At 43.0% G+C, this 115,343-nt stretch carries 109 protein-coding genes, 10 tRNA genes, 1 riboswitch and 1 other annotated feature (1 of these 121 running past the window's edge); of the genes, 88 read left to right on the top strand and 31 right to left on the bottom strand.

Annotated elements, in window-relative coordinates; translation table 11 throughout:
* The 25 genes from rph to K360_RS11380 all read left to right on the top strand — a co-directional run.
* Positions 1-514, top strand: the 3' portion of a protein-coding gene (gene rph, locus K360_RS11390) for a ribonuclease PH (protein ID WP_024823053.1). The gene continues 272 nt to the left of window position 1, outside the view; 514 of the gene's 786 nt are visible here — the last part of the coding sequence; its start codon lies beyond the left edge, outside the window; the stop codon is at positions 512-514.
* Complete coding sequence (gene rdgB / locus K360_RS11385) at positions 474-1,067, top strand: RdgB/HAM1 family non-canonical purine NTP pyrophosphatase (protein ID WP_024823052.1); 594 nt, start codon at positions 474-476, stop codon at positions 1,065-1,067. The genes rph and rdgB overlap by 41 nt, the downstream gene beginning before the upstream one ends.
* Before the next feature lie 52 nt (positions 1,068-1,119).
* Positions 1,120-1,350, top strand: a complete 231-nt coding sequence (secG, locus tag K360_RS0110245) for a preprotein translocase subunit SecG (RefSeq protein WP_024823051.1) — start codon at positions 1,120-1,122, stop codon at positions 1,348-1,350.
* 12 nt (positions 1,351-1,362) lie between these two features.
* Complete coding sequence (locus tag K360_RS0110240; RefSeq protein WP_024823050.1) at positions 1,363-2,406, top strand: nicotinate phosphoribosyltransferase; 1,044 nt, start codon at positions 1,363-1,365, stop codon at positions 2,404-2,406.
* Between the two features lie 170 nt (positions 2,407-2,576).
* The gene (gene rplM / locus K360_RS0110235; protein ID WP_024823049.1) at positions 2,577-3,008 is read left to right on the top strand and encodes a 50S ribosomal protein L13; all 432 of its coding nucleotides are present in this window, start codon (positions 2,577-2,579) and stop codon (positions 3,006-3,008) included.
* A gap of 30 nt (positions 3,009-3,038) precedes the next feature.
* Positions 3,039-3,434, top strand: a complete 396-nt coding sequence (gene rpsI, locus K360_RS0110230; RefSeq protein ID WP_024823048.1) for a 30S ribosomal protein S9 — start codon at positions 3,039-3,041, stop codon at positions 3,432-3,434.
* 285 nt (positions 3,435-3,719) lie between these two features.
* Entirely contained in the window at positions 3,720-5,075 is a 1,356-nt protein-coding gene (gene mgtE / locus K360_RS0110225; RefSeq protein WP_024823047.1) for a magnesium transporter, read from the top strand.
* 113 nt (positions 5,076-5,188) lie between these two features.
* On the top strand, positions 5,189-5,800 hold the full coding sequence (locus K360_RS11140; protein WP_024823046.1) for a TetR/AcrR family transcriptional regulator: 612 nt from the start codon (positions 5,189-5,191) through the stop codon (positions 5,798-5,800).
* Complete coding sequence (locus K360_RS0110215; protein WP_024823045.1) at positions 5,790-7,121, top strand: TolC family protein; 1,332 nt, start codon at positions 5,790-5,792, stop codon at positions 7,119-7,121. The genes K360_RS11140 and K360_RS0110215 overlap by 11 nt, the downstream gene beginning before the upstream one ends.
* A gap of 18 nt (positions 7,122-7,139) precedes the next feature.
* Entirely contained in the window at positions 7,140-8,231 is a 1,092-nt protein-coding gene (locus tag K360_RS0110210) for an efflux RND transporter periplasmic adaptor subunit (RefSeq protein ID WP_024823044.1), read from the top strand.
* Positions 8,228-11,332, top strand: coding sequence for an efflux RND transporter permease subunit (locus tag K360_RS0110205; RefSeq protein WP_024823043.1), 3,105 nt, complete (start codon positions 8,228-8,230; stop codon positions 11,330-11,332). Before K360_RS0110210 ends, K360_RS0110205 begins: the two co-directional genes overlap by 4 nt.
* A 5-nt stretch (positions 11,333-11,337) precedes the next feature.
* Positions 11,338-11,637: a PG0541 family transporter-associated protein gene (locus K360_RS0110200; protein WP_024823042.1), complete on the top strand. Its 300-nt coding sequence runs from the start codon at positions 11,338-11,340 to the stop codon at positions 11,635-11,637.
* Positions 11,638-11,703: 66 nt separating this feature from the next.
* Positions 11,704-11,779, top strand: a tRNA-Thr gene (locus K360_RS0110195).
* A gap of 35 nt (positions 11,780-11,814) precedes the next feature.
* Positions 11,815-11,900 (top strand) — tRNA-Tyr (locus K360_RS0110190).
* A 14-nt stretch (positions 11,901-11,914) separates the two neighbouring features.
* A tRNA-Thr gene (locus K360_RS0110185) sits at positions 11,915-11,990 on the top strand.
* A 240-nt stretch (positions 11,991-12,230) separates the two neighbouring features.
* Positions 12,231-12,479 (top strand): helix-turn-helix transcriptional regulator, encoded by a 249-nt coding sequence (locus K360_RS0110180; protein ID WP_024823041.1) that lies wholly within the window; start codon positions 12,231-12,233, stop codon positions 12,477-12,479.
* Complete coding sequence (locus K360_RS0110175; RefSeq protein ID WP_084043957.1) at positions 12,442-13,329, top strand: AAA family ATPase; 888 nt, start codon at positions 12,442-12,444, stop codon at positions 13,327-13,329. Before K360_RS0110180 ends, K360_RS0110175 begins: the two co-directional genes overlap by 38 nt.
* 49 nt (positions 13,330-13,378) lie before the next feature.
* Positions 13,379-14,203: a hypothetical protein gene (locus K360_RS0110170; protein WP_156923410.1), complete on the top strand. Its 825-nt coding sequence runs from the start codon at positions 13,379-13,381 to the stop codon at positions 14,201-14,203.
* A gap of 1,159 nt (positions 14,204-15,362) precedes the next feature.
* Complete coding sequence (locus tag K360_RS0110155; RefSeq protein WP_024823037.1) at positions 15,363-15,842, top strand: hypothetical protein; 480 nt, start codon at positions 15,363-15,365, stop codon at positions 15,840-15,842.
* Positions 15,843-15,863: 21 nt separating this feature from the next.
* Positions 15,864-16,457, top strand: a complete 594-nt coding sequence (locus tag K360_RS0110150; protein ID WP_024823036.1) for a hypothetical protein — start codon at positions 15,864-15,866, stop codon at positions 16,455-16,457.
* The gene (locus K360_RS0110145; RefSeq protein WP_024823035.1) at positions 16,454-16,666 is read left to right on the top strand and encodes a hypothetical protein; all 213 of its coding nucleotides are present in this window, start codon (positions 16,454-16,456) and stop codon (positions 16,664-16,666) included. Before K360_RS0110150 ends, K360_RS0110145 begins: the two co-directional genes overlap by 4 nt.
* Before the next feature lie 24 nt (positions 16,667-16,690).
* Complete coding sequence (locus tag K360_RS0110140) at positions 16,691-18,178, top strand: hypothetical protein (protein WP_024823034.1); 1,488 nt, start codon at positions 16,691-16,693, stop codon at positions 18,176-18,178.
* A gap of 28 nt (positions 18,179-18,206) precedes the next feature.
* On the top strand, positions 18,207-18,557 hold the full coding sequence (locus tag K360_RS0110135; RefSeq protein WP_024823033.1) for a hypothetical protein: 351 nt from the start codon (positions 18,207-18,209) through the stop codon (positions 18,555-18,557).
* Between the two features lie 161 nt (positions 18,558-18,718).
* Positions 18,719-20,050, top strand: coding sequence for a hypothetical protein (locus K360_RS0110130; RefSeq protein WP_024823032.1), 1,332 nt, complete (start codon positions 18,719-18,721; stop codon positions 20,048-20,050).
* Between the two features lie 594 nt (positions 20,051-20,644).
* On the top strand, positions 20,645-21,139 hold the full coding sequence (locus K360_RS11380) for a hypothetical protein (RefSeq protein WP_156923409.1): 495 nt from the start codon (positions 20,645-20,647) through the stop codon (positions 21,137-21,139).
* Between the two features lie 232 nt (positions 21,140-21,371).
* Here K360_RS11380 and K360_RS0110120 read toward each other — a convergent pair whose 3' ends face one another.
* Together K360_RS0110120 and K360_RS11555 are read right to left on the bottom strand one after the other, a co-directional pair.
* A complete protein-coding gene (locus K360_RS0110120) occupies positions 21,372-21,770 on the bottom strand; it encodes a hypothetical protein (RefSeq protein ID WP_024823030.1) in 399 nt (132 codons plus the stop codon).
* A gap of 19 nt (positions 21,771-21,789) precedes the next feature.
* Positions 21,790-22,983, bottom strand: a complete 1,194-nt coding sequence (locus K360_RS11555; protein WP_024823029.1) for a tyrosine-type recombinase/integrase — start codon at positions 22,981-22,983, stop codon at positions 21,790-21,792.
* Between the two features lie 756 nt (positions 22,984-23,739).
* Here K360_RS11555 and tuf point away from each other — a divergent pair.
* From tuf to K360_RS0110030, 17 genes are all read left to right on the top strand, one after another.
* The gene (gene tuf, locus K360_RS0110110) at positions 23,740-24,939 is read left to right on the top strand and encodes an elongation factor Tu (RefSeq protein WP_024822571.1); all 1,200 of its coding nucleotides are present in this window, start codon (positions 23,740-23,742) and stop codon (positions 24,937-24,939) included.
* A 20-nt stretch (positions 24,940-24,959) separates the two neighbouring features.
* The gene (gene rpmG, locus K360_RS0110105) at positions 24,960-25,109 is read left to right on the top strand and encodes a 50S ribosomal protein L33 (protein ID WP_024823028.1); all 150 of its coding nucleotides are present in this window, start codon (positions 24,960-24,962) and stop codon (positions 25,107-25,109) included.
* Between the two features lie 21 nt (positions 25,110-25,130).
* Positions 25,131-25,206, top strand: a tRNA-Trp gene (locus K360_RS0110100).
* Between the two features lie 32 nt (positions 25,207-25,238).
* Complete coding sequence (gene secE / locus K360_RS0110095) at positions 25,239-25,421, top strand: preprotein translocase subunit SecE (protein ID WP_024823027.1); 183 nt, start codon at positions 25,239-25,241, stop codon at positions 25,419-25,421.
* Positions 25,422-25,505: 84 nt separating this feature from the next.
* Positions 25,506-26,048, top strand: coding sequence for a transcription termination/antitermination protein NusG (nusG, locus tag K360_RS0110090; protein WP_024823026.1), 543 nt, complete (start codon positions 25,506-25,508; stop codon positions 26,046-26,048).
* Positions 26,049-26,137: 89 nt separating this feature from the next.
* Positions 26,138-26,563: a 50S ribosomal protein L11 gene (rplK, locus tag K360_RS0110085; protein WP_024823025.1), complete on the top strand. Its 426-nt coding sequence runs from the start codon at positions 26,138-26,140 to the stop codon at positions 26,561-26,563.
* A 66-nt stretch (positions 26,564-26,629) separates the two neighbouring features.
* Positions 26,630-27,343 (top strand): 50S ribosomal protein L1, encoded by a 714-nt coding sequence (gene rplA, locus K360_RS0110080; protein ID WP_024823024.1) that lies wholly within the window; start codon positions 26,630-26,632, stop codon positions 27,341-27,343.
* A 15-nt stretch (positions 27,344-27,358) separates the two neighbouring features.
* Positions 27,359-27,538 (top strand) — a sequence feature (ribosomal protein L10 leader region).
* A 10-nt stretch (positions 27,539-27,548) separates the two neighbouring features.
* Entirely contained in the window at positions 27,549-28,079 is a 531-nt protein-coding gene (gene rplJ / locus K360_RS0110075; protein WP_024823023.1) for a 50S ribosomal protein L10, read from the top strand.
* 92 nt (positions 28,080-28,171) lie between these two features.
* A complete protein-coding gene (rplL, locus tag K360_RS0110070; RefSeq protein WP_024823022.1) occupies positions 28,172-28,552 on the top strand; it encodes a 50S ribosomal protein L7/L12 in 381 nt (126 codons plus the stop codon).
* 131 nt (positions 28,553-28,683) lie between these two features.
* A complete protein-coding gene (nfi, locus tag K360_RS0110065; RefSeq protein WP_024823021.1) occupies positions 28,684-29,382 on the top strand; it encodes a deoxyribonuclease V in 699 nt (232 codons plus the stop codon).
* Positions 29,372-30,214: an amidohydrolase family protein gene (locus K360_RS0110060; RefSeq protein WP_024823020.1), complete on the top strand. Its 843-nt coding sequence runs from the start codon at positions 29,372-29,374 to the stop codon at positions 30,212-30,214. Before nfi ends, K360_RS0110060 begins: the two co-directional genes overlap by 11 nt.
* 53 nt (positions 30,215-30,267) lie before the next feature.
* Positions 30,268-30,342, top strand: a tRNA-Val gene (locus K360_RS0110055).
* A 36-nt stretch (positions 30,343-30,378) separates the two neighbouring features.
* Positions 30,379-30,455: transfer RNA gene (locus K360_RS0110050), tRNA-Asp, on the top strand.
* Positions 30,456-30,478: 23 nt separating this feature from the next.
* Positions 30,479-30,554 (top strand) — tRNA-Phe (locus K360_RS0110045).
* Positions 30,555-30,568: 14 nt separating this feature from the next.
* A tRNA-Gly gene (locus K360_RS0110040) sits at positions 30,569-30,643 on the top strand.
* 16 nt (positions 30,644-30,659) lie between these two features.
* Positions 30,660-30,733 (top strand) — tRNA-Cys (locus K360_RS0110035).
* Positions 30,734-30,765: 32 nt separating this feature from the next.
* Positions 30,766-30,841, top strand: a tRNA-Asn gene (locus K360_RS0110030).
* Between the two features lie 319 nt (positions 30,842-31,160).
* Here K360_RS0110030 and K360_RS0110025 read toward each other — a convergent pair.
* The 6 genes from K360_RS0110025 to K360_RS0110000 all read right to left on the bottom strand — a co-directional run bounded on the left by K360_RS0110025 (position 31,161) and on the right by K360_RS0110000 (position 35,908).
* Positions 31,161-31,355, bottom strand: coding sequence for a YwbE family protein (locus K360_RS0110025; protein WP_024823019.1), 195 nt, complete (start codon positions 31,353-31,355; stop codon positions 31,161-31,163).
* A gap of 35 nt (positions 31,356-31,390) precedes the next feature.
* On the bottom strand, positions 31,391-32,323 hold the full coding sequence (locus K360_RS0110020; RefSeq protein ID WP_024823018.1) for a DMT family transporter: 933 nt from the start codon (positions 32,321-32,323) through the stop codon (positions 31,391-31,393).
* 245 nt (positions 32,324-32,568) lie between these two features.
* Positions 32,569-32,919 (bottom strand): hypothetical protein, encoded by a 351-nt coding sequence (locus tag K360_RS0110015; RefSeq protein WP_024823017.1) that lies wholly within the window; start codon positions 32,917-32,919, stop codon positions 32,569-32,571.
* Positions 32,916-34,190, bottom strand: a complete 1,275-nt coding sequence (locus K360_RS0110010) for a DUF1576 domain-containing protein (protein ID WP_024823016.1) — start codon at positions 34,188-34,190, stop codon at positions 32,916-32,918. Before K360_RS0110010 ends, K360_RS0110015 begins: the two co-directional genes overlap by 4 nt.
* Before the next feature lie 48 nt (positions 34,191-34,238).
* Positions 34,239-34,544: an MTH1187 family thiamine-binding protein gene (locus K360_RS0110005; RefSeq protein WP_024823015.1), complete on the bottom strand. Its 306-nt coding sequence runs from the start codon at positions 34,542-34,544 to the stop codon at positions 34,239-34,241.
* A gap of 26 nt (positions 34,545-34,570) precedes the next feature.
* On the bottom strand, positions 34,571-35,908 hold the full coding sequence (locus K360_RS0110000; RefSeq protein WP_245587117.1) for a B12-binding domain-containing radical SAM protein: 1,338 nt from the start codon (positions 35,906-35,908) through the stop codon (positions 34,571-34,573).
* Positions 35,909-35,968: 60 nt separating this feature from the next.
* Between K360_RS0110000 and K360_RS0109995 the strand changes: the two genes are divergently transcribed.
* From K360_RS0109995 to K360_RS0109980, 4 genes are read left to right on the top strand one after another with little or no spacing between them, the layout of a single operon-like run.
* Positions 35,969-37,222 carry an HDOD domain-containing protein gene (locus tag K360_RS0109995; RefSeq protein WP_024823013.1) on the top strand — a complete coding sequence of 418 codons (1,254 nt, stop codon included), beginning with the start codon at positions 35,969-35,971 and terminating at the stop codon, positions 37,220-37,222.
* 17 nt (positions 37,223-37,239) lie between these two features.
* Positions 37,240-39,345, top strand: a complete 2,106-nt coding sequence (locus K360_RS11135; protein WP_024823012.1) for a GAF domain-containing hybrid sensor histidine kinase/response regulator — start codon at positions 37,240-37,242, stop codon at positions 39,343-39,345.
* A 21-nt stretch (positions 39,346-39,366) separates the two neighbouring features.
* Positions 39,367-40,248 carry a GGDEF domain-containing response regulator gene (locus K360_RS0109985; protein ID WP_024823011.1) on the top strand — a complete coding sequence of 294 codons (882 nt, stop codon included), beginning with the start codon at positions 39,367-39,369 and terminating at the stop codon, positions 40,246-40,248.
* 27 nt (positions 40,249-40,275) lie between these two features.
* Positions 40,276-40,728 carry a hypothetical protein gene (locus K360_RS0109980; RefSeq protein WP_024823010.1) on the top strand — a complete coding sequence of 151 codons (453 nt, stop codon included), beginning with the start codon at positions 40,276-40,278 and terminating at the stop codon, positions 40,726-40,728.
* Positions 40,729-40,781: 53 nt separating this feature from the next.
* Here the strand turns inward: K360_RS0109980 and mutY are convergent, their stop codons facing one another.
* Both mutY and K360_RS0109970 read right to left on the bottom strand, forming a co-directional pair.
* On the bottom strand, positions 40,782-41,879 hold the full coding sequence (mutY, locus tag K360_RS0109975) for an A/G-specific adenine glycosylase (protein WP_024823009.1): 1,098 nt from the start codon (positions 41,877-41,879) through the stop codon (positions 40,782-40,784).
* Positions 41,861-42,595, bottom strand: coding sequence for an acyl-[acyl-carrier-protein] thioesterase (locus K360_RS0109970; protein WP_024823008.1), 735 nt, complete (start codon positions 42,593-42,595; stop codon positions 41,861-41,863). Before K360_RS0109970 ends, mutY begins: the two co-directional genes overlap by 19 nt.
* A gap of 100 nt (positions 42,596-42,695) precedes the next feature.
* On the opposite strand from K360_RS0109970, the gene K360_RS0109965 reads away from it, so the two are divergent.
* On the top strand, positions 42,696-43,370 hold the full coding sequence (locus K360_RS0109965; RefSeq protein WP_024823007.1) for a protein-L-isoaspartate(D-aspartate) O-methyltransferase: 675 nt from the start codon (positions 42,696-42,698) through the stop codon (positions 43,368-43,370).
* A 38-nt stretch (positions 43,371-43,408) separates the two neighbouring features.
* Here the strand turns inward: K360_RS0109965 and K360_RS0109960 are convergent, their stop codons facing one another.
* Positions 43,409-45,277, bottom strand: coding sequence for a TonB-dependent receptor plug domain-containing protein (locus tag K360_RS0109960; RefSeq protein ID WP_156923407.1), 1,869 nt, complete (start codon positions 45,275-45,277; stop codon positions 43,409-43,411).
* Entirely contained in the window at positions 45,267-45,428 is a 162-nt protein-coding gene (locus K360_RS11375; RefSeq protein WP_156923406.1) for a hypothetical protein, read from the bottom strand. The genes K360_RS0109960 and K360_RS11375 overlap by 11 nt, the downstream gene beginning before the upstream one ends.
* A riboswitch (cobalamin riboswitch) is annotated at positions 45,387-45,543 on the bottom strand. It overlaps the preceding gene by 42 nt.
* Positions 45,544-45,656: 113 nt before the next feature.
* Between K360_RS11375 and K360_RS0109955 the strand changes: the two genes are divergently transcribed.
* Genes K360_RS0109955 through K360_RS0109945 form a run of 3 tightly spaced genes read left to right on the top strand, consistent with a single transcriptional unit; the run spans position 45,657 to position 48,854 of the window.
* A complete protein-coding gene (locus K360_RS0109955) occupies positions 45,657-46,805 on the top strand; it encodes an ABC transporter substrate-binding protein (protein ID WP_245587118.1) in 1,149 nt (382 codons plus the stop codon).
* Positions 46,802-47,803: an iron ABC transporter permease gene (locus tag K360_RS0109950; RefSeq protein ID WP_024823004.1), complete on the top strand. Its 1,002-nt coding sequence runs from the start codon at positions 46,802-46,804 to the stop codon at positions 47,801-47,803. The genes K360_RS0109955 and K360_RS0109950 overlap by 4 nt, the downstream gene beginning before the upstream one ends.
* Position 47,804: 1 nt before the next feature.
* The gene (locus K360_RS0109945; RefSeq protein WP_024823003.1) at positions 47,805-48,854 is read left to right on the top strand and encodes an ABC transporter ATP-binding protein; all 1,050 of its coding nucleotides are present in this window, start codon (positions 47,805-47,807) and stop codon (positions 48,852-48,854) included.
* Here K360_RS0109945 and K360_RS11130 read toward each other — a convergent pair.
* Genes K360_RS11130 through K360_RS0109930 form a run of 3 tightly spaced genes read right to left on the bottom strand, consistent with a single transcriptional unit; the run spans position 48,851 to position 50,675 of the window.
* A complete protein-coding gene (locus K360_RS11130; protein ID WP_024823002.1) occupies positions 48,851-49,684 on the bottom strand; it encodes an energy transducer TonB in 834 nt (277 codons plus the stop codon). The two genes, K360_RS0109945 and K360_RS11130, sit on opposite strands and share 4 nt — an antisense overlap.
* Before the next feature lies 1 nt (position 49,685).
* Positions 49,686-50,075, bottom strand: coding sequence for an ExbD/TolR family protein (locus K360_RS0109935; RefSeq protein ID WP_024823001.1), 390 nt, complete (start codon positions 50,073-50,075; stop codon positions 49,686-49,688).
* A 3-nt stretch (positions 50,076-50,078) separates the two neighbouring features.
* The gene (locus K360_RS0109930) at positions 50,079-50,675 is read right to left on the bottom strand and encodes a MotA/TolQ/ExbB proton channel family protein (protein ID WP_245587116.1); all 597 of its coding nucleotides are present in this window, start codon (positions 50,673-50,675) and stop codon (positions 50,079-50,081) included.
* 298 nt (positions 50,676-50,973) lie between these two features.
* On the opposite strand from K360_RS0109930, the gene K360_RS0109925 reads away from it, so the two are divergent.
* Positions 50,974-52,380, top strand: coding sequence for a sodium-dependent transporter (locus tag K360_RS0109925; RefSeq protein ID WP_024822999.1), 1,407 nt, complete (start codon positions 50,974-50,976; stop codon positions 52,378-52,380).
* Between the two features lie 59 nt (positions 52,381-52,439).
* On the opposite strand, the gene speE is transcribed toward K360_RS0109925, so the two are convergent.
* Positions 52,440-53,291 carry a polyamine aminopropyltransferase gene (gene speE / locus K360_RS0109920; protein WP_024822998.1) on the bottom strand — a complete coding sequence of 284 codons (852 nt, stop codon included), beginning with the start codon at positions 53,289-53,291 and terminating at the stop codon, positions 52,440-52,442.
* Positions 53,292-53,329: 38 nt separating this feature from the next.
* Positions 53,330-54,529, bottom strand: a complete 1,200-nt coding sequence (locus K360_RS0109915; protein ID WP_024822997.1) for a type III PLP-dependent enzyme — start codon at positions 54,527-54,529, stop codon at positions 53,330-53,332.
* Between the two features lie 191 nt (positions 54,530-54,720).
* Between K360_RS0109915 and K360_RS0109910 the strand changes: the two genes are divergently transcribed.
* Entirely contained in the window at positions 54,721-55,692 is a 972-nt protein-coding gene (locus tag K360_RS0109910; protein ID WP_024822996.1) for an MBL fold metallo-hydrolase, read from the top strand.
* A 110-nt stretch (positions 55,693-55,802) separates the two neighbouring features.
* Positions 55,803-56,786, top strand: coding sequence for a glucokinase (locus K360_RS0109900; protein WP_333593025.1), 984 nt, complete (start codon positions 55,803-55,805; stop codon positions 56,784-56,786).
* Here the strand turns inward: K360_RS0109900 and K360_RS10870 are convergent.
* Positions 56,726-57,526, bottom strand: a complete 801-nt coding sequence (locus K360_RS10870; protein ID WP_024822994.1) for an LmeA family phospholipid-binding protein — start codon at positions 57,524-57,526, stop codon at positions 56,726-56,728. The two genes, K360_RS0109900 and K360_RS10870, sit on opposite strands and share 61 nt — an antisense overlap.
* A gap of 161 nt (positions 57,527-57,687) precedes the next feature.
* Positions 57,688-59,652, bottom strand: a complete 1,965-nt coding sequence (locus K360_RS0109890; protein ID WP_024822993.1) for an ABC-F family ATP-binding cassette domain-containing protein — start codon at positions 59,650-59,652, stop codon at positions 57,688-57,690.
* A 295-nt stretch (positions 59,653-59,947) separates the two neighbouring features.
* Between K360_RS0109890 and K360_RS0109885 the strand changes: the two genes are divergently transcribed.
* The gene (locus K360_RS0109885; protein WP_024822992.1) at positions 59,948-60,148 is read left to right on the top strand and encodes a cold-shock protein; all 201 of its coding nucleotides are present in this window, start codon (positions 59,948-59,950) and stop codon (positions 60,146-60,148) included.
* Between the two features lie 95 nt (positions 60,149-60,243).
* Here K360_RS0109885 and K360_RS0109880 read toward each other — a convergent pair whose 3' ends face one another.
* On the bottom strand, positions 60,244-61,935 hold the full coding sequence (locus tag K360_RS0109880; RefSeq protein ID WP_024822991.1) for a DEAD/DEAH box helicase: 1,692 nt from the start codon (positions 61,933-61,935) through the stop codon (positions 60,244-60,246).
* A gap of 276 nt (positions 61,936-62,211) precedes the next feature.
* Here K360_RS0109880 and K360_RS0109875 point away from each other — a divergent pair, with 276 nt between their 5' ends.
* The 5 genes from K360_RS0109875 to K360_RS0109855 all read left to right on the top strand — a co-directional run bounded on the left by K360_RS0109875 (position 62,212) and on the right by K360_RS0109855 (position 69,309).
* Positions 62,212-63,273 carry an efflux RND transporter periplasmic adaptor subunit gene (locus K360_RS0109875; protein ID WP_024822990.1) on the top strand — a complete coding sequence of 354 codons (1,062 nt, stop codon included), beginning with the start codon at positions 62,212-62,214 and terminating at the stop codon, positions 63,271-63,273.
* A gap of 17 nt (positions 63,274-63,290) precedes the next feature.
* Positions 63,291-66,356: an efflux RND transporter permease subunit gene (locus K360_RS0109870; RefSeq protein ID WP_034327159.1), complete on the top strand. Its 3,066-nt coding sequence runs from the start codon at positions 63,291-63,293 to the stop codon at positions 66,354-66,356.
* Positions 66,357-66,425: 69 nt separating this feature from the next.
* Positions 66,426-67,694, top strand: coding sequence for a D-serine ammonia-lyase (locus K360_RS0109865; protein ID WP_024822988.1), 1,269 nt, complete (start codon positions 66,426-66,428; stop codon positions 67,692-67,694).
* Complete coding sequence (locus tag K360_RS11125) at positions 67,691-68,386, top strand: transglycosylase SLT domain-containing protein (protein WP_024822987.1); 696 nt, start codon at positions 67,691-67,693, stop codon at positions 68,384-68,386. Before K360_RS0109865 ends, K360_RS11125 begins: the two co-directional genes overlap by 4 nt.
* A 29-nt stretch (positions 68,387-68,415) precedes the next feature.
* Positions 68,416-69,309, top strand: coding sequence for a DMT family transporter (locus K360_RS0109855; protein ID WP_024822986.1), 894 nt, complete (start codon positions 68,416-68,418; stop codon positions 69,307-69,309).
* Here K360_RS0109855 and K360_RS0109850 read toward each other — a convergent pair.
* Positions 69,291-70,496 carry a CdaR family transcriptional regulator gene (locus K360_RS0109850; protein ID WP_024822985.1) on the bottom strand — a complete coding sequence of 402 codons (1,206 nt, stop codon included), beginning with the start codon at positions 70,494-70,496 and terminating at the stop codon, positions 69,291-69,293. The genes K360_RS0109855 and K360_RS0109850 overlap by 19 nt on opposite strands.
* A 512-nt stretch (positions 70,497-71,008) precedes the next feature.
* On the opposite strand from K360_RS0109850, the gene K360_RS0109840 reads away from it, so the two are divergent.
* The 5 genes from K360_RS0109840 (at position 71,009) to K360_RS0109820 (ending at position 76,626) form a co-directional block, all read left to right on the top strand.
* Entirely contained in the window at positions 71,009-72,316 is a 1,308-nt protein-coding gene (locus K360_RS0109840; RefSeq protein ID WP_024822984.1) for a DUF3798 domain-containing protein, read from the top strand.
* Between the two features lie 144 nt (positions 72,317-72,460).
* Entirely contained in the window at positions 72,461-74,071 is a 1,611-nt protein-coding gene (locus tag K360_RS0109835) for a sugar ABC transporter ATP-binding protein (RefSeq protein ID WP_024822983.1), read from the top strand.
* Positions 74,068-75,114 carry an ABC transporter permease subunit gene (locus K360_RS0109830; protein ID WP_024822982.1) on the top strand — a complete coding sequence of 349 codons (1,047 nt, stop codon included), beginning with the start codon at positions 74,068-74,070 and terminating at the stop codon, positions 75,112-75,114. The genes K360_RS0109835 and K360_RS0109830 overlap by 4 nt, the downstream gene beginning before the upstream one ends.
* Positions 75,111-76,217 carry an ABC transporter permease gene (locus K360_RS0109825; RefSeq protein ID WP_414630721.1) on the top strand — a complete coding sequence of 369 codons (1,107 nt, stop codon included), beginning with the start codon at positions 75,111-75,113 and terminating at the stop codon, positions 76,215-76,217. The genes K360_RS0109830 and K360_RS0109825 overlap by 4 nt, the downstream gene beginning before the upstream one ends.
* A 28-nt stretch (positions 76,218-76,245) precedes the next feature.
* Positions 76,246-76,626: a DUF6672 family protein gene (locus tag K360_RS0109820; RefSeq protein WP_051461168.1), complete on the top strand. Its 381-nt coding sequence runs from the start codon at positions 76,246-76,248 to the stop codon at positions 76,624-76,626.
* 114 nt (positions 76,627-76,740) lie between these two features.
* On the opposite strand, the gene K360_RS0109815 is transcribed toward K360_RS0109820, so the two are convergent.
* The 5 genes from K360_RS0109815 to K360_RS0109790 form a co-directional block, all read right to left on the bottom strand.
* On the bottom strand, positions 76,741-77,334 hold the full coding sequence (locus tag K360_RS0109815; RefSeq protein WP_024822979.1) for a nitroreductase family protein: 594 nt from the start codon (positions 77,332-77,334) through the stop codon (positions 76,741-76,743).
* A 28-nt stretch (positions 77,335-77,362) separates the two neighbouring features.
* Positions 77,363-78,730 (bottom strand): tRNA uridine-5-carboxymethylaminomethyl(34) synthesis GTPase MnmE, encoded by a 1,368-nt coding sequence (mnmE, locus tag K360_RS0109810; RefSeq protein ID WP_024822978.1) that lies wholly within the window; start codon positions 78,728-78,730, stop codon positions 77,363-77,365.
* A gap of 114 nt (positions 78,731-78,844) precedes the next feature.
* Positions 78,845-80,050, bottom strand: coding sequence for an aminotransferase-like domain-containing protein (locus K360_RS0109805; RefSeq protein ID WP_024822977.1), 1,206 nt, complete (start codon positions 80,048-80,050; stop codon positions 78,845-78,847).
* A gap of 100 nt (positions 80,051-80,150) precedes the next feature.
* Complete coding sequence (locus tag K360_RS0109795) at positions 80,151-81,377, bottom strand: aminotransferase-like domain-containing protein (protein ID WP_024822976.1); 1,227 nt, start codon at positions 81,375-81,377, stop codon at positions 80,151-80,153.
* Positions 81,378-81,567: 190 nt separating this feature from the next.
* Positions 81,568-82,188 carry a M48 family metallopeptidase gene (locus K360_RS0109790; RefSeq protein ID WP_024822975.1) on the bottom strand — a complete coding sequence of 207 codons (621 nt, stop codon included), beginning with the start codon at positions 82,186-82,188 and terminating at the stop codon, positions 81,568-81,570.
* Positions 82,189-82,356: 168 nt separating this feature from the next.
* Between K360_RS0109790 and K360_RS0109785 the strand changes: the two genes are divergently transcribed.
* On the top strand, positions 82,357-84,318 hold the full coding sequence (locus K360_RS0109785) for a transglycosylase SLT domain-containing protein (RefSeq protein WP_024822974.1): 1,962 nt from the start codon (positions 82,357-82,359) through the stop codon (positions 84,316-84,318).
* Between the two features lie 71 nt (positions 84,319-84,389).
* Here the strand turns inward: K360_RS0109785 and K360_RS0109780 are convergent, their stop codons facing one another.
* Complete coding sequence (locus tag K360_RS0109780; protein ID WP_024822973.1) at positions 84,390-86,510, bottom strand: CDC48 family AAA ATPase; 2,121 nt, start codon at positions 86,508-86,510, stop codon at positions 84,390-84,392.
* Positions 86,511-86,628: 118 nt separating this feature from the next.
* The gene (locus K360_RS0109775) at positions 86,629-87,840 is read right to left on the bottom strand and encodes a pyridoxal phosphate-dependent aminotransferase (protein ID WP_024822972.1); all 1,212 of its coding nucleotides are present in this window, start codon (positions 87,838-87,840) and stop codon (positions 86,629-86,631) included.
* Between the two features lie 165 nt (positions 87,841-88,005).
* Here K360_RS0109775 and K360_RS0109770 point away from each other — a divergent pair, with 165 nt between their 5' ends.
* From K360_RS0109770 to K360_RS0109750, 5 genes are all read left to right on the top strand, one after another.
* On the top strand, positions 88,006-89,220 hold the full coding sequence (locus K360_RS0109770; protein ID WP_024822971.1) for a 2,3-bisphosphoglycerate-independent phosphoglycerate mutase: 1,215 nt from the start codon (positions 88,006-88,008) through the stop codon (positions 89,218-89,220).
* A gap of 27 nt (positions 89,221-89,247) precedes the next feature.
* Positions 89,248-90,261, top strand: a complete 1,014-nt coding sequence (locus K360_RS0109765; RefSeq protein WP_024822970.1) for a 3'-5' exoribonuclease YhaM family protein — start codon at positions 89,248-89,250, stop codon at positions 90,259-90,261.
* A 6-nt stretch (positions 90,262-90,267) separates the two neighbouring features.
* A complete protein-coding gene (locus tag K360_RS0109760) occupies positions 90,268-91,215 on the top strand; it encodes an RluA family pseudouridine synthase (RefSeq protein ID WP_024822969.1) in 948 nt (315 codons plus the stop codon).
* A gap of 167 nt (positions 91,216-91,382) precedes the next feature.
* Positions 91,383-91,580 (top strand): hypothetical protein, encoded by a 198-nt coding sequence (locus K360_RS11370; protein WP_156923404.1) that lies wholly within the window; start codon positions 91,383-91,385, stop codon positions 91,578-91,580.
* A gap of 257 nt (positions 91,581-91,837) precedes the next feature.
* A complete protein-coding gene (locus K360_RS0109750; protein ID WP_024822968.1) occupies positions 91,838-93,118 on the top strand; it encodes a Glu/Leu/Phe/Val family dehydrogenase in 1,281 nt (426 codons plus the stop codon).
* 179 nt (positions 93,119-93,297) lie between these two features.
* Here K360_RS0109750 and asnS read toward each other — a convergent pair whose 3' ends face one another.
* Positions 93,298-94,602 (bottom strand): asparagine--tRNA ligase, encoded by a 1,305-nt coding sequence (gene asnS, locus K360_RS0109745; protein ID WP_024822967.1) that lies wholly within the window; start codon positions 94,600-94,602, stop codon positions 93,298-93,300.
* 86 nt (positions 94,603-94,688) lie between these two features.
* Between asnS and K360_RS0109740 the strand changes: the two genes are divergently transcribed.
* Genes K360_RS0109740 through K360_RS0109730 form a run of 3 tightly spaced genes read left to right on the top strand, consistent with a single transcriptional unit; the run spans position 94,689 to position 98,624 of the window.
* Positions 94,689-96,086 (top strand): type 1 glutamine amidotransferase family protein, encoded by a 1,398-nt coding sequence (locus K360_RS0109740; protein ID WP_024822966.1) that lies wholly within the window; start codon positions 94,689-94,691, stop codon positions 96,084-96,086.
* 37 nt (positions 96,087-96,123) lie between these two features.
* Entirely contained in the window at positions 96,124-97,602 is a 1,479-nt protein-coding gene (locus K360_RS0109735) for an AMP-binding protein (RefSeq protein ID WP_024822965.1), read from the top strand.
* A gap of 5 nt (positions 97,603-97,607) precedes the next feature.
* Complete coding sequence (locus K360_RS0109730; protein WP_024822964.1) at positions 97,608-98,624, top strand: bifunctional heptose 7-phosphate kinase/heptose 1-phosphate adenyltransferase; 1,017 nt, start codon at positions 97,608-97,610, stop codon at positions 98,622-98,624.
* Here the strand turns inward: K360_RS0109730 and K360_RS0109725 are convergent.
* Positions 98,602-99,453, bottom strand: coding sequence for an HAD family hydrolase (locus K360_RS0109725; RefSeq protein WP_024822963.1), 852 nt, complete (start codon positions 99,451-99,453; stop codon positions 98,602-98,604). The two genes, K360_RS0109730 and K360_RS0109725, sit on opposite strands and share 23 nt — an antisense overlap.
* Positions 99,454-99,628: 175 nt before the next feature.
* Between K360_RS0109725 and K360_RS0109720 the strand changes: the two genes are divergently transcribed.
* Both K360_RS0109720 and K360_RS0109710 read left to right on the top strand, forming a co-directional pair.
* Positions 99,629-100,633 carry a hypothetical protein gene (locus K360_RS0109720; protein ID WP_024822962.1) on the top strand — a complete coding sequence of 335 codons (1,005 nt, stop codon included), beginning with the start codon at positions 99,629-99,631 and terminating at the stop codon, positions 100,631-100,633.
* A gap of 300 nt (positions 100,634-100,933) precedes the next feature.
* Positions 100,934-102,304, top strand: coding sequence for an aminotransferase-like domain-containing protein (locus K360_RS0109710; RefSeq protein ID WP_024822961.1), 1,371 nt, complete (start codon positions 100,934-100,936; stop codon positions 102,302-102,304).
* On the opposite strand, the gene K360_RS0109705 is transcribed toward K360_RS0109710, so the two are convergent.
* On the bottom strand, positions 102,289-102,492 hold the full coding sequence (locus K360_RS0109705; RefSeq protein WP_024822960.1) for a hypothetical protein: 204 nt from the start codon (positions 102,490-102,492) through the stop codon (positions 102,289-102,291). The genes K360_RS0109710 and K360_RS0109705 overlap by 16 nt on opposite strands.
* Before the next feature lie 192 nt (positions 102,493-102,684).
* On the opposite strand from K360_RS0109705, the gene K360_RS0109700 reads away from it, so the two are divergent.
* The 13 genes from K360_RS0109700 to recA all read left to right on the top strand — a co-directional run bounded on the left by K360_RS0109700 (position 102,685) and on the right by recA (position 115,024).
* Complete coding sequence (locus K360_RS0109700) at positions 102,685-103,347, top strand: GntR family transcriptional regulator (protein ID WP_024822959.1); 663 nt, start codon at positions 102,685-102,687, stop codon at positions 103,345-103,347.
* Between the two features lie 168 nt (positions 103,348-103,515).
* On the top strand, positions 103,516-104,646 hold the full coding sequence (locus K360_RS0109690) for a DegT/DnrJ/EryC1/StrS family aminotransferase (RefSeq protein WP_024822958.1): 1,131 nt from the start codon (positions 103,516-103,518) through the stop codon (positions 104,644-104,646).
* A gap of 105 nt (positions 104,647-104,751) precedes the next feature.
* Positions 104,752-105,447: a zinc metallopeptidase gene (locus K360_RS0109685; protein ID WP_024822957.1), complete on the top strand. Its 696-nt coding sequence runs from the start codon at positions 104,752-104,754 to the stop codon at positions 105,445-105,447.
* An 86-nt stretch (positions 105,448-105,533) separates the two neighbouring features.
* Positions 105,534-106,229, top strand: a complete 696-nt coding sequence (locus K360_RS0109680; RefSeq protein ID WP_024822956.1) for a DUF6391 domain-containing protein — start codon at positions 105,534-105,536, stop codon at positions 106,227-106,229.
* Positions 106,226-107,554: an RsmB/NOP family class I SAM-dependent RNA methyltransferase gene (locus K360_RS0109675; protein WP_024822955.1), complete on the top strand. Its 1,329-nt coding sequence runs from the start codon at positions 106,226-106,228 to the stop codon at positions 107,552-107,554. The genes K360_RS0109680 and K360_RS0109675 overlap by 4 nt, the downstream gene beginning before the upstream one ends.
* A gap of 5 nt (positions 107,555-107,559) precedes the next feature.
* Positions 107,560-108,738 carry a PASTA domain-containing protein gene (locus K360_RS0109670; RefSeq protein ID WP_024822954.1) on the top strand — a complete coding sequence of 393 codons (1,179 nt, stop codon included), beginning with the start codon at positions 107,560-107,562 and terminating at the stop codon, positions 108,736-108,738.
* Complete coding sequence (rpe, locus tag K360_RS0109665) at positions 108,717-109,448, top strand: ribulose-phosphate 3-epimerase (RefSeq protein ID WP_024822953.1); 732 nt, start codon at positions 108,717-108,719, stop codon at positions 109,446-109,448. Before K360_RS0109670 ends, rpe begins: the two co-directional genes overlap by 22 nt.
* Positions 109,417-110,310 carry a helix-turn-helix domain-containing protein gene (locus K360_RS0109660; protein ID WP_024822952.1) on the top strand — a complete coding sequence of 298 codons (894 nt, stop codon included), beginning with the start codon at positions 109,417-109,419 and terminating at the stop codon, positions 110,308-110,310. The genes rpe and K360_RS0109660 overlap by 32 nt, the downstream gene beginning before the upstream one ends.
* A complete protein-coding gene (rimO, locus tag K360_RS0109655; protein WP_024822951.1) occupies positions 110,307-111,596 on the top strand; it encodes a 30S ribosomal protein S12 methylthiotransferase RimO in 1,290 nt (429 codons plus the stop codon). Before K360_RS0109660 ends, rimO begins: the two co-directional genes overlap by 4 nt.
* A complete protein-coding gene (locus K360_RS0109650) occupies positions 111,593-112,057 on the top strand; it encodes a phosphatidylglycerophosphatase A family protein (RefSeq protein WP_024822950.1) in 465 nt (154 codons plus the stop codon). Before rimO ends, K360_RS0109650 begins: the two co-directional genes overlap by 4 nt.
* 6 nt (positions 112,058-112,063) lie before the next feature.
* Positions 112,064-113,278 carry a nicotinamide-nucleotide amidohydrolase family protein gene (locus K360_RS0109645; RefSeq protein WP_024822949.1) on the top strand — a complete coding sequence of 405 codons (1,215 nt, stop codon included), beginning with the start codon at positions 112,064-112,066 and terminating at the stop codon, positions 113,276-113,278.
* A complete protein-coding gene (thpR, locus tag K360_RS10860; RefSeq protein WP_024822948.1) occupies positions 113,278-113,850 on the top strand; it encodes an RNA 2',3'-cyclic phosphodiesterase in 573 nt (190 codons plus the stop codon). Before K360_RS0109645 ends, thpR begins: the two co-directional genes overlap by 1 nt.
* Before the next feature lie 61 nt (positions 113,851-113,911).
* Positions 113,912-115,024, top strand: coding sequence for a recombinase RecA (recA, locus tag K360_RS0109635; protein ID WP_024822947.1), 1,113 nt, complete (start codon positions 113,912-113,914; stop codon positions 115,022-115,024).
* Positions 115,025-115,343: the final 319 nt, after the last annotated feature.

Raw genomic sequence — 115,343 nt, 5'->3', positions numbered from 1 at the left:
TAGTTGTGAAATACAAAGGCTTATAGGGAGGGCCCTGCGATCGTCAGTAGACCTTTCTCTTCTTGGGGAACGCATGATATGGCTTGATTGCGATGTAATTCAGGCAGATGGGGGAACCCGAACAGCTGCTATCTCCGGATCCTTTGTGGCTCTTTTTGATGCGCTGCGAAAATTATGGAGGAACGGAATTATTGAATCCATACCTATACGCTCTTTTTTAGCAGCTGTGAGCGCAGGGAAAATTCATGGGACAGTATGTTTGGATCTTTGCTACGAAGAGGATAGCTCTGCCGAAGTAGATTGTAACGTAGTGATGAATAGCAAGGGAGAGCTTGTGGAAATTCAGGGAACTGGAGAGCAAGGGACTTTTGCTAGATCGGAACTCAACTCCATGCTCGATATTGTAGAACAAGGAATTTATAAAATTATGGATATTCAAGCCCGAGCACTATCTATTACCTCGGAGGAGCGACATGCCTGCGTTGGGAAAAACGATTATATTTGCGAGCGGTAATAAAAATAAATATAATGAAGTTGCCGAACTTCTTGCTCCTTTAAAAATAAGGCTTGTATTTGGTCCCAGTTATGCGTCTCTTGATGTGGAAGAAACCGCTCAGACCTATATGGGGAATGCTTTTCTCAAGGCGCGAAGCTGGGCTGATTGTTGCGGACTTCCGGCTTTAGCTGATGATAGCGGTTTAGAGGTGCGAGCGTTGAATTGGAGTCCTGGAATACGCTCAGCTCGAATAGCTCCTACATCTTCTCAACGGAACCAATGGCTTTTACAGGTTTTAGAGGGGAAAGATGACCGGGTGGCAAAATATGTAGCGGCTTTTGCGCTCTGTCTGCCTGAGGAAGGGCAGGTTTGGCTTACAGAAGGGGAGTGTTGGGGCAATATAACCTGGAGAGTTTCTGGAACAGGTGGGTTTGGATACGACCCCCTTTTTATCCCAATGGGCTATACGCAGACTTTTGCAGAACTTCCTCCTGAAATAAAAGCTCGAATTTCTCATCGGGCAATAGCATCTTATCAATTGGTACATATCCTTCAGCGGCAAATATGGTAAAATAACCTATTGTCTGGATTCCTGAGGTTTACCGTACAGGGGGGTGTAGAAGATGAAAGTAGTCCTTGGCGTTGTTCATATCATATTAAGTATTGCTTTAATGGGAGCTGTGCTTCTTCAGCAGCGAAAAGAAGGTGGATTTTCCGGCTTCTTTGGCGGGGGGACGCAGGCCGATTTTGGAGGAAGCCAGTGGCAGCGTCTCAGCGCTCTTACAAAACTTACCGTTGTTTTGACGAGTCTCTTTATGCTGTCTTCGTTTATCCTTGTTATGATGTCGAAATAAAGGAGAATGGATATGACAAAAAACGGGAACCTCGATTCCCTTGAGGATCTTTCCTCTGTTCAGGTTCGTTCCGACCGTTTGTTTAGTGCCACTCACGAGGAAATTCTGAGCGGTCTCACATCAGATGTATATTTTTTGAAAACAAGGGATGTGCTTCGTCGGGCTGGGAAACTGCATACTCCTGTAGTCGCGGAGTTTTTTGCTCGTAGTCATGGAGTCTTTGCTGGTTTGCCTGAGGCGATGCAAGTCCTGAAAGATAAAAAAGTTGCTGTATATGCATTGCAAGAGGGAGACCCTTTTGCACCCAAAGATGTCGTTATGAGAATTAGAGGTTCTTATTCTGAGTTCGGATTATATGAAACAGTTTTACTTGGATTTTTAGCGAGCTCAAGTGGATGGGCAACTGCGGCTCGACAGTGTGTAGAGGCTGCAGAGGGAAAACCTGTTTTATGTTTTGGTGCTCGACATGTTCATCCAGCCATAGCTTCAGTTATGGAAAGAGCGGCCGTTGTTGTAGGAGGTTGTACAGGGGCTAGCTGCATGTTGGGTGCGAAACTGGCAAATCTTGAGCCTACCGGTACGGTCCCTCATGCCGCAGTGCTGATCATGGGAGATACTGTGGAGTTGGCCAAGGTGTACGATGCTGAAGTGCCTGAAAAAGAAGCTCGTATTGTACTCGTAGATACGTTTAAAGATGAAGCAGAAGAATCTCTTCGAGTAGCAAAAGCACTGGGCGATCGTCTTTTTGGTGTTCGTCTCGATACTCCTGGAGAAAGAGGCGGCGTTACTGTTGAGTTAGTGAAAGAGGTTCGGTATCGTCTCAATCTCGCAGGCTTTACCCATGTGCGAATTATTGCTTCCGGAGGTCTTACTCCCGATCGAATTCGTGTTCTTTCTGAGGCGGGAGTTGACAGTTTTGGTGTGGGAAGCTATATCACTCATGGTGCACCGAGAGATATGACTATGGATTTGAAGGTTGTGGATGGTGTTCCTGTAGCTAAAAGGGGAAGATTGCCAGGAATGATTGAAAATCCCCGCCTAATACGTGTACAATAGCATAGGTTTGCGAATAGAATATCTCGCCAAGAAAAGGAAGTAATTGTTTCGGGAAGGGAATGCCGCCACACATTCCTAAGATGCACTCGAAGAAGTTATTTCTCTAAGGCTGGAGAGGTATTTTAGAAAAATAAATATCTTTAGTTGTTAATGTAAAGGAGGAAATAAGCATGGCGAGCAATCGTACTTACATGGCTACTCGCGAGAAAGTTGTGCGTGAGTGGTATGTAGTGGATGCCACCGATAAGCCATTAGGACGTTTAGCTTCTCAGGTAGCTCAAGTCCTTATGGGAAAACATAAAGCCACCTATACTCCTCATGTAGATTGTGGGGATTTCGTTGTTATAATTAATGCGGAGAAAGTTAAGTTGACAGGTAATAAACGCCAGAATGAAAAGCGATATCGTCACACTGGATACTCTGGTGGACTGAAGAGCCAGACATATGGCGAGATACTTGAAAAAAAGCCCGAGCGGCTTTTGGAAATGGTTGTGAAGGGGATGCTCCCGAAGACCCGTCTGAAGATGCATAAGAAGTTGAAAGTCTATGCAGGTCCGAATCATCCTCATTCTGCCCAGCAGCCTAAGCCGCTGGAGTTTTAAAACCGATTTTTCGAGAAAGGAGGAACAAGAATGGTAGCTCCTTCCTATTTTTGGGGAACTGGAAGACGTAAAAATGCTATCGCTCGTGTAAGAATTTGTCCGGGTGATGGAACTATACAGATTAACGAAAGAACAGTGGAAGATTATTTCCCACGTCAGGTTTGGCAGACACATGCTTTGCAGCCACTCAAAACTGCCGGAGTTGAAGGCAAGGTCAATGTCTTCGTCCGTGCTAATGGGGGTGGCTTGACAGGGCAGTCCGGTGCTGTTTGTCTTGGGATTGCCAGAGCTCTTTTGAAATTGAATCCAGAGCTTCGCCCTGCGTTAAAAAAAGCTGGCCTCCTAACTCGCGACCCTCGTATGGTAGAGAGAAAGAAGTTTGGCCAGAAGGGCGCTCGGGGACAGAGACAGTTCTCGAAGCGTTAGTTTCGCGACTCTATTGGAGTATTACATACGATACGGGGCAGGCTTATGTTTCTTGCCCCGTATGTTTCTTTTTTCAATGAAAAGGAAATTTTTAAAGGAGAAAAACATGGATAGTGGTACTGTCCCTTTATCGTGTAACAAAAATAACTTCTTTTCTTTAATTTTTTAAACGGCGTCGAGTCAGTCTTCTACCCCTGACCTCAGGTCTGAGAAGCATCCGACGCCTGTCGGGTGTGACTTGATCCTCACCCTTTATTATCTCAAAAAGCAAAGGGGGAGACGCCAATGGAAGACTTACAGCGGAAGTACCATGAAAGTATCGATAAACTTTTCCAAACGAAAAAATTTAAAAATTTAAAAGATCTTCTCAGTGACATGGAACCGGCAGACATTGCTGAAATTATTAGCGAAAAGTCTCCGGTAGAACGGGTCTTTATTTTTCGACTTCTTCCAAAAGATTTGGCTATTGAAGTTTTCGAATTTATGGAGGGAGCGGAGCGCGAAGAAATGCTTGCTCACTTCACAGACTCTGAAGTATCAGTCATTATAGAAGAGATGTCTGATGATGATCGTACGGCCTTATTTGATGAATTGCCCGCAAAAACCGTGAAAAAACTTCTTCTTCGCCTTTCTCCTGAAGAAAGAACAGTGGCTAATGCCTTACTAAATTACCCTGACGGTTCGGCAGGACGAATAATGACTCCTGAGTATATTGATTTAAAAGAGGGAATGACCACTGAAGAAGCTATAGACAGGATCCGTAAAAATGCTAGGAGTAAAGAAACTATTTACACGTGCTTTGTAGTTAACGGACAGCGTCAACTTAAAGGGGTTGTAGATCTGGAATCCTTGATTATGGCAAAACCTCAGACCCTCTTATCGTCTCTTATGGACGAACCTATTTATGTTATAACTACTACAGATCAGGAAGAAGTAGCACAAGTTATGTCAAAGTACGACCTGCAAGCTGTTCCTGTTGTAGATACGGAAAAACGGCTTGTAGGAATTATTACGTTTGATGACGTCCTCGACATAGTAGAAGAAGAAGCGACAGAAGACTTCGAACGTATGGCTGGTATTCAACCAGTGGAAGAAGATTACCTTGATGCTAGTGTTTTTACTGTAGCTCGAAAGCGGTTTGTATGGTTGTTTATTTGTATATTAACTGAGACTCTTACTACGACTGTTTTGCAACGATATACTCTCGCTATCCAAAGCGTGGTGACGTTGACTTTTTTTGTCCCTCTCCTTATTGATACTGGCGGAAATGCTGGTACGCAGGCTTCCACACTTGTTATTCGTGGAATTACACTGGGCCATATTGAATGGAAGGATATTTGGAGAGTTGTTTTAAGAGAAGTAGTAACGGGAATTCTTCTTGGGGGTACTCTCGCCATTTTTGGCATAGGCAGAGCCTATATGCTTAATGCTGGGAGCGGCGTGGCCATTACGGTTGCAATTTCTATTATAGCCGTGGTCCTCCTTGGTAATTTAGCAGGAACCCTATTGCCGTTTATAGCACGGCTGGTGAAAGTTGACCCAGCTATTATGTCGGGCCCCTTCATTACAACCATCGTTGATGTTTTTGGTCTGATTGTCTATTTTGAAATCGCACGTCGCATTCTTTCCTTACCGCTTTAAAAAAGAATAGATCTCTTCGCAGGGGGGATTTCCTCCCTGCGTTTTTAATTACTTGACAGACCGGTCGGTATGGAATAAACTTTTCATATACCGAACGGTCGGGAGGTGGGTGTTTGAAAGAAAATAATGCACAAGATACGAGAACCCTCATATTGTCTATAGCGAGAAAACACTTTGCGGAAAAAGGGTTTTATGGAGCGAGCATTGATTCCATTGTTAAGGAAGCAAATTTGAGTAAGGGAGCTTTATACTGGCATTTCTCAGGAAAATTAGATCTTTATAGGGCTGTTTTAAAGGGAGAGGTAGGGCGCATCCGCCATATTATGGTGCCAGATCAGCCAGAAAAGCCTGAGGAACGGGAGGGGCTTTTTATCGCTCGGGGAGAACAGCTTATTGATGCAATGATGAAAGACCAGTTATGGCGAATGTTCAGCGTCCATATGGCTTTAGAGTCTATTAGGGGTAATACGGAAATTCAGGACTTAAATCGCCTTATCAGCCTATCCTTTGTGGAGGAATTTGAGTCTATTCTTATGAAGATGTACCCCTCCCTGAAAGATGGGGCGGGAGGACTTTCTCTTAAAGAACTGATTCGAATTTTCGAGAACTTTATTGCTGGATTAGTTTCTAACGTAGGAACAACTCTCTCAGCCGATGAGGCGAAACGTTCTTGGAAATTTTTAGTAATACGAGTTCTTAAAGGAGGAGCACCATATGCACCATAGAAAATACTTTTATACGATTGCGTTAATAACCCTATTTGCCTGCCTTTTTTCAGAAGAACGCATTTTATGGGCTCAGGAAAGAGAATTTCTTACAGAGACGCTAGTATTAGAGCTTGCACAGAAAAACAATCCAATCCTGGCGGCGGAGGCAGAGCGAGTGAATCAGGCTCAAGCCAGATACTTAGGCTCAAAATCGGCGCAAAAACCCCAATTGGCAGCGTCTTTAACGTACCAACAATTAGGGGAGGAGCCGAGGTATCCTGTAATTCCTACAGGAGGAGCGGCTATAGCTGGGTTTGAAAAAACTTATCGTGCAGCTCTGTCTCTTGATTATCTTCTCTACAGTAGTGGCGCTGTAGAAAACTCTGTACGAAGCCAGAAGCTGGCTTTAGAGGGAGCAAAAGCACAAGAGACCAGAGTGTCTCAGACAGTGGAAAGCAATGTCTTAGCAAGTTATTACAATCTTCAGCGAGCTCGAGCCAAACTTACTGTAGCGGAAGATGTATTAGGACTCACTAAAGAACATTTGAAGCAAGTGGAGTCTTTTTATAATCATGGCGTTGTAGCTAAAAATGAAGTTTTGCGAATTCGCGTAGATGTGTCAGAAGCCGAACTAAACAGAATAAAGGCTGTTAACGGAGTAGATGTGGCATGGAGTGCCTTAGAACGAGCTGTGGGGGCCTCTCTACGTTCTCAATATACTTTGCCAGACCCAGATCAGTCTCGGCCTGATGTTCCTGTGGTTGAGGATCCTTTTTCTCTCGCCCTAGATACTCGACCGGAGCTTCAAGCACTAGACTTTGCCGTTCAGTCGTCTCTTGCCCTTTCTAAGGCAGCAACAGCACAAAGCAAACCGCAGGTGATTTTACAGGCTGAGAGTTATGTTGCTGATGACACTTTTTTCCCGAGTGAAAAAGATGACTGGAAAATTTCTCTTACAGCTCTTTGGAAATTTTACGATGGTGGAGCGAGTCAGGCCAAGGCCCAAGAGGCGAAGGCTGCCGCCAATGAGTTCTTTTTCAGGGCAGAGGACCTTAAAAAACAAATTAACTTGGAAGTTTCTGTCGCAAAACTTAACCTTGAATCTGCTTTGCAACGAATATCCGTCGCTACGGATCAGGTGCAAAGTGCAGAAGAAGACTATCGTATGGCTTTAAAACGGTACGGCTCTCAGGTAGGCACAAATATAGATGTTCTTGATGCTCGCGTAGCTCTCACTAATGCTCGGACTCAGCTTGTTGACTCAGTTTATGATACGCACATATCTAAAACAGAACTTTTATATGCAGTAGGCCTTCCTCTAAATACAGCTGAACAATAGGAACGGGAGTGATTTTGAGTGAAAAAGAGTCTGATGCTCTTTAGCGTAGTCGTTATCTTTATTGCCCTCATAGGTTTTCGAGCCTATCAGCAGCACCAAATAGAAAGTGCTGTGGGGGAAATAGAGCGGGTAAAAGTAGAGGTTGTTTCTCCAAAACAGGGTACTTTTGTAGATATTGTCCGTTTTGTGGCTACTCTTGAACCGGAAGAAGAAGCGGCTGTTATTAGTAAGGTCCCAAGTAAAACGGTTCTTCAAGTCCTTGTCCATGAAGGTGACAAAGTACAGGAAGGAGATATTCTCGCTATTCTTGATACAAGTCTTATAGAGCAGCAGATAAGCCAGGCGCAGGCAAGCCTTGCTAAGGCTGAAATTTATAAACAGACTGCGGAAAACGATTATCGAAGATTTTCTCAACTATACAAGGAAGAAGTTATTAGTCGCCAACAATATGATCATGTAGAAGGAGAGTATAAAACCTCTGTCAGGCAAGTGGCAGAGACGAGGGCAGCACTGGAACAGCTTAAGATAACGAAGGGATATCATCGAATAGAGGCCCCGATTTCGGGCATTATTACAGCTCGAAATGTGGATACTGGAGACACCACCTCCTCTTACCCTGTCTTTGTGATAGCCAAGCAGGAACAGGTTAAGGCTGTGGGAGTAGTTCCAGAGAAACTGTATTCAAAGGTAAGAGCGGGGCAAGAAACGCACATTTCTCTAGATGCTTTCCCTGGGCGTTCTTTTAAAGCAAAAGTCTCTAGAGTTTCTCCCATTTTGGATCCTACTACTCGAACAGGAAAAGTAGAGGTTGCTGTTGATGCTCTTTCTCTTATGAAACCTGGAATGTATGCTCGAGTAGAAATTCAAGCGGGAACTCATGAAGGGCTTGGTATTCCATTAGACGCCGTTATGAAAATGGCAGGTACTGGTCTGCCCATTTGTTATGTGGCTACAGAAGATGGGACTGCTAAAACAAAACAAATTACTCTTGGAGAGGAAGGACCAGATGCTATTGAAGTAATCGAAGGAGTATCTCCTTCCGATAAAGTTATCATTACCCGTTCGGAGAAACTTTCTGAAGGAACGCCAATTGAGGTGGTTCAGCGATGAATCTTCCAGAATTTTCGGTTAAGCGGCGAGTAACCACCCTTATGATCTTTCTTGTAGTCATATTGCTTGGTGGTATTGTTTTCACATCTTTAAAAGTAGATTTATTGCCTGAAATAGAACCTCCAGTTATTAATATTTTGACTTCATGGCCAGGAGCTTCTGCTAGCGATGTAGAGCAGCGAGTTTCCAAAATAGTAGAGAATCACGTTGCCATGATAGAAGGGGTAGATACTATCCTTTCAAAGTCCCAAGATAACATATCTGTTGTTTCCGTGAAGTTTGATTGGGGGGAAGACTTGGATGTCAAAATAGGAGATGTTCGAGATGCGGTGAACTTCGCTAAACGAGATCTACCTAGCGATGCAGAGGAGCCAATTTTGTTGAGAATAACTTCAGGGACGGTTCCTGTCCTTGTAATGTCTCTAACGGCAGACGAGTCCTTTCCCAGTCTTTATCATTATGCAGATAAAACTATTTCCGAAACAATTTCCCGTATTTCTGGTGTAGGGCAAGTTCTGATCTACGGTGGGGATCGACGGGAGATACAGGTACAACTCAATGTAGATAAAATTGAAGCGTATGGACTAGCTCCACAATCAGTAGTGCAAGCTCTTGAACGGGAGAATATTAACATTCCTTCAGGGTCTCTAAAAGAAGGGCGAATTGAGTATTATCTACGGGTTCCTGGTCGATTCCAAAGTGTAGCGGATATGCACAAAGTAATTGTAGGTGTATCGAAAGGGCGACCAGTATATCTTTCCGATGTGGCGACTATTTCCGATAGTTTTAAAGATCCTGATATTCAGGGATTTCACGCAGGGAAGCAGTCTGTAATTCTTATTGTTCTTAAAAACAGTGATGCCAATACGGTAGAAGTGAGCCAAGCTGTCCTTGAGAAAATGGAAGATATGAAGGCCCGGGAGTTCCCAGGCGATGTGGAATATCACGTGGGGCTTAATGCGGCTGATTTTATTCAAGATTCTATACGAAATTTAGGGTCTTCTCTCTTTAGCGGAATACTGTTGGTCTTTCTTGTGACGTGGGCCTTTTTAAAACGGCTTCCGGCATCGCTTATTATTTGTGGAGCTATCCCTTTTTCTCTTGTCATCACTTTTATAATCATGGGATGGCTCGACTACACTATCAATATTTTTACTCTTTCAGCTCTAGCTGTAGCAAGCGGTATGGTAGTGGATAACTCTATTGTTGCTACAGACCAGATTGTTTATCACTTAGAACTTGGAGAACGGCGGAATGTGGCGAGTATCCTCGGTGCCCAGGAAGTACAGTCGGCCCTTCTTGCTTCAACCCTCACTACGGCTGTTGTGTTGCTCCCGTTAGCTTTTATTTCGGGGCTTGTTGGTGTTTTCTTTTCCGCATTGACTATTGTGATGGTTGTGGCCGTTATGGCTTCTCTTTTTGTCAGCCTTACGTTTGTTCCTATGATGGGGAGTCGTTTTTTCAAACGGGAGGAAGATAGTTTAAAGATGCATCGATATACGGAACGATTCATCGTGTGGCTTGAGCGAGGCTATAAAAATATCCTTTCGTGGAGTCTTATAAACCAGAAAAAAGTTATTGCTGCCGCTGTAGTCCTTTTGATCCTTACTTTTACAGGTTTTCGTTTCATAGGCACTGAACTGACGCCGGAACCGGATACGGGAGATATTTCTATTACCCTTACACTTCCAGAAGGAACCAGGATCGAAAAAACAGAGGAACTTCTTAAAGAAATAATGGCATATGCTGAAAAAACAGTACCAGAGGCAACAAATATATTTGCTTATGATGGCCGGGATGAAAAGGGATATGCTGTAGCTGTCGGGCAAGAGGCTGGCCCTAATGTGGGAACTGTGGGGCTTAAACTTGTGGAGAAAAAGAAACGAGAGCGTAGTGCTTTTGAAGTTGCCAACGAACTGCGTAATTGGCTTCAAACTAAGCCTGGTATTGAAAAAATGACAGTTGTAGTCACGTCTCCTATTAAAGCCATGTTACTTGGGTCGAAACCCTTGAATATAGAAGTATATGGAGACAACCTTGATCATGTTGTGGAAACGGCAAATATGATTAAGAATAGCCTCGTTAAGATACCAGGCGCTGTGGATGTGACGTTGAGCCAAAAACAAAATCGTCCAGAGGTATGGGTACGGGTTGATAGAGAAAAAGCAGCTTTGGCAGGTGTAAGCACAGCATCTGTTGCACAGACTCTGAGGACGTATTATTACGGATATGAAACAGATGAAAGCTATTGGGAAGGTGATGATGATTATCCCATTCGAGTTCGGTTGAACACTGATGAACGAAACTCTCGAGAGGTTTTAAATCATCTGATGGTTCCGAATGTAAATGGGAAGCTTATTCGCCTTTCAACAGTAGCACAACTCAATGACACAGTAGGTCCACCGGAAATACAGCGCAAAAATAAACAGCGCTACGTAGTGGTTGAAGCGAATGTTCATGGGAGATCTTTAGGTCAGTTGACGCAAGATGTAAAAGCAGCTATCGAAAAAATGAATATCCCTCAAGATATCCGTATCGATTTTGGTGGAGAGGTGGAAGAAAAAGACAAGGCTTTCCGCCAAATGGGATATTTAGTTTTGTTGGGGGTCCTTTTGGTCTATATGGTTATGGCTGGGCAGTATGAAGCATACCTCGATCCCTTTGTCATTATGTTCAGCATCCCCTTTGCCCTTACTGGCGTGGCTTTCGCATATCTTCTGACGGGGATGTATCTTTCGCTACAAGCACTGCTCGGGGTTATTATGCTGGTTGGAATTGTGGTTAATAACGCCATTGTACTTGTAGACTATATCAACCTTCTCAGAGCCCGAGGTGTAAAATTGAGAGACTCTCTTCTAGAGGCGGGAGAACGTCGTTTACGCCCTGTTTTAATGACGACTCTCACAACCTTTTTTGGCATGTTACCAATGGCTATTAGCCAGGACCAGGGAGCAGAGCTTTGGCGTCCGCTTGCGGTTTCTGTTATGGGAGGATTGCTTATTTCTACTATAGTAACGTTAGTAATTGTACCTGTAATTTACAGCTTATTTGAAGAAAAGCTTCGTCGTAAAAAGCGTTTTGCTGAGGCAGAGGAGGTTTAGGCTACATGAAGATGTTCTGGATTTTCTGTAATGAAAGTGTCGCAGAAGATCTCATGGAGGTTCTCAATAAAAACGGTATTACGGGATATTTTGTTTGGAAAAATGTTTTGTTTCGTGATAACGTGAGTGGGAAAACCCATTGGGATGATGCAATATATCCTGGGAAAGACTGGGCTTTTATGGTCTTTTGTGGTGATGAAGATGTTTTGGTCTTAAAGGAAAAACTTACTCACCTAGAGGAGGAACCATATATAAAGCAGGCGGGAATAAAAGCTTTTGTTGCGGAAGCGGAGAAAGTACTGTAAAATAGCACTTTAGTTACATCGGATGTTGACAGATCTATTTCTCCCGCTATAATATACCAGCGGCGAGCCGGTGTAGCTCAGCTGGTAGAGCAGCTGACTTGTAATCAGCAGGTCCCCGGTTCGAGTCCGGGTGCCGGCTCCATTTTTTACGTTGTTGGTATAAAATCGCAGTGAAGTGGTGGGATGGCCGAGTGGTCAAAGGCTGCAGACTGTAAATCTGCTGGCGTTCGCCTACGTAGGTTCAAATCCTACTCCCACCACCATTTATTAAAAGAAAGCCGACTTAGCTCAGCAGGTAGAGCACATCCATGGTAAGGATGGGGTCTCCGGTTCGAGTCCGGAAGTCGGCTCCAGTCTTAGTAAGGGTTCCGGCGATTTCGTCGGAGCCCTTTTTCATTCTTGAACTCTTTATAGACTCTATAGAGTCTTTTCCCCATTTTCCACCCCAAAAATAAAAAAATAAAAAATAAATAAAAAATAGGTCTTTAGACTCATCTTTTAAAAAATACTCTTTTAACCCCCTTTTTCCTGTTTGACCCCCCCATGCGCAGGCACACTTCCTAAAACTTCAAAAATAGGAAGGTGCATATGCCATGCAAAAACAGCAAAAAGAAGTAGAAAAAAAATGGATGACAACTCGGGAAGCGGCGGCGTATACGGGATACTCAGAGAAATATCTGGCAAAACTTCGGGAAACTGGAAATATAGGGAAAAGAGTTGCGCCGCCCTACTTTCGTATGTCCAGCGGCGCGGTCAGATACGCCAAAAACGAGTTGGACACCTGGATTTTGGAAAATTCCGTACATGTCATTCCAGGAGGCCGAGAAAAAAATGAAGCCTAAAAAAATAAACATTTCCTCATCCTACATTTTTGAAGACGAAGAATATATTTTCCCGGGGGTGGAAAGAGGAGAAATAGCTATATTTGCGGGCGCAGGTGGCCTCGGAAAATCTTTTCTCGCGCAGGAATGGGCCATGGAATTGTCGGCGGGAGAAAAAATGACCGGAATTAGTTCTTTTTTTTCACCTCCTAGAAAAGTTTTATATGTGTGCTGGGAGGGGGGCGAAAAAGAGGTCAAAAAGCGTGCGGTAGCTATATTCCGCGCCATGCCCACGCTCCTGAAAAAAGAAAAAGAAATACAAAAAAATCTCTATATGTGCTCGCGGCGGGGGATGGGGCCTTTATTTTTCGCGGAAAAAGAAAATACAGAAAAAATACAGGAATACGTAGAATTTTTTAAAAATTTTGACTTCGTGATTCTGGACCCTTTATCCCGCGTTTTTTGCGGAGAGGAGACGAATACAAATTTTTCCATTTTGGTCTCCTGGCTCGAAAAAATTGCGATTCAGGCGAACGTTGCCATTTTGCTTTTGCACCACGTTGCGAAAAATGCAGTCGTAGACGGATATGACGATACTTGGGTGGGTATACGGGGCGGGAGTACTCTTATCACGTCAGTTCGTTGCGCGCTTACGTTATCTTTACCAAAAAAAAACCAAAATTCACAAGAGCAAGTAAAACTGAATTTTGTTAAATTAAATAATGCCCCCCCCATTCCCCCAATAATGCTATGTCACGGGAAAGAAGGGGTGTTGTCCGAAAAAAATATCCAAAAAGAAAGGGCGGCTTCCTTTGCCGCCCTAGAGGAAGAAGAAATGCCAAGTGAATTCAGAAAATTCTTTAAAAAATGAGGCTAACAACCAAAAAAAGCATATCATAAAAATGTGGGGGGTAACAACCATGGCAAAAAAAATAATACCAGAAAAAGAAGTACAGAAAAAGGCATATTTGCCACATATATTTTTTCGAAGTTGCATTTTTCCGGCGACGAGAGCGCCCATGCCGCGCGGCGCGTATGCGCGAAACGGAAAAATATACTTCCAACAAAAAAATAATTTCGGCGAGGAAATTTTAGTTTCTTCTCGAGAGCCGTTGCGCGCCAATCCTGAAATGGGCGTATTTCTCGGGGTGCTGGCGCTCCTGCAAAAATACGGCGCAGAAAAATTAGTGGGGGCAGATACGGGCACTGACAGCGGCCGCTACATGTCTTCGTTTCCACTTTCCGAACTTTACGACATATGCAGGGCAGGAAGGGGAGCGGGGCGAGAAAATGTACGACATTCCGTAGAAATTTTGGGTGAGATAACTCTTGCCGCGCGATTTTCGGGGGGAAATGAGTTTTATTCGAATTTTTGGGCGACAAAAATAGAAAAAAGAGGAAGAAAAGGGGCGGTGGCAACTATATACCCACTTCGCTTTTTTATCCCAGAGGAGGGGGAGAAAAAGGAATGTCTGTACGCCGACGCCGCTGAACTAAATTCCATAAACTCGGATACGGCGCGGGGGATATACTGGGCCCTCATCCCCCGACAACATTTTGCGGGCACGCCGGAAGATTTCCAAAAATTGATAGGGGCGCAAACGGACATTTGGCAATTTGAGAGAAGGGGATTAATTCCGGCGCTTGAAGAATTGGAAAAAATAAAATTTACCATCGCAAAAAACAACGACGGAAAGTATATTATTTCGAGGCCGAAAAGCACAAAAACGGGAAGAAAAAAATGAAGAGTTGTATCACATCCTACGATATTAGTATCACATCCTACGATATTAGTATCATATTCTACGATTGCACTACAAAAAGATGTGGTATTTGCAAGGCTTCCGGAGATTATTTTCCGCCTAAAACATTTAAAACGTAAATACAAAAACAAACCCCCAGAAACAGGGGGGTTTTGTTTATGTATATCCTTATATTTTTTTTATATTTTAATATTTTTTAAAAGATTTTTTTGGGAAAAATACCCCCCTCCTTGGACAAAAATTAGGGGGGTATGCTTCTGCATAGACAACACACCCCCGCGCCGCGCCGCGCGCGCGCAGGAAGAAAAACAAAAACATATATATCCATACAAATTGCTTTCAAGGCCGCTAACGTGCAATGATTTGTTTGACGCGACCACGCCGCCGCGACAGCGGCAATTCAGGTTTTGTTTCGCTATTTTTTTTATACGTTTTTTAAAAAAATGGGAAAAAAATAGAGAAATGCTCGATGGGGGGGCAAAAATCTTCTATTTTGCGCCCCCGAGAGCTATATCTATCCCTATATAAAAACGAAAATAAGCAGAGCTACGCTCTGTCTATCATTATTTTTATATGTACATACACGCTTATTTTTTTCTCGATTTTAGGAAAATCTTCGAAAAAAAAGACTCCTATATGTACATATTCTATATATATGTATCTATATATATATATATATATTTTAGAAAATATATAGGCTTTGTATGCACTAAAGAGATAAAGTAAGGGAGCCGCTCAAGCTCCATTACTTATTGTTAAAATTTTCACTCATATATATATTTAGGATATTTTTTTTAAAAAAAAATAAGACATAAAACTCTTATTTTTGTCTTCTCCTTTTTTTACATTTCATGTTTTTATGGGTCTTAAGACCTACATAACCCCCCCCAAATATTTCTAGGAGGGCACCATTTCGTCTCAAAATTTCTCATTTTCTCAAATGGGTAAATACATACCCCCCTCTCTAAAACGTCTCACATTTGGACGTATTTTTTTTGGACGATAAAGTCTAAATATTTAGACTTTTATATTTCTTCTTTTTTTTGTTTGTTTTTAAATCCCCCCGCTATACTTTTATCAGCAACAAAATTCTAGTAAAACCTTAATTATATCATAGGGAATATCATAGGGAGGGGGGCACATGCCATATCATTTTTTTAAAATTGGATTTTTGTCGGGCCTATTTTTCTCATTTTTTGTATTCCAAATTTCAAAACGGATATCTGTATTTTTTGGAAAAAAATACAGGGAGAAAAGAAAGAAAAAACAGGCAGAAAAAGAAAAAGAAATGCAAAAAAATCTATCCCAAAAAATCCCAAAAAATAATGCGGAAGAAATTAAAAGCGCCATAGAGCTAGCAGTTGCGGGCGTGCCTGACCTTTCCGTTTTCAAAAGCCGTCTCGAAAAAATGGGAATTTCAGCAATTTTTGTCCCGGAAAACACAAAATCAAAATATGCCGCCGCCGGAATTTCAGGAGTTATTTTCAGAAAAATTGGAACGGAAGAAGAAATTGCGGGAAGCAAAATCGGGTGGAGGTGGAAATGGCTTCGGAAGCATATCGCGAAAGTCGATATCGACGTCACTTCAGAAAAATTTAATCGGGAAATTAATTATTTTTAATTATAAATGGAGGACATAAAAATGCAGAAAAAAACGTGGAAAATAATCGCGCCAATACAGGGATGGAAAGGCGAAAATATTGATGAACACTACTTTTTCGTTCAGGAAGAAAAAAAATTTTACATTGAAAAATTTAAAAAAATTAAAGCAAGTGATTATATTTTTCCGCTAATTTTAAAAAATTCTGAAAACGAGATGGAAATAATTAATTTCTGTCAGAAGAAATGGAAGAATACCCGTATAGGTATGTTGCGGGACGAGCCTTTTTCTTTTGCTTTCGCGCGGGCGGGGATAGAAGTATGTGTATCGCCTATTTTTTCGGGGTTGTTACTGGCCGAAAAAAATGGAAACGCAATTCAAATACACGACCAAGACGGTATTCTTTGCGCGCGCGGGAATATTTTTGTCGCGGAAGAATATTTTTGGAATCGCCTGAAAAGTTTCGACAATCCTGAATATTTGGGCTTTCACAAAAAATGGGGGCAAAAAAGCGGGGCAAATATCGGGGAAATATTTATTTTTTCAAACTTTTTAGCACGCAAAAATTTTTCTAGTTTTACGACAAAATTCCAAAAAAAATTAAAAATGGGAAATATAGGAGGGGAAATAAAATGACAGAGTTTGTTGGACTTGTGCAAATTGCGACAAAAATCCTAAATATGTTGGGGATTCTGGTGGCCACCGGAAATTTTATCATCGCCGGAATTTTTTTGTCCAAAAATGATAGCGGCGAAGCGGGGACGATACTATATACCGGTATTTGTACGGCATTTTTTGTCGCGACAGGAAGCACCCTCATTTGGATTTTTTTAAATCAACTTTAAAAAGAAAGGAGGGGCTTGAATAAAATGAAGAAAAACATATATATATGCTTATTTTTATTTTTCTTTCTTGGGGGGGTTCTGTTTTCGGGCGGGGCAGAAGCCGAAGTAGAAAAATATGAATCTGATATTAAATCAGGCTTAAAACTGGACGAAATGGTAAGGAATAATGTTGAACAATTCTGGGAAGACGCGCAAAACCCCTACGATTATATGTTTTTTGGGCCAACACAAAAAAATGGGGGGCAAAACGCGTGGCGGCCTGACCATGCAAATATCGGGAGTTTGTCCGGCGGCCGATGGCCAGTTTTGCGAACTATTATTTTTGGCGCCGAAAATATCCAAGAATGCATAGAATTTGTATCAAGTGCAGAATTTGCTGGAATATTCAAACATTACCAAATTCAGACAAAAAAAATGATAGAGAGGAGTAATATGACGGGCACAGACGACGCCCTTTCCGGAACTGACGTCGTCATGGTGGGCGCGCGAGTCGAAGCCGAAAAATCCTCGCAAGAAGAAATTTCTAGAAAATTTAATAATTTCAAAAAAATGGGGGATGGGCTCGCAAAAATAGCGGAGATATCGGGCGTTTTTTCGGGGAAAGATGGAAAAACCCTCGCAAAAATAGCGCAAAATATAGGGCTTATATTACTTTTTTATTTCGCCACAGTACGTATACTCTGGTGGGGTACGCAAAATATGATTTCTGAAATAAAAAATAATTTTGTAAATTCAGAAATGATTCTCGTTCCCGTACAAATTGCTTTCAAGGCCGCTATTTTAGGGCTTTTTATTGTACACTTCGCAGATATTCTCATTTTTTGTGTACAAATAGTTGACAGCATCACAAAAATAATAACGCAGGCAACAGGTGGCGACTCCGTATTCGTGCACGCCAGCGCCCTCGTAGATGCAAAAGTGGCCATGCTCCCGGCCACGTGGACGTCTCAATGGTCGAGTATAGTTTGTCGTACAGTTCTACAAATTTGTGTTAGCGCAACATATATTTTTACGCAAATTGCGCTAATCATTCTGATAATTCTGGCTGACATCGGCCTCGGACTTCTCGCTATCCTCGCTCCCGTCGTTTTAGCCTTTTCGATTTTACCGTCTTTCGAGAACACCCCCTCGACAATTTTGAAGAAACTTTTTGAATTTTTATTTTACGTTCCTGTAGCGAATGTATACTGTTTGATTCTTATCGTTTTGCTGTACGCCAGTATGGACTCAGGATTATTAACTTTTATAATAATCGGTGCGGCATACATTTTGGGGGCGTTTGCGTTGCCTTCCGTTATTTCCAGCTTGCTTTCGGCTACGTCGGACGGCTTTTCCGCAGGTATGACACAGATAGGAAGTCGAATCTCGAGTAGCCTAGTCACCACCGCGGGGGTGACGCGGGGATTTGTGCGGCACGTCGTCGGAAAAAACACATCAAAAAAAGGTGTCGGTGTCGCTGTATTACAACAAAGCGTGGTAGGGGGGGACCCTATCGCGCCCACCCAAAAATAAAAAAAAAATAAGAGGAGAGATATAAAAAATGCAGAAAGAAAAAATGAGAACAAAAATAGAAAAAATGATAGAGAAAAAAAATAAACTGGAGGCTGACATAAAAATTCTGGAAAAAGGAGAAAAAGAAAAGGATAGGAAACGCGAAACCCGAAAGAAAATCTTGACAGGGGGAGTCGCGAGAAGTTTTTTGGGAGAAAAATTTGACGCCCTTGGGGATTTTTTAATTTTACAAGATGAAAAATATAAAAAAATGAAACGCGAAAAAAAATATGAAGAATTGGAAAAAATAAAAAAGGAAAACATAAATGCACTTTTAAAATTTATTTTTTCGGAAATCAAAAACCAGAAAACACAAAATCAAAATGGAAGGGGAGAGTAGGCTTCTCCCCCCTCCACCCTTCTAACATAGGGAGGAGGGCACAAAACCGCGTTTGGCTACGCCAAACCCATAAGTGATAACAACAACACACATGGGGGTTCCCCCCATCCCCCCAGAAAACCAGTATCCTTTACCGAAATTTTTAAAAGAGGTGCACAAAAATGAAAATAAAATGGCGAGTATCAAACAATTTTACCGGGGATTGCGCTGGCAGAAAAGATTATGCGAAAGCGGCCGCGCATTGCAAATATATTTCGCGGGAAAAAGAATGCCTCGAATTCGAGCACATTTCCCGAAATTTTGAAAATTTAAAAATTTTAAATGACAGATATGAAATTTCGCGGCGATGGACAGAAATATCGTGTAGCGAGACTGGAATTTCGTGCGAAAAAGATTTCGAAAAAATGCGAACCCGGAAAGACGCGAAGATTGCGGAAAAGTTTAACGTTCCACTTCCGAACGACATTTTTGAAAATTGCGATGCCGAAGAGCGAAAAAATATATGCCGAAAAATTGCGTATGCGGTAGCCGGAGACAGCGCGGATTTTTCGTATGCGCTACACAGGGGGAAAAAAGAGGGGCAAACACAAAACCTGCACCTACACGTCATTTTTCGCATGCGAAATCGAGACGGAAAAAAACCCCACTACACCAAAATAGAAAAAAATGACGAAATGGAAAAAATGCGGGAAAAAATAGCGGAAGTCTTGCGGGAGCAGGGATACGACGCCACCACAGAAAAACGGGCCGACCGGCCCAATACGAAAAAAATAAATGGCCAAAAGTGGGAGATGTGGAGAAAGGGAAAGTTGCGAAACTCCCGCGACGTGTCGGCATGCGAATATCTCGAAAAACGACGAAAATATGCGAACGAAAACCAAAAAATAGCGTATCTGGCGGCGAGAGTTTTTTTTGAGGGAGAGGGGGAAAAACTCCCAGAAAAATGGGGAATCATAGAGCGCGTCGCAAAAAACTCCAACAAAAAAAGAAAAACGTTGACAATTGTGGACATACAAACGGGAAAAAGCTATGCGCTACGAAGATTATTGGCGCTTCCAGAAAACGAAATTCGAAAAAAACTACAGGAAAAAATGAAAAAAATGAAAGAAATCGAAAAAACAACTCTCGAAATGCGCGAAAACGAAGCCGAAAAAGCTATACGAGAGCGGGAAAAGCGGTACGAAAGAGGAAAATATCGACAGGTAAAGGGGCCGGGGGTATGTGTACGCGCGTACGCGAACGGAGAGGTAGACATTATGTCAGCTTCAGAAGTATTTATTCGAAAAATATATATACATACAGACACCCCCATTTCGGATGATGAATTAAAAATTCTCGGGGAAAAAGCCGTAAAAAATCTAAAACGCGAAAAATGGGAAGAAAAAATGAAAATAAACGGGAGAGAAATAACGATAGGAACAGAAAAAGAGCGGAAAAAGGAGAAAAAGCCGGAAAAAGAGAAATATATTCCGGAAATGGAAATTTTATCCTAATTATAGGGGGAAAAAGATATGGCAAATACAGATTATTTGGAATATATTTTCAATTTGCTCAAAGCTGATGAATACTCAATTCGTGGATGGGAGGGCCGAACGGACGCCAGGGACATTTTGCGTGGATACGAGAAAATTTTGAAATGGGGGGAAGAAAATAGACAAAACTGTATTATTACTCCACATTCGTCTATTTTCCGTTATTTTCATACGTATTTCGCGTCGATGTACGATTTCAAAAATATGCAGGAACAAACCCTGGGGGAATATCACCCCACAAAATATGCGACGTATGCCCCGCTCGACACTCATTTTTCACCTCTTTTTATTCAGAAAATTGAAAATCCCGAAGGAGAGGGGGAGTATTCGGGCGCAGGAGATTATTATTTTAGCGTATTAAAATGCTACAGGGAGCCTGGAAATGAGGAAAGAGCGTATTTGGCGGCGCGACATGACATTTCTTCGAATTTTGGCGTTCCTCCAGCGTTATTTTCGCAAAAAAATGACGAAGAATGGGGATTTTTCCTCCCTGGCTCGCAGGTTTTTTCAGACTTTTTTTTAGGGGGAGGATTTAAAAAAATAGAAAAATATTACGTGGCAAAAGAGGAAGAAAAAGGAAATATATGTATGCATTGCCACGCCATATATCAGGATTTTTGCGGCGTTTTTCCTCCGGATGTGCGGGAAATTTTCGGAAAATCTCAGGTGGAAAAGGTGGAAAAGGTGGAAAAAGAAAAGAGCGATGAGTCAGGAACGGACGACATCGAAAAAATAATAGAAAGTATCTATTTTTTATTTTTAGAAAAAAATTTATCTTTGGGTGTCGCAGACGAAAAAATGATAAAAATATTAATTTTGTCTGGAAAAACCATAGCAAAAATTAAAGATTTATTAATAAAATTTTCGCCAAATATAAAAAAAATGGATATGTCGGCACAAAAAAATGATGAATACATGAACATCAAAATCGCGAAAGTGGCGAAGAAACTGGAAAAAGAAGAAATAGAAAAAGAAATACAAAAAATATCGGGAATGGAAGTTCCAGAAAAAAATGAAGACGAGGAAGAAGAAATTGAATTAATTTATTAATTTTCACTTTTTCGCATTTTTTTGCGAAAAGTGTCCCCAAAGCGCAAGCATACTTGCCTCTTTGGGGTCGTTGGGAGCCCTTGCAACTACTAACTTTTTTGGGGGGTTGGGGTATTTTGATACTGTATTTGTATTTTGGAAGTATATTTTTTGAGTTTTTTTTCGGGTTAAGGAGGAAAATTTAGGAGAGGTTAGGAGAGGGGGGGAGTTCTTTCCCCCCTTTTTATTTGTTTTAGTTTTTTTCTATTATTTTTTCTATTTTTCTAAAAAAAGCTACCGCGGAGAAAATATAATCTTCTTGCCATCCGTTTTCCATCGTCATATATTGTTGCATTTTTTTAAAATATTGTTTCACGTGAAACATTATTCCATTTCCTTCTACAAAAATTGCTTCCGAAAGTAAATAGCGAACGTAATGTCGCGGGTATCTTTCCAAAATGGAATACATCTCATTCTCTATCATAAAATCAAAAGCAGAATCCCAAAGAAAGTATATGTTTCGAATATATTTTTGTGCGTTTTTTAGTTCTGGCGCGCATACGCAATCTATATCCCCCCCGAAATATCCAACGAGGCCGCCATTTTCTGTCGCTTCTTCGAAAAATGCCGTACAAGGAATTACTTTTTGCATTTTTGTTCCCTCCTTATTTTTATTTTTTATCTTCCATATATATAGGATATATAGGGCATAAATCTTCTATTTTTTGCACTGCTTCTTTTTGTTTTTTTGGCGCGAGATGCGCGTACCGAAGCGTCATTTCCAAATTTGAATGGGTCATAAGTTTCTGAACAGTCAGAATATTTACGTCTTTCATGACTAATTGCGAGGCGAAATCATGCCGCATATCATGCCACCGAAAATTTTCAATTTTTGCATTTTTCAGTACTTTTTCCCATGCAGTACGGCAGTCGTGCATTTTTTTTCCTGTTCCGGGATGTGGAAAAATTAAATCGTTATCATTCGGATTTTTTTGTACCTCTTTCCATTTTTGTAATACATTTTTAACAATAATATTCATAGGAATATAATCCATTTTTTGGTTTTTGGCATTTTTCGCGCGTAAAGTTATTATCTCTCGCTCAAAATTTATATCCTCCCAACGCAGTGATAGCAACGCTCCGCGCCGTATACCGGTATTCAGGGAGAGCGTTACGGCCGGGAGGAGATAGTCTTTTCCTTGTCGCTTTTCCCTTTTTTTTAATTCTTCGAATAGTCTTTTTCTTTCGTCTGGAGACAAATATCGGACTGTTTCTCGCGAATCTGTTTCGGGCAGAGCTTTCATTTTTTTTTCAATAGCGGGGCAAGCGAAAATAATATCTCTTTCTTTTGCCCAGCGCAACATCGCCCGAAATGCGGAAACATACCTATTTATTGTTGCTGCTTTTTTGCTTTTTCTTTTTTTATCCCTCCATTTTTCGAGGTCGAAAATTGTCAATTCCGAACATTTTTTTTGAAAAAGACAAGAAAAAAGCGAAATAAAAATAAGCGTATTGTTAAAACTTTTATGATTTGCTTGCACGAATATTTTATATTTTTCAAAAACTTCTCCTACGGTCAGTTCTTTTGTTTTTTTTTCAGGTTCGAGGGGAATTTTACGAATAATTTTGGAGAGGAGCAGAGTAGCCATTTCGCGGGCAAGGGCGGGGGTCAGGACGTTTGCGTCGCCTATTTTTTTTGACGTCCGCGTACCCTCGGGGGTATAATAGTCTAAATAGAAAAATTTGCGTCCTGACGGTTCAACTCGAATTAACAGCCCCTTAATTTCAGTATCCCGTACACTATATCTTTTTTTATTCGGCTTTAAATTTTTTACATATGTGTTTGTCAGTTTTGCTACAGTCATTTTTTTTGGAGCCCCCTTATGATGTGTGTAGCCGGACTCTATTCAGACTCTATTTTGATATTATCATATGGGGAAAGAAGGGGCAAGAAGGGGAGCTTATAAAAAAATAAAAAACATGATGAATACTGGTTTTTATGGTGTTTTTAGCACGCAAACCCGCTCGTGGCCTTCCCCCCCTAAAAAGCCCCTTCACAACCATGGTAAGGATGGGGTCTCCGGTTCGAGTCCGGAAGTCGGCTCCATGTATTAGGAAGGGGGGCTGAATAAAGTCAGTTCCCCTTTTTTCGTGTCTTTTAACTCTTCTCTAATTTCTCTCCAAAGGCTAAAAAATCCCCCTGTTAGGTGGTCAAAAACAAGCGGATTTTTGATGCCCAAACATTACATTCAAGGAGGTCTTTGGCATGAAAAGAACAAGATTGGTTAACATTAAGTCGTTCCAGCCTCAAATTTGGCGGGGGTGCAGTGGTTAATAGGGGAATTTGATTTTTGAAAATAAATACTTTCAAGGGCCCAGCTTTAAAGCTGGGCCCTTTTTCTTATGCGATTTAAAAGATATCACAAAAAGTTTTTCATAGTTTATCATTTTTACATTGGCTTTAAATCATAAAAGAAATGTACTTCTGGTGAGCACATATGGATATTTTTGATTCGTATGATAAAATCTCTTCAGTAGTGTCCCAACTGTTTCCTTAAAACAAGAGAATACAGAGCCCGAAAGGGTAGAGATTCTATATACGCAGGGAGGCCTGAGAAGATATGGCAAAAGAGAAATTTGAAAGAGCGAAGCCCCATTTAAACGTAGGGACCATTGGTCACATAGACCATGGCAAGACGACATTGACAGCAGCAATCACGAAATGTTTGTCGACGAAAGGCTGGTCGAACTTCGAGGCGTACGACATGATCGACAAAGCGCCGGAAGAGCGCGAGCGAGGAATAACGATCAATATTTCCCACGTGGAATATCAGACAGAGCATCGTCACTACGCTCACATCGACTGCCCGGGGCACGCAGACTACATTAAGAACATGATCACGGGAGCAGCTCAGATGGACGGAGCGATTCTTGTTGTTTCCGCAGCAGATGGGCCCATGCCTCAGACACGGGAGCACGTTTTGTTGGCCCGCCAGGTCAACGTGCCTGCAATAGTCGTGTTCATGAACAAGACGGACCAGGTCGACGATGAGGAGCTTCTGGATCTGGTCGAGATGGAGATCAGAGAGCTTCTGAGCAAATATGACTTCCCTGGCGACGACGTTCCCATCATTCGAGGATCAGCATTGAAGGTTCTTGAGGAAGGGACCGGTGCAGAGGACGATCCAGTGAGCAAGTGCATATGGGATTTGATGGCTGCCTGTGATTCGTATATTCCGGCACCACAGCGAGAGACCGACAAGCCATTTCTTATGCCCATCGAAGACGTGTTCACGATTACCGGACGTGGCACGGTTGTTACTGGTCGAGTAGAGAGCGGCATGGTGAAGGCAGGCGAAGAAGTTGAGATCGTAGGGATTAAAGATACGATGAAGACGGTAGCCACCTCTCTTGAGATGTTCAGAAAGATATTGGACGAAGCCATGGCAGGAGATAACGTAGGAGTTCTTCTTCGTGGAGTTGACAAGGAAGATGTGGAGCGCGGTCAGGTATTGGCGAAGCCCGGTTCCATAAAGCCTCATACGAAGTTCAAGGCAGAGGTTTACGTACTGAAGAAAGAGGAAGGCGGCCGTCACACACCGTTCTTTGCAGGATACAAGCCCCAGTTCTACTTCAGGACGACCGACGTAACAGGAAGCATCAAACTCCCAGAGGGAGTTGAAATGGTAATGCCAGGGGACAATGCCACTTTTGAGGTAGACTTGATAGTTCCTATCGCTATGGATAAGGGACTTCGTTTTGCCGTCCGTGAAGGTGGACATACTGTCGGTGCTGGTGTTGTAACTGAAATTCTTGGGTAATTGGGAAGAAGGGAATTTTTATGGCAGATATTGTAGGTTTGCAGTGCACTGAGTGTAAGCAGAGAAATTACACGACCACAGTGAATAAGAAAAAGCAATCAAAGAAACTGGAACTTAACAAATATTGCAAGTGGTGCGATAAACACACCTTGCATAAAGAAACTAAGTAGTGTAGAATATACGCTGCTCGCAGGTCCGTAGCTCAATTGGCAGAGCACTGGTCTCCAAAACCGGGGGTTGCAGGTTCGAGTCCTGCCGGGCCTGCCATTTTTTTTGTTTAAAGATAGGAGGCCGAGGTTATGGAAAAAATCCTCAGCTTCGTGCGTGAAGCAAGAGCCGAGCTTAAGAAAGTAACGTGGCCAGGGAAGAAACAGGTGTGGTATTCAACTCTGGTAGTAATAGTATTTACCCTTTTTGTTGCTGCATATCTCGGCGTTATTGATTTAGCGTTAACGGGTCTTTTGTCGAGGCTTATTGGTTAGTGATACCAGTAAGAATGCTACGCCACAAGTAACGTAAATAGAAAGCAGGGAGGTGAGGGGGCCCGTCCGACCCCCCATTGTGTGATGGAAAGTAATGTTGAGCGGCGCTGGTATATCGTTCAGACTTATGCTGGGTACGAAAACAGGGTTAAAGCTAATCTCGAGCAGAGAATAGCGACTATGGGTATGGATGAAGAGATTTTTAGTGTCCTAGTCCCGGTGGAAGAGCGTGTTTTCGTAAAAGATGGCAAAAGTAAAAAAGTGACACGGAAACTTTATCCGAGCTATGTGCTTGTGGAGATGAAGCTGAACGATCAATCTTGGTATGTCGTCCGCCATACTCCTGGTGTTACAGGTTTTGTTGGAGCAGGAAATCACCCTATTCCTCTTTCTGAAAAAGAAGTAAAAGAAATTATGAGCAAGATTGGGAAGGATCAAGCTAAACCTAAGATTGAGATGAACCTTAAAATTGGGGATATTGTAAAGGTGAAGAGCGGTCCTTTTGAAGGGCAAGTAGGCCCTGTAGTGGAGATTGTTCCTGAAAAAGGGAAGGTAAAATTTACGGTGACGGTCTTTGGACGGGAGACTGTCGTGGAAACTGACTATATGGAGCTGGAGAAGCTCTAAGTATATATAGAACCTAAAGCGGGCGCTCTTCTAACTCTTTGTTTAAAAGGCGGAGGAGAGCTTTGCAGTAACGAGAGGAGATAGCGGTAATGGCAAAGAAAGTAGTTGCGCAGATCAAGTTGCAGTTGCCTGCAGGTAAGGCCACCCCGGCTCCCCCTGTAGGGCCGGCTCTTGGTCAGCATGGCGTGAATATTATGGAGTTTTGTAAGCAGTTTAACGCCAAAACTTCAGATCAGGCAGGGATGATTATCCCGGCTATTTTGACGGTATATGCTGACAGGAGTTTCACTTTTATCCTTAAAACTCCCCCTGCAAGTGTTTTGTTGAAGAAGGCTGCGGGGATTGAACGGGCGTCTGGTGAGCCCGATAAGGTAAAGGTGGCAAAGGTGAGCCGCGATAAGGTGAGAGAGATAGCTGAGCTTAAAAAAGCAGATTTGAATGCCAATGATGTGGATGCGGCTATGCGCATGGTAGAAGGCACAGCTCGTTCAATGGGGATTGAAATCGTCGGCTAGTTTTTTTGTTTAGCGATTGTGGCAGGGTCGGCCAGACCCGCTATGACCACGAGGAGGGACTTTAAAATGGCAAAAAGAGGTAAACGTTATTTAGCTATAAGGGAAAAAGTAGACAGCACGAAACTGTACGGATTGCGAGAGGCTATCGATCTTTTTAAAGAAGTTTCTACTGCGAAGTTTGATGAAAGCCTCGAAGTTCATATCCGTCTCGGCGTCGATCCCCGCCATGCAGACCAGCAAGTTCGTGGGACGGTAATTTTACCCCATGGTACGGGAGTTACTAAAAGAGTGCTGGTTCTTGCTGCCGGAGAAAAGGTTAAGGAAGCTGAAGAGGCAGGCGCGGACTTTGTCGGCGGAGATGATTTGATTCAGAAGATTAGTACAGGTTGGCTTGATTTCGACGCGGTAATTGCTACTCCAGATATGATGAAAAATGTAGGTCGCTTGGGGAAAATTTTAGGGCCACGGGGTTTAATGCCAAGTGCTAAGACGGGTACAGTAACCTTCGATATAGCTGATGCCGTGAAAGAAATTAAGGCTGGTCGTGTGGAGTTCCGTGTTGATAAGGCTGCTATAATTCATAATATGGTAGGGAAGAAGAGCTTCGAGGCTCAACAGCTGTATGAGAATGTAAAAGCTTTGTATCAGACGATTGTAAAGGCTCGCCCTGCTTCAGTGAAAGGTACCTATGTAAAGAGCTTTTATATCGCCCCTACTATGGGTGTTGGCATAAAGATAGATCCTATAGCTGCTGCGAAAGAAATAGCTGCGGAAGCATAAGAAAACTACAATTAAATAAGATATTTTGACAAGCCTAAGACAGTGGGCGCGCTTCAAGCGTCTAATGGAGTAATCCACCCACCGAGGTTTGGAGGTTACATGCCAAGGATAAGTGTTATCTTTGAAAGATACGTTATCTTTTGTAATGTTAGAATCTCCCGACCTAGATGGGTCGGGAGATTTTTTTTGAAGAGGAGGTGAACACATGCCTGCAAAAGTTAAGTATGATTTAGTTGATGAGTTGAAAGAAATGCTCAACAAGACCGAAGCAGTTTTTGTGGCAGAGTACAGAGGTCTTACTGTAGCTCAGATTACAGATCTTCGCGCTAAAGTCAGAGCAGCTGACGGCGAAATGAAGGTAGCTAAAAATACCCTCATGAAAATTGCTCTTCGAGAAGAAGAGATGCCTGTTCCAGAAGATATTATGGCTGGCCCTAACGTTTATACTATGGCTTACAGCGATCCTGTTGCTGTCGCAAAGGTGTTTAAAGACTTTGCTAAAGATAAAGCGAATAAGGCTTTTATCTTAAAGGGTGGAGTTTTGGGCGATTCTATTTTAAATGTAGCCCAGGTCGAAGCTTTGGCAGATCTCCCATCGAAGGAAGTGCTTGTTGCTCAGGTGGTTCGCACCATCGCAGCTCCTTTGTCTGGCCTTGTTACAGTTCTTTCCGGCCCGATCAGAGGGTTGGCCACATGCCTCTCTCAGATCAAGGAGAAGAAAGAGCAGGCTGCCTAATAAGGGTAGCGTAATACCCCATTGGGAATGGGTATGTTAAAAATGAATATAAACTAAATTTGAAGAGTTTTGATTAAGGAGGAACAATAGAAATGACCCACGAAGAGATCATTCAGGCTATTGAAGGTATGACGGTATTAGAGCTTTCTGAGCTCGTAAAGGCTCTTGAGGATAAGTTTGGAGTTTCTGCTTCTGCTCCTGCCATGGCTATGCCCATGATGATGCCAGGCGCCGCCCCTGCAGCTGCTGCAGAGGAAGAGAAGACCGAGTTTGATGTAGTTTTGAAGGGTGCTGGCTCTAACAAGATTGCTACAATTAAGGTTGTTCGTGAAGTTACAGGCCTTGGCCTGAAAGAGGCTAAAGAGCTTGTAGATAACGCTCCTAAACCTGTAAAGGAAGCTGTAAGCAAGGACGAGGCTGAAGAGCTGAAAAAGAAGTTTGAAGAGGCTGGAGCTGAAGTCGAAGTTAAGTAGAACGTCTGCACATACTGTTAAAAATGATGAGGAGGCTGCCCTTGTACTTAAGAGGCAGCCTCTTTTGTTTTCTAGACGAGAAAACATCAAAAGAGGTATAGTGTAGCTAACTTATAGTTGGGGGCATATTCTTGAAATTTATTGTGCCTGATTCTTTTCAACATGCGATAGCTGAACAACGACTTCTTGCAGAAAAAGTATCTATCCGCGATGAGCCTTTTCGGCTCACCACAGTGGCGGGAGTAGATGTAGCGTATAGCAGACGAGGCAAAAAAGCATTGGCCATTGCGGGGATTGTTTGCATGGAGTGGGGAACATTCTCTCCTATCTCCTATACATGGGCAATATATCCAGTTTCTTTCCCTTATTTAACGGGTTTACTCTCTTATAGAGAGGTTCCAGCACTTTTTGCCGCTCTTGAGCGCTTGGAATTGAGCCCAGACCTTTGGATGATTGATGGGGCGGGAATAGCCCATCCACGGAGAATAGGTCTTGCTTCTCACTTTGGGGTTCTTACAAATTTTGTGACTATAGGGGTGGCAAAAAGCCACCTTGTTGGCGTTTATGATGATCCTGGGAACGAGAAAGGGAGTCGATCACCATTATTCTATCAAGAAGAGCATGTAGGGTACGTTCTTCGCTCTAGAAATGGAGTGAAACCTCTATTCATAAGCCCTGGCCATCGAATTTCTCTTGAAAAATCGGTAGAGTTAGTTTTGAAAGCGTGTATAAAGTATCGACTTCCCGAACCTACTCGTGCGGCTCATCAATTTGTTACGCAAATACGTCGGAAGATAGCGGAGGAAGGATGGAAAAATGATGATTATTGATACGCATGTTCACGTTTATCCACCAGATGTAATACAGGATTTCGAGAAAATATCTGAAAGAGAAGATTACTTCGGACTCCTTTCCCATGGAAAGGTTCATAAGTGGGCAACGATAGAAGATGTAATTGTTCAAATGGACGAGGACGATATAGATCAATCGTGGATATTCGGTTTTGCTTTTAAGGATTTGGAGTTATGCCGTCATTGTAATAATTACGTTATTGAAGGTATCAAAAAATATCCTGATCGCTTGAAGGGGTTTGCTGTAGTGCCTCCTTTAGCTAGAGGTTCTGAGGAGGAAATACTTCGGTGTGCCGACGAAGGACTTATAGGAGTAGGGGAGCTTTTCCCAGGCGGGCAGCACTTTAACATCGATGATGTTCGGCAGACGTGGCGTTTTGTCGGTGCTTCTCAAGAGGCTGGAATGACTCTTCTTTTTCACACGGCAGAACCTGTTGGCCATGATTATCCTGGGAAGGGAAATGTAGGGCCTAAAGAAGCCGCTCAATTTTGTATAAACCATCCAGAAGCAAAAGTTATTTTTGCTCACTTTGGCGGCGGACTTTGGCTTTATGAATTGATGCCGGAAATGAAGAAATACCTTCAAAATGCCAGATATGATACGGCAGCCCTTCCATGGCTCTATCAACCACAAATTTTTCAAGCCATAATAGGTGCGGGAATATTAGAGAAAATGTTTTATGGGTCAGATTTCCCAATTCTCTCTTTTGAGAGGTATAAAAAGATTTTTAATCAGATATTTGGAGAGAAAGAGGGGGTAGATAATCTATTAGGAGAAAATGCAGCAAAATTCCTTTTGTCAAGGTGTTGACATATTCTGCAGTCATAGATATACTATCCTTCGCGTTGGTTGAGCGGTGAACGGGGCGGATAGTTCAGCGGAAGAACACTTGCCTTACACGCAAGGGGTCACAGGTTCGAACCCTGTTCCGCCCACCAAAACCAAACCCAGGACTTTGAGTGAAAGATTGTGGTGGGGTCGTAGCTCAGTTGGTTAGAGCGTCGGCCTGTCACGCCGAAGGTCGCGAGTTCGAGTCTCGTCGGCCCCGCCATTTTTTATCTTTGATAGGGACAAGGCGGGATAGCTCAGTAGGTAGAGCAGCGGACTGAAAATCCGCGTGTCCCCAGTTCGATTCTGGGTCCCGCCACCACTTACCGTCAACATGCGGAAGTAGCTCAGGGGTAGAGCACAACCTTGCCAAGGTTGGGGTCGCGGGTTCAAATCCCGTCTTCCGCTCCAAAGACTTTTCAATGGTGGCGGCATAGCCAAGTGGTAAGGCAGAGGACTGCAAATCCTTTATCCCCGGTTCGAATCCGGGTGTCGCCTCCATAATATATTTTGGCAGTTTAATATAATGACATTCCTCGGTAGCTCAATCGGCAGAGCGGGTGGCTGTTAACCACTAGGTTGCAGGTTCGAGTCCTGCCCGAGGAGCCAGATAATTCAAAGCCATTTCAGGAAACCCGAAATGGCTTTTTTGTTTTATCATCGTAAAAAAGCAAGTCTGTTTATTGGACAATCCCAAGCAGAATTTTTAGATAAAGATTAAACTCTCAAAAGTTTTAGAACTCCTATATGCTTCTTGGCCAATAGGTTAGATAAGAAGCATTCTCGGTATTCTTATAGAGTTGTTGAAGTGTTTTGTCGAGATTGCTGTTTATAGTGGCTTTGCTCATACTATCGGATAGCTTGGCAGCCTCTAGGTGAGCTATATAAAACAAGCCGTTTCGGGAACCCGAAAAACGGCTTGTTTACCTTACTCCAATATCTCCTGAACTCTTCCTACAATGCCACTTTCTAGGCGAACCTTTATCCCGTGGGGATGCGTCGGGCTTTTTGTGAGGAGATCTTTAACGATACCTTCAGTTAGCTGTCCCGTTCTTTGATGCTGCTTTTGAACGATTTTAACTCGAAGGCCCGGTGTTATATTTTTTCGTATGTTCCCTGACATTTAAAATTCCTCCCGCTGCTTATTTCTCCATGCATCTAGTTATTATGGCACTTTTTGACACGAGGAACAGAGCGACAAGTTGAATAAGAGTTGAGGTATATTCCAGCTAAAATCAACATGCCGCTGATAATCTTCACAGCAGAGAGACTTTCTCTTAAGAAGACCATTCCAAGCAGAACGGAAAGAAAAGGAGTTAGGTTTAAGAAAGCAGCAGATTTACTTGCTCCTATACTTTTTATGGAAATTTGTTGAAAGATATAACCTAGGGCAGATGCAAATATTCCAAGATATAAAATGGAGAGCCACCCTTTATATGTAGGGGTAACTTGAAAATCGAAAGCACCAGTTACCAACAAAAATGGAATAGTGATAATAAGAGAGAAAAGATTTTCGTAGCTCACCATAGTTATTGGAGGATAATTGTTGGCGACCTTTCTGCTTATGATTGTAAAAATGGCCAAGGCAAAAGAAGCTCCAACTTCATAAAAATCTCCAATGTTGAAGTCCATATGAAGTAGGGCGTGTATGTCCCCGTTTGTAATGAGAAAAACGACACCTGAAAGAGCTATTATCAAAGCACATATATTTTTAAGCCCTAAAGGTTCTTTAAGAAAGACAAAGGCCAGAATAGCTGTCATGAACGGTGTTGTAGCAAAAATAATCGCGGCATTTGTTACAGATGTGTAGAGTAACGCAAGAAAAAAGAAAAAGTTATTTGCAAAAACGCCTGTAAAACCAAGAAGGAACAGTATTGGAATGTCATGTGTTGATATTTTCCATTCTCCTTTTTTTCGCAAAGCAATGACGATAAAGATAAAAATAGAAGCTATAAGAAAACGGAAAAAAAGCAGATGTAAAGGTATAAATTCATCAACACCTAATTTGCCGCAGATATATGCTCCAGCCCATAATAATGTAGTGCTTAACATGGGTAGATATACTCCATAGTCCTTTATAAGATGATTCATATACGCTTTCCTCCCGCGATTTTGCTTATATTTAAGCAAAACATTCCGACAGTATAAGCGTTTTAGGCAAGGAGTCAACAGTTTTTACCAAGGCCCAGCATTAGAAGATATTTCTTCAAGGTTTTCTCTTTTGAAACCGAGTTCTTTACAAATAACTTCATTGTGTGGTTTAGGTTGGAGAGTAGAAGAACCGCCATAATCGCTTCCAAACAAGACATTGTAAAAATAGAGCGGCATATGCCGCTCTATTTTTTTCGAACTAAGTGAATAGATAAGAGTTTTTTCTTCGGGTCTCTTGATATCGTCACTTCATCAGTCATAATGCCTACTAGATGTAATTCTGCATCTGTATCTCTCTCGCTCGAAAGACTCCAGTACATTTCTTCCAACTCATAATTCCGAGGTTGACAGAGAAGATTTTTCATTCTTTGTAACCGCTCTTCTGATAGATCTTGAAATACCCCTGTTATGTGAATGAGAAAAGCATCTGGATCCTCACAAATATGAAGATTAATATTGTTACAACCTAGAAAAGTGAGAAAATCATTAATGAGTTCCCCTGCCATTTTTGTCACTCGAATTCGTTCCTGTTTCATGATCTCTTATCACCTCCGGCAAAGGCTTCGATTAACGGCAACAGTACGGCAGCTACTAGCCCTCCAGAAAATCCATTATTGTAAAGGTTAAATCCTGCGTGGAGCATTCCTACATTCAAAACCACAGAAGAATGGATAAAACCCGCAAGTACTCCATATTTCCATCCAAATTCCCCTGTAATAGGTGCGAGAGTTGTTCCAAACAAAGCGGCTAATTGAATGGGCGGAGCGGCAAGACTCCATTTTTTTGTTATGGCTCCTAGTGCTATTCCTAAAATAATGGGGATGGTATTTCTTGGGTGTTTTCCAAAGGCACTAAATCCGACTACAGTTAAGATGCCACCTATGGTAGGCCCGTTAAGATCTCCGCCTATAACAAGAATATAAAAGGTGGCTAGAAGTCCCATAGTCCCCATATTCATTAAGGTAGCACCCCATCCTTCTAAAATAACAAAGTCAGACACGGCACGTCCACTATAGGCCATTACCCACTTTATCTTACTCCACCTGTCAAGGGTGAAAGCGGTACAAATCATGATAATAAAAATGGCGATGAAAAATATCCCTAAAAGCTTGTTATTGCCAGTAGTCCAGATCATCCGGGTCTCCACTAAAAGCCCGTAAGAACGGAGAATAGATACATAGACTGTCCCTAAAACACCTGTTACAAATCCTACATTGTAAAGGTTGTATCCTTGGTGGAAACGCAAAAAAGCCGAAACGAGGGGAGGGAGCATCATCCCTACAGAAATTCCTAAAATAAAGCTTGCTAATGGGCGCAATAAAAGAGGTAAAAGGGAGCTGAAAAGTAGGTGGCTGACAAGAGGGGCTAAAGCCGTTCCAAAAAGAGCGATATAAATGTACCGAGAGAAATGTTCTTTTTGGTAGAGAGAGTAGAAATAAACTCCTAACACTATGGGCCAAACGTTCAATATGTTCTTTCCAAATAGTGCAAAACCAGAAACTGTTAAAAGAGAAGAGATAGAGATGCCGGTAATGTTGATTTTGAAAAAGAACAGAAGAGCCGTCATAAGGAAAGTAAGAAGACCACTATTAAAAAAAGCAGCACCAATGCCACCGATTCCTATATAGTCGCTAATAAGATAATCTGGGTCTTGTATAATGGCGCAGACGCCTTTTAGCAATGTGGCAGGGGACGATGACATAACTACACCAAAAATCATAAACAAGCAACAGAAAGCGCATAAACCAATGTAAGGGCCGTAGCGAATGGGTTGAAGGGGGCCCTTTTTCTTTATAATTTTGAACAACGCACATCTCCTCCATTTCTATCTTTATTATTATGGGGTGAAGATGTGCTACTTTAATTTTTGCTTTACCGACGCTATTTTCCCCTCCATAGACAGGTCTTTATCCCGACGTTCATCGATTTTTAGTGATGTAGATACTCGAAGAGCCCCTTTGTGAAAAGGTACTTCGTGCGCTGCTTTTGCGGCTTTTAATACCTCGTCTAGATCGCCTTCAAGGATGGTTCCCATGGGAGTAAGCTCCTGCTTTAAGTTAAATGTGGCAAGAACTCTTTCTACATTGGCAACATAACTGCTAACACTAGGGGAGCCTGTCCCTAATGGTACAACTACTAACTCTGCTATTACTTTCCCCATTTTCCCACCTTCTTTTTATTTTATATCTAAGACCCCTTGTGAGCCAGGTTCTTTAACTGTTGCAACTCTTCAGGAGCGATGTCTTCTGAAATATATCCACAGTAAGCGGTATTATTTTGATAGAGAGGCTCCTCTTTTAATAAGGGAAACTTTTTTGCGCAGTCTTCAAACATGACTGTTCCAGGAATAGGCGAATATTCTGCAGTTTTTACAGTGGCCCCTAAAGAACGAACAAAGGAAATAGCATTGTAAACACTTTGATAGCTTTGCTCTGGTAGCCCAATGAGAATATATGTTTCTATGTCGTGATGAGTATAGCCAGCCTTTAATAAATTTTCCACAGCTTTGACGTATTGATGGTCTGATACCTTACTGGAGCTAGCCTGTTGTATTACAGGATCCGTGCTTTCTAAGCTGAGGCGGATGGTTTTGAATCCAGTTTCACGTAGATAATGAGCGCATGTTTCGTCAATTTCTCGAACATGAAGACCATTAGGGGTATGGTAATGTAGATGATGAAAGTTTTTCTGCAATTCATTGCAGAGAGGGTAGAAATGCCGTTCTTTATTTATTAAGAGAGCATCATCATAAAAAGCCATGTCCTTTACACTGGAAATACCATCTTGAAAGGTAATTTCTCGCATAATTTCTTTAAGCGAACGCTGTCGATATGTGGGCCAAAGTTTTTTTGATGCGCAGTATTCACAATGCAAAGGGCATCCTCTTGAAGTCATTATTATTCCATATTCAGGTTCTTCATAGAGATCAAGTGCAGGAAAAGGGCTCTCAAGGAGGAATGGTTCTGTTTGTACTCCATCGGCACCAAGTGTTTGAGCATGTTCGGGACAAAGTTGGGCGTAAATTCCTCCTAACAATATTGGTGTGTGAGGGAAGAATTTTTTAAGTCTGTCAATGCACCATTTTACGCCGAGATACCAATAGGTCATTCCGGATGTGAGAAGAATTAAATCTGGCTGTTGTATTTGAGAAAGCTTCTCTTCGAATGCTTCTTCTGTTATCCCAAAATGATAATATTTTCGTGGAATATGTTGATAAGGGGTGGGCTTTTTTATTTGCTTTCGTTGTGGTTTATAGCGGCCAAAACCTTTCGGCTTGTCGCGTCCTTCATAGATACAATCAAGAAGAGAAACATTGTTTTCGTGTTTTCTTAAATACTCTAGTATATATAATAACCCCAGCGGCTTAGCCCAAAAATCGAAATAGGCGAAGTCAAATACAGGAGGATTAACTCCGAGAATGTTTTTATGTTTCAAGTTGTTTAGTAATAAAGAGAAGTTATTCATAATATGAGTAGTATAGCAGATAATATATTCACGTGATGTTGGGGTGCATAAGGTACACAATCCTTTTACGCCAATGAGGTATAATAAATAAGAAGGGTGAATGTTAAGGAGAGTCTAACGATGGGGATCGTAAGCGTCGGTAATCTACGAGAAGGAATGGTTCTTAAAAGCGACGTACATGCTCCGAATGGTCGGTTTGTTCTTGGGAAAGGGACATCTCTGAAGGTGCAATATGTTCAGATATTTAAAATTTGGGGAATTACTGAAGTTGATGTAGAGGGTGTTGATGACCACCAAATTCATGAGGAGCAAAAGATAGAAGAATATAAGCAAAAACGCGCAACAGATCTTGTGGAAAAGTATTTCCCTGCAGTAGATTCCCTAGAAGAAGAAATGAAGGAGCTTTATCAACTGTGCGTAAAAAGAATGGCTTTTTTGCTCCCTTCTCGTCTTTTACCAGATGAAGAGAAGCGAGATTTTGCATCGCCTCTACGTTTAGGCTTTTTGCGTACGGAAAGCAAGTTGCCCCTGCCTTCTTTAGACAAGTTGGTTACAGGGGAGATCCGTCTTTTTTCCTTCCCTGATATTTATTTTAAGATTCAAGAGGTTCTGAACTCTCCTGTGAGTTCGGCTACTCATATTGCTAAAGTTGTAAGCACAGATCCCAGCCTGACTGTCCGATTACTGCGCCTTGTGAATAGTTCTTTTTATGGGTTCCCATCTCCTATTCAATCAGTGTCCAGAGCTATTGCGATAGTGGGTGCTAATCAGTTAACATCTCTTGCTCTTGCTGTCTCCACGATAAATGTTTTTAAAAATATACCTTCTTCGTATGTAGATATGAAATCTTTTTGGAAACATTCCATTGCATGTGGTGTTTTTGCAAGACTTCTTGCCTATATGAAACGTCTTCCTTCAGAAGAGCGTTTCTTCCTTGCAGGATTGCTTCATGATATAGGTCGAGTGGTACTTTATACGAAACTTCCTCAATATATGACCCGTGCTATTGAAGAGGCAGAAAGGGAAAAGGTACCCCTGTTAATAACCGAGTGCCGTTGGTTAGGTTTTGATCACGCACAATTGGGAGGACTTCTTCTAAGGGAATGGAATATACCTGAATCTATTCAAATTCTTGTAGCCCATCACCACTCACCTCTGGACGCAGAGGATCATGAAAAAGATGCCGTAATAATATGTGCCGCTGATCTTTTAGCTAATGCCACACGTATAGGAACCAGTGGAAATTACATAGTTCCTTCTTTCTCAAAAGAGATGTGGGAGCTTTTAGGGTTGTCGAAGGGTATGTTGGAAACGGTTCTGGTGCAAGGAGATCGCCAAATTGCGGAGATTATGAAAATTTTCCTTGTAGCATAGATAAATGGAGAAGTAGAATGGATCCTTATCAAACCATCGAATCTTTAGAACAAAGAATGAAGAATTTGTTAGAAGAAAAGAAGGCAGTCCAACAGGTACTGGAAGCTGCCATTAGTTCCGCTGGCTTTACTACGGGGCTAAACCGATCTATGGATGTTGAGACGATCCTGCAGCAAGCTGCGATGCGGGCGCGACTTTTTGTAAAGGTAAAAACTATCGCCTTTTACCTTTTCTCTGAGGATGGTTTAGATTTCACCTGTTATTATTGTGACCCTCAGGAAGGGTTCCCTTTTATTGAAAAAGAAAAAGATAATCTGATTGAGGACAGGACTGTGGCATGGGTTATTGACAGAAATAGACCTGTTGTCATCCGTTCTTCTGATGACACCTCGTTTCTTCTTTTACACTCCATTATTAATCAAGGGCGAACGTTAGGCTTAATGGTAGCCTTGCTAGATGAAGATCCTTCAGAGATTCTTGATATTTCTTATGCTTTTTTGACGGTGGTTTTGAATTCCATCGCGAACATGCTAAGAGATGCTGAATATTATAGCCTTATCAACAGCCTGAACGAAGAGTTGAATATGAAGGTCAAACGGTTAGAAGAATCAGAACATCAGTTGGAGCAGGCAGTGCAGGCGAAAGACCGTTTTCTGGCCAATGTGAGCCATGAAATTCGCACTCCTATGAATGCTATTCTTGGAATGGCTCGTCTACTACTCGACTCTTCTCTTGACGATGAACCACGTGATATGGTTCGAATTATTTTCAAAGAGGCTCAAAATCTTTTGCGTCTCATTAATGATATCCTTGATTTTTCTAAAATAGAAGCAGGTAAAATTGATCTAGAAGAGGTTCCCATTTCTATCTTTAATCTTGTCGAGGACGTTATAAAAAGCATCCGTCCTCTTGCAGAGCGAAAAAGGCTTGAATTGAGAGTTCATGTTCACGAAGATGTTCCACCTGTTTGCGTGGGAGATCCTGGACGTATTCGACAGATTCTTTCCAATTTATTGGGGAATGCGTTAAAATTTACTCATGTCGGGTATGTTTCTCTTGAAGTGCTGGAGCGAATAGAAGCTATTTCGGGTTCTCGCATGCTGTTTTTTAAAGTCTCGGATACAGGTGTGGGAATTCCTGAGGAGCAATTCCCGAAGCTTTTTCATTCTTTCACTCAACTTGATCCCTCCACAAGCCGAAAATATGGAGGAACAGGTTTAGGTCTAGCTATAGTAAAAGACCTCGTCGAACTGATGGGTGGTTCAGTAGGGGTAAACAAACAAGAGAATCATGGCTCGGTTTTTTGGTTTACATTACCTCTAAAAGAAACAAGAGAAAGGCCCGTTAACGATCCTCCCGAAGCAGCAGAAGAGGAGGAAACTTTATTGTCTCCTCAGCCCGTGATGTTTTCTAAAACTCCCTACGTTCTTGTTGTTGAAGATTCGGAGACGAATAGAAAAGTAGCTCTCGGCTTTCTTCGAAAGCTAGGCTGTACAGCTGAAGCTGTTTCTGGCGGGGAAGAAGCTTTGGAGGTTCTTGGACGAAAAGAATATGATCTTATTTTTATGGATATACAGATGCCAGGAATGGATGGTTTAGAGGTGACGCAGGCCATTCGGTCGACAAATCTCTGTGGGAAAAACAATCGAATCCCCATAGTGGCTATGACAGCAAATGCCCAAGAAAGCGAGAAGAAGCGATGTTTGTTGAAAGGAATGGACGGGTATCTTACAAAACCTATCATAATGAAAGAGCTTGCGGATATGTTGATAACACAGCTAGAAAAGCCCCTTGTTGCTTTTCAGAAGCAAGAGCTTTTGCAGAGATTAGATGGAGATGAAGAGCTCTTAAAAGAAATACTTCAGACTTTTCGGCAGGATCTTCCTAAACTTTTTCAGTCTTTGCTGGAATCTGTGGAAAAGGGGGCAATTCGAGAAGTTGCTCGATTTGCCCATACTATTCGAGGAGCAAGCGCTAATGTCGGGGCTATTCCCATCAGCCTTCAGGCAGAGGTTTTGGAAAAAGAAGCAGAATGCATGGGATCAGGGCCCTTCCAAGACGCCCTTCGATCTTTGGAGACGCATATAAAATTATTTATGGAGGCTACATGTAAAATAGAATAGCCTCCCAAACGAGGGAGAGCAATGAAAGTTCTTGTGGCAGAAGATGATGTTACGTCGAGATTTATGCTCCAGTCTCTTTTACAAAAATGGGGATATGAAGTTCTAACTGCAGCAGATGGGGATGAAGCTTGGCACATTCTCACTGGTGAGGAAGCGCCGAAACTGGCTATTATTGATTGGCTCATGTCAGGTTTAGAAGGACCGGAGATATGCCGTAGATTGAGAGAGCGTGAACAAACTAAAGGGAACTCTATTTATACGTATTTGATAATGCTTACAGTGCGGGATGAAAAAAAACATATTTTGACAGGTCTTGAAGCTGGAGCGGATGACTATATTACAAAACCTTTCGATGCTCAGGAGTTGCATCTTCGTGTGGGGGCTGGGAAACGTATAGTTGATTTACAAGAAGCCCTCCGTTTCCATGCCGATCACGATACTCTTACAGGCCTTCTAAACAGGCGGGTGGTTTTTGAGCATTTAGAGATAGAGATAGCCCGGTCTGAAAGAGAGGGCCACCCTTTAAGCATCGCTCTTCTTGACCTCGATCATTTTAAACAAGTGAACGATACGTATGGCCACCTTATAGGCGATGAAGTGCTTCGAGATGCTTCTTCTCGTATTATTCAGCAAGTTCGAAGATATGACATTGTCGGTCGCTATGGCGGGGAGGAATTTTTGCTTATATTGCCGGGAGCCAGTCGAGATGAAGCTTTTAAAATAGCCGAGCGAGTAAGGAAAAATATTGTAAGTTGTCCCTTTAGCTCAGGGGAAATCTTCCTTTCAGCAAGCCTTGGGGTTGCATTGTATAATAAGGCGAGTTCCGTTGACGAGTTTATTTTTGCTGCTGATACAGCGCTCTATCGAGCTAAAAAGAATGGGCGAAATCAGACAAGCTTCTAGGTGAGAGAACCGAGAGAGGTGAAAGAAATGGGGAAAAATATTTTTAAAGTATTTCTTTGTGCCGTTTTTCTTGTAATGCTGGGAACTTCAGCAAGTTGGGCGAGCGACTTTTCTGTACTGGAAATCCGAGAGATTGCAGTTAAAGGACATAAATTGCATATTCGGGGAGACGTGGATCTTCCCCAAGGGGCCATGATCCATTTAGCGTTGAATATCCCTGGCCTTGGCGGACCTGGAAATAGTAAAGATGTTAAGGTACATGTAAATAGCAACCACTTTTTTGTGCAAGTGCGCCTTCCTAAAAAGGGAAGAGAAGGAGATATATGGTCAGGCCTTATCAGAGCTATTTTTAGGCCATCCCAACAAGATGAACATATAAAAAAGAAAGTGGGAAATAAGGGGGAGAATCTGAAAGGTGCCAAGGTAAAAATTGAGAACGGTGAAAAGATTCTTGTGGATATAAAGAATTTCTCTTTTTAACTGGTGCATAGCAAGAATTTCCCTTCCAGCCGGTGCGGGAGTATTCCCTCTTTTTATCTCTTTTTTGAAAAGAAGAGATCTAAAAGTTTGCGAGTCCCTGCCTGATATGTGAGAGCTGATATGTTTTCAAAGCTGATCCAGTGAAAAGTTTTTTTTACTGGGTCAGGTACAGCATAGGGTAGAGATGTTGTATAGCCTTGGAGGTGGATGCGAGTATTCATTATCGAGTGTTGTATAGATCCGATCTCGTGAAATTTTTGCGTAGCCATCCATTTTTCGGGCAGTTCTTTCCTGAAAATGGCGTGATAATCTTCTTTGCTATCTTTAATTCCCCACGGCAATTCCCATAGTCTGCTCCACGGGCCGTCCAGAGGCCTTTGCCGAAGTAATAGCATGTCCTCACACAAAATAAGTGCTGCTACTGCTTCAACTTTTTTAGGTTTATCTGAATATAGAACTACGGGTCTCTCTCTTTCTGTTCCCGTCTTGTGCGCTTGGCAGAAGGGGCTAATTGGGCAATCAATACATCGGGGAAATTGTGGAACACATATAAGGGCTCCCAACTCCATGAGTGCCTGGTTAAAATCTCTAGGGGTATCGTGGGGCAAAAGTTGAGAAGCGAGGATATCTACGGTTACCTTTCCCTCTCCAGCATTTACAGGTATAGCAATGTCGGCTATTCGAGAAAGAACTCTTCGTACATTCCCATCGATTGCTGTATAGGGCATATTATAAGCAATACTAAGAATGGCTCCAGCCGTATAGGGCCCAATGCCAGGTAATTCTCGGAGAATGTTTTCGTTTGGCGGAATTGTTTCGTACCCCATAGATAGCAACATTTGGGCTGCTTTGCGAATATTTCGAACACGAGAATAATAGCCTAGCCCTTCCCAGAATTTTAAGACCTCTTCTTCTTGTGCTTCTGCTATATCGTGAAGACTTGGGAAGCGCTCCATCCAGCGGAGAAAATAGGGAATCACTCGATCCATTTGTGTCTGTTGTAACATGATTTCTGAAATCCATACCTCATAGGGACGATAACAATGGCGCCATGGTAGGTCCCTCTTATTTTGACAAAACCAGCAGAGCAACTCTTGATTAATTTTATTTCTTTCAATGTCCTTAGAAGATATTATTCGATTCTTTCCCATAGCGTGTGAATCCTTGAAACTTCTGCTCCATCAGATTGTCGGGTAATAATATGGTCAAAAGAGTTTGAAGCTTTTTGCCTTTGGGTTTGTACAATAGCAGCATCTCCATACATGAGTTGTTCCTTAAAAATAACGTTTATCGTCACCGGCCTCTGTGTTTGCAAAACTTCAGTGGGTACTGTTTCTGCAGCCCATTCTACATATACAGCGTTGTTTACATGATTATTAATGTCCAGATCCCGCATTCGGACGGGAAAAGACTCTTCTAAATCTATATGTTTTAAAGGCGGTATTGGTGAAAAAGAGAACTCAAAAGGAACTACTTCTTCATAGTATTCGGAAGAGACATGACGGTCAAGACGTACCGGTTTGTGGCTTTTATAGTCTATAATAATCCAAGATGTTACGGCTTTCCCGAGGGCTTCTCCAGATTGAGTGCGAATCTCAAAAGCTCGTAGAGAGTAGAGGTTCTTTAATGGGGAATGCCACGTGCGAATTACGAGACTTTCGTCAAGTTTTGGGTATCGTATCATTTCGAGGTGGTATCGATGAAGCACCCATGTATACCCTTTCTCCATGAGTTGTGGTATTGAGATGTTCATTCGGGAGGCATCTTTATCGGCCATGTCCTGAAGATAGTTAAAAATGGGGCCTAATTTAAGTTGCCCTTGTCCATTCACTTCAAAAAAACGGATATGTATTGTTTCTTCATGCATTCATATGTCCCTCCATCATTTCTTTCAATCGTGCTTATTGTAATGCTCCTGCTCTTGTCATGGCAAGGTAAAGTAGATTTCCACAAGGGGGGTGGCGTTCATGACACATCTTGATTGGCGTAAAGAAGCTGATTTTATGGTAGCAACTCAAATAGAGAGTCGTGGAGTGAGAGATAAACATGTTCTTGCTGCGATGAAACGAGTTCCAAGACATCTTTTTGTTTTTCCCGAATATATTTCTCTTGCTTATTTTGATGCCCCTCTTCCCATTGGTAAAAATCAAACTATATCTCAACCGTATATGGTTGCTCGTATGACGGAACTTTTGAGAGTATCTAAAGGAATGAGCGTATTAGAGGTAGGCACAGGTTCTGGATATCAAGCAGCTATTTTGGCGGAAATGGGTGCCTCAGTTGTCTCTCTTGAACGCATAGAATTTTTAGCACAGAGGGCCGAAGAGGTGCTTTCGCAGCTCGGATATTCCGTAATGGTCGTTGTTGCTGATGGTCGACAGGGATATGCTCCGAAAGCTCCATATGATGGAATCCTTGTGACGGCAGCGGCAGATATAGTGGAAGAACCGTGGCAAGAACAACTTGCTATGGGGGGGCGAATAGTTTTGCCCCTTTCAATAGAACCAGGGTTGCAGCGTCTATTGGTAATGGAGAAGAAGGGAGAGGGGCTATGGTTAGAGAATTGGTATGACTACTGTCGCTTTGTTCCAGTCGTGTCGGGAATAAGTAAACAAGAGATACATGAGAACAACGACACTTAAGGGAATTAAAAAAGGCGGGGTTTCCCCCGCCTGAAGAGCTAGAAGCTATATCGCCATGTGAGGTAAACGCTTCGTTCGGGGCCGTAATAATTCCAACCGGCAGAATTATATGTAAACTCTTCATCAAAGAGGTTATAGCAGCTTAAGCGGACTGTATGATCACCAGATTTCCACTCAGTGAAAATATCTGTCTGGAAATAGTCGTCGCCGGGATTATAAAGTTTTCCTGTCCAATCCTTTTGAGCAGGGGTTGTAGATCGGTTGGCGACGAAGCTACAGTTTATTCCAGTTGTCCATGGACCGTTGTGATATGTGAGAGAAGACATAAATTGCCATTCCGGCAAGCCGTAGCTATTTTCCCAGTTTCCAGCATTCCCTTTTTTCTCCTGAGCTTTTTGCCACGTTCCAGAAAGACCGAAACTCCATTTCTCTGAAAGATTCCATTTGTGACTAGCTTCAACTCCATAAGATCTAAAGTCGTCCATATTTTCATAGGTGTTACTGCGCCAGATGATTTTATCTTTCATATTAGAGTAAAAGATTCCGAGGCCCCAATTCCCAGAGTCATTTGCTCCTTTTATTCCCAGATCATAATTCCATCCTTTTTCTGGCTTGAGGTTGGGATTCCCTTTAGTTCCCCATGGACCATTTGCATGAAGTTCATACATGCTAGGCATAGCGAAGAAACGCCCGGCAGAAATATACCAGGCAGTGTTGTTGTTGAGCGGAAGTTGAAGGGTCATTTTGGGCATGAGTTCATTATAGTTGTCTGCGTTATCCTGGCGCCATATTTCGTATCGTAATCCAAGGGTTCCGATAACATCGCCAAAAGGACGAGAGAGTTCTACAAAGGGGGCGTAATTTGTCCGATCCTGGTTTATTTCAGGGTCAAAAGTAGATGGTCTGTATGTTGTTTCTTCTTTTCTATATGTCATTCCCCATGAAGCAAGAGTAGCGCCCCATTGGCTTCGTTTCCCAAACTCCGTAGTAAAAGCCCGATCTTTGTAATAGTTATCTTGATTTTGCTGGATATAATATCTCTGGTCGTTATAACCCATCAACACATAGTAGCTGTTCCCGTTGTAACGGAAAGAATGTCGCTGATATTGTCCTTTCTCTTTGTTAATATCTACTGGGACCATCCAGCCCGGAGTTTCATATGTGTTCTTAAATTCCCCTGTTTCACTTTTAAAATTCCAGTCTTTGCCATTGAGAGTTACGCCGTAAGCATTTTCTTTATAGTCGAGGGCATTGTAGATTTTTTCGGTCTGTTCAAGTAAGCGATGCTCTCCTTCTTCTTTGTGGGAATACCAGATGCCAGCATTGATTTTTTCTCCAGCACCCTCTCCTTGGACAAAGTACCGTCGCCAGTCATTAGGACCGACCTCTCCTTCTATAGTTATTCCCTCCGTGGCTTTCCGGGTAATTATATTAATAACACCACCGGCAGCCATGGAACCATAAGTAGCTGAGCCAGTTCCTTTGACTACATCAATGCGCTCAATGTTGGAAATCGGGAAATCTCGAAAATCAACAGAGGCAGCGCCAGCTCCATGGGATGAGCGGTAATAGGGAACGCCATCAACTAAAACAAGCACTTCAGTTACGTACCCTCTCATAGAAATTTGAGAGTTATTCGAATGACCAGTCTTTTGCTTTACATAAATTCCCGGTACATTCTGTTCAAGAATGGTTGCTAAATCTCTGGATCCGCTTCTTTCAATTTGGTCACGGGTAATAACGTAGGTTGGAGCTGGAACTTCTTCCAGGCTTGTCGCCAATCTACTCCCTGTAACTATTTCCTCAGGAGCATCGTAGACTTTTTCTGCTCCTATTGCCGCTCCTGCCATAAAGACAAAAGTCGCAGCCATGCACGCCGCAATGAGTCCTTTCTTCTTAACCACCATAGTCCCCCCTAAAAATATAAAAATGGCGAGAAGCAAGGTTGACACGACAACCTCTTCTCGCCATGTATAAGGCTAGGAAGATAGTCATCACACCACGCCCTCGCATGATAATGACTCTTGTCTTCCAGCCGGTCTCCTGACTCCAGTTCATCCTCCCTCGTACCTTCCCAGTTTTCCCAGTGGTATTACGAGTTTGTCTCTGTTACAGTGGCGGGGCCGTTCTGGTTTCACACCAGATTCCCGAAGCTGGAAAACATAGATCCCTATTTGATTTTGTAGGCAATGATAGCGATAATTGGAATTGACCTAATCGCACATTTACTATTATACATATCTTACAATAAAAAAATCTACTAAGAGGAACTCTTTTGTGAAAAATATGAAAAAAATTAAATGGAATCTCTTTAATGTTTTACTTTGGGTATGGGGTTTTGTCCTTTTGTATCCCGTCCCTTCTTTCGCCTCTTCTATGGAACTTCAATATGCTAAAGGTTTTAAGGTGAGCAGAGAAGAGGGATATAGCATAGTCACTGTCGTCCAACCTTGGGCTGGAGCCCGGGAAGGGCAACAGTATCTTCTCGTATCACAGGGGGCCTCTATCCCTGAAAGGCTTGCCCATTTGCCAATTGTACATGTCCCAGTTCGACGAGTTATTACCACATCCATGACCATGCTCCCTTTTATAGAGGAACTTGGCGGAGCGGATGTATTTGTGGGGGTGGGAGGGAAACGATATGTATATTCCAACGTTATTCGTAACTCTGATCTCCCTGACGTAGCTGCTGATGCAGGGGCAGGATTGCGCCTCGACGTGGAAAAAATTCTTTCTTTACGCCCGGATGTCGTTTTTGTTTATGCGTATACGGCAACAGAGAAAGAGGCTGCGGATCGGTTACGGCAACTTGGAGTCCCCCTTGTTATTGCGTCAGATTATTTGGAAGAAGAACCTCTCGGTATGGCAGAATGGATTAAATTCGTGGGTTTGTTCCTGGGCGAAGAAGGGGAGGCAGATGCTTTTTTTCGGCGAGTTGCTGAACAATATAACTCTCTCGTACAAAAAGTGCGGGATATGACGAAGGAACGCCCTACAGTTATGGCAAATGCAGCTATTGGCGGGACATGGTATGTTCCAGGAGGACGAAGCTGGCCTGCTTACTTGCTTCGTGATGCAGGAGGCCGCTATCTTTGGTCTGACCTTAATCAGCGGGGAGGGGTCCCCATAGATTTTGAAAATGTGTTAGAACGAGCTATCTCCTGTGATTTTTGGATTAACGCTTCTTCATGGCAAAGCTTAGAGGACGCTATAACTGAAGATCCCCGTTATGAAACGTTTCGTCCCTTCAAGGAAAGAAGAATTTATAATAATAATGCTCGTGTGACGAAAAGTGGAGCTAACGATTATTATCAGCAGGGCATCATGCGCCCAGACTTGATTTTAGAAGATTTAATTGCTATTTTACATCCTCATTTACTGCCAAACCACGAGCTCTTTTTTTATCATCAATTGTCAGAGAGGAATATACCATGAAATATCGCCAGATGTTTCTTTTTGTGGCGCTCCTTGGGATCGGTGTAATTTTGGTAGCTCTTACCCTTTCTTTAGGATCTGTTTCTATCCCCTTTTCGGCTCTTTTACAAAGTCTTTTAGGGAGTGAAAGGGTCTCTGAGGAGTGGCGAGTAATAGTTATGGAATTAAGATTTCCTCGGGCCCTTACTGCATTTTTTGCTGGAGGAGCTCTCTCTGTGTCAGGTTTAGGGATGCAAACCCTTTTTCAAAATCCTTTAGCCGGTCCCTTTATCCTTGGTATTAACGGCGGAGCGAGTCTGGGTGTAGCAATGGCCACTTTAATAGCTGGGTCTTTGGCTAATGTAGGACTTGCTGGTGCGGCGTGGTTGGGTAGCTGTCTTATTATGATGGCCATGTTGGCTGTAGCAGGTAAAATTAAGGATAATACTACTCTTCTTATTTTAGGTCTCATGTTTGGATATGCAGTGAGTGCTTTGGTGAGCGTCTTAATTCATTTCAGTACTCCAGAACGTATTCAACAATTTGTAGCGTGGAGTTTTGGAAGTTTTTCCTCTGTGTCCTGGGGGCAGCTTTCTTTGTTAGTACCTGCTTCTATTCTTGGTTCTGGCGCAGCTTTTATTATGGCAAAACCTCTCAACGCTCTACTCTTGGGAGAGTCATACGCATCTACCATGGGAGTCCCTGTAAAGAGGGTTCGTATCCTCCTCATAGCCCTAACGTCTTTCTTGGCGGGAAGTGTCACAGCTTTTTGCGGTCCAATTGCTTTTCTGGGGGTAGCAGTTCCTCATCTATGTCGGGGCGCATTTAAGAGCGCCGACCATCGTTTTTTAGTACCAGCTTGTGCGTTAGTCGGTGGGAATCTTGCTCTTTGCGCTGATTTTATAGCCCATGTCCCTGGTAGCTCTATCGTTCTACCTCTTAATGCTGTTACATCTCTTATAGGAGCTCCTGTTGTGGTATGGGTTGTCTTTCGGAGTAGAAGGAAGGAGGAGATGTAGCATGGATACTGTCCATCCTCCTCTCCTTACTGTGGAAGATCTTACCATTGGTTATCCTGTAAAAAAGGGATATTCCGCACCAGTTGCTCAACATATGTCTTTTACTCTGTGGCCTGGGGAGATCGTTTGTTTAGTAGGCCCTAATGGTGCAGGAAAAACTACACTCTTGAAAACACTTGCAGGAATTCTTAAACCTCTGTCTGGGATTTTGCAGATAAAGCAGCACAACATAAAGACCCTTTCTTACGTGCAGCGATCAGCCTTAATGAGTTTTGTAATGGCTGGCCGTCCAGATGTTCAGGGACTCACCGCTTTTGAGCTTGTCTCACTGGGACGCTATCCTTATACAAATTGGCGTGGTGAATTGGAGCAGAGTGATCACGACATTATACGTGCATCTTTGGAGCAGATGCAGGCATGGCATCTTTCTCGCCGACTCTTTTCCGAATTGAGCGATGGAGAAAGCCAGCGGGTCCTTATTGCTAGAGCTTTGGCTCAGACAACACCTATTCTTTTGCTTGATGAACCGACGGCTTTTTTAGATTTGCCTCGCAAAGTGGAGCTCTTATCTCTTTTGCGAAACTATGCCTGGTATGAGAAGAAAGGGATCATTTTGTCCCTTCATGACATAGACTTAGCCTTACGTTTTGCCGATCGTCTTTGGTTATTATCCCCAGAAGGAATTTCTTTCTCAGGTGTTCCTGAGGATTTGGTTCTTGCGGGAGCAATTTCTTCTGTCTTTTCAACAGAGAATATTCATTTTGATATAGGAACGGGGGAATGGAAGTTAAACGGAAACGGAAAGGGAAGTTCTGGGCGTTTTGTTGCTGTAACAGGTACGTCTAATGAACTTTTTTGGACTTGCCGAGCATTGAAGAGAAAAGAATATACGTTAGTTCCTCCTGAAAAAGCGAAAGTTTCTATCTTTATACGTAGCGGGGTAGATCCTTTTTGGGATCTTTCTTTCCCCGAGATGGGGGAGAGAAGGGTCTCCTCCCTTGCGAAAACCTTAGAGCTTTTAGATGAATATTTTAATAAAGTTCCCCATTAATCTTTGAGGGAAAAAATGACGGGGACTCTCACAGTTCCTGTTAAATCTTCAGTAAAAAGCCATTGTTTAATGGCAGTCAATGCGGCCTGATCAAGTCGCGAATAGGAGCTGGATTTCTCTATACGTACTGTTATGAGATCTCCTTTATGCACATGAGCGAGAAGGGTTACAGTTCCTTCTTCTCCTTTTCTACGGCTGATTAGAGGGTATTGGGGGTGTACGCGCTTTTTTATTGTTACAGATGAAAGCTCGAAGACGGAGGGCAATTCTCCATGTCCAGAGCCAACCCCACCTTTTTTGCAGAGCCCTTGGTCAGCGCTTATTTCCTCCCCTTTGCCATGTCCTTCTACTGTGCCAGCGGACGTTCTCTCTGCCTCCTTCTTTGCATCATCATTCATGTCTCCTTTTGTGTCCGAGCCAGAGAGGGTATGGGCAACAGTCGTAGTAGTGATTGTTCTTTCCTCCTCCTCTTTTTCTTTTGTCGATTTTTCGAGGTTGCGAAGGGCTGTTGCTTGCTGTGCTTGTTGCTCTTTCTTGTTTTCAATCTTTGAGATTTGTTGTTGAGGTGCAGACAGAAATGTAGGGGATAGCGTTTGCATGGAAGATAAATGCGCATCTTCTATCTTTTTTGAAGGTTGAGAGCCTGCTCCTATTGATCTATCCTCAGCACGTTCTGAACATTGCCCCGGTTTCGTTGTTTTGACAAGCGTAACTATCATAAGCGGCTCTGAGGATAGAGGTTCGCTCGGTGGCAATTTGGGCAGGCAAAAAAACAGAAGAACATGTAAGAAGAGGCTACATAGAAGAGGAGGAACAAAGCGTTTTGCCATACTAATCCTCCTGAAGGGCTAACCCTACAGACTGGATCCCGTTTTGATTGAGACGAGATAGGAATGACGCTACATGTCCATAAGAAATGCTACGGTCCGCTGCAATTAAAAGAGTTTTCCCTGCCTCCTGCGCCTGTCTCGCCAAGGTGATGAGATCCTCTTCAGAGACAGCGCCCTCTTCCCAGAAAAGAGTCCCCTCGGAATTTATTGTTATGTAAACAGCGAGAGCGGCGTCTACAGTAGATGCCTGTCCGTTTGGAAGTTGCACTCTTATCTGACTTTGCCCGAAAGTTGTCGTAAGGACAAAGAAAATAATAAGAATAAAGAGAATATCAATAAGAGGGGTGATATCTATTTCAGGCAAACGGCTGCGAGTCGACCGAAAAGTCACTGTTTATTCCCCCGCGTGGTGGGAGCGCGTGGTTTCTATAAGTTTCTCCCGAATCAGAAAATCGGCACCCCTAAAAAGTGTTTCTTCTTGGTCGTCTATTCGAGAGACGAGAAATGTGTAACCCAGAACAGTTGGAACAGCCACGCTGAGGCCAGCAACGGTAGTGAGGAGCGCTTGCCAAATGCCACCAGCTAAAGAGATCATCGGTGCTTGCCCTGCGGTAGGCAAACTCCTGAAAATCTCTACCATGCCAAGAACGGTACCAAGTAGCCCTAATAAAGGAGCAACGCGGGAAATAGTGCCGAGGAGAGTGAGCCCTTTCATCCAACGAAAGAGCTCTCGACGTATCTGTTGCTCAAGTAAGAGTTTAAAAGCTTCCGTATCAACTTGCCAATGGGTAACAGCAGCAGAAAAAAGGCAGTGAAGGGAAGATTTTCCACCTTTTGCTATTTCCACAGCTTGTTGCGAGTCATTGTTAAACAGAGCCTTGCTGAGAGCTAATTCTAACGCTTCGGCATCTGTAGAAGCTCTTTTGAAAAAAAAGAGTCGCTCGATAAAAATAGCAAGAGCTACAATTGAAAGCCCCAATATAATCCACATGAGAGGCCCTCCTGCGTTCATAAATTCCATTTCGCTCACCTCATCGTTAAAGAAATCTCTCTGGTAAGTATGATAAATCTCTGCCATATTGTCAAAGACTGGAAAAATCTCTAAAAAAGGTTGACGAAACACAATTACTGTCTTAAAATTCAGTACAATTTATCCCCTCAGGAGTACTTTAATCCCCTAAATAAAAACTCATGAGGATTTAGTTTGAGGCTATTCATTCCATATCGTGATGCGTGATATGGAAGCCAATTTTTATTCTTTATATATTTTATCGAGGGAGTGGTTCATAGTGGAGAACACGGGTAAGCCCAGAGAAGGCTTTTCGTCAGGACTCGCAGTCTTTTTCGCCTCTTTAGGGTCGGCAGTTGGTCTGGGTAACATCTGGAAATTCCCCTATTTGACAGGGTCAAATGGTGGCGGCGCTTTTCTTTTTGTCTATTTTATATGCATTCTTTTTGTAGGCATACCAGTCCTTCTCTGTGAGTGGTATATAGGCCGGCGTACCCGACACAATGCCATAGGTGCTTTTGAAAGTTTAAAACCAGGATCCCTTTGGAAGGGAGTCGGCGTAATGGGGGTCCTCTCGGCCTATCTAGTTATGTTCTTTTATACATGTGTTGCAGGCTGGGTTTATTTCTATTGCTTCAAAGCTCTTACAGGTGCGTTTGCTTCTATTAGTGCCGAGAGTGTTGAGGGGCTTTTTGGTGAGGTTATTGGGGTAGGGACAGCTGGGCAGTCTTTCTTTTCGAAGGCTGTTCTTTCCCCTATCTTTTGGCAGTTTATAGTGCTTTGTGTTGTTGGATTTGGCATCTCTATGGGTGTGCGCGGTGGAATAGAGCGAATTACTAAGACTCTTATGCCGCTGCTTTTTGTTCTTATCGTAATTTGTGACATCCGGGCCCTAACTTTGCCTGGCGCTGGAGAGGGTATTCGATTTCTTTTTCATATAGATTTTTCTCGGATTACCCCTTCAGTGGCCTTAAGCGCTTTGGGGTTAGCTTTCTTTAAATTGTCTCTAGCTATGGGTATTATGATCACGTATGGTTCTTATTTTACCGAGGATGTTCACCTTTTTAAAACAGCTGGGAAAATCGCTTTTTCAGATACGCTCGTCTCTATGTTGGCGGGACTGGCCATCTTCCCAACAGTTTTTTCTTTTGGAATGGAGCCATCGGCGGGGCCTGGCCTTCTGTTTATGACTATTCCGCTGGTTTTCTCAAAAATGCCCTTTGGAACGGTTTTACTTGCCGCTTTCTTTTTACTAACGTCTTTTGCTGCTACAACGGCTCTTCTTTCTCTTATGGAAGTTCCAGTAGCTTTCTGGTCTGAAGAGTTCAAGATGTCTAGAAAGAAAGCAACCTTTATGAACTGTCTTTTTATTGGACTGGTCGGTATTACTGCGACTCTTTCTGTAGATAGTTCAAGTCTGTTAGGTGGAATAAAGCTTTTTGGAGATGGATTCTTTGATTTTTATGACCATTTATCCTCTAACATTATTATGCCTCTTGGAGGATTGCTTATTGCCATTTTTGTAGGATATTTTTCAAAAAAAGAGGACGTGGCGTACGAACTTTCGAATCATGGTACCCTTGAGAACGGTTTTTATGTGCGCTTTTTCTCTTTTGTTATACGCTATGTTTCGCCAGCATTGCTTGTTATCATTTTACTAAATACCATTGGTATCATATCTTTTTAGATAAGGTCTATTGTAAAAAAGAGAAGGGGCTTGATCCTAGGATCAAGCCCCTTCTCTTTTTATTTATCATGAAGAAGATCCTTTAAAAAAGGAGGCAAAACAAAAGCTGCTTTGTGAATGTCGCGAGTGTAATATTTAGTTCCTTCTGGCACGGTGTGCCTTGGAGTCGATGGGTCGACTTCTCTCGAACCGATAGTATATGTCCACATCCCTGATGGATATGTAGGCATAGCTCCCCAACACAAGGATGTTATTGGATAGACACTTTTCATGTTTTTATATGCTTCTATCATAATCTTCGTATCGGAGAATGGAGACTCTGTCTGGGCAATTATTATTCCATCTTTCTTAAGAGCCTTTTTCACCTCTTCATAAAAACTCGATTCGAAAAGTCCTGCGGCAAAGTCCACAGGGTCTGTACTGTCGACAATGGCCACGTCAAAACATTCAGAGACGGAACGTATATAGGATAAAGCATCTTCAGAACGTATTTCTGCTCTAGGGTCATCCATAGCGCAACTAAGAGTAGGAAGATATTCCTTTGCTGCTTCAATAACGTCGCTATCAATATCGATGAGGACAGCTTTTTCTACGTTTTTATGTCGAAGAACCTCGCGAAGAACCCCACCGTCTCCCCCTCCTACTATAAGTACGTGTTTGGGATCGGGATGGGCACAGAGAGGGATATGAGCCATCATCTCTGAATAGCAGAATTCCTCTCTTTCCCCTATTTGTATAGCGCCATCAAGAACAAGCATCCGACCATACTCTGCCGTTTCCACAAGCAGGATTTCTTGGTAATCGGATTTCTTGTTTACAAGTACGCGATTTACCCTTAAGCTCAACTTCATATTTGGAGTCTGCTCTTCCGTTAGCCATATCTGGTTAAATCTTTTCCCCCGGCGTTCCAAAAAGCACCATCTCCTTTCGATGTTTTTGGCCCTGTGCGTTACTTCTCCTTATGAGACCCCCGAGGTAAGATGTAAGCTGCCAGAGGTGGGAACCCATTAAAGTAAATAGACGAGTAACTTTGAGTATAGGCACCAGTAGTAAAAATGTAGACACGGTCACCTTCCTCTAAGGTTAATGGCAGTTCATATTTTTCTTGCTCGTAAAGGATGTCCATACTGTCACATGTGGGACCGGCCAATATTACTTCTTGAGTCAACCCTGTTTTTTCTACATAAATCGGGTATTTAATCGATTCATCCAATGTTTCAATAAGCCCACCAAACTTGCCAACGTCGAGATAGACCCAACGATATTGATTATATTCAGATTTTCTTGAGACAAGAACTACTTCTGAAACCAAAACTCCTGCATCGCCAGCCATATAGCGGCCGGGCTCGAGAAGAATTTCGGGGAGGTCTTCACCAAAATCTTCCTTTAGATAACGAGTTATTTCAGTGCCGTATACATCAGGGCCGACGGTAGGGTAAATATATTTTGAAGGGAACCCTCCGCCCAAATTGATCATTTTAAGCTTTATCCCTTTTTCAGCTACTGCATCAAAAAGGTATTTGCATGTGGATATGGCATGGTCCCATTGACCCAGGTCTCTCTGTTGAGAACCCACGTGAAATGAAACTCCATAGGGAACCAATCCCAACCCTTTCGCCATAATAATAAGCTTGTAAATAGTGTCAGGATGGGCTCCGAATTTCCTGGAAAGAGGCCAGTCGGCCCCGCTTCCATCAGTGAGAATCCGGAAAAAGACCTTAGAGCCGGGAGCATTTTGGGCGAGCTTGTAGAGGTCGTTTTCCGAGTCTGTGGCAAAAAGGCGAACTCCTTTTTCATATGCATAAGCAATGTCTTTTGCTTTCTTAATTGTGTTACCATAACTGACACGATCCGGTGTTGCTCCAAGGGCTAGAACCTGATTCAGCTCATAGACTGAAGCAATATCGAAACAGCTGCCCTTTTCTACGAGCAGCTTCACCACGTCATCAAGCGGATTAGCTTTTACAGCGTAATAAATTTTCGCAAAGGGCATCCCTTTTTGAAGAGAGTCGAACTGCTCTTCTATCTTGTCTAAATCCACAATAAGACAAGGGGTTTCTTTGTTGCCAGCAAAAGCCTTTATTTCTTCGAATTTCTCTCGGGGCATATACCGCTCGATATCAAATTCGTAGTGACGGGATGTTTCCACTGCAGCACCTCCAGTAAGAAAATTTCTGTTTATATTTTATAGTAAAGGTACGAAGATTTTTGCGCAATAACATAGAGGGAGTCTTTCCTTGACAGAGGCTTTTCATTCTCCATAAACTATATTTGTGCGCATTGAATATAAAAAGATACATGATTTTTTTAAAAAAAGATAGTCCTTGGGAGGAAAAAATAATGATGAACTTTTACCCTATTGATGCCTCTTTAGCTACATTTCATCGTGCGTTGGAATTTGAAGGAGGAACGTTAGATCTTATCGATCTTCCTCTTTCTCTCCCTGGCTTTAGCCACTTCCTTTCGTCGTGGCTTCTTCGGGATGAGAAAAAGGGAAGAACCATATTAGTAGACCCAGGCCCGACGTCCACTCTCCCAAAACTTTTAAATGCGTTAAAGAGCGTGGGTGTTTCGTGTATAGATTATATTGTTTTAACCCATATCCATATAGATCATGCCGGCGGAGTGGGAAACTTATTAAAATATTTCCCTGAGAGCAAAGTCGTAGCTCCAAATAGAGGGGTAAAGCATTTAATAGACCCATCTCGTCTTCAAAAAGCTAGCCTTAAAACATTGCGCCAAGTAGCTTTGGAGTATGGAGAAATGGCAGCTGTACCTGCAGATGCTATCATTCCGCGTGAAGATCTGACAGATATTCTTTTTGTGGATACTCCAGGGCACGCCCCCCATCATCATTCCTTTTATTATCCTTTAGAAGGTGAAAATCCTTTGCTTTTTGCAGGGGAAGCTGCAGGTGTTTTTTGGGGCGATATGGAAGGGAAGCAGTTTTATATGCGCCCTACAACGCCGCCGAGATTTTTCTTCCATTCCGCTATGGATTCCATTAAACTTCTCTTAAGAAGACCTTGTTCGTTACTACTTTATGCTCACTATGGAATGGTGCGTCATGGGGACCTTTTTTTAAAGCGATCATTAGAGCAACTTAATGAGTGGAGAGAAAAAGTGAAGAGAGAGGAAGGGGGGGCGATTCCTGATCTAGTTGATCGTATCTTAAAAGAAGATCCTTATGTGGAAAGATTTTATGAAATGTCTGTGGATGAGCAGCGTCGAGAGCGATATTTTATTACTAACAGTCTTCGCGGGATAGCAGAAGGGCTCGCTGACGAGAAAAAAGAAGGAGCTTCTTCATGAAAGAGAAAATGACTCGGTTCTTTTTGATTCTTTTTTTTATAATTTTTATCGCATGGCTTCAAGTGTATCTGGCCAGATTTTTGAGTTAAGAGAGGTGATAAACCACGAAGATTTTAGCGGCGGATATAGGTGGGACTACGAGTCGACTGGGACTTTTTATGATTGGAAGGGAAAGCATCGAATTGGAAGGTTCTTTAGAACTGAAAACTGCGGCATTTTCTTCTTTCTTTAACCTTTTAAAAAAAGCAGCAGAGATAGACCTGCGGTTTTCCTTGGCGCAGGTTCAGGGATGTGTTTTTGCTGTCCCGGGGCCGTTAGAAGATGAAGATGTGGTTGTTCTTACCAATGTAGAATGGACTATACCTGTGGCAGTTCTTCGTAAGCAATACCCACAGATTTCTATAGAGGTAGTAAATGATTTTGTGGCCCAGAGCTATGGGTGTCTCGCTGCTCAAGCTGAGGATATGGAAGTTGTACAATATGGGGTTCCTCGAAAGATGTCTCCTCTTGCTGTGATAGGAGCGGGAACGGGATTAGGGCATAGTGCTCTCTTCCCTTGGAGAAACGAAGAGTATATTCCAGTTGCTTCTGAGGCTGGGCATACCCTCATCTCTTTTTATGAGAAAGAAAAAGACTTCGAGCTTTTTCTGAAAAAACGATTGAGTGTCCCCTATATAACAAAAGAAATGGCTGTTTCTGGGAGGGGGCTTTCTCTGCTTCATTTATTTCTCACCGGTCGAGAGCTATCTTCTCCTGCTGTTGTGGCTGAAATATCCTCTACATCACTTACAACTTATTTTTTTGCTTCGTTCTATGCCAGGGCTTGCAGAGATTTTGCATTGACGATACTCCCCATGCACGGTCTCTTTATCAGCGGAGGTGTTGCCGTTTCCAACCCGTGGTTAGTCAATAACGATTTCTTTAGAGAAGAGTTTAATTTCTCTCTTACTCATTCAAGTCTTTTATCTCGCATCCCACTGTATGTTTTGCTTAGAGAGGATATGGGACTATGGGGTGCGGCGCGATATGGGTACTATCGCTTTAATTTGGGCGAGCAGACCACAGGGTCAGAAAACCCCTTTTCATATTGGTAGATGATGCCGTCAAAAGGTTCTGGCTCTCTGGAACTCGAAAGAGTTATGGACGTATCATCATAGGATATGGACGTTAACTTAAGGGGGAAGACAAAACGGCTTAAGTCAAGAAGAGGCTGAATTTGGGATACGGCCTTTTCCGTAATGAAAGCTGGGATGTCTACTCGATTTACCCGTACTGTATATTGGTCAAGCCATATTTGTTGAAAATCTACGATCTTCAAACGACTTTCTATCTCTATAAGGATATCAAGTTTAAATAACATTCGGACCAGATAATAACCTTTAGCATATATTCCACCAGGATGAATATCGAGCTGAAGGTTGTGCCAATGATCGTCGTCTCCGAATTCTTTTTGTAGAAGATTCTGGTTAATGTCGTTTTCGTCAATGATTCCTTTGGCGTGAATATTCAATATCTGCTCTACTTCAGGGCCGTCTTCACCCCATGTGTGAACAGGAGAGAGCTGGATCCCCGAGCCTCGTATAACGAGGCTTTTAATTCGCACCCCACCTATAACAGCTCCCTTAAGATCCATGTAAACGTCGCGAATATACCCCTCTTCTCCAGGCTCTTCGTCGAAAATCATAACCATTTTTTCAGGATCTAGTTGTTTTATAAAATGGTATTGAAGTTTTCGTCCCGGTGTCATAACGGGCAGCGTAGCCGCAAAACCTGTGTTAACGACCAATAATGTTATAAAGAAACATATTACAAAATAGAGGGGAAATCGTCTCATTGCATATCCTCCTTAAGAATCACAACTATGTTCCTTGTAAGTATTCTATCATTAAGAAGTAATATGCGAAGTATCTCTTGGGTTTTATAGAGACCTGAAAAAATTATAAAAAATCATAAAAAGGGGCGATTCGTCTAAAAGGATCGTGTCTTTTCATAATTTTAAACAGACGAAGTGTTTTCTTCTTCTATTGCCTCTAGCTTTTCCATAAGGACTTCCCACTCCTTCATCTTTTCCTCAAGTTGGGTTTCAATGAAATTATGTCTTACCATAACTTCTTGGACGGCCTCCGAATTTATTAGAAAATCTGAAGAACAAAGTTGTTTTTCAATTTCTGCTTTCTCTGACTCCAGTTCTGCTATGGATTGTTCCAAAGGCTCGAGAACTTTATTAACTTTCTGCTTTTCCCGATAAATTATATTACGTATCTCTCCTTCTTTCCGTCTCCTTTTTCGCTCATTTTCTTTGTTCGTATTGCTGGCTTTAGCCTCTTCATTCATCAATGCTACTTTCTCTGCTTGAGAAAGAGCTTTTCGTTTCTCAATGAAATAAGAATAATTGCCGGGATAATCGTAAATTTGCCCATCCCGAATTTCAATAACACGTGAAACCAGGTTATCGAGAAAGTATCTATCGTGAGAGACGATGATCAACGTTCCACTGTATTCCATTAATGCCTGCTGAAAAATATCACGTGTACGCATGTCCAGATGGTTTGTTGGTTCGTCAAGGATCAGCAAATTTGTTTCTTTTAAAAGAAGCTTAAGTAAGGCGACTCGGGACTTTTCTCCTCCTGAAAGCACGGATATAGACTTATAAATATCATCGCCGCAAAAAAGAAAGGCACCAAGGAGATTCCGTTTTTCTCCATCAGAGCCAAGATAACCAGTATGAGATATTTCTTCCCAGACAGTGCGCTTGTAATCGAGGTTCTGAGCGCTTTCCTGGGAGAAAAATCCCATTTTGACATTGTAACCGTAGAGAACCTTTCCCTCAGTGGGAGGTTCTGCCTTGCTTATCAGTCGTGATAAAGTTGATTTTCCTGCTCCATTAACTCCGACTAAAGCAATTTTTTCACCACGAGTTACATTGAACGATATATCGCTGAAGACCCAGTGAGCATCATACTGCTTTCCTGCCCTTTCTACAGAAAGGACATTATGTCCACTTCTGGGGCATGGTGGAAAATGAATGGCTATAGCCCGTTCCTCGCTGTCTAATTCTACGAAGTCCATTTTTTCAAGTTGTCGAATTCTACTTTGAACCTGAGCTGCTTTTGTTGCTTTATAACGGAAACGCTCAATGAAGATTTTTGTCTTCTCGATCTCTTCTTTTTGTTTTTTGAAAGTTCGCTCTAACTCTTCTTCTTTACGTGCTTTCTCTTCTAGATACCACGAGAAATTCCCTTTATATACGGTAATAGTTTTGTTAGAAAGTTCGGCAGTAACAGAACAGACCTTATCAAGAAATCTCCGGTCATGGGAAATAGCCACGAGAGTTCCGTTAAAGGAAAGGAGCCATTCTTCGAGCCATTCCATACTTTCAGTATCGAGATGGTTGGTAGGTTCATCAAGTAGAAGAATATCTGGTGCGGAAAGGAGAAGGGCCGCTAAAGATATCCTCATTTTCCATCCGCCAGAAAACTCGCTGCTTTTACGGTGGATGTCTTCATTGGAAAAACCTAATCCTTTCATGACTTTCTGAGCCATAGCAGAGAATTCATAGCCTCCCTGCTGTTCATAGCGGTGAAGTATAAAATCATGATGTTTTAAGAGCTGGTAATATTCTTGCCCACTTTCCACAGCCTGAGTAATAGCCTTTTCAAGGGCTTTCAGTTCTTTCTCTGTTTTGTAGACACCGGCCTGTTTTTGTAGGTACTCTAAGAGCGGAATGTCTTCTATTTCCACAAGATCTTGGGGCAGATATCCTATACGGCAATCTTTAGGAAAGAATACATTCCCTTCATGGGGTTCTATAGATCCCATGAGGATTTTGAAAAGAGTAGTCTTTCCGCTACCATTGTTTCCTACAAATCCAGTTTTAGTTCCGAAAGGAATTATCCAATTTAGTTCTTTATAAAGAGTTTGTTCTCCAAAAAAATGGGTTATGTTTGACAATTGAATCAATTTTTTCACCTTTTCATCTATTCTGCGGCTGGAATTATATCACGAGAGATAATAGATCGATGACATTTCTTTTTTGAATACTTTATAAGGCTGTTTGCTGAAGTTTAAGACAAGTGTATTATAAAAAATGTCTGCTAAAAAAGGAATGTTGTCGAATTTTCATTGCATGCTTAAATTGTTTAAGGTGCGCAAAACGTTAAAGATTGCTTGACAGTATTTACTAAATCGGGTATTGTCTAACAGCCGAAATATACAGAAACGGCTCTATATTCAAGTACTAGGAGGCTTCTCTTTTATGGCTCAGGGCACAGTGAAATGGTTTAATGATAGTAAAGGGTATGGATTTATTACGACCGATGAGGGAAAAGATGTCTTTGTCCATTACAGTGCTATTCTGGGGGATGGATTTAAAACATTGAGCGAAAACCAGCGGGTTTCCTTTGATGTAACACAAGGAGACAAGGGACCGCAAGCTGCTAACGTTCAGAAGTTGTAGCCTTTCTTTAAATCATTCATCGAAAATAGTAAAAAGGGTTGCCAAACGGCAACCCTTTTTTATTTATCTCTTCTATATATCTTTACTTTTAACTTTTATCTTTTTTCTTTTTTACGGTGCCGGAAACCTTTGTTTGCTTTTTTCTCTCCGCCTTTTCCCCCACCTTTGCGAGAAGACTTTCGTGTCTCAGAAAGAGCTTCATGCAGTAATCCTTTTTCTACAAGTTTATTCCCGTATCGTCGATATTCTTTCTCTGACGTAGGTAAAAGCTCTACCAACGAATGGTCATCTTTTAGGCGGATTGCTCCAACTCCAGATTTTTCGATATGGAGGGTTGAACATATAATCCGCAATATTTTGCCTACATCCCAGCCGTGGCTCCTGCCTCTTTCCAAACGGATAACAAAAGCCGATGAACACAGTTCTTCCTTGGGGGTGCGAGAACGTTTAGGTCTGTTAGCATCTTTGAGCTCTCGTTCTAGTTCTGTTGTTAAAGGGTATCCGGATTGTTTACGGGCAAAAAGTAGGCCAAGCAAACGTGCTGTCAACTTCTGTGAATCATTATTGCTAAGAAGAGCGTCAGCCCACTCTAAGTACTCTTCTTGTTCATAATGATCTGCAGTAAGAATTTTTTCTTCGTAGGCTTCTCTCTGCTTATGCCGTATATCTTTGGGATCCGGCACATTTTTCCACGTAAACTTGATCTTAGGCCCTACCATGCGTTTAAAGTTTGAAGCCTCTTTAGGAGAAAGGACGAGCAAATCCCGACCTTCATGTCCGGCTCGGCCAGTACGACCACTACGGTGTACGAAAGTTTCTCTGTTATCAGGGAGTCCCATCTGAATTACGTGAGAAACTCCTTGTATATCCAAACCTCGTGCTGCTACATTTGTAGCAACGAGAAGGGGTACTCGACCACTTCTGAACTGCGAGAGAGCGGTGTTCCGTTCTCTTTGAGTCATTTCGCCATGAAGACACACTGCTTGAAAACCTTCATCGTGAAGTCGTCGGCTTAAATCCACTGTCTCCACCCGTGTATGGCAGAAAATAATGGCTCTAACAGGTTTCTCCCATAAAATAACATTTACGAGTCCTTCTTCCTTATGTTTAAAAGGAACAAGGTAGACCTCATGCGTAATGTCTTCGTTGGCCTCCCCTTCTTCTGAAAGAGAAATAAACAAGGGGCTTTTAAGGAACTTCTTAGAAAGAGAATGTATCTCTGGGGGCATAGTTGCTGAGAAAAGCCATGTCCTTTGGCAATTCACAAGACTTTCAAGTATAGCTTCAAGTTCCTCTCTGAAACCTAAATCGAGCATATGATCCCCTTCGTCGAGAACTACAGTATGTATATCTGTAGTAACAAGGGTTCCTCTGCGTATATGATCAAGAACCCGCCCTGGGGTTCCTGTTACAATAGCGGATCCGTTGCGTAAAGATCGGATCTGTTGCGACATATCCATGCCGCCTACAAGAGATGCTACAGAAAGATCTAGATAATCACCGAGCCAGCAGGCTTCTTTCCATATTTGCTGAGAAAGTTCTCGAGTGGGAGAAAGAATAAGAATATTGGAGGAGCGGTCGCCTCGAGATGTTTCTTGCAATAAGGGGAGAAGGAAAGCTAGGGTTTTTCCAGATCCGGTACGTGCTCGAACGACAATATCTCGTTCGGCAATGTCTTCTGATAGAACTCGGTCTTGTACAGGTGTAGGTGTTGTAAAACCTTTCTCTGCCAAGGCCCGTAAAAGTTCTGGCCGAAGGCTGTATTCTTCAAAATAGTTTTGTTCCATAAATGTAATAGTGCCTCCCGTTTCTATTGGGGCATAAAAAAAGTGACCCGTCTGCAAAAAGAGGGCCACTTTTTACTATCCCTTTCTTATGCTCTCCTATTATGCAGATGTTTTACTCTTTGTCAACTCTTGTCCTCCCTTATTTTTAAGTGGGCAAAACGTTCCTTGACAGCCTTGAAATTTTTAGAATATTATACCGTTAAGGGCGTTTATAAAGTTTATACTTCCCCAGCTCTGAAAGAGGAGTTGATGAGACAGAGGAAGTGAGTTTTCGTCATGAGGATTCGTTTTTTTATAGGGGTGGTGGCGGGGCTTGCTATAGTAATTGGAATCTTCCTCTTGTTGCGATTATGGGCGAATGGAGATAAAGAAACACTTAAAGTAACAACGCAGCAGCAAGCTATTCCAGTGATGTCTTATAAGGTGGAAGAGTCTCACTGGGAATATTGGAAATTATATTATGGGAAAATTCGCCCAGTCTCTGAACAGACAGTTACGGTATATGTCAGGGAATATGTGACAACTGTATATGTGGATGTTGGAGATCAGGTGGAGCCTAATCAAATTCTTGCCGAACTTTCAAATATAGCGCAATCTTCGGATTCTGCGTCTAAACTCGCCGATTATGAAAATGCTCAGAGAGATCTTAAACGTAAAAAAAATCTGTATGCGTCAGGAGGGATTTCTCAGCAGGAGGTAGAGCGGGCGTTGGCTCTTGTAGCTGAGAAAAAAGCTCGTCTTGAAGAGGCGCAGATGTTGTTAAAGCGCACATTAGTTCGTTCCTCTCTGAAGGGGGTCATCTTCTCGAAAAACATAGAAGTAGGCGAGATAGCGGAGCCAGGGCAAGAACTTTTTCGTTTGGGGAACCTTGAACATCTTGAAGTAGAGGTCAATATTCCTTATTCGGATATAGAGCACTTTACTCCTTTCACTCAGTGCCAGATACTGCAAAATACAAATATTTTACGAGGTGTAGTGAAGAGAGTGGATCCTGAAGCGCTAGCGGATATTGGTATGTATCGGTGCCTTATTTCTCTCGAGAAAGGTGTCTGTCTTCCCCCAGGTTCTTTTGTAGAAGTGAAGGTTCGATTGGATGCCAAAGACGGAGTTGTAGCTATTCCTGACGATCTTTTACGCAGAGAGGGGAAAGACGTTTATGTCTTTCTTATAAAAGAAGGGAGGGCGGTGCGAAGAAAGGTTGTTACGGGAGAGAGTCAGAATAGTTTGATAGAAATAAAAGAAGGGCTTGATGAAGGGAGTTTTCTTGTGAGGGAAGGCTTGGATAAGATCTATGACGGGGCTCTTATTCAGGTCATTGGAAAAAAGGACCAGCTATAATGCTTGGTGGTGGTATCATGAAATTGATACAGATATTTATAAACCGTCCCGTCTTTACAAGTGTAACAGTTTTAATAGCAGTCGTTCTTGGTCTATATAGTTACGCAAATCTTGGAGTTGCTCTTGTTCCAGAAGTAGATATTCCGGTTGTCACAGTAAGCACTACTTATCGAGGAGCGGGACCTTCTGAAATAGAACTGCTTGTGAGCAAACCTATTGAGGATGCGGTGGCTCAGGTAGAAGGAGTAAAACGCATCCTTAGCTACTCTCTTGAAGGGGTTTCCTTTGTAGTTATAGAGTTCGAATATGACGTTAATGTTTCAGATGCTACCGTCAGCGTTTCTAATAAAATTAAAACTATTTCTGCTTTATTGCCAGAAGATGCTGAGGATCCTGTAACCGAAAAATTTGATATTAATGCCTTCCCGTTTATGACTATAGCGGTAACATCTAACCTCCCTTCTCAATATGCTTACGATGTTGTAGAAGATAAAATCCAACGACGTTTAACGCAAATAGAAGGGGTAGCGCGAGTCGAAATACTAGGCGGTTTAAAGCGCGAGATACATGTATATCTAGACCCAATAAAGCTCTATCAATATAGAGTCTCTCCCCGGAAGGTAGCAGAAGCGATTCAAATGGGAAGCCGAAACGACCCTTCTGGCCATATTGTCCAAGGTCGAAAAGAATTTTCTGTGCGAGTTTTAGGCGAAGCTCAAAAGGTTGTGGAGCTAGAAAATATTTATATTTCTCTCAAAGGAGCTATTGCCGTGCGCCTTGGAGATTTGAGCAGAATACTAGATACCACAGAAGAACGGAGAGGATATGCGAAGTACGGAGGGAAAGATGCCATTCTTCTCGACTGTATATCCAGACCTGGAAGTAATGTAGTGGATCTAAGCTCTCGTATCAGACAAACGCTGGATGAACTCCGCTCTTCATTACCAGAGGGATTTGATATAACTATTACTGATGACATATCTTCTTTTGTCAAAGAAGCTATTCACAATGTGTTTCGCGACATGGTGGTGGGCATTTTTCTTACAGGACTTGTATTGTTTCTTTTTTTTCAGCGTCTTTCTCTTACAGTGGTAGTAGGTATCGTTATGCCTACAGCAGTTGTTTCTACTTTTATCCCCATGTTTATGACTCACATGACGATGAATATGATGAGTACTTTGGGTCTTGCCATCTCCATTGGCATTTTAGTGAATAACTCCATTCTTGTTCTCGAAAACATTTCCAGGTACAAAGATCTTGGCTTCTCATCTTTGGATGCGGCGGAGAAGGGGACAGAAGAAATTGCGCTATCTGTTTTTTCGACCACAGCAACAAACCTTGGAGTCTTTATTCCGGTCATTTTTATGAAGGGCATTGCGGGCCAGTTTTTGAAGGATTTTGCCATAACTATCGTTTTCTCTACGCTCTTTTCTCTTTGGGTAGCGATGACGCTGACCCCGATGGTCATGGCTCAAGTCCATTACGAAAAAGCTCCCTCCTCTTTAGAGCGAAAAATGACATCTTGGTGGATTGGGCCTTATAACAGATTTGAGGCAGGACATCGTTCATTTGTAAAGGGAACATTACAATATCCTTATGTCACTATAAGTTTTTTTATATGCCTTTTCTTGTTTTGCCTCTTCTTAATTCCTCGTTTGGGAGTGGAATTTATTCCTAAGGTAGATCGAGGCGTAATGGAGATTACATTAGAACTTCCTTCGGATGCCTCCTTGACTTATACAGAAAAAATCACGGGAGAAGTGGAAAGATACCTTCGTTTTTTACCTAGTGTAGAAGCGGTAGAAGTAGCTGTTGGAGGAAGTGGATCTGAAACCGGAGTGAATAGAAGCCGTTTGAGAGTGCTTCTTACAGACGATCCTCATCGGCCGAGCTCTTTTATGCTGGCAGAACAACTTCGAGGCTACTTAAATTCTATCCCTGATGTACGAAGCAGCATTAGCGCTTCAGTGAGTGGAGGGGGATCCCCAGGGAAGCCTATTCAGATTATTGTCTCTGGAGAAAGTATAGAAACCCTTAATATAATAGCCTTTCAAGTTGTTGATATTATGAAAGAAACTTCTAACGTAGTTGATGTAGACACGAACTGGAGGTTAGGGCGGGCAGAGTATCGTATCTCTCCTGTGTCGTGGCGACTTGGCTATCTCGGTCTTACGACAGAAGCTGTGGTTGATACTGTTCGAAATTACATTACTGGTACGAAGGCAGGCATCTTCAGGGAGGAAGGGAAGGAGTATGATATCCTCACAATTCTTGATCCTCTACATGCCGATGCCATAGCAAAAATACAAGATTTCCCCTTGCCGTTCAGAGAAGAATTTATCCCCCTTTCCTCAGTGGTAGATCTTAGTTACGGTACGGGCCCCACAAGTATATTACGCTCAGATCGTAACCGAGCTATTACAATATCGGCTAATGTAAACAACCGGAGTGTCGGTGATGCTTTCTCAAAGATACAGAAGCGTGTTCAAGATATTTCTCTACCTCAAGGATATAAATTTTCATTTGCAGGAGAAGTAGAAGATATTAAAGAAAATTTTGCCTACCTTTATTCGGCTTTTGCCATGTCTGTCATTCTCACCTTTCTTATGATAGCGGCTATTCTGGAATCTTATCTTTTTGCTCTTATCATAATGATAACGCTACCTCTTTCAGCCATTGGTGTTATTCCAATTCTTTTTATAACAAGGACGGCAGTCTCTCTTTACGGACTTTTAGGGATGATTATGCTTGTGGGCCTTGTAGTAAATAATGCAATTATTATCATCGATTATGGTGAAAAAAGGAGAAAGGAGGGTATTGAGCCTTTTAAAGCCATACAAGAAGCGTGTGCGGTGAGACTTCGTCCCATTGTAATGGCAGATCTGACATCAATTATAGCTATGCTTCCCCTTGCTTTAGGTCTGGGGGAAGGTGGGCCATATAGGGCTCCAATGGCTATTGTTTCTATAGGTGGTCTTGTAGCCGGAGGTACGCTCGCTCTTTTTGCTGTACCCCCTATTTATATCTTATCTTGGCGATTTCGTTACTGGTTTCATGAAAGGCGAACATCTACCTCCGTATAATGGCGGGTTGATTGTATAGCAATGTTGAATTAGAATACTTCGATAAACAAGAGGAAGAGGTGATTTGTTGTGCCGGAAACGACCCAGATACTTCAAGATGTCCTCCAAATGAAGCCTGTAACATGGTTTAACGAAGAGAAGGAAAAATCAGCTGACCCTTTAAAAAAATTGCCTGTAACTTTTCTCCATATACAAGAGGCTCAAGCCAGGTTACAGCGTTTTGCTCCTTTCCTCAAAGAAGCCTTCCCTGAAACGGAAAATGGGGTTATTGAGTCACCTCTGCGAGAAGCCCATTCCTTTAAAAAAAATATGGAAAACTACTACGGGCGGAAAATAGAAGGCCGCTTCCTTTTAAAGTGTGATAGCGAACTGAAAGTAGCTGGCTCTATAAAGGCGCGTGGCGGTATTTATGAAGTCCTAAAGCATGCAGAAGACCTTGCCTTTCAGGCAAAGATACTTTCTATCACTGATAACTACAGCGTTCTTTGTAATGAATCTTTCCGTAACTTCTTTTCCCAATATAAAATATCTGTTGGATCCACTGGAAATCTAGGGATGAGCATAGGTATTGTTTCTGCCGCCCTTGGCTTCCAAGTATCCGTTCATATGTCTCGAGATGCTAAGCAATGGAAGAAAGATTTTCTTCGGAAACATGGGGTGACAGTTATAGAGCATACTGAAGATTATTCTCGAGCAGTAGAAGAGGGACGGCGCCAATGTGCGGGGGATCCACGGGCCTATTTTATAGACGATGAAAATTCTGTTGACCTTTTCTTGGGCTATGCTGTAGCTGCTCTTCGCCTTCAAACACAGCTTGAGAGCCTGGGCATTCATATATGTGAAGATACCCCTCTCCAAGTTTATTTGCCTTGCGGTGTGGGAGGCGCTCCTGGTGGCATAACTTTTGGGTTAAAACACCTTTTCGGGGATGCGGCTCGATGTTACTTTGTGGAGCCGACCCATTCTCCTTCTGTACTTTTGGGAATGCTGAAAAATGACGACTCCGTTCGAGTTGTTGACTACGGCATTGATGGGTTGACGGAAGCTGACGGGCTAGCGGTAGGATCCCCCTCCAAGCTGGTTATGGGTTTAGAGCGCTATCTCATTGATGGTATTTACACGATAGAGGATGATGATCTTTATCGGTTGTTGGCCCTTTTACGAGATTCTGAGGATTGCAAAATAGAACCCTCTGCTGCAGCAAGCTTGAAGGGGCCTCTCGTCACACAGGACATCCCTTCTGGGGGCACCCACATAGCTTGGCTAACAGGGGGGCTTTTTTTGCCAGAAAATATTTTTAGAGAATGTTATGAAAAAGGAAAGGAGTTGCTAGGATGACACTCCATAAAACAGAAAGAGTGTTTTTTTTCTCTACCCTTCTGTTTCTTTTGATGGGTATTACGGCTCCGCCCTCTTATGCTGAGGGACAGTATCTTTCCATTCCTTCCGAGGTTTTTGCAAAAGAAAAAGAGCTTAAAGAGATGGAGATGGAACAGAAGAGAGCAGCAGAGATGGAGCGCCAAAGAGAGCTTCAGGCGAAACAAGAGATGGAGGCTCAAGTTCGGAAAGAGGCCATTGCTGAGTTTTTTCAGGATAAAAATGGATCACTAGAGAAAGATCGGGCTGAAAAATATGCTCATTATGTTCTTGAGGCAGGCAACCAATTTGGCGTTGACCCTTTTATTGTAGCTTCAATTATTATAAAAGAATCGCGAGCTTATCATGAGGCTCGATCTAAAGCGGCGTATGGACTTATGCAGATCAACTGGAAAGTTCATCGTAATAATATAGGCAAGGCCTTTTCTCATATAAAGTCCTTGGCAGAAATGATGAAACCCAAAAATAACATCTCTGTAGGAACGTACATTTTTTCATGTTACCTCAACTCGGCAGATGGTGATTTAGCCAAGGCCCTAGCCTCTTATTGTGGAGGGAATAATACAAAATATATAAAAAATATTTTTTCTTATCAACAGGAGTTAGATGCTCGTTTTGAAAAGAAAATAAGCAAAATTCCAGATAGCAACTAACCCTCTCAGTTTTTAGAGGAGGTTGTAACGTGACGGAGCGAACGGGAGCCAGACTGGAGGCGCTGCTTGCAGTTGTTTTTTGGGGAGGTTCTTTTACGGCGATCAAAATGGTGGTTTCTCAGGTTTCTCCTCTTACTCTTTTATGGCTTCGTTTTGGTATAGGAGCCGTGGTTTTAGGGGGAATTTTGTGGGTGAAGCATGGGTTCCACCCGCTCTCTTTTCGGCAAGTTGTAGAGCTGTGTTTCTTGGGGTTCCTTGGCGTATTTCTTCATAACTATATCCAATCTTTGGGTCTTCGAACGGCAGCGGCAGGTATCTCTGGTTTGATTATTGCCGGGACTCCTATTCTTATCGCTTTATTGGGGGCCTTTTTTCTTCGGGAAGCACTTTCTTCTATTCAGTTAGGAGGAATATTTTTGGCTGCCTTCGGTGTCCTTTTTATCGTGTCTAAAGGGCATTTATCTTCTCTGTGGAGCGGGTGGGGGAATGTAGGTAATCTGGGGGAGAGATTGGTCCTCCTCTCATCGTTTACCTGGGCTCTTTTTTCTGTGTTATCTCGTAGGATTTTACAGAGGATGTCTTCAAGTCTTGCCATGTTTTATGTGATTCTTTCCGGATGGATTTTTTGTTCAGTCCCCTTCTTTTTCCAGGGGAGCCAGGAGGTTTTTATACTTGATAAGTCAGGTTGGTATAGCGTCATTTTTTTAGGTGTTTTCTGTTCAGCTATAGCCTATGTTTTTTGGTATGATGCTTTGAAAAAACTTCCTGCCTCAGAGGTAGGTGCCTTTCTTTATCTTAATCCAATTGTAGCAGTGGCTGTAGCTACGTTTTTCCTAGACGAACCTATTTCGTTTTCTACTCTTGTAGGAGGGGGTTTGGTTCTTATAGGAGTAGGAATTGTGAACTATCGAGAGGAAAGCTGATCGGTGTTTCGGTCAGAAAGTTCATTAATAAGGATAGCTATATAAAGAGATAAAAGTTCGCGAAAATTCTGAGAGTCGATATTGCACATAGACTCTATTTTATTGATTCTATAGTTAAGGGTATTTTTGTGAATGCTAAGAGCTTTTGCAGCTCCACTTGGGCTGAAACGATGTTCGCACCAAACGCGGAACGTGTTTATAAGTTCAACGCTGTCTGATGTTGCTTTTAAAGGGGCCAGGATGGATTCCCGATAGCGCTTCGCTATATCTCGACTCGCAGTAGTCAGTAAATCTTCGAGCATCAAATCGGAGATAGAGTATATACTGGGTCCATAGTGGATGTTTTTACCAATGGTAACTGCCTTCCATCCATCACGATGAGACGCTGGTAAGCATGATATATCTTGAGCTAAAGAACCAATTCCTATTACAACATGCAGTCCTTTCCCTTCCATGAGTTTCTTCAGCTTTTCGCATTCCTTCCAGGTTCTCTGTACAACTTCTTTTTCATTGAGTAGAGCCTTGGCTGCCCGTAGGATTTCGTAACGACCGGAATCCATCATCGTAGAAATATCTTGTGGGCGATTAAAAATAGTTCGAATGGCCATCATAATGTCCATTTGTGTGTAAGGAACGGTTTCAATTTCTAATCCCTGAGAGGTAACGGCACGGGCATCGAGAAGTTCTATAGTGACAGCTATTCTCGGAATTTGCAGTTCAAAACCAAGGCCTCTCGCAGTAGCCAAGAGAGAAGTTTCATCATCTTTTTCTGGATCAAAAGCAGCTATTTGTTCTAAAAGGCTCTGGATGGCCCTGCTTCGGAGGAAGAAAACCTCAGAAAACATTTTTTCGCTGAGGATAAGCTCCGTGTGTTTCTTCACGAGCATTCCAAACGGAGTTACTTTTGAGGGAACTCCTGCAAGGGCTATGGTTCCTATCCGTTTCCCTGTGAATTCTATAGGAAGAGTCACCCCAGATTTTACCCCTTGTAAGTGTTGTACGTCTTGTTCCTGTTGAATAGAGTTTTGTCCGGTTCGAATGACCTCTAGCGATGGCTCGTGAAGAGTGCCTCTCCGACTGGGATCGCTTGCCCCGATAATCATCCCCTTTTCATCGGTGATAATAATATCTATCCCGATTAATTCTGCTGTGGATGAAGCTAATTTTTGTGCTATTTTATCAAGCATTTTGATAGTTCCCCCTTACGGGAATTTTGTTTTTATTTAAGCATGTTTTGTCTAAAAATACAATAATTTGCAGTAAATAATATCTTTTACTGTGTTTTTACCCCAAGATATTTGTGCTTTTTTTATCTATACTATAACCAGAGTTAAAAAGGATTTTCTCTCAAGCTTAAAGGAGGTTCGAGGAACTATGAAAAACCGGGTTATACTCTCTGCCTGTGCCGGAGCAGCGTTTCTTTTTGTTGTTCTCATGGCGGGTATGGCTGAAGTGCTGTAGATAGAGTTTTATATTTTTTGAATGGCTTGGCCGTGCCATTTTAAAATATATTCCCCTTTCCCACGGGAGGACGCAACTGTCCTCCCGTTTATTTTTTATTTTTTTATTTACCTTAGTAAAGAAATAACTCTCTAATAAACAATTATCTTGTCTTTTCTATGCATTGACAATAAAATAGCAATGAGATACTCTTCAAACAAGTAAGTTGATTCATACTTATTAAGTGGGGGGTAGGGTAATGAAGAAACTCGTCATTTTGGTTATTGTTCTTCTTGTTGCAGTTGGAGGTTGGATGGTTGTAGGCAACAAACCTCAGGAGCAGGCTCCTGCACCTCAACAGCAGGCAGCAGAAAAACCGGCTGAACAGCCGGCAGAGAAACCAGCCGAAGCTCCAGCGGAGAAAACGTCAGAAGCACCAGCTGAAGCTGCCAAGTTCCATATCGGTATTTGCACAGGTACAGTTTCTCAGTCGGAAGATGACCTTCGTGGCGCTGAGCGTCTTATTGAAGAGTACGGAAGCGTCAGCGACGGTGGCATGATCCAGCATATTACATACCCTGATAACTTCATGGTAGAAATGGAAACGACTATTGCTCAGATAGCTGGTCTTGCCGACGACCCATTGATGAAGGCCATCGTGGTGAACCAGGCTATCCCAGGAACCACAGAAGCTTTCCGAAGAGTGCGTGAGAAACGCCCTGACATCCTTCTTTTTGCTGGTGAAGCTCACGAAGATCCAGGTGTTATCGAGTCTGCCGCAGACTTAGTTATTAACTGTGACAATATTGCTCGAGGCTACTTGATTGTTGCAGCAGCCCAGAAAATGGGAGCAAAAGAATTTGTTCATATTTCCTTCCCGCGCCATATGAGCTATGAGCTCCTTTCCCGTCGTCGTAACATTATGGAAGAGGCTTGTAAAGATCTAGGGATGGGTTTCCATTTTGAGACGGCTCCAGATCCCACGAGCGACGTTGGCGTAGCAGGAGCACAGCAGTTTATTCTTGAAAAGGTTCCAGCTTGGCTTGAAAAATATGGAAAAGATACGGCTTTCTTCTGCACCAATGACGCTCATACCGAACCTTTGTTGAAGAGAATTGCTGAAGAGGGCGGCTATTTTGTGGAGGCCGACCTTCCTTCACCTCTTATGGGGTATCCCGGAGCTTTGGGCATCGAGCTTTCTGATGTGAAAGGCGATTGGCCGGCAATCCTTGAAAGAGTAGAGAAGGCTGTTGCTGATAAGGGCGGTGCCAAGAGAATGGGCACATGGGCGTACTCTTATGGTTACACCACTACCGCAGCTCTTGGTGAGTTTGCGAAGAGAGTTATTGAGAAAACATCAGAAGTGGGTAATGTGGAGCAGCTTTTTGATTGCTACGGAAAATATACACCAGGAGCTAAATGGAACGGAAGTCTTTATACCGATGTAGCTACCGGCGTAGAGAAGAAGAATCACGTGCTCGTCTATCAGGATACCTATGTGTTCGGTCTTGGATATCTTGGTATGACCGATGTCGTTGTTCCTGAAAAATACTTCACCATTAAATAGTAGGCTCCGTGAATATAACTTAAGCCTTTCCTAAAAGGGGAGGAAGTCCCTATTCCTCCCCTTTTTCCTGTTTATAAGAGCAGGGGAAAATAAGGCCTAAGGCCTGCTGTAAGAGGGGCCTTGGAGTATGAAGAGGTGACTATAATGGCTTTATCTGAGCCCTTATTGAGAATGGAAAACATCGGTAAAGCGTATTTTGGTAACAGAGTTCTGAAGGATATTAGTTTTACCCTTGAAAAAGGGGAAATTTTGGGGTTGGTCGGAGAAAATGGTGCCGGCAAATCCACCCTCATGAATATATTATTTGGAATGCCGGTTATTCAAGAAACTGGAGGCTATGAGGGAAAAGTTAGTATTAACGGCCAGGAAGTTCAGTTCAAAAGCCCTTTTGACGCTTTAGAGGCAGGAATAGGCATGGTACATCAGGAATTTTCCCTGATCCCAGGTTTTTCTACCGCAGAAAATATTGTTTTGAATAGAGAATCTACAAAATACAATGTTCTTGTGGAGTCTTTTGGGGAGCGTCTTCGGACCCTTGATACGTCTAAAATGAAAGATCGAGCTGTAAAAGCTATTGAAAAACTCAATGTAGTTATAGATGCAGATACTCTCGTATCGGAAATGCCTGTCGGGCATAAACAATTCACTGAAATAGCCAGAGAAATTGATAAAGAAAAGACGCAGCTTTTAGTGCTGGATGAACCTACCGCTGTTTTGACAGAATCGGAAGCAGAGATACTTTTAGCATCAATGAAAAAGTTGTCGTCTATGGGGATTGCTATAATCTTTATTTCTCACAGATTGCATGAAGTTATCGATGTTTGCAATAAAATTATAATTTTGCGAGATGGCCAAGTTGTACATGAAACAACTCCGGAAAAGACGAATGTAATGGAGATTGCCTCTCATATGGTGGGGAGAAGCATTGAATCTGCTTTTGCTCGGCAAGAAAGGGAAAAACCATTAAGTAAAGATATTCTTCATGTGGAGCATCTGTGGGTAGATATGCCTGGAGAGACTGTCCGAGACGTTTCTTTTACAGTTAAAGAAGGGGAAATTTTTGGTATCGGAGGATTGGCAGGTCAGGGGAAGCTTGGCATAGCTAACGGCATTATGGGCATGTATCCTTCTGGTGGCTCAGTCTCTTTTGGTGGACAGGCTATCGTTTTGAATGATCCTCGCTCTCCCCTTTCTCTTGGAATAGCTTCTGTATCAGAAGATCGTCGCGGTGTGGGGCTTTTGCTGGAAGAACCCATATCGTGGAACATTATTTTCACAGCTCTTCAGACACAAAACAAATTTTTGAAGCCAGTATGTGGAGGGCTTGTTAAAATTCGAGATGAAAAGGCTATAGCGGAATGTGCTGAAGAGTATATTCAGTCTCTGGATATTAAGTGCACAGGCGGACATCAGCGAGTTCAAGAACTATCTGGTGGTAATCAGCAGAAGATATGTTTAGCGAAGGCTTTTGCTTTAAATCCTAAATTGCTTTTCGTATCTGAACCTACGCGGGGTATTGACGTGGGGGCGAAGAGAGTTGTTCTCGATACCCTTCGTGAATATAATCAAAAACAAGGTACGACTATTGTTATGATTTCTTCCGAGCTTGAAGAACTTCGTTCAATTTGCGATAGGATAGCGATTGTCAATGAAGGGAAAATAGCAGGAACCCGTCCTGCGACAAGCCCGTCCACCGAGTTCGGTTTGCTTATGCTTGGTGCTATTCAAAATGGTGCGGAGAAGGTGGGAGCATGATGAATACATTGCGAAGCTTTGTCGAAAAAGCTGGATGGCCACGGGTAATAATAGCCTTATTCCTAGGGGTCCTCTTTGTTGTCGCTCCCTTTGTAAGAGTTCGGGTCGATGCTTCTATAAGCGATACATTGGTTCGTTTTGGAATGAATGGTGTTATGGTATTAGCCATGGTTCCCATGGTTCAGGCTGGGTGTGGCTTGAACTTTGGCCTCCCCTTAGGAATTATTGCTGGCCTTCTAGGTGCAGTGACCAGTATTGAAATAGGAGTTACCGGGCTTCCGGGGATTTTGATAGCAATGGTTATCGCTGTTCCTATTGCGGCCGTCTTAGGATGGTTGTATGGACAGCTCCTTAACAGAGTTAAAGGCGGAGAGATGATGATAGCTACGTATGTAGGTTTCTCTTCTGTGGCCTTCATGTGTATTATGTGGCTAATGCTCCCTTATAAAAGCCCCAACATGGTGTGGGGGTATGCTGGAACGGGGCTACGTACCACCATTTCTGTCGATGGCTTTTGGAGTAAGGCTATCAGCGATATTTTTGCTTTTAAAATCGGAAGATTCTTTTATTGCCCCACGGGGATGCTTCTGTTTTTTGCCCTCATGTGTTTTCTCATGTGGCTCTTTATGAAAACAAAGATTGGAACAGCAATGACCACTGTAGGATCAAACCCGGAATATGCAAAAGCATCAGGGGTGGATGTAGATAAAATGAGAACTCTCTCTGTCGTTCTCTCCACTGTCTTAGGAGCCGTAGGGATTATTATTTATGAGCAGAGTTTCGGGTTTATTCAGTTGTACATGGGGCCTTTTTATATGGCTTTCCCCGCAGTGGCTGCCATTCTTATCGGGGGAGCATCGGTGAACAAGGCCTCTATCTTTAACGTGGTTGTTGGGACAATTTTGTTCCAGGGTATTTTGACAATGACGCCATCGGTTATTAATAGTTTAATCGAGACGGACATGTCGGAAGTTATACGAATCATTGTTTCTAACGGCATGATTCTGTATGCTCTCACGAGGGCGGTGAAAATGAAATCATGATGACAAAAAAATCGTCTTTCCGAGACGACCTCTCTCATTTTCTTATTAGCAACGCAGTTCCAATAATATTCTTGGTATTGAGCGCCGTAGCTATCCCTATTTCGAGATTTTCCACGCAATATCTTGTGCAGGAAATGCTCGTTCGGCTAGCTCGAGATTCCTTTCTTGTCCTTTCCCTTCTCATTCCTATTATGGCAGGGATGGGCCTCAATTTCGGAATGGTCCTTGGGGCTATGGCTGGCGAGATCGGCCTTATCCTCATTACAGACTGGAATGTAGTAGGGTTGCCTGGAATGCTTCTGGCTATGATTATTTCCACCCCTCTAGCTATATTTTTAGGGTGGATGTGTGGTGTTATTCTCAACAAGGCTAAAGGACGTGAAATGGTTACGTCCTTTATTTTGGGGTTTTTTATGAATGGGGTCTATCAGCTTATCGTTCTTTATGGGTTTGGCAGCGTATTTCCCATTAAAAGCCCTGATCTTGTGCTGTCTCGAGGTTTTGGCATCCGTAACGTTACGAATCTAGAAAACATTCGGAAATGTCTCGATAATCTCATCCCTATTACTATTGGTGGGGTTGCGATTCCCGTGGCTACTTTTATCGTTATTGCCCTTTTCTGTGTCTTTGTAGTATGGTTCCGAAAGACAAAGTTAGGGCAAGATATGCGAGCTGTGGGGCAGGATATGGAAGTTGCTGATTCGGCGGGTATTCCTGTGGAGCGAACGAGAATTATATCTATTGTTATTTCTACCGTTCTTGCCTGTTATGGACAGATTATTTTCCTTCAGAACATTGGAACGATGAACACGTATAATAGCCACGAACAAGCGGGAATGTTTGCCATCGCAGCTTTGCTTGTTGGGGGAGCCAGCGTTTCAAAGGCCACAATTCCTAATGTATTCATAGGGGTTATACTCTTCCATTTGATGTTTGTTGTTTCTCCTATGGCAGGGAAATATCTTATAGGAGAAGCCCAGCTGGGAGAATACTTCCGTGTTTTTGTTTCTTACGGAATCATCGCTATAGCCCTTGTGCTTCACTCGTGGCGACGTCACCGTGATAGGGAGCGGGCGCGACGAGCTTTACGCGGCAATGCCTGACGACGGAGAAGAGACGGGAGGCGTAATAATGAGGCGATTAACGGTTAATGTAGGGCTGATGGTAATTCTGGTGCTTTTTTCTTTCTTACTTTATAACGTGGGGAAAGGATATACGTTGCTTGTAGATAATAAGCCTATCACGATTGGAGAGCAGTCTTTTCAGCCCTATCCGTGGGTAAAAGTGTATATAAGCAGCGTGGATGAACCTGTAATGTTAAAGGCAGGGGGAAGAGATTCTGTTTTTGTAGTAGGGAAGGCACATAAAGTTCGTGTAGAAATTTTAGATGAAGGTAAAAACATTATAAGAGAGGTAGAACAGAAGTTTAAGCTTTCTCGAGATTCCGGTGATCTTTTAAGTATCCCTGCTCTTGGAGAAAATTACCCACAGTGGATTCAGAAACGTCAGTAACTTGTGTTTTTTAGGGCCTGGTTCATGTAGAACCAGGCCCTTTTATCTTTTATGATATGGATTCCCAGCTGGAGGAAAACAATAGGAGCCTGGAGGAGCGTACCTTTTCGTTCTTTATGATATAGATTTGCCCCACTCATCTACAAAAACAAAATCCTGAAGACTTTTTCTATATCGTGTTTCCAGCTCTTTCTGGCGTAGTTCCTCTGGCAAAGCGTCAGGAGAACCAGGGAATCCTACTGCAATAGCAGTAATGGGGTCAAAATCTGCAGGCACGTTATAAAGTTCTTTGACGCGAGAGGAAGAGAAACCCGCCATAGGATGAGCTGCCAGGCCGAGAGCGGTTGCTTGCAGAGCAATATTTTGAATAGCCATTCCTACGTCATGATATGCATGGCGATTTGTTTTTCCATTCAATGAAAAAGTTGTTCGAGCCAAAGCGATGATTAAAATAGGGGCTTTTTGAGCCCATATGCTATTTTGTTCAGCTAGACACGAGAGCATCTTGCGAAAAGACTCATGGTTATTTTTTATAGCTACAAGAAAAAACCAAGGCTGATCGTTATAACATGACGGTGCCCAACGTGCCGCTTCAAAAAGCGACAATATTTTATCTTTGGACGGAATTTCTTCTGTAAAAGAGCGTGGACTCCAACGTTCTCGAATCAAGTCATGTATAGGATAATTGGCGGAAGCGCTTTTCTTCATAATCTATTGCCCCTTTCCTCTGGCGTATCTATTTTCCTACACAAAATTCATTAAAAATTTTGTTCAGAAGAGCATCGTCTACAGAGAGACCGAGAAGACGCTCCATAGCTTGCCGACACTCAGAAAGACACAATGCTATTACATCATCTCCCAGTTTAGATTCTAACGCCTCTATCCCGCGCGCAAGCGAATCTATGGCTTTTCGGATCTCTCCGACTTGACGCGAGGAAGCATTGAGGCCTGAGGTTAATGTTCCCCCTCCTGCAATACGTGCAACAATAGCGTCTTTGAGAGATTCCAACCCCTCCTTTTTTTGTGCAGAGATAACAAATACGGGGCTCTCCGGCAGAATACCGTTGATTATTTCTTCTGTGACAACCATAGGTAAATCGGCTTTGTTTATGACTACAATATGGTCAGTAGCGGAAATTTTCTGTGCCAAAGACAGATCTACAGACGTAAGGGCTTCGCTTCCATCGATAACCCAGATCCGAATATCAGCCTCTTTCATCGCTTGTTCTGCTCGAGCGACTCCTATAGCTTCAACTTCGTCTGTAGGCGCACCGATCCCTGCTGTATCTACTAAACGTATCGGAATGCCTCGGTATGTAAGAACTTCTTCGATGAGATCTCTCGTAGTTCCTGGAATGGCTGTTACTATCGCTCGAGATTCCTTCAACAGAGCATTAAGAAGAGACGATTTTCCTACATTGGGACGACCTACAAGGGCTACTCGTATTCCTTCTCTGAGGAGTAACCCTGTGTTGCAACGATCCAATAGATCTTCCAAGCTCTGACGTAACATCCAAAATCCTGATTCTGCGTCGTTACGGTCTATATAGGGAAGGTCTTCTTCAGGGAAATCCAATCCAACCTCAACGCTTGCGGAGAGCGAGAGCAGTTCGTTGTAGATATCATGGGCAAAGGTGGAAAGTTCTCCGCGAAGAGTGCGGGTTGCAGCCCTAAGAGCTTCTTCACTTTTTGAACGAATAATACCGAGAACAGCCTCTGCTTGCGAAAGGTCAATTTTCCCATTGAGGAAAGCGCGTTTTGTAAACTCTCCAGGTTCGGCTAGGCGAGCTCCTTTTTTAATGAGGTGCTCTAAACATTTTTGAGCAACCAAAGTGCCTCCATGGGTGGATATTTCTACCATTTCTTCCCCAGTGTAGCTTTTTGGAGACCTAAACCAGGAATAAAGCACCTGATCAATGCATACTCCTTTTTCATCGAGGAGATAGCCATTTCGCAAAAAACGAGGGGGTGTTTGTGCTAAAGGAATGAGGCCTTGAACTACTTCATCTGCTAAAATTCTAGAGTTTGGACCAGAAAGTCTCACGATAGCAATACCAGCCTCTCCCCAGGCAGTAGAGATTGCAGCGATGGTTTCTTCAGGCATAGTTACATAACCTCCCTTCGTTTTAAACGATCATAATATTTTCTATACGTATATTACAACAAAAAGGGCTGCTTCTTGTTAAGCAGCCCTTTTTTTAATCTTCCACTTTAGGTACTATAAAAGCTCTCTCACAGACACTCCGAGCCGACGTATCCCTTCATCGATCATATCTGGGGAAGGAAATGTGTAACAAAGCCGTAAGTGATGTGCCCCTCCTCCGTTGGGATAGAAAGGTTCTCCTTTTACAAAGGCTACATTTTTTTCTAGTGCCTTTTCGAAGAGGTCGTTCGATGATATATAGGGGGTTTCAACCCAATAGAAGAAACCACCAGCTGGAGTATGAAAAAAAGCGGTCTCTTCAGGTAGGTGGACGTTCAATGCGTCCTCCATGTAATCCCGTTTTTTTCTATAATGATCTACAATTCGAGGCAGGAAGGACTCTAAATATCCTAATCGGCAATATTCATAAACGAGAGCCTGAGCCACTACGCTCGTACATGTATCTACTCCTTGTTTAAAGACTGCCATTTTTCTAATAATGTCTTTATTGCCGCAACACCACGCTACTCGCGTTCCTGGCGCAAGAATTTTTGAAAAAGATCCAGCATAGATGACGAGGCCTGTCTTATCAAGAGAATAGAGAGGGGGTATATTTTCTCCCTCAAAACGGATATAACCGTAAGGATCATCCTCCAGAATGGCTATTTTGTATTTTTGAGCAATAGCTATCAGTTTTTTACGCCGCTCCAAGCTCATGGTAACACCGGAAGGATTATTGAAGTTGGGAATGGTATAAATATATTTAATGCGGTTCCCTTTTGCATGAGCTTTATCTATGATTTCAGGTAGTTTGTCTACTTCCATACCGTGGTTATCACAAGGGACACAAAGGAAACGAGCTCCATGATTATACATATCAATAGTGGCTCCCAGAAAAGTGGGCTCTTCTGTAATAACGTAATCTCCACGATTAATAGTAGAGAGGGTGAGAAGGTCTGTTGCTTGAATAGATCCAGAAGTTATAAGTATCTCTTCCATGGAGATTGTGCGTCCCAAACGGGGGGCGAGCCATTGAATTAGAAACTCCTTGAGGGGAGGATATCCTTCTGTAACCCCATATTGAAGAATATCTTTCCCATGCTTTCGGATAATGGACGAGGCTTCATAAAACTGTTCTATTGGAAAAATTTCTGGGTCGGGCATTCCACCTGCGAAAGAGATCATGCCAGGTTTTCTAATAATATGGAAGATGTCACGAATAGGAGAAGGTTTTATTTTTTGTGCTGCTTCACTATAGAGAGGTTCCCAAAAATTGTCCACGCTTGCAATTCCCTCCCTTGTCGTTCAAAAAGAGCCCGTTATGTTTTACACACGGGCTCTTTTTATCTATTCTTTTTTCTGGTAGCAGCGGAGTACACTCCTATGCTTCAACGGTTTGAACCAGTTCTTGCACTGCTACCGCCAACCTTTTAACTCCTTCCTCTATTACCTCTGGCGTAGGGAATGTGAAGCACAGTCGAGCGTTATGAATTCCACTTCCTGGGTTTGTGCAGAAAGGTTCTCCAACTACGAAAGCTACCTTCTTTTCGATAGCTTTTTTGAAGAGATCATGAGTATTGACCCCAGGGAAATGGAGCCAGTAAAAGAATCCTCCTTCAGGTTTAACCCACGATACCCCTAAAGGATCGAGATGGCGCTTGAAGCTTTCGTCCATAGCGTCTCGTTTAACGCGGTAGTTACCGATAATGACGGGTAAATGTTTATCGAGATAGCCATTGCGGCAATATTCGGCTACCAACGCTTGGGTAATGGTGCTAGTGCACAGGTCTGTAGCCTGTTTAAACACCGTCATTTTCCTTATAATATCTTTGGAACCGGCAACCCATCCTACACGACTGCCTGGCGATAGAATTTTGGAGAAAGAGCCAGCGTAGACAACTCCTCCCTGACTATCGAAAGAAAATATAGATGGGAGATGTTCTCCGTCATAACGCACATAACCGTAAGGGTCGTCTTCGAAGATAGGTATATTGTATTTATGAGAAAATTCCACAAGCTTTTTCCGCCTTGCAATTGACATGGTAGAGCCGCCAGGATTATGGAAATTAACGATAGTGTAAATGAACTTTATATTCTTTCCTTCTTTACGAGCTCTTTCTATGGCTTCCGGCAGCAGATCGACTTGCATACCGTTCCTATCCGTAGGAATGCCGATGAAGCGGGCTCCATGATTATAGAAAGTAGTGAGGGCAGCAAGGTATGAAGGATCTTCGGTGATGACATAATCGCCTCTGTCTACCATGGCCCAAGAGAAAAGGTCAAGAGCTTGTTGGGATCCAGTGGTAATAATCATTTCTTCTGTAGGAGACACAGCTCGCCCCATTCGCGGGGCGGTCCACTCTGCCAAAAATTCTTTCAAAGGGAGGTAGCCCTCTGTCGTCCCATATTGAAGGAGATTTTTACCATCATCTTTAAGAATGTGGACTCCTTCATAAAACTCATCAATCGGGAAAATCTCTGGAGCAGGCATTCCTCCTGCAAAAGAAATCATACCAGGTTGTTTGATAACAGAAAGCATCTCTCTAATAGGCGAAGGCCTTACGTTCACAGCATTGTAACTGAAATTTGCCTCCCAAATTTTGCTCACACATATCGCCTCCCCATTGGCGTTATAGAAAGTCAAACAAATCTAAAAACAAGGCCGTAAAATCCATAAATTGTAAACTACATTGATATAAACAAGAAAAAAGAAGACATGATAAGACAATTATAACATTGAAAAAAGCAAGAATATGCTCACTTTAGTGAAGAATAAAATATACATTTAGGCGAAGTTTTTATTTGCTGTATTTTGAAGCGGTTTCCCGTATATGTTGCAATCTCCGCTCTGTAGGAGGATGGGAGTTGAAGCCACTGGGCGATGTAGCATACCCTGCATCACGCATCTTTTCCAAGGCCTTAACTAGCCCCCAAGGGCTATATCCAACTTTAACAGCCAGATCCACCCCATAGTCATCTGCTTCTACTTCCTGTTCTCGGCTAAAACCAGATTCTGCAAGGCCGACACCAAGATTGGCAAGAATCTCGCCACTGGAGCCTTTGATATTCTTGAAAAGAAGGGTCCAGAGGAGATTGCGCCCTACCGTACTTCCATAATGATTCAGCTTGATATGGCCCGTCTCGTGGCCGAGAATTCCAGCTATTTCATCTTCTGTATCGAGAAGGTTCATTAGTCCTGATGTAACGTGGACGGAACGATTATCTCCAGAAAATTGAACCCAAGCATTGGGTTCTTTTTTATTTTCTATAGTAATAGGAGCTGTTTCCAGCCCAGCAGCCTTAGATATTCTTTCCCATGCCCGTTCAAGCTGTTGTGGAGATAGGGCAGCTTCTGCAGCTCCAGCTGAGAGAGAAAGAACAAAAAGAAAGAGTACAAATTTTTTAAAGAAGCAACACATAATCTCGCCACCTTCTCTCTATTTTTTCTAGACTCATGCTAGCATAGAATATTCAGAGGCTCCAGAGTAAAAACAATGATCTTATTTGTAATTTATAAAATTTCAAGAGTATATATCATTCTTGTATAATAGAATATCCACACTCCGGAGTGGAAGGAGGAGAGTAGTTTGACAAGGAGATATCTTCGAACTCTGGCAATGGTGTTAGGAATCCTTTTACTGGTAAATGGAGCGGGAGTACTGGCCCTTTCCGCAGAAGAAAGACCTTCTCTGGATCAAGCCTTTTGGAATAGAGATTGGAAGTTACTCGATTCCCTCTATCAGCAGGGAGAGACGATTTCGCCGCGAGAGCTTTCTCTTGTGGCAAATGCTTTTTGGCTTCAAGGACGCTGGAAAGAAGCTTTAGATGTTTTGCAGAGAATAGGAAGCGAGCTCCCTGAAGAGCTGATTCCTTATAGAGATATGATGATTGTTTTGGCTCACGAACGTACGGGGAATATAGCTCAAGCATTACAGGCGGCTCATTCTCTCTACTCAAGGGCTCCGGAAGGCTTAAACTATTACGTAGCTTATGCTCTGTATCGCTTGACAGCAACAGATGAGGAGAAAAGGGGCTGGCTTGAAGCCATGTTGAAGCTTTCCACTAGCCAAGCTCAGACAGTCCAAACTCTGAACGAGCTTCTTTCCCTCCCAGGTGATAACGTGGCTTATGGATTACAGCTTGTACGTTTTGAGCCTCTCAACAAAAAAGCTTTTTCTGTCCTAGAAAAGAGCCCGGAACCTTGGAATGCAGCTGTGGCTGGAGCTGTCGGTTACGCAGCGTACTTAAAAGGGGATTACAAGAAAGCTATCTCCCTTTTTTTATCTGTTCCTCTAGATTCAGCAGAAGGGTTAAAATCCCGTTATTATCGAGCGATGTCTTGCTATCGGCTGGAGCGCTATAAAGAGGCGTTGGATTTATGGGAATGGTTAGCTATGAATGGGAAGGGGTATGCGGAATCCTCTATTCGTCGAATTGGTGTTTTAGCAGGGCGGGCAGAAGAAGAAAAAGCTATAGCTTCATTACGTCGTATTGCAGATAGTGGCCCAGTTCCATTTCGATCCAAAGCACTATTTGCTCTTTTTACTGTCGCTGACGGGGATGTTAAGAAAAACTTAGAACTAGAACTTATAGAACGTTACCCTACGTCGGAAGGGGCGCGATCGATCCTTTGGGATCGAGCATGGGAAGCCTGGAAGAAAGAGAGGACGGAAGATGCTCTTGTAATATGGGAACAGCTTCTATCGGGCGGCGAGGGTGTGTGGAGAGAGCGTCTTTTGTACTGGACAGCTCGTGGATACGAAAAAGTAGGGGAAAAGAATAAAGCTGAGGAACGTTTTTATCAACTCCTCGCTGAATATCCTCTCTCTATTTATAGTTCTCTCGCCTCTCCAGGAGGGCCCTCTTTTAGTAACGAGATCCCTTCTGAACTCAATCGGTCGCAGGGTATTCTTGAAAAATGGGGTTTTGTTTTTTATGCCAAACTGAGCTTATTGAAGGAAGGGACTCCTTCCGCTATGTACAGAGCTGCAGTTTTATCAGAATGGCTTGGAGATGAAGCCGGTGCTTATAGCACCGTTTCTTCTTTGTCCTCTACGCTGCTCAAGAACGTACCTCTGCCGCGAGAGGGGATACGCTTTCTCTATCCTAGGCCCTTTAAAAATCTTGTGGAGTCTGCTTCTCAGCGTTTTGGCGTAGAGGGGAATCTTATTTGGGCTGTTATGCGACAGGAAAGTGCCTTTGATGCTGATGTGAATAGCTGGGTGGGAGCTGTCGGTCTTATGCAGCTTATGCCTGCGACAGGACAAGAAGAGGCTCGGCTTCTGGAGATGGGAAATGCAGATTTATGGGATCCAGCGACAAATATTTTGCTTGGTGCTTCTCACCTGGCTAGATTACAGAAGCGTTTCAGACGATTGGAGTGGGCGGTAGCAGCTTATAATGCAGGAAGTGGATCTGTAGGGAAGTGGATAAAAGAGGGAGAGGATCGCCCCTTTGATGAATGGATGGAAGATATTCCTTACAATGAAACAAGGAATTATGTAAGAAAAGTTATGGGGAACCTATTTATCTATAGGGTACTTTATTAGGCTTTACGTACGTTTGAAGCGGCAGAATAAAAACGAGATATTCTTGTATTTATCCTGCCGCTTTTCCTTGTCTAGTTCTTCCCTAAATGATCTCTTAAGAAAACAAAAGCTGCCTCAAAATGTTTGTTCTGTAAAAGGGGAACTTTCCGCTTCTTGTTTTTTAGGTAATCTCGAATGGCCAGAGCAGAGGCTTTCCTACAAAGAAGAGCAATATCTCCTCCCGAGTGGCCTTCCGTTTGTATTGCTAATTTTTCTATTTTTACGTCTTTTGCTAAAGGTTTCTGGCGAAGGTGGATTTTGAAAATTTTTCCTCTAGCTTCCCTGTCTGGTAACGGTAGTTCTAAAACCACATCAAAACGGCCACTGCTAAGGAGAGCGGGGTCGATAAGATCGATCCTATTTGTTGTGGCCAGAACTGTGACGCCCTTTAATTCTTCTATGCCGCTCATTTCTGCCAGAAATTGGCTGATTACGCGTTCTGTAAAGCTGGCACCAGCACCGCTGTCTCGCCCTCGTATGGGAACGAGAGATTCAATTTCATCAAAATAGAGGATAGACGGAGAGGCTTGTTTGGCCTTTCTAAAAACATCCCGAATAGCCCGTTCGCTTTCACCTACATACTTTGACATGAGCGAGGGGCCTTTGACGGGAATAAAGTTAACTCCACTTTCATGGGCCAGCGCCCGAACAAGGAGGGTTTTCCCCGTACCGGAAGAGCCATAGAGCAAAATACCTTGTGGCGGCGTTATGTTAAACTTTTCATAGATTTCACTATATTTAAGTGGCCATTGTACAGCTTCAATAAGTTCTTCCTTAATCGTATCGAGTCCGCCAATATCGTCCCAAGTTACATCTGGAACCTCCACAAAAATTTCTCGAATCGCAGAAGGCTCTACTTCCTTCAGAGCATCGAGAAAATTTTCCATGGAGACATTCATGGAGAGCAGTAGGTCATAGGGAATTTGAGCTTTTTCATAATCTATACTTGGCAAGAGTTGCCGAAGGGATGCCATAGCGGCTTCTTTTGCCAAAGCTTCTAAATCCGCTCCTACAAAACCATGAGTAATTTCTGCAAGCCGGGGAAGATCTACATCTTGTGCCAGAGGCATGCCTCGAGTGTGAATTTGCAGTATTTCAAGCCGACCGTTCCGGTCCGGGATGGGGATGGCGATTTCCCTATCAAAACGTCCTGGCCTGCGCAATGCGGGATCAAGAGTGTTGGGAATATTGGTAGCCCCAATCACAATAACTTGCCCACGAGATTCAAGACCGTCCATTAAGGCAAGAAGTTGAGCAACGACTCGCCTCTCTACTTGTTTTTCGCCCCCCATTTCCTCTCGTTTTGGGGCGATAGCATCGATTTCATCTATAAAAATAATAGCGGGGGAATGAGCCTGAGCTTCGTCAAAAACATTGCGAAGTCGTTCCTCACTTTCACCATAGAATTTCCCAATAATTTCAGGGCCTGAAATATGTGTAAAATAGACGTCTGTTTCATTGGCTACAGCTCGTGCGATCACTGTCTTCCCTGTTCCTGGAGGCCCGTACAGCAGCACACCTTTAGGAGGTTGTACTCCCAACCTATCGAAAACTTGGGGGAAACGGAGGGGGAGCTCAATCATTTCTCGCACTCTTTGAATCTGGGGACCAAGCCCACCTATATCCTCATAAGATATACGGCTTGCCTTTTGTAGGGAGGAAGATTGCTTTTCCACATTAACATATGTAGCAGTGCTAATAATCACAACACTGTCTGGCGTTGTGTCTGATACGAGAAAATCGCATGTTCTTGTCCCAAAAAGTGTTACCCGGATTCTGTCTCCTTTGAGGACGGGGAGGCCTTCCAACTGTGAACTAAGATAGATAGAGTCACGTTCTTTCTCAAGTAATGGAGTAGTGGTAAGAGGGCGGAGGGCAATACTTCCCGCAAAATGATGATCCGTTTTAAGCACTTTTATCTTTTCATCCAGACCGACATGGGCGTTTTCCCGGATAATGCCGTCAATCTGGACGATCTGTTGCCCCATATCACTGGAATCGCAAGATAGAATTCTCACAGGAGTCTGGCGTTTACCTTCTATAAGAACTATTTGTCCCTCAGAGAGCCCATATTTTTTCATGTCTTGAGGATCCATTCGCGCAATACCATGACCTACATCTTTAGCTAAAGCCTCTTTGACCCGTAGTGACATTGGGATGACGCTCCCTTCAAATTCTCTAGATGGTAGTCTCTATGCTATCATAAAGGCCCTTCCCGGAATACTATCCGAAAAGGGCCTTTATATTTTTTAAGATACCGTTTTTTATCTCTTATTTAGCTGCTATTGATTCTATTTTGCCAGGATATGCCTCAAGGGCACCTTTCAAAATGTTCATAGCTTTTACAATATCTTCATTATTTAATACGTAAGCGAGGCGGGCTTCATTCTTGCCAAGCCCGGGAGTAGCATAAAATCCTTCTCCCGGTGCTGCCATCATAGTTTCCCCGTTGATGTCGTAGTTTTGTAACATCCAGATAACGAATTTTTCAGCGTCGTCCACTGGCATTTTTACCATGACATAAAAGGCCCCTTTTGGCTGTTCGCATACTACGCCGGGCATTTCTTTTAGAGCTTTATATAGCGTATCTCGCCTCGTTTGATACTCTTTGTTCACGTCTTCCAGATAAGAGACAGGGGTACTGTAAAGGGCGGTAGCACCTACTTGCTCAAGGGTTGGGACACAGAGTCTCCCCTGACAAAGCTTTAATATTTCCTTCATAAGATCAAGGTTTTTCGAAGCGATGCATCCAATGCGAGCTCCGCATGCACTATAGCGTTTCGATACAGAATCGACGATAATAACCCTGTCTTCTATTTCTGGGAGATTGCCAAAACTGGTATATTTAAGGCCATCATAAACAAACTCCCTGTAGACCTCGTCAGCTATGATAAACAAGTTGTGTTTCTTGGCCAGCTCAGCTAGCATTTTCATCTCATCGAGAGTATAGATAGTTCCTGTAGGGTTCCCAGGATTTGAGATGAGAATACAACGTGTTCGAGGAGAGATAAGAGGCTCTATCTTCTCTCGTGGCGGGAGGTGAAATCCTTCCTCGGCTTTGGTGGTAATAGGTACCACATTGACACTTACGCATTGTGAAAAGGCATTGTAGTTGGCGTAGAAAGGTTCAGGAATCAGAATTTCGTCGCCAGGATCGCACGTAGCCATAATAGAGAACATAATGGCTTCACTGCCCCCGTTAGTGACAAGAATATGATCCCGATCGAAATGAATATTGAAATTTTCATAGTATTTTCTCATAGCGTCGCGAAGTTCGTTGCTCCCTTGAGAGGTAGAATAGGCAATAACTTCTTGAGCGAAATTTTTAATCGCAGAGAGGAAAGAGGGAGGAGTTTTTATATCGGGTTGGCCTATGTTGAGGTGATACACCTTTTTGCCCTTGGTCTTTGCTTCATCAGCGTACGGAATCAATCTTCTGATAGGAGAAGATTGCATGGAAGTGATTCTTTTGGAAAACTTCATATAACAACGTCCCCCTTATGCGTATATTATGAAGCAAAATATCTTTTTGAATCATAACATAAGAGCCTGGAAACGTTAATGCTTTATCAAACATTAGGATAATATATTATTGCAAGAAAAATTTGAAATATATATAAATAAGCCCGATCTCATGGAGGTGTTAGCGTGGTGTCCCGTGCAGAACTGCTTCAATCGTTGGCAACAGAGAATGAAAAGAAAATTCTTTTGCTCGTCATGGATGGTCTTGGGGGTCTTCCAGGAGAAGAGGGATCGACAGAATTGGAAGAGGCTGTTACTCCTCTTATGAACCGTTTAGCGGCTGAAAGTGAAATGGGACTTCTTTCTATGGTAGATGTTGGAATTACGCCAGGAAGTGGTCCAGGCCATTTGGCTCTTTTTGGGTATGATCCTCTTACGTGGTCAATTGGACGGGGAATTCTCGAAGCTCTTGGTGTTGGAGCTCATGTAGGTGCTGGAGATGTTTGTGCCAGGGGGAATTTTTGTACAGTGGATCATGAAAAAAATATTATTGTGGATCGTAGAGCTGGCCGCATTCCCACGGAAAAAAGCGAGGAAATTATAAAAAAACTTCAGCAGGCTATTCATTCTATTGACGATGTGAAAGTAACGTTCTATCCGGGCAAAGAACATCGTTTTGTAGTTGTTTTTTCAGGTGAAGGCTTGTCTGAAGCTGTCCATGATGCAGATCCTCAAAAAGATGGTCACCCTATGCGCTGGGCCGTAGCTCAAAATGAAGAGGCAAAGAAAACAGAGAGAATTATCAATGGTTTTATTCGCCGTGTTTGGGAAGTATTAAAATCGGAGACTCCTGCTAATGGGTGCCTCCTAAGAGGTTTTTCCTCTGCGCCTCATCTCCCCTCTCTTTCTGAACTATACAAGATAAAACCAATAGCATTGGCCACATACCCCATGTATCGAGGTTTGGCTCGTCTTGTAGGCATGGATATTGGAGAGCCAGGAGAAACAATGGAAGAGCTTTTCCATTCTGTTGGCAGATACTGGTCAGAATATAATTTTTTCTATGTCCATGTGAAGTACACAGATAGTAGAGGAGAGGATGGTAACTTTGGTGAAAAGGTGAAGGTGATAGAGGAGGTAGACAGACTTCTTCCTAAAATCCTCGACTTGAAACCTGATGTATTAGCAATTACAGGTGACCATAGCACGCCATCGCGCCTCGCCGGCCATTCATGGCATGATGTTCCCGTTTTGCTTTGGAGCCCTTATGCCCGTCGAAGTGGAGCGTTGTTCTTTGGTGAGCGGAGCTGCGCCTCTGGAACTCTGGGGCGTTTGCCGGGAGAAAAACTTATGGGATTATTGTTAGCTCACAGCTTGAAATTAGAAAAATATGGAGCTTGATTGAGTTTCAGGATAGGAGGAGTTTGTGTGGCGGAAGTTGAATATCTTAAAACAGGAGCTGTTCGAAAGCTGCCTCGGGAGAGTAAATTTTATTGTCTTGGTGTCGTCAATAAAATAATATCGAAAAGAGACCGTAATGGAAAAACCTATTGGGAGCTATCCATTATGGATGAGGAAGGTGCCCTTGAGGGTAAAATCTGGGGGAATGCCCAATGGTGGGATCGACGTGTAGAACCTCAACAATCGATAGATCCCCTGACATGGGAACTGACCACCGATTTGGCTGGACACAGCATAGGTCTTTTAGGTCAAGTTGTGGAATTTCGAGGCCAGTCTCAATATAATTTTAACGCGGTTTTTTATGTGGACCAAGAGCGATATAAGCCCCACTCTTTTGTGCAGCGTTCTCCTTTCGAAGAAGAAGATATGGAGAAAGACTTTCGTGGGATGATAGAAACATGTACCTCTCCTATAAAAGATTTTTTAAACTTTGTTTTTAAGGGGGAGTTCTGGGAATGCTTCAAAGTTTGGCCTGCTGCTGTTTCTCACCATCACGCATATGTTTCTGGTTTGCTGGAACATACACTTGGAGTAGCTCGATTGGCTTGTTCCATGGCAGAGGCTAGCTCTCATTCTGGGTACGAAGTAAACCGAGATATTGTTATTGGCGGAGCGTTATTGCATGATATAGGGAAGTTAGATTCTTATAAACTCTCTCCAGCCCCCGAAATGACAGTTGAGGGAACTGTTATCGATCACATAGTTTTGGGATATAACCGGTTAGCTCGTCTTTTTGAAGAGTACAACCTTGATCAGCGGTATGCTTCGGCATTAGGGCATATTGTAGTGAGCCATCATGGAAGTAAGGAATTCGGTTCTCCCGTTGTCCCAGCTACTCCTGAGGCCATGATTGTTTCAGCGGCAGATGAGTTGGACTTTAAGCTGTATTGTTGGAGAGACGCTGTAGACCAGATTGATGATGGTAAAGAGATATCTGAGTGGAGCTATTCTGCTCAGCGCCGATTTTGGAAATGGGAGTAATAGCGCATGTCCTGCTCTTTTAAGGTTTCAGTTCATCAAGCGGGTCGAAGGCTCGATAAGGTTATTCGATCCCTTTGGCCTCGTCTTCCCTTGGGAGCCATGATGAAGGGGATACGAAAGGGCCTTGTACGGGTGGATGGCAAGAAAGTAGATTGCTCTTTCCACCTTGAAGAGGGGCAAACTGTTATTGTTCCTTGGGAGCCAGCAGAAAATATTCCTGCTCCAGCCCTTTCCCCTGTTTATGGAAAAGAACTCGAGATAGTGTATCAAGATGCCATGCTCATGGCTATTAACAAACCTGCTGGGTTATTAGTGCAACCAGATTGCCAAGGAGGGGACAGTGTAATTACTCGAGTATGGAATATTGTGGGGGAAAAAGCTGATTTTCGCCCTGCTGCTATCCATCGTATCGACAGAAACACATCTGGTTTAGTGATCATTGCTCTGCATGGACAGGCTCTTCGAGAGCTTCAGCGAGCGTTGAGGGATGACGATATAGCAAAATTTTATTTAGTAGCTGTTCGGGGAAAAACCCCTCATGAAGGAACTATAGACGCGCCATTGTTAAAAGATAGAGAGCATAATATTGTAACTGTCAATCCAGAGGGACAATCGGCCCTTACTCGTTATGTAAAAATCGCAGGGGATCAGGACTATTCTTTGCTTCAGGTAGAACTTATAACGGGACGATCTCACCAAATCAGAGTCCATCTGGCTTCTATCGGTCATCCTATAGTTGGAGATGTGAAATATGGCGATGATGCGGTTAATGGAGAATGGCATCATCGTATTGGTCTTAATCACCCGTTGCTTCATGCGTGGAAAGTGCAGTTTAAACACGTATCCTCACCTCTGAAAGATCGGGAGGGGAAAATTTTTGTAGCCCCACCCGATGAACTTTTTTCTAAATTCCTTGAGAAGAGGGGTTGGCAGATATACCTTAAGGGGGTATAATGCTTTTAAGATAGAGGGAGTGGAGGTGTAGAGGCATGAGAGATTTAAAAATCGCCATATCTGATAAAGCATTTGAACGTTTGTCGAAGATGAGTGAAGCTTTCTTAATTGAAAGAAACGTAGGTGGTGGTTGAGCTGCTGTTCGTGCCGTTCTCGTAGAGAGTGGTATGCCGCCAGCGGCTCAGGGATATACTTCCTATGATGTAAAGGGAGTAAAGTTATGGATTCCAGATTTCATGGAGTTCCAGAACGATGAGGTAAAAATAGAATTGAGAGGCTTCCTTTGGGCGTCGAACCTTGTTGTGGAATCAGCTCTCATCGGACATTCACGATCTAGTAGTTGTGGAAGTTGTCATTGCCATTAGGAAAATGAAGCTTTGAAAGAGGAAGAGGGTTAACCCTCTTCCTCTTTTTTATGTATAAAGAGCACAACATACAGTATAAAGTATTCCTTTTTCTGAATTATCGAGTTAATTCTGGGTATAAAGTACTATTTAACAAAATTGACGGTCTATTGTTGGGTGGTATGTAAAATTCGTGATATTATTGTAAATAAAGAGTTCTTAATGACGTTGGTTTGAATAATGGCGTGAACCGTTAGCTTGTAGGAGGTGTTTGTTTGATGTCCGTGGTTAAGCGTACGTCCTCTAATGTGCTCCTTGATACGGCCCTGAAAAACTTCTATGGTGCTGCCGAAGAGATGGGCCTCGAAGATGGGCTTGTTGAAATTCTGAGCCACTCTGAGCGTAAGGTTGCAGTCTCCATTCCTGTAGAAATGGATGATGGAACTATCAAGGTATTTGAAGGCTATCGCGTGCAACATTCTACGGCTGTTGGGCCAGCGAAGGGTGGAGTTCGATTCCATCCGGAAGTCTGCTTGGACGAGTGTGAAGCTCTTGCTATGATGATGACATGGAAATGTTCCCTCGCAGGTATTCCTTACGGCGGAGGGAAAGGTGGCGTTTGCTGTGATCCCCTCGAAATGTCGAAGAAGGAAAAAGAACGTGTAGCGAGAACCTATGCAGCTCGTATGGAGCCCTTCCTTGATGCCTGGACTGACGTTCCTGCTCCAGACGTGAATACAGGAGCTCCTGAGATGATTTGGTTCATGGACACCATCAGTAAAATGAGAGGCCGCTTAGAACCTGCTATTTTTACGGGTAAACCAGTGGGTCTCTGGGGATCGAAAGGTCGCACGGCAGCAACGGGATATGGTGTTGCTACGTGTGCTCTTGAGCTTTTCAAGGCTTTGAAGAAGGATGTAAAAGGCGCGACTTTCGCTATCCAGGGCTTTGGTAACGTTGGAACCTATGCCGCAAAGACTCTTCAGGATGCTGGCGGAAAAGTAGTTGGTATCAGCGATATTACAGGAACATATTATTGCAAAGACGGTATAGATATTGATAAGGCCATGCATCATGTGCAGAATGTCCATCCCAAGAAACTTCTTGAAGGCTATGAGCAGCCAGGCCTTGAGAAGATGGGACTTACTGACATCCTTTTCCTCGATGTAGATCTCTTTATTCCTGCAGCTCTTGAAGGCGTAATCAACGATAAAAACGCTGACAAAGTTAAGGCGCGATATATTGTTGAAGCTGCTAATGGTCCCTTAACTCCTGGTGCTGATGCTATCCTCGATGAGAAGGGCGTTTTGATTGTTCCAGATTTTCTTGCTAACTCAGGCGGAGTTATAGGCTCATACTTCGAGTGGGCTCAGAACCTCGGTGGATTCTTCTGGTCCATAGAAGAGTATAACGAACGTTTGATCCGAATCATGAAAGAGAATTTCAAAAAAGTTTGGGGTTACTCTGAGGAAAAGAACGTTAAAATGCGCCGGGCAGCCTTTATGGCAGCCATTCAGCGTGTAGCAGATGCTGCTCGCATGAGAGGAGTTTTTCTGTAAGTTTCTTGTAAGTTTGTCTTATTGTGCTGTGATTGGAAAGAGCGGGGCGAAAGAAGTTTGTCCCGCTCTTTAAATTAAAAAGTATTAGTTATACACGATAATTTCTTTCCCTTTATCCCCATCTAGATGGTTACCAACTATAAAATCCCTGAAGATCTCAGCGGTAACCACATAGCGTTTTAAGGTTTTATTCTGTAGATGGTCCGTGGCCAGGGGATGGCTTCCCGAATATGATCAAGGCCGCAGATCCATGCCACGACCCTTTCAATTCCCATGCCAAATCCACTGTGAACGAAGGTTCCGAATTTGCGCAGATCAAGATACCAATCGTAAGATTCCTCAGACAGTCCCTCTTCGTGAATGCGACCAAGGAGGCGATGGAGGTCATCTTCTCGCTGAGATCCTCCAATAATTTCTCCATATCCTTCTGGTGCCAGAAGATCATCGCATAAAACGAGATCAGGATTTTCCGGGTGTTCCTTCATATAGAAAGCTTTTACCTTTTTAGGGTAACATTCCACAAAAATTGGTTTATCAAATTGCTGGGTGAGTATTGTTTCATCTTCATTCCCGAAGTCATCTCCGTAGGGAGTTTGGCTCCCTAGTTCGTGAAGTATTTCCATAGCCTTGTCGTAAGTTATTCTATAAAAAGGAGCTTTTATCCGTTCTAATTTTGAAATATCTCGTTCTAAACTCTCCAATTCTTGACGACAATTGTCCAAAACTTGTTCCACTATATATGAAACAAGTTTTTCCTGAAGTTCAATATTCTTATTGTGGTCGTAAAAAGCTACTTCTGGTTCTAACATCCAGAATTCGGTGAGATGTCGTCGGGTTTTAGATTTCTCTGCTCTGAATGTAGGGCCAAAGCAGTAAACTTTGCCGAAAGCTGCTGCTGCGGCTTCTGCGTAGAGTTGCCCTGTCTGTGCCAGATATGCCTTTGTCTCTTCAAAATAGTCCATTTCGAAGAGACCTGCAGCACCTTCTCCTATGGACCCTGTGAGAATTGGACTGTCGATGAGCATAAACCCTTCTTTATGCAGATATTCTCTCGCTGACCATATAACACGTTCTCGAATTCGCATGATTGCTTGTTGCCGGCTACTGCGAAGCCAAAGATGACGATGATCGAGTAAGAAATCGATCCCATGGTCTTTTTTCCCCAACGGGTACTCTTCTTCTGGATTTTGTATGGTCCGAAGGCCAGTAATGGTTAGCTCTACTCCTGATGGGGCCCGTGTGTCCAGTCTTACTGTCCCCTCAACTTTCACTGAAGCTTCCAGCCAGAGTCGTTTCCCTTCTTCGAAATCATCTTCAGATACCTCATTTTTTACCATAACGCCTTGTACCGTTCCAGTTCCGTCACGGAGTTGAAGAAAATGAATTTTCCCAGAGCTTCGTTTGTTGTACATCCATCCTTTTACTGTGACGGTTTGCCCCTCGTAAAGAGAGAGATCTTTAATGTAGATCCATGGTGCGGACATCTCGACCAACCTCCGTCTTATCATGTATATTACGATCGATATATATGATACACTAAGTTTCATATCTATAAAAAGGGGCGTTTTAGTTGGATATCCCTCGGCTTATACTTGCTGATGAACGAAGAAAAGGGGAGGTTCCGCCTGTTGCTTTAGTTATGAGCGCCATGAAACAGCTAAGATACCCTCTCCGGCTGTTTTGTGCAGGAGTTGATGAGAAACTCGTTTTACTGTTACAGCGTATATGCGGGCAGTCAGTAACAGTGCTAGATCCCTTCCTTTGCGGCAGCCAAAAGAATTTAAAGTCTCTTTTTCAGCAATCTGCTGATAGCAGTGCTCTGAATATAATTATTGCTCCTCTTGGAGAGAGAAGCAAGGAAGATATGATCACCGTCTCTCCTTTAACTATTGAAGTAGGAAGAGCCCTTGGATGTGGAATCGTTCCTATAGTATATGGGGATACAGCTGCAACATTAACGGCTAGAACTGTAGAAAACCTTGTATCTCAATGTGATGGAGTTGCCGGTGGCCCAGCCTCTGTTCTGGCAATGTTGTATATGTCGGTCTTTAATCCAAGAGAATATCAGCTTCTTGAAATCGAACAAGGGCGCAGAACACCTTTGATTAGTCTGGGGTATATCCCTGCATACTTGCAACGTCAATGGGCTTCTCTTTTTGAACTTTCGCTCCCTGAAAGAGGCTCGCGGTTCATATTAGCTTTGAGGGCAGCAGCTGCGCAACTTGTGGGGTTGGTCGATCAGGTAGATTGGGCTTCTATTGCGGCCCTTGCAACGTTGGATTTGCGGTGGAGTTGTCCTCAAGATCTTAATGTACGACAACTATCTCATTTCACAGTGGCAGTATATGATCATCCAGCTTTTAGTCTTGCAGGCGATAATGCAGAGCAACTTTTTTCCTATCTTGGTTGTGACGTAGTAAGAACTTCTTCTTTTGTTTCTTTATCCACTCACGAAATAGATGCCATGTATATCCCCCACGGCATAGGTTTCTTAGCCGCCGATGTTTTGATAGGGGATCACGAGACGCAGGGACAAGTGAAAAATCTTTTTCTTTCTCGCAAACCCATTATGGTGAATGGGGGCTCGACGCCGTTATTGGGACAGGCTTTCTCTCTTCCTGGTGGTCGATCCTACGAAGGTTTAGGGCTTTTTAACTATGACGGAATCTTTACTCTTCCAGATATCTTGGAAGAAGGGGGGCCGGAGTCTTTACAGATCCAATCTTTTACCAAGGGCCTCTTTTTAGATCGGGGAGAGAAGGCTCGGGGATACAGGGTTCCCTATGCCCGTCTTCTCTTTAAAAGCTCTACGGAAAGGGGTTTGTGGGGGTGTGTCCACCCAGATTCTTTGCAAGAGATAGATCAAGCTGGTTGGGAACTGGGGTATGGCGTAGCTTCTCATGTTGTCTTAGAGCTTTGGAGTTGCGCAGAATCTGTTTCTAATTGGCTTACGTTGCGAAAAAGATAAAATAAAAGTTTCGATCGTATTAGGGGGCAGTTACTAAATGGGGAAAAGACTTGACGAAGTGGTCAGTGACCTTTACCAAAAAGATCCTGAAAGAGAGTATCTTTGGTGGAATGGCGAATGGTGGAGCCGAGCGCGATTCAATACTACTGTAAATAAATTGGAAAAAGTGCTTAGTGAAGCCGGTTTTGAAGGAGGACAGAGGCTAGTAACAATGTTGCCTAACAGTCCGTTGCTCCTCGCTCTTTCTGTAGCATGTTGGCGTCTGAGCGGAACTATTGTCCCTTTAAATTTACAGGCAGGCCCACATTCGCTTGTCCGTAGTATTCGACATGCTGATCCCTTCGTTATCCTAGTGCCTGATAGCGTCCCTTTCGACGAGGAATCCTTGGGATCAATGGGGATACCAGTGGTAAAAGGGGATCTCAATGGAAATATTCCATCGTTTCACGGAGAAAAACGCACCTCTTCTCGTCTCGATGTTGCGGTGATGTTTTATACTTCAGGAACAACTGGCCTTCCCAAGGCAGTTCCTCTTTCTGGTACGAATATATATAGCAATGTTGAAGCAGCGGCAAAACATTTCTCGGCTTTTAAGCCGGAGGAGTGCATAATACTTAATGCGTTACCAAATTTCCATACACTTGGTTACTCAACCAGTGGACTTTTACCCCTCCTTACGGGAGCAAGACAAGTAGTTCTTCCCCATTTTATGCCACCAGATCGCACTCTCCAAACCATCAATGCGACAGGGGTTAATTTTATTATTGCCGTTCCGGCTATGATCTCTCTTCTTGTAGCTGCGGCTGCCAAGGGGAATGTGCCGGCTCCTAAAACAATTACTACGATAGTGAGTGGTGGAGACCGTTTCCCTATGGCTCTGGATAATCGTGTACGTGCCATTTTCGGAGTAGAGGTGATGGAGGGATACGGTTTAACGGAGTGTTCTCCAGTAGTGGCAGTAAATCCTGATAGAGCGCGACGAAAAATAGGAACAGTAGGAACTTTGTTGCCAGGTTTCGAATATGAGATTCGTGATGAGAGTGGGAAAGTCTTGCCTTCAGATCAGGAAGGGGTTTTATGGCTCAGAGGTCCTTCTGTTGCCCAGGAATATTTTAATGATTCAGAGAATACAGCGCAAAAATTTAAAGATGGCTGGTTTGATACTGGAGATGTGGTTCGGATAGATTCAGAGGGGTATATCTCTATTGTGGATCGAGTGAGTGATATTATTATTGTAGGTGGGTTCAATGTATATCCCCAAGAGGTAGAAGAGGTTCTTAACAGCTATCCTGGAGTTAAAGAGTCAGCTGTTGTGGGGATTCCTCACTCTATGAGCGGGCAAATAGTAAAAGCTTTTGTAATACGAAGCAATCCGAAGGTAACTTCGAAGGAACTTTATGCTTATTGTAAAACTCAGCTTGCTCACTATAAGACCCCGCGGATATTTGAGTTTGTGGAAGATTTCCCTCGTAACAGTATAGGTAAAGTTTTGCGCAGGAAGTTGAGAGAAGGGTAGCCATAGTGGAAATTTTTGTTTTTTTGTCTCGACTTTTTGGTGATGTCCATGTGGTGGTGGTGGGAGACGCTGTACTTGATCACTATGTTTGGGGAGGAGCCTCGCGCCTTTCCCCAGAAGCCCCTGTTCCTGTAGTAGTGGTGGGACGCGATGAATATCGTGCAGGTGGAGCTGCTAATGTGGCGACAAATATAGTGGCTTTAGGAGGGAGAGCATCTCTCCTATGCCCCATTGGCAACGATAGTGCAGGTGAAATATTAACGAATGTAGTGAAAGAGAAAGGTGTTTACTTTGAGTCTCCGTTAGTGAGGGCTCAAGCTCCCACTATTGTAAAGACAAGAGTATTGGCCTTGAATCAGCAGGTAGTCCGGATCGATAGAGAGAAAAAAATCTCTCTTAGTATGGAAGAGGAACAAGCGTTTTTAGATGCTTTGGAGAACCTCTCCACATCCCCATCAGTTATAGTTCTCTCAGATTATGCAAAAGGTACTATTACATCTTCTCTCGCCCAGGGAATTATTCTATGGGGGAAAGCTCATAACGTTCCGGTTATTGCCGATCCCAAGCCGCCTCACTATCATCGTTTTTATGATGCGGCTCTTATTACTCCCAATGTGTCAGAGGCAGGGAGGCTTCTGGGTCGGGATCTCTATGATCAGGAAGAGGTGGAGGCTGGAGCCTTGGAGCTTTGTCAAAGTCTTAATTTATCAGGTATTCTCATTACTCAAGGAAGCGATGGAATGACCTACGCCAATGCCCAGAAATGTTTCCATCTGCCTGCCTTATCTATGGAAGTTTATGACGTTTCAGGAGCAGGGGATACGGTTGTGGCAGCTTTGTCTCTAGCTCTGGGTGGAACGCTCCCCATAGAGGAGGCTTGCCGTTTCGCAAATATGGCAGCAGGCGTGGCAGTACAGAAAAGAGGCACCTCCATTGTTTCCTTGGAGGAAGTACTTACCGGCTGCTATGCAACAGATATGGAAGCGATGGTTTCCAGACTTAAAGGATCATTTTGTTTTTAAGGAAAGAGAAAGCCTCGGAGAGAGAATTAAACTGCATGCTCCAGTAGGGCAATAGGGCCCCAATGGCAATAAATTGCCCCTTCCCAAATTGTAATAGGGCTTGACGGTCGCTCTCTGTATCGCCAAAGAAGATAGGGTTATTTGCCTCGAAAAGTGTACATAGGTGAGCAATTCCCTGAGGGGAAGGTTTGGTTATGCCTGATTCGGGAGTAATAATTTGTTCTTCTGGAAGGTCCTCCCAACCGAGCAATTGCAGTGCCAATTTCATCTCTCCCTTGCTCCTTCCTGTATAAATACCTACAGGAAGGGAGAGATCACTCCAGTGCATAGAGATCTGTGGTTTCTCCTCTCGCCAGTATCCTTTACCGGATGTTATGAAAAGAGGAGATTCGCCCATAATAGATTCTATTTTCTCTGCACCGTAATAAAGTTCTTCACATATTCGTCGAACCACGAGACGAGAAATTCTGTCACCTACGTTTTTTTTCACCCATTCTTCTATATCCATTCCTTGAGATGTTTCTAAAAGCTTTTTCCACTCTTTTAAAGAAGGAGCTGAACGGCGTAGGCTTTCGGTTTCTTGGGCCAGGGTTGCACATAAAAAAGACCAGGCGATATCATAATCGTCGTTAAAGGGGGGAAACACTTTCGTCGCATAAAAATGGCCTAATGTGAATCCAGGTGCGTCAACATGATGATCTAAAACATATTTCCATACCCATCGAATGGCTTCCGCGACAACGAGGGGATACGACATGCTCGTATCGATGAGAACGCCGTCTACATCAAAAATAAGAAGGTCTGTTTTAAGATTCAGAGAAGATGCCATGGAAAGATACCCCTTTTGTTTGTAATAATTAGGCAAATAATAAATCATTCAGGTGTGAATTTTTTTGTATCTATTCTCAGCCTTGAAGTATAAAAAAGATTTTAAAAGTTCTTTTCTTCGATCATAATAATACCTGAAGGATGTCTTTTTGTAAGGGCAAAAAGGAGGGAGTTTTATGAGTGATGAGATGGTTTTGTTGCTATTTGATACGTTCCACCCCTGTTGGGATGAAGAGACAGTGTTTTGGGCAGGGGAAGATGTCGAAGGGCTGCGGCGACTCAGAGAGTTAGGTATGTTAAAAGAGAAAAACGGTATTTATTCCCTCACTTCCCATGGACGCGAGACGTTTCAGGAATTGTGCCGGCAATGGTTTTGTGAGAACAAACCGGGATCAGCTTCTTTAGGAGATAAAGAACAAGAGATTTTTCTTTGGCGGACTCGATTCCAATATATTTTAGATGGCGGGTTTGCTGCTAGATGGGGGGCTAAAGATTACTATCCAGGTAAAGTGCTTGAATATGCCCCTGCTTTGTCGCAACAAGAAATGTATGCTCTGCATAACCCATCTTCTGTAGAGTGGACATATTGCTCTCACCCCTACGTGGAAAAAATAAAAAGTCATTTTCCTGTTACGGGATTAAAAGCGAGAGAAGTCACACCTTTGAGTCGAGATGCAGCCCGTTCTTGGCTCGATGAAAATAACATTCCTGTGGGAAGCTTTGAGGTAGACTTGCTCTTGCTGGGACGTTATGATTTTGCTTACTATATGAATTTTTCTAAGCATCCCAATGATCCCCTCGGTCTCGTTAATTCCGATAAGTTTTTCTTTTTCCGTGCCCAACCCCCTTTTTCAAAACAGCTCCCCTTTTTCCTTGAGAGTATTGGAAAAATCCATCTTTTTTTGTTGAATCAGCGACACATGTATATACCGGGATATGTGGATTTAGATTCAGCAGATCAAGATTCTTTGAACTGGTTAGTATGGGTTGTAGAGACGGAAGAAGACGTTTTTGCTCTGTTGCGCCTCCTTGTTCCCATGGGGCAAATATTAATAGAGCCGGCTAAACCTATGGATATATGGGTCTTGAGTATAGAAGAGCTGAGAAAGGTAAAAGAGAAACATGAGACAATCTATGACCTTTTTTCTTCCATAGGTCATCCGATAGTCCGAAACCTATAAAGAATGGCTAGAGGCACCTGACAGGTGCCTCTAGCCATATGAGATTTTAGCAAGAGAAATTCCCCTTACTCTATTTCTTGCGCGACGTTTTTATCGTTTTTTAAAGCCTTCATAAGAGGATTAATGTTTATGAAAACCAAATTGATAGGCTCTCCTATTCCATCATATAAAATTTTATATAGAACGAGAGGGTCGAATATGCGATAGGAAAATATCAACATACCAGTAAAGTATTGCCATTTAGTATAATTTTGTTACAAACATAACATAGATAATATAGAAAACAAAAGGGGCGACAATATGCTAGAAATACCTCTAAACCGGAAATCAGAAGTACCTTTATATCGGCAAATAGCTCTTCATTTGCAGAAAATGATAGAGAGAGGAGCGCTATTGCCTAAAACCAAACTCCCTGGCTCAAGAGGGTTGGCACAAAGTCTCGGTGTAGGACGTATAACGGTCATGGAGGCATACAAGCTTCTCTCTGATTATGGATATGTGGTGGAGTTAGGTCGAAGCGGTACATATGTAAGTGAGAGAAGCGTTTCTGACGACTATTTTACGGGGGAATTTGACCATAAGTGGGATTTTAGGACAGGACAGCCAACCCCAGATCTTATTCCCTCGGAGGAACTTTCTAGAGTAGCAAGGGATGTTTTGGCTTTCTCAAGTAAAGAGGCTCTTTGTGAGGCGCCTCTTTCAGGCCTTGATTCTTTGCGTCATGTTTTAGTTAAACATGCGGCTTCTCGAGGGATTCCAGCTTCCTGGAGGGAAGTTTTTGTGACTGCAGGTGGACGGCAGGGCATTGCGCTTTCCCTTAATGCACTTAAGCAATTAGGGGTCCGTCAAATGTGGGTTGAAAAGCTGACTTACCCTGACGCTATTATGATGGCACAATCAGAAGGCATAGAAATTAAAGTACTGCCCCCTCTTGAAGATATAAGTGAAAAGTGGTATGAATGCCTGTCTGGCTCTCATATGCTTTATCTTGTCCCTAGTTTTCAGAATCCAACTGGGCAGACTATCTCAGAATCGTTACGTCATGTTATCCTGGAAGGAAGTATGAAATACGGATTCTGGGTTCTTGAAGATGATGCTTATGGTGAACTTCGCTACGGTGAACGAAGTATTTCTGCTTTGAAAGCTCTGGATGGATCTGAACGGGTTGTCTATTTGGGATCGTTTAGTCAGGTTCTTTTTCCGGGACTACGTATTGGGTATTCTCTTGTCCCCAACCAACTGATGGAATCTTTTGTCCAGGCTCAGGCAAAACGATATGGGCCGGTCTCCTCTCTAGATCAGCTTATAGTCCAGCGTTTCATAGAGAGTAAAGGGTTGGAAAGTGCACTGACCACAACTCGTGGAGTGATGGAATCGAGAATGAAAACATTAGGAGCTTCTTTACGTGTTTGTGTGCCAGAAGGGGATTTCCTTCTCCCTGAGGGGGGAATATATCTTTGGCTAAATATTCCTGGCATTGATGGCAGAGAAGCTGCTTTTGAAGCTCGCAAGGCAGGTGTCCTTGTTGCTTCTGGAAATCAATTTTCTTATGAAGGAGAAAGGGTAGAAGCTGTTCGTTTTGCAGTGAGCAGCATCGTTAACGAGGAAATATCTTCGGCAGTCCGTTGTCTCCAAGAAGCTTGGAGACAAGCCTTTTATTCGAAGTGCTGATTTTCAAGGGATTTTAGGTATTTTTTCCAAAGCCAAAGGGCAGCTAGTGCCGATAGGATACCTCCAGAAAGGCCGAAAATGATATATGCGGTATTTCCCTTCCCAAAGAAAAATCCCCCGAGGCCGGCAAGCGCGTAAGCAAAAAGGATGATAGTAGCCAAAGATAATAATAGAACAGTAATTCTCATCAAACGACCTCCAGTTGTATGCGGTATAAGGTATGCGGTATAATGCAATCAATTTGTTTATTTTTTTATTTTTCGTGTATTTTACCACGTATCCCTTGTAGAACAGTATAACGTATGTTAAAGTTATTTGTGAAAAAGACAGACTCTTATACAATATAAGAGAGTCCATTTGGATCAAGGAGGAATTAACGAATGCGAGAAGCGAGATTGTATACAACCTCTGCTGACTATGCTTATCAAGAACTTCGTCACAAAATTATTACCAAACAACTCAAACCAGGGCAGAGACTTCCGGAGGTGAATATTGCGGTTCAGATGGGGGTAAGTCGTACCCCGGTTCGAGAAGCTTTGCGCCGGTTGGCAAGCGAAGGGCTCGTTGTTATTATCCCGAATAGTGGTGCTCGTTTAGCTGCACCAACGGCTCGAGAGATAGAGGATACATTCCTTGTTAGGGAACAGTTAGAGACCCTCGCTATTCGTCTAGCGGCCGAGAGAATTGGTGATCGCCACCTTCGTAGATTGGAAGAAGCCATGATTGAAGAAGGTCGCGCTATAGAAGAGAAAGATCTCGAAAAATACTTGGAAGTGAACGAGGCTTTCCATAAAGCTATTGCTGATGCGAGTGGGAATAAAGTGCTAGCCGAGTATGTAGAGAATATATTGGCTCGTACAAATGCATATGTAGTCTTTTATGATCCCTTTTATCAATTAGAGACAGTGCCGAGTGTAGATGCTCATCGAGAGATTTTAATAGCTTTGCGTCATCACGATTCTGAACGGTCTGTAACCCTCCTTAAAAGGCATCTTCAGGATGCGATAGAAGGTCTGCGTCAGGCGAGAGAAGAAGGGCGCTAATTTAAAAGAATTACAAGTGAGATGACAACTATAAGGGCTGGAATGCTCCAGCCCTATTTTTTTACCAAAAAACAGGCTTTTGAGGGGAAGATATATAGCAGAGAAAGGCTTTTTGGGGCATAATATTTTTTTGAGTTTGCACTCTGATGAGGGGGATATGAGAGAAAAATGAAAATACCTACATTAGATTTGACGCGTAATTATGAGCGTATCAGAGAGGAAGTGGCGGATGCGCTTGAAGAGGTGCTTGAAAGTCAGTATTTTATTTTGGGGCCAGTAGAAAAAGCCTTTGAGGAAGAGATTTCTGCCTATTTAGGAGGAGCCCAAGCTATTGGGTGCGCTTCTGGCAGCGATGCGTTGCTTTTGGCGTTGATGGCTCTCGATGTTTCAGAGGGAGATGAAGTAATTACCACTCCCTACTCTTTTTTTGCCACTGTAAGTTGCATAACAAGACTAGGTGCGAAGCCTGTTTTTGTGGATATTGACCCCGACACGTACAATATAAATTTGGAACAGCTTATGGACAAGGTTACGTCTCGCACAAAAGCAATTATCCCTGTTCATCTTTTTGGTCAAATGGCTCCTCTGGAAGAGGTGTCCCATGAGCTTGAAAGCCGAGGGATAGCTATTGTTGAAGATGCAGCTCAGGCTTTCGGTTCCTGGCGACAGGTAGAAGGTGAAATTATACGAGCTGGTGCGTGGGGATCCATAGGATGTTATTCCTTTTTCCCTACAAAAAATCTTGGTGGATATGGAGACGGGGGGATGGTAGTTTCATCCCGTTCTGATCTGGCTGCTAGATTAAGAACGTTGCGAGTTCATGGCGCTGGAACTACATACATTCATGAAGAAGTAGGTTTAAACAGCCGTCTTGATGCGTTGCAAGCGGCTATTCTTCGGGTGAAGTTGCGTCATTTGGACGAATGGAATGAGGAGAGACGCTTGGTTGCTGATCGGTATAATCTCCTTTTTGCGGAGCACGACCTTCTTGAGAACGTTAAGCCGCCTAAAGAGTTGAAGGGGAATTATCATATTTACCACCAATATGTTCCTCGGGTAAACAATCGAAGTAAGCTTTCAGCATTTTTAGAGGGGAAAGGGATAACAACACGAGTATACTACCCGCTTTGTTTGCATCTACAGCAATGTTTTGGTTTCTTAGGTTATAAAGAAGGAGACTTCCCTGAAGCCGAGAAGTTAAGTCATGAGAGCTTAGCTTTCCCCATCTTCCCTGAGTTGACAGTGGAAGAACAAGAATACATTGTTGGTGCTGCGGCTGATTTTTACGCAAAAAAATAATTTGACCAATATTGCTCTTTCCTGAGGATCCGTGTAAAATACGGATGTAAGAAAAGAAAAATTTTGTCACAATAGTTTCAAAAGCCATAGTACGGAGGTGATGGCGTGTTTCCTCTTTTTTTCGACCCAACATTTGTTCTGCTTGTCCCGGCTGTTATTTTAGCCTTTTGGGCTCAGATGAAGGTGAGAAGCGCATATTCACAATACAGTCGTGTCCTTTCTCGAAGAGGAGTCACTGGTGCCGAAGCAGCGCGTGCGTTGCTTGATCGTTTTGGAATGACAGGTGTTCCTATTCAAAGAGTTGCGGGGAACCTTACAGACCATTATGATCCTAGAGATAAAACTCTTCATCTGTCAGAGGGTGTCTATAATAGTTCGAGTATAGCTGCAATAGGCGTGGCAGCTCATGAAGTGGGCCATGCTATTCAGCATCAGGAGAATTATGCCCCCTTAAAGTTTCGTAACGCTGTAGTTCCAGCTGTGGGAATAGGGTCTTCTCTAGCTTTCCCTCTCTTTTTCCTGGGATTGCTTTTTCGTGGCCCGATTCTAATGGATGTTGGAATTCTCCTTTTTGTTGGTGTAATTGTCTTTCACCTGGTTACGTTGCCTGTTGAATTTGACGCGAGCTCAAGGGCGTTACGTTTGCTAGGGAATACGGGCATGTTGGCCTCAGATGAAGTTCAGGGAGCTAAAGTTGTTCTTAATGCAGCGGCTCTTACCTATGTTGCAGCTGCAGTTATGGCTTTCGCCCAATTGGCACGGCTTTTAGTGCTTCGCGGGATGTTTGGTAATCGCGATTAGCATACGTTCCTCCTGTCGAGCGGTACAATAGATGGTGGGGCGTTATGGGTGCGCCTCACCATTTGTTTTGAAAAGGATGGTATCTTATGCCTTTTATTCTTCTTCTGCTTTTGTTTTTTATAGCTCCATGGGCTGGATTTATAGCGTTGCTCCTTTTTGTGATTTTTTTCTTGGTATTTATCCCCTTAGGGTTTGCGGCCAGTTCTTTTATTTGGCTTATCGCGGGTCCTACTCAGCTATTTAAGGTTCTATTTAACAAAAAAGTTCGGAAGAATCATGGACTAGAACATGGGACAATTCACGTTCTGGAAGAATCCTTGGGACGTTGTAACATAGAAGGAATGGCTTATGATGATGGTTTTTCTCTGCGCGGTCTTGTAGATCCAGCTTCTGCTCTTTATGCCGCAAGAGTTGCTCTCGAACGAATGAAAAGAGGGGAGTCTTCTTTAGCTGTTCATCCTCGCTGTGGTACTACTATTGTGGTTATTAATACCCTTTCTTCCCTGCTATTTATAGTGCTTCTTTTAGCCACTGGTACTATGGGGTTGCTCAATGTAATAGTAGCCCTTTTATTATCTCATCTTTTGGGACCGGCTTTAAGCACTGTGGTACAACGATATGTTACAACAGATTCTGATGTAGAAGATATAGAGATTACAGGAGTAGAGGTGCGTGCAGTTAATACAGGATGGGGTGGCTTCTCTGTATATGGTCCGTCTCAGCTTTTTATTCGCACCCGTCGAAAATCTGAAGCTATTCAACCGGAGGTTCTTTTCCCATGAGAGGTATAGAAGCTGCACTTTGTGTTCTTGAAGATGTTTCCAAAGGGAAATTTGCTAGCGAGTCGTTGCGCCATTTCTCAGAAAATATGAATGATGGAGATCGTATACTAGCAGCTTCCCTTATTTACGCGACTCTTCGTCGTCAATCATTATGGAGGGCTGTTGTGGGGCGTTTCCTTCGCCCATCCTTCGAGTCTCTTTCCAAGAAGACTCGAAACGCATTGATTCTTGGAACGGCAGGTCTTTTAGAGTTGAAACACTTTATTCCGAGGGTCCTTGTAAGTGCCCTTGTTCAGGAAATAAAAGAAAGTGGGCGTCCGCAAGAGGCTCGAATTGTAAATGCCGTATTACGGAGGGTGGAAGAGAACGGGCGAGCTTTCCTTGAAACGTTGGAAAGGAGCAGTGGTATCCAAGAACAATCTCTTCTGGCAGGGGTCCCTTTGTGGGTCGCGTATCAATGGAAAGATGTGTTGGGGTATAATGATACTTTAAAATTATTTAAACTTTTTAGAATGCGTCCATACGCGTCCCTTCGAGTTTTTCCTCAGGGGCACGTTCCTATTGTTGTTGAAAATCTAAAAAAAATAGGGATACGAGGCTGGGCTTCTCCTTTGCTTGATTATTCCATACGAACAGCTTCTTCTGTTTTTCCTCTCGATATTCCTGGTTTTAAAGAAGGGCAAGTAACAGTCCAGAGCGAGTCTTCGATGCTTGTAGCGGATATAGTGGCTCAATTTTGGAAAGAAGGTCTTATCCTTGATATGTGCGCTGGGCGAGGAGTAAAGGCAGGGCAACTCGCATCTCTGTTGCCCCATGCTACCATTGAAGCTTGGGAACTTTCGAAAGGACGTTACCATGCTGCTCGAAGGGAAAAGGAGCGTCTTTCCCTGGGGGCGCGGGTTGTTTTTCGTCAAGGGGATGCCCTTCAAATGACGCCACAAATGCTACCTAACCTTGTTTTTCTTGACGCCCCTTGCTCTGGCAGCGGTACATGGAATAGACATCCAGAGGGGCGTTGGGCTTTATCAAAAGAAAAATTAGAAAATCTAGTGTTTCTCCAGAAAAAACTTTTAAGAAAAGGAGTATCGCTAGTTGCGCCAGGTGGTTTCATCGTTTACTCTACTTGTAGTCTTATGAAGCAGGAAAATGAGCAGGTTGTTGCTGAAATTTTAGCCGAAAATGAGGATCTTGTAGAAATGTCAATCCCGCTCGGTGGGCGGTATATAAAAAAAGGGAGACCTTGGGGTACATATATATGGCCGGAATTGCCTTGGCTTGACGGCTTTTTTATAGCTGCAATCCTGAAAAGAAATCGGGAGGTTTAGAAGAGATGAATAAAATGTATAAGTGGGTCATGCTTTTGATCCTTCTTATTATTGTTATTTCAGGAGGAATAGCGGTTTTCACTATCTGGACTGGTGGGAAGGGATTGGCAGTTCCTCCTTTAAAAGAGATGTCGGTAGTAGAAGCAGTAGATGAGGCGCATCGTCTCGGCCTTAAGGTGAAAATAGAGCAAATAGAGTCGAATCTCCCGAGTGGGACAGTCCTTACTCAATGGCCTGATCCAGGCACTAAGATTAAGCAAGATACCACTATTATCCTTAAAGTGAGTAAAGGGGGCAATAGGGTTCCTTTGCCAGATGTTCGAGGCTTTGAGTACTCTCAAGCCCTTAAAAAACTAGAAGAAGCGGGCTTCCAAACAGGAGATGTTTTGCGCATTCAAGATGAATCTCGCCCTGCGGGTACTGTCGTTGCTCAAAGCCCAGCTGCTCCCGTGATGGTGGAAAACAGTAGAAAAGTCGATCTTTTAATAAGCTTGGGGCAAGTAACTCAGAGTGGTCAAATTTCTGTCCCGGATGTATTACAGAGACAAGAAGCTACAGCACGGAAAATGTTAGAAGAGGCAGGTCTTGCCGTTTCAAATATAGAGAGAGTTTATACTCAAAACTCTCCAGAGGGCATGGTCATTGCTATGCGTCCTAGCGCAGGAAGCACCCTCAAACGAGGTCAAGGCGTGGTTCTTCAGGTTGCGACTCTCAGGAAGCCTGTTGAAGAAGTCTCCTCTTCTCAGGTGGTGGCGATTCCAGGTGCTTCTCTTATAGAAGATCAGGCCACAACAACCGTTCAGCCAGATGTGGCAACTCAACCGAAGAGTTCTGGAACTATGGTTCCTGTAATTCCTCCAAAGTCTAAAGAAAAAGTGACAGCTACTACACCTTCCCAAACCTCTTCTTCAACGTCAGGAGGGGAAAGCAAAACGACTGAAGTTCGGAAAACGGCTCCAGTTCCTGCTGGTGGCAAAATAGCGAAAGTCCGTTATCAAGTACCGCCCCTTACCAGGCCGATGCCGTTGAAGATAGAGATGGTGGATGGGAATGGTACTCGTGTTCTTTTAAATAAGGAAGTTAAAGGAGGAGAGTATATCTCCCTGGAATCGCCTTATGTAGATGAAGGTGTAGTGACTATATTCCTGGGAGGTGAATTTGTATGGCAAGATCGCTACCGATAGGAAAAAAATCTCACTCTTTCTTTGTGGCACCATCTCTTCTTTCTGCCGATGTCTTAAACATGGAGAAGAGCATCTCTTCCTTACAGGAACAACATGATTGGCTTCATTTAGATATTATGGATGGCCATTTTGTTCCCAATCTATCTTATGGGCCATCTTTGGCTAAAGCGATGAGAGCTTGCTACCCTCAGGAAGTGCTAGATGTCCATCTCATGGTAGAGCCGCCAGAGGATTTTATAGAGGCTTTTGCTTCTGCTAAACCTGATTATCTTACAGTGCATGTAGAGGCTACGCCACATCTCCATAGAGTGTTATCAAGAATAAGGAGTCTTGGTTGCCGGCCAGGGGTTGCTCTTAACCCGGCAACGCCATCGGAATGGGTTTACCCTGTACTGCACATGGTAGATCTTGTTTTAATCATGTCGGTAAATCCTGGTTTTGGTGGGCAGTCTTTTATATCTGAGACATTAGAGAAAACGATAAATATCTATCGATATCGTGAAGCGCAAGGCTTGTCTTTTGCTATAGAAATGGATGGCGGCATTGGTCGTAATTCTATAAGGCAGGTAGTTGCTTCTGGATGCGATGTAGTAGTCATGGGAAGTTCCGTTTTTGGAACCCCAGACCCTGCTGAGACAATTCGTGAATTAAGAGCTTGTGTTAAGGAGGCAGTGGTCGGTGAAAAAGGAACGACGTCAAATAACTCTTGAGGAACTTGGTCGAGCGGTACGGGAGAGGCGAGAGCAACGTGGTTTGAATCTTGATGATGTAGCTGATCTAACGAAAATTAGAGCTCAGTTTCTTGAGAACATTGAGGAGGGGCGGTATGAAGATTTCCCCGGCATTGTTTATGTGCGGGGCTTTGTTCGTACCTATCTTCGTATTATAGAGGCGGAGGATCTATGGGAATATTACAAGCCCCTTTTGTATGATATGGAGAAACAGGAAGGAGAAGATTCTCTTATAGGGGCGTGTACTCCTCCAGCGAAGGGGTTTCGCTTGGCTTCTCGCTTTTGGGTCATTCTTGTATTGGTATTGGCTGTGGTAGGAACGGGATGGTATGTTTGGTATACATGGAATGAAAAAGGTTTTCATATGGAACAGGGAATGCAGGGGGAAGGAAAAGAGAGTTCTCAAAGCTATCAAAATGAAAAGGCCCCCAGTGAAATTATCTCTCCAGATATAATGCTTTTCTCTAAAGATATTCCGTCTTTGGGCATTCAAAGTGCTGTATCTCAGCCGGAAAATCCGCTTTTTTCAAGTCCTGACGTAGTCCTACCTCAGGAGCCTCAAAAGCCTGCGGAGCCGAAATTGCCTAAGCTTGAAATAGTAAGTACAGGAAAGTGTTGGATCCAGATACGTGATGGTAACGCTACAATTTATCAAGGAATCCTTTCTAAGGGACAAACGTATTCCCTGGAAGTAACGGGTAGAGTGGTAGTGACATATGGACGTCCTAACGATGTCCGAATTACTTGGAATGGAGAGGAACTTGGCCACGTTGGAAATGGTGGACGTGTAGAACGTTACTTTTATTCTAAAGACGGGAAGATGGGCAAGGTGAAAGAGTGAACATTTATGTCATTAATTTAGGTTGTGCTAAAAATTCTGTAGATAGTGAAAATCTTATTGGCATGTTGGAAGGCTCCGGGTTTCACGTAGTAAAAAAACTTGAAGAGGCTCAGGTTGCATTGGTGAATACGTGTGGATTTATCCAACCAGCAGTCGAAGAGAGTATCGATGTGATTCTTGACCTTGAAAAAATGAAACAAAAAGGACATTTACAGAAGATTGGAGTTGTTGGCTGTCTTGTTAATCGTTATGGAGAAGATCTGAAGAAAGAGCTGCCTACTGTAGATATTTGGGCTCGTTCCGAGGAGTGGGAATCTGTAATTTTGCAACTTGGGGGGGCACCAGCACCCTGGCATCGAGGTCAGCTACCAGAGACTCGTTTGTGGAGCCGCTATCTGAAAGTAGGAGAAGGTTGCGATAGTTTTTGCTCCTATTGTACAATTCCTTCTATTCGTGGTCGTGCGCGGAGTTACCCCATCGAAAGGCTTGTCAATCAGGCGACCCGCCTTGTGGAAGAAGGAGCTAAAGAGATATGTTTGGTAGGGCAGGATCTTACCATTTACGGAAGAGATATTTACGGAAAGTCTTCTCTTCTATCGCTTCTCAATGCCCTTTCTTGCGCTATTCCTCAGAGTGTATGGCTTCGGCTTCTCTACCTTCATCCCGACAGAATCGACAGTAATTTTATAGATTGTCTTGGTGATGTTCCAGGGGTTCTGCCTTATTTGGATATACCCATCCAGCATGTGGACGAGCATATTTTAAGAGCTATGAATAGAAAGGGGACAGAATCATCTCTTCGTCACCTTTTTGAATATATACGGGCAAAAAACCCTCTTTTTGCTCTCCGTACAACCTTGATTGTCGGTTTCCCAGGAGAAACAGATGTCCAATTCGAAAAAGTTCTTGATTTTTTGGAAGATATGGAAATCGATAGAGTTGGAGCCTTTACCTATTGCCAGGAAGATGGGACTGTGGCGGCAACATTATCTGAACAAATTCCCCAAGATGTCAAAGAAGAGCGCTATCGTCGTCTTATGGAGCTTCAATCCGATATATCATGGCGTAGACAGCAGCTTTTTGAAGGGAAAGAGCTCATGGTCCTTGTGGAAGAGAAAGATATAGAAGAAGGAATAGCGTGGGGCCGTTCATATCGTGATGCTCCGGAAGTTGACGGTCTTGTGGGCATTATAAATGGGGCACATCTCCAGGAAGGGGCTTTGGTGAACGTAAAAATAAAAGAAGCTTCCGAGTATGATTTGTTAGGTGTGGAGGTTCCCCGATGAGGAAACTTTCATTAGCGGGGGCTATTAGCACCCTTGGAGGGCTGGGGTTTTTCTCTTCCATGCCCGGGACCTTGGGGTCAGGAGTTGCGTTTCTTTTTGCTTTAATTCTCCCTATTCCATTGTGGGGGATTGTAGCTGTAATGTTTTTAGGTATCTGGGCCTCTGGCCGCTACGCTGCGGAAACATGCCAGAAAGACCCTAAGGAAGTAGTTGTGGATGAGGTAGTAGGGACATGGATTGCTATGTATGGCTTACCAGCGGGGTTCCTCTTGCCGGCGCTTTTCCTCTTTCGCGTTATAGATATTCTTAAACCTATCCCTGTTTCTACAGCTGAAAAACTTCCCGGGGGAGTTGGAATTGTTGCAGATGATGTGGTAGGCGGTATTTTATCTAATTTACTGCTTTGGGGATTCCATTGGCTTTACTACGGAGGAGGTTTTCAATATCTTTTTGGGAGATGATGGTCTATGCAAACCGCAGTACTGTTAGCAATAGGCGATGAACTTTTAAGCGGTAGCAGACACGATATAAATTGCACTTGGCTCGCTTCTAAACTTTCTGAAGTCGGGTGTCTGGTTCGGGAAATTGAGTTTATACCAGATGAAGAGCGTGAAATTATCGAGGCCTTGAGAAGGTGGGCCGGACAAGTTGAGCTTGTAGTCCTTTCAGGGGGGTTAGGACCTACCCATGACGACAAGACCCGCCAAGCGCTAGCTTCTTACCTTGGGGTACCCCTAGAAGTTAATCATCAGGCATATAATAAAATTGTGGGACGCTATAGCCTCTCAGAGCGAGATGCAGTGGAACGATCAAGAAGCACCCAAGGAGCTATTCCGCAAGGCACATCTCCAATTCACAACTCTAAGGGATCAGCTTTAGGTATTTCCTTTCGCATTGATAAAACTCTCTTCTTCTCCTTCCCAGGAGTGCCCGTGGAATTTCAGGCTATGGCTGAAGAGTCTGTTCTTCCTTTAATATATCAAGGTTCGGCTCGGCGACTCTCTCTTTTTGTCGTGGGTTGGGCAGAAAGCCTTTTAAAAGATAAACTTGCTCCTGCTTTGAAAAGAAAAGATCTTCATATCTCTATTCTTCCCTCTGTTAACATTATAGAGCTGGCTTTAAGCGGAGAAGATAAAAAGGTGGAAGAAGTTGCCGCACAGATACGTTCGCTTGTTGCGGAAGATTGTCTTCCGACTGATTGCACCTCTATCCCTCAGGCTATTTATCATGAGGGAGAACGCACACATTGGACCCTCGCAGCAGCAGAATCATGTACAGGGGGCCTTGTGGGTGCTGCCTTGACCGATGTGCCGGGAATCTCTGCTTTTTTTCGAGGAAGCGCTGTTTGTTATAGCAATGAAGCAAAGATAAAGATTCTTTCAGTCCCTTCTTTTATTATAGAAAACAAAGGAGCTGTAAGCCAAGAGTGTGCCGCTGCCATGGCAGAAGGAGCACGTCGCATCTATGAAGTAGATCTGGCTGTATCTGTTACTGGAATAGCAGGCCCAGAAGGAGGAACACAAGAGAAACCTGTAGGAACGGTATGTTTTGGAATAGCCACGCCCAAAGAGACAAGAACATTTCAACGGCAATTTTCTGGAGATCGTGAGCGTGTACGCAAGAGATCTCTTGCCGTAGCTTTGGAATATTTTTGGCGTGTTCTGAAGGAGGTTTCTGTTTAATGCCTGTTTTTATCAGAGCCTTTGTTTGTATAGAAATACCGGAAGAGGAACGAAAAAAAATTGCTTCCGTCCTCTCTCTGCTAAAAAAAGAATACCCTAACTTGAAATGGGTTGCCCCTAGCGGATTGCATGTGACCCTTAAGTTCTGTGGAGAGTTGCAAGAAGACCAATTGCAACTTTTTTCTTCCTCTTTGAAGAAATCTTTAGCTCAAGCAGTAACAAAGCCTTTCCAGATACGTCTTGGCTCTATAGGAGGATTCCCTTCTTTGCGCTCTCCTCGCGTTTTGTGGGTGGGCGTAAGTGAGGGTGCCCCTGTTCTTGAAGAGCTGAAAAACATAGTAGAAACCTCTGGCTTTTCAGCAGGATTAGAGAAGGAGGAGCGCCCGTTCCATCCCCACCTTACCCTGGCTCGCATCCGATACGGCAAAGGAGTCCCACAGGAACTAGAGGAGCGTCTTAAGAAAATAGATTTTTCTGGCCTTCGTTGGGAGGCTCATCAGATGATTCTTATGCAAAGCCAACTTCGGCCGGAAGGCCCTTTTTATACTCCACTGGAAACATATTCCTTGTAATGATATGGTATAAAAGTAATCTGATAGAGAATCGGAATGGATCTATAGGAGGTTCATTTATATGGCTAAAAAGAAAAACCCGCAAACGCGGGAAGATATTCTCGAACAGGCTATAGACGATATTCGTAGTAAATTTGGAGAAGGATCCATTATGCGACTAGGCGATCCCTTCAAGGAGCAGGTAGAGGTTATTTCTACGGGTATTCTGCCTCTTGATGTGGCACTAGGGATAGGCGGACTTCCTAAGGGGAGAATTGTAGAAGTATTTGGTCCTGAAGGGTCAGGGAAAACAACTGTGGCCCTTCATAGCATAGCAGAAGCGCAAAAAAGCGGTGGTATAGCTGCTTTTATCGATGCGGAACATGCGTTGGATCCCAGATTAGCGGCATCATTAGGTGTGGATGTCCAATCTCTTTATGTCGCCCAACCTGATAGTGGTGAACAGGCTCTCTATGTGTTGGATACTCTTGTGCGTAGCGGTGCTGTGGATTTAGTGGTAGTAGATTCTGTAGCAGCATTAACTCCCCAAGCGGAAATTGATGGGAAAATAGGAGACAGCCAAGTCGGATTGCAAGCGCGTCTTATGTCCTATGCGTTGCGCCGGTTGACTTCGGCTATTTCTAAGAGCAACTGTGTTGTCATTTTTATAAATCAGCTTCGAGCCAAAATTAGCACTGGATACAGTTCTGGCCCTCAAGAAACTACTACAGGAGGGCGCGCACTCAAGTTTTACAGCTCTGTTCGCATTGAAGTAAAACGGGGGAAAAGTCTTACAAAAGGCGATGAAACTATCGGTCATGAGCTTTGGATAAAGGTGGTAAAAAACAAGCAAGCCCCTCCTTTCCGAAGTGCTCATACTTCTCTCGTTTATGGGAAAGGCATTCCTCGTGGCATGGCTGTGCTTGATATGGCCATTGACCTTGATGTAATAAAGCGAAAAGGATCATGGCTTGCTTACAAAGGGGAAACTATAGGCCAAGGGAAGGATAACGTAGCTCAGTATTTAGAGGAGCATAGCGATTTAATGGCGGAAATTACCAATGACGTTATGGGGAAAGTCTCTGAAGGTCTGGGCTTTACTCTTGGTTTTGAAGAGGGAGAAGGGGGCGAAGAAGCGGAAGAGGAGAACGAACTGCCTATTGAAGAGGGAATTCTAGAGCTCGACGAAGAATAAAATAATTTATGCAGAAGTATTAGTTCATTCTTAAAAAGGTTGCCATTAAAAAAATAAACTACATGTAAGTTGATAAAGGAACGATCTTTGTTTGTTTAAAAATAAATAATGTTAGGGTTTGATTACTATTGGAACATAAATAATAATAGTATGTTCCACATGTAAGTGTTGACAGTCTTCTTAAAGTCAAGTATTATCTTCAGGCACTCGAGGGAATGCTGAGTGCGAAAGAACCTTGAGAAGTGAATAGGTGAGACAAAGAAATCAAGCCAGTCAATTCGTAAAGAGAAATTTATGGAGAGTTTGATCCTGGCTCAGG

The sequence above is a fragment of the Aminobacterium mobile DSM 12262 genome, assembly GCF_000526395.1.
In the GTDB taxonomy this organism is placed as follows: domain Bacteria; phylum Synergistota; class Synergistia; order Synergistales; family Aminobacteriaceae; genus Aminobacterium; species Aminobacterium mobile.
This window is presented reverse-complemented; position numbering and strand designations above follow the sequence as displayed.

Coding starts and splice junctions, on each gene's coding strand:
- mgtE (WP_024823047.1), top strand. CDS start 3,720: ATGGAAGACTTACAGCGGAAGTACCATGAAAGTATCGATAAACTTTTC.
- K360_RS0109995 (WP_024823013.1), top strand. CDS start 35,969: ATGGGGATCGTAAGCGTCGGTAATCTACGAGAAGGAATGGTTCTTAAA.
- K360_RS11125 (WP_024822987.1), top strand. CDS start 67,691: ATGACACTCCATAAAACAGAAAGAGTGTTTTTTTTCTCTACCCTTCTG.
- K360_RS0109680 (WP_024822956.1), top strand. CDS start 105,534: ATGCCTTTTATTCTTCTTCTGCTTTTGTTTTTTATAGCTCCATGGGCT.
- K360_RS0110205 (WP_024823043.1), top strand. CDS start 8,228: ATGAATCTTCCAGAATTTTCGGTTAAGCGGCGAGTAACCACCCTTATG.
- K360_RS0109650 (WP_024822950.1), top strand. CDS start 111,593: ATGAGGAAACTTTCATTAGCGGGGGCTATTAGCACCCTTGGAGGGCTG.
- K360_RS0109670 (WP_024822954.1), top strand. CDS start 107,560: ATGAATAAAATGTATAAGTGGGTCATGCTTTTGATCCTTCTTATTATT.
- K360_RS0109705 (WP_024822960.1), bottom strand. CDS start 102,492: ATGAGAATTACTGTTCTATTATTATCTTTGGCTACTATCATCCTTTTT.
- asnS (WP_024822967.1), bottom strand. CDS start 94,602: ATGTCCGCACCATGGATCTACATTAAAGATCTCTCTCTTTACGAGGGG.
- K360_RS0110170 (WP_156923410.1), top strand. CDS start 13,379: ATGGCAAAAAAAATAATACCAGAAAAAGAAGTACAGAAAAAGGCATAT.
- K360_RS0109875 (WP_024822990.1), top strand. CDS start 62,212: ATGAGGATTCGTTTTTTTATAGGGGTGGTGGCGGGGCTTGCTATAGTA.
- K360_RS0109970 (WP_024823008.1), bottom strand. CDS start 42,595: ATGCATGAAGAAACAATACATATCCGTTTTTTTGAAGTGAATGGACAA.
- K360_RS0110200 (WP_024823042.1), top strand. CDS start 11,338: ATGAAGATGTTCTGGATTTTCTGTAATGAAAGTGTCGCAGAAGATCTC.
- mutY (WP_024823009.1), bottom strand. CDS start 41,879: ATGGGAAAGAATCGAATAATATCTTCTAAGGACATTGAAAGAAATAAA.
- rplJ (WP_024823023.1), top strand. CDS start 27,549: ATGCCTGCAAAAGTTAAGTATGATTTAGTTGATGAGTTGAAAGAAATG.
- K360_RS0109945 (WP_024823003.1), top strand. CDS start 47,805: ATGGATACTGTCCATCCTCCTCTCCTTACTGTGGAAGATCTTACCATT.
- K360_RS0110015 (WP_024823017.1), bottom strand. CDS start 32,919: ATGAAACAGGAACGAATTCGAGTGACAAAAATGGCAGGGGAACTCATT.
- K360_RS0109710 (WP_024822961.1), top strand. CDS start 100,934: ATGCTAGAAATACCTCTAAACCGGAAATCAGAAGTACCTTTATATCGG.
- K360_RS0110140 (WP_024823034.1), top strand. CDS start 16,691: ATGAAGAAAAACATATATATATGCTTATTTTTATTTTTCTTTCTTGGG.
- K360_RS0110180 (WP_024823041.1), top strand. CDS start 12,231: ATGCAAAAACAGCAAAAAGAAGTAGAAAAAAAATGGATGACAACTCGG.
- K360_RS0109870 (WP_034327159.1), top strand. CDS start 63,291: ATGAAATTGATACAGATATTTATAAACCGTCCCGTCTTTACAAGTGTA.
- K360_RS0110135 (WP_024823033.1), top strand. CDS start 18,207: ATGCAGAAAGAAAAAATGAGAACAAAAATAGAAAAAATGATAGAGAAA.
- K360_RS0109830 (WP_024822982.1), top strand. CDS start 74,068: ATGATGAATACATTGCGAAGCTTTGTCGAAAAAGCTGGATGGCCACGG.
- K360_RS0109820 (WP_051461168.1), top strand. CDS start 76,246: ATGAGGCGATTAACGGTTAATGTAGGGCTGATGGTAATTCTGGTGCTT.
- K360_RS0109675 (WP_024822955.1), top strand. CDS start 106,226: ATGAGAGGTATAGAAGCTGCACTTTGTGTTCTTGAAGATGTTTCCAAA.
- K360_RS0109735 (WP_024822965.1), top strand. CDS start 96,124: ATGGGGAAAAGACTTGACGAAGTGGTCAGTGACCTTTACCAAAAAGAT.
- rdgB (WP_024823052.1), top strand. CDS start 474: ATGCCTGCGTTGGGAAAAACGATTATATTTGCGAGCGGTAATAAAAAT.
- K360_RS0109750 (WP_024822968.1), top strand. CDS start 91,838: ATGTCCGTGGTTAAGCGTACGTCCTCTAATGTGCTCCTTGATACGGCC.
- rplL (WP_024823022.1), top strand. CDS start 28,172: ATGACCCACGAAGAGATCATTCAGGCTATTGAAGGTATGACGGTATTA.
- K360_RS0110240 (WP_024823050.1), top strand. CDS start 1,363: ATGACAAAAAACGGGAACCTCGATTCCCTTGAGGATCTTTCCTCTGTT.
- K360_RS0109950 (WP_024823004.1), top strand. CDS start 46,802: ATGAAATATCGCCAGATGTTTCTTTTTGTGGCGCTCCTTGGGATCGGT.
- K360_RS11375 (WP_156923406.1), bottom strand. CDS start 45,428: ATGAACTGGAGTCAGGAGACCGGCTGGAAGACAAGAGTCATTATCATG.
- K360_RS11370 (WP_156923404.1), top strand. CDS start 91,383: ATGCCGCCAGCGGCTCAGGGATATACTTCCTATGATGTAAAGGGAGTA.
- K360_RS0110025 (WP_024823019.1), bottom strand. CDS start 31,355: ATGTCAGGGAACATACGAAAAAATATAACACCGGGCCTTCGAGTTAAA.
- K360_RS0109930 (WP_245587116.1), bottom strand. CDS start 50,675: ATGTGGATTATATTGGGGCTTTCAATTGTAGCTCTTGCTATTTTTATC.
- K360_RS10870 (WP_024822994.1), bottom strand. CDS start 57,526: ATGAGACGATTTCCCCTCTATTTTGTAATATGTTTCTTTATAACATTA.
- K360_RS0110150 (WP_024823036.1), top strand. CDS start 15,864: ATGCAGAAAAAAACGTGGAAAATAATCGCGCCAATACAGGGATGGAAA.
- K360_RS11555 (WP_024823029.1), bottom strand. CDS start 22,983: ATGACTGTAGCAAAACTGACAAACACATATGTAAAAAATTTAAAGCCG.
- K360_RS0109910 (WP_024822996.1), top strand. CDS start 54,721: ATGATGAACTTTTACCCTATTGATGCCTCTTTAGCTACATTTCATCGT.
- K360_RS0109965 (WP_024823007.1), top strand. CDS start 42,696: ATGACACATCTTGATTGGCGTAAAGAAGCTGATTTTATGGTAGCAACT.
- K360_RS0109720 (WP_024822962.1), top strand. CDS start 99,629: ATGAGTGATGAGATGGTTTTGTTGCTATTTGATACGTTCCACCCCTGT.
- tuf (WP_024822571.1), top strand. CDS start 23,740: ATGGCAAAAGAGAAATTTGAAAGAGCGAAGCCCCATTTAAACGTAGGG.
- K360_RS0110130 (WP_024823032.1), top strand. CDS start 18,719: ATGAAAATAAAATGGCGAGTATCAAACAATTTTACCGGGGATTGCGCT.
- K360_RS0110215 (WP_024823045.1), top strand. CDS start 5,790: ATGCACCATAGAAAATACTTTTATACGATTGCGTTAATAACCCTATTT.
- K360_RS0109725 (WP_024822963.1), bottom strand. CDS start 99,453: ATGGCATCTTCTCTGAATCTTAAAACAGACCTTCTTATTTTTGATGTA.
- K360_RS0110005 (WP_024823015.1), bottom strand. CDS start 34,544: ATGGGGAAAGTAATAGCAGAGTTAGTAGTTGTACCATTAGGGACAGGC.
- K360_RS0109955 (WP_245587118.1), top strand. CDS start 45,657: ATGAAAAAAATTAAATGGAATCTCTTTAATGTTTTACTTTGGGTATGG.
- K360_RS0109690 (WP_024822958.1), top strand. CDS start 103,516: ATGAAAATACCTACATTAGATTTGACGCGTAATTATGAGCGTATCAGA.
- rplK (WP_024823025.1), top strand. CDS start 26,138: ATGGCAAAGAAAGTAGTTGCGCAGATCAAGTTGCAGTTGCCTGCAGGT.
- rplA (WP_024823024.1), top strand. CDS start 26,630: ATGGCAAAAAGAGGTAAACGTTATTTAGCTATAAGGGAAAAAGTAGAC.
- K360_RS0110060 (WP_024823020.1), top strand. CDS start 29,372: ATGATTATTGATACGCATGTTCACGTTTATCCACCAGATGTAATACAG.
- K360_RS0109645 (WP_024822949.1), top strand. CDS start 112,064: ATGCAAACCGCAGTACTGTTAGCAATAGGCGATGAACTTTTAAGCGGT.
- secE (WP_024823027.1), top strand. CDS start 25,239: ATGGAAAAAATCCTCAGCTTCGTGCGTGAAGCAAGAGCCGAGCTTAAG.
- K360_RS0110120 (WP_024823030.1), bottom strand. CDS start 21,770: ATGCAAAAAGTAATTCCTTGTACGGCATTTTTCGAAGAAGCGACAGAA.
- K360_RS0109775 (WP_024822972.1), bottom strand. CDS start 87,840: ATGAAGTTTTCCAAAAGAATCACTTCCATGCAATCTTCTCCTATCAGA.
- mnmE (WP_024822978.1), bottom strand. CDS start 78,730: ATGCCTGAAGAAACCATCGCTGCAATCTCTACTGCCTGGGGAGAGGCT.
- rpmG (WP_024823028.1), top strand. CDS start 24,960: ATGGCAGATATTGTAGGTTTGCAGTGCACTGAGTGTAAGCAGAGAAAT.
- K360_RS11135 (WP_024823012.1), top strand. CDS start 37,240: ATGGATCCTTATCAAACCATCGAATCTTTAGAACAAAGAATGAAGAAT.
- K360_RS0109850 (WP_024822985.1), bottom strand. CDS start 70,496: ATGCTTGATAAAATAGCACAAAAATTAGCTTCATCCACAGCAGAATTA.
- K360_RS0109700 (WP_024822959.1), top strand. CDS start 102,685: ATGCGAGAAGCGAGATTGTATACAACCTCTGCTGACTATGCTTATCAA.
- thpR (WP_024822948.1), top strand. CDS start 113,278: ATGCCTGTTTTTATCAGAGCCTTTGTTTGTATAGAAATACCGGAAGAG.
- nusG (WP_024823026.1), top strand. CDS start 25,506: ATGGAAAGTAATGTTGAGCGGCGCTGGTATATCGTTCAGACTTATGCT.
- rpsI (WP_024823048.1), top strand. CDS start 3,039: ATGGTAGCTCCTTCCTATTTTTGGGGAACTGGAAGACGTAAAAATGCT.
- K360_RS0109815 (WP_024822979.1), bottom strand. CDS start 77,334: ATGAAGAAAAGCGCTTCCGCCAATTATCCTATACATGACTTGATTCGA.
- K360_RS0109835 (WP_024822983.1), top strand. CDS start 72,461: ATGGCTTTATCTGAGCCCTTATTGAGAATGGAAAACATCGGTAAAGCG.
- K360_RS0109790 (WP_024822975.1), bottom strand. CDS start 82,188: ATGTGTTGCTTCTTTAAAAAATTTGTACTCTTTCTTTTTGTTCTTTCT.
- K360_RS0109825 (WP_414630721.1), top strand. CDS start 75,111: ATGATGACAAAAAAATCGTCTTTCCGAGACGACCTCTCTCATTTTCTT.
- K360_RS0109780 (WP_024822973.1), bottom strand. CDS start 86,510: ATGTCACTACGGGTCAAAGAGGCTTTAGCTAAAGATGTAGGTCATGGT.
- K360_RS0109980 (WP_024823010.1), top strand. CDS start 40,276: ATGGGGAAAAATATTTTTAAAGTATTTCTTTGTGCCGTTTTTCTTGTA.
- K360_RS0109960 (WP_156923407.1), bottom strand. CDS start 45,277: ATGGTGGTTAAGAAGAAAGGACTCATTGCGGCGTGCATGGCTGCGACT.
- secG (WP_024823051.1), top strand. CDS start 1,120: ATGAAAGTAGTCCTTGGCGTTGTTCATATCATATTAAGTATTGCTTTA.
- K360_RS0109985 (WP_024823011.1), top strand. CDS start 39,367: ATGAAAGTTCTTGTGGCAGAAGATGATGTTACGTCGAGATTTATGCTC.
- K360_RS0109880 (WP_024822991.1), bottom strand. CDS start 61,935: ATGGAACAAAACTATTTTGAAGAATACAGCCTTCGGCCAGAACTTTTA.
- recA (WP_024822947.1), top strand. CDS start 113,912: ATGGCTAAAAAGAAAAACCCGCAAACGCGGGAAGATATTCTCGAACAG.
- K360_RS0110155 (WP_024823037.1), top strand. CDS start 15,363: ATGCCATATCATTTTTTTAAAATTGGATTTTTGTCGGGCCTATTTTTC.
- K360_RS0110145 (WP_024823035.1), top strand. CDS start 16,454: ATGACAGAGTTTGTTGGACTTGTGCAAATTGCGACAAAAATCCTAAAT.
- K360_RS0110020 (WP_024823018.1), bottom strand. CDS start 32,323: ATGAATCATCTTATAAAGGACTATGGAGTATATCTACCCATGTTAAGC.
- K360_RS11130 (WP_024823002.1), bottom strand. CDS start 49,684: ATGGCAAAACGCTTTGTTCCTCCTCTTCTATGTAGCCTCTTCTTACAT.
- rplM (WP_024823049.1), top strand. CDS start 2,577: ATGGCGAGCAATCGTACTTACATGGCTACTCGCGAGAAAGTTGTGCGT.
- K360_RS0110175 (WP_084043957.1), top strand. CDS start 12,442: ATGTCATTCCAGGAGGCCGAGAAAAAAATGAAGCCTAAAAAAATAAAC.
- rpe (WP_024822953.1), top strand. CDS start 108,717: ATGGCAAGATCGCTACCGATAGGAAAAAAATCTCACTCTTTCTTTGTG.
- K360_RS0109760 (WP_024822969.1), top strand. CDS start 90,268: ATGTCCTGCTCTTTTAAGGTTTCAGTTCATCAAGCGGGTCGAAGGCTC.
- K360_RS0109840 (WP_024822984.1), top strand. CDS start 71,009: ATGAAGAAACTCGTCATTTTGGTTATTGTTCTTCTTGTTGCAGTTGGA.
- K360_RS0109885 (WP_024822992.1), top strand. CDS start 59,948: ATGGCTCAGGGCACAGTGAAATGGTTTAATGATAGTAAAGGGTATGGA.